The following is a 115343-nucleotide window of genomic DNA, read 5'->3' as shown; positions in this document are numbered from 1 at the left end:
GCTGCCTTCCCGCCTCGTTCGTCCGCTGGCCCGGTTGACGGAGCGGCCGCGGGCCATACTGCGCATGTCGAAGTGGCTCCAGAAGCGCGGCATCATAAATGGGTATTCGGCCGAGTACCTCAAATACAATTTGAACGATCGTCCCTTCCGCCGCCGGCTCGCCGGTACCCTGCGCAGCGTGCTTAAATTTCCGCCCTCTCCGGAAGCATTCGAGCGCGCGCTCAACGAGCGAAATATCCGCTGCACGGTTTTCGTGGGGGATAAGGATCCGCTGCTTCACCACGATCGCCTGACCCGTATGTACGAACCTTTACCCTCGGTCGATCTGCACCACTACCCCGGTAGTCACTGGTTGCCGGAGCGATTACTTGCCGAATACTATCGAAATAGTTTGGTCTCTGTCTTACCTTAGCCGATGTGAAACCTTTGGCTTACCCCAACGTCGGTACCATTTTGGACCGCACCACTCGCCTTCTGAAACAACATTACCTCCGCGCTTTCCGTGAGGAGGGGATCGACATCAGTACGGAGCAATGGGTGTTGCTCGATCGCCTGTACAATAGCGGCGATGCCAGCCAGACGGAACTGGCCAACGGTACCTATAAGGACGCCCCCACCGTCAGCCGCATCATCGACAAGCTCGCCAAGAAAAAGCTGGTCGAACGCCGCCGCTTCCCCAACGATCGCCGCCGCTACCTGGTCTGCATCACTAAGAACGGTAAGGACGTTCACGACCGCATCACCCCCTACGTCAAGGAGCTCCGCCAACAAACCTGGGAAGGGCTCACCGAAGACGACTTCAACCGCTTGCAAAATATCCTGCAACACATTCGGGATAACTTTGAGGAAGAGTAGGTCGAGGGTCGCTGTGCTCCTTTGTTAGTGTGTTAGAGGGTCGCCGCGCTTCCCGGAAGAGACTCGCTTCGCTCGCGGTAGATGGCTGTGCATTTAACCCAGGTTGCATAAAGACCATGCTGTATCACAAACCCCTAACACCAGATACCCGACCCCCGACAACTAACCCCCTATAACCGACACCCGACAATGCAATCCCTCCCCCAACACGTAGAAGCCCTCATCTTCGCCGCTCCCCAGCCCATCACCCTGGAGGAAATGCGGGCGGTGCTTCGGGAAAGTGTCGGTGTGGAGTTCAACGACGAGACCCTGCTACAGGCCATCGAGGAGCTACGGCGGCGGTATGATCACGCGGAGCACAGCTTCGAGGTGGTGGCCATTGCCGGAGGATACCAGTTTATGACCAAGGGAACGTACCATCAGACCATCGGGACGCACCTGCGGCAGCAGAGCACGAAGAAATTGAGCCGGTCGGCACTGGAAACGCTGAGCATTATCGCTTACAAACAGCCGGTGACACGGTCGGACCTGGAGAAAATCCGTGGGGTGAGTTGTGACTATGCGATCCAGAAACTATTGGAAAAGGAGCTTGTTACCATTACCGGCCGGGCCGATAGCGTAGGGAAGCCTCTGCTCTACGGCGTGACGGAAAAGTTTATGGACTATTTCGGTATCCGGTCGATGAACGATCTGCCCCAACCCAAGGAATTCAAGTTGCCCGAAAACACGATCGGGGAACCCGAGGAGATGATGGTGGATTCCGAAAACTAGCTCGCCCATGGTCAATAAAGTTGCCGCCTCCGGTCTCATTACGCTGAAATTAGAAGAATACTGGCCCGAACAGGCCCTCGTTTCGTTTGATCTCAAGGACTATCTGTTCATGGAACTTATCCTCAAGGAAAAGGACTTCCGCGAGGCGATAAAGGACCACGACTTTAGCCAGTACGAGGGTAAGACACTGTTGGTGTTCTGCTCCGCCGATGCGATTATTCCCGCCTGGGCGTATATGCTGGTTGCCGCCTCGGCCGCTCCGTACGCCGCGGATATTTACCAGGGTACCGAAGAAGAGTACCTGCGCGACCACTACCGCCGCGTGATCCGGCAGTTCGATCCCGCGGACTACGCCGGCCAGCGTATCGTGGTGAAGGGGTGTGGTGAACGGGACGTGCCGCCTGCCGCCTATCTGGAGGTAACTTCTATCCTGCGCCCCGTCGCCAAATCCATCATGTTCGGGGAGCCGTGCAGCACCGTACCTGTCTATAAGCAACCCTTAAAAAGAGGGTAAAGCGGGCATCCCGCGCCCCCCTGACGAATTGCCGGACGGGGTGTCACTCGCTACACCTTATCTTGGGCCGCAAACATGGCCCATGCGATCGAGTCCCTACCTGATTGTTTTGTTGTCCCTCTGTTTCTCGCTAACCGCCGGGGCACAGGACACGCATTTTACCCTTCACGACTATAATCCGCTCTGGATCAATCCGGCGCAGACCGGTGCCTTCAGCGGAACCGTACGCGTAGGCGGTATTTACCGGGGCCAGTGGTTTACGCTAAATGGGATGAGTACGCCCAGTGCCTACGTCGACGCGCCCGTCATTCGCGGCCTGCGCCCGTACGATTGGATCGGAGTAGGGGCCAATCTGATCAGCGATAAGGCCGGCGTCGGTGCCGATCTTGGCCTGCAGTCCACCTACTTCGGTTTTTCGGCCGCCTACCATTTGGCGCTTGACAATCAGCGGCGGAACGTCTTTACCCTGGGTGCCCAGTACGGCAGTACGTCCTACGGGCTCGATGTAGAGTCGGGTGGTCTGCAGCAGCAGCTAACCATCGGGCAGAACCTCGGCGGCGGCGGACTGACCCAGGGCGAGCTGACACCCTCGGGGATGAACGAGATGGTCGACAACATGAGCTACAGCAGCCTCAATGCCGGGGTCATGCTGCGCTCCGTCCTCGACGCCGATAAGGGCAATATGCTCGAAGTGGGCGTATCCATGTTTCATATCGGCGGCCCGGAGAAAGAAAGCCTGATTGCCGTTCCCTCCGACTCGATGGGCATCGATAGCACCACGCTCGGTGCCTTCGACCAGGATGATCTGAACCGCCGGTCGACCCTGCGCGGGAATGCCCGGTTGGATCTCGAACTGAGTGAAGACTGGCGATTCCAGCCCAGCATTTACGCGCAGTCCTCGGGTTCCGTCACCTCCGTATCGGTGCAGGCGTGGGGAAGCCGGCGCCTGAAGCAGGACGTCAATCTGCGGCTCGGCCTCGGCTACCGCACGGGCGACGCGGCCCAGGTTTTGATCGGGCTCGACTACCAGCAACTGCGGGCGGCCCTTAGCTACGACCTGACCCTGAGCAGCGGGCGCGAGATCAACAACTACCAGGGAGCTTTCGAACTGGCCGCCCAGTACATCATCAATATTTACAAGAAACCGACTGTCGTGCCCACGATGCTGTGCCCGAAAATCTAGCATTCGCCCCGACTTCCCGGCCCCCGGCCGCGTTTATTCGATCATCTATTCCCGCCACTTCATGAAACGGACCTTCCTGGAACTTCATCGGCACTTCCGCCTTTTCGTCCTGGCCCTGGCTGGGCTAACGGTCGGTCTTCCCCTGGCCGCCCAGCCGCTTAGCGGTTCCTCCAACGTGGAGCAACTGCTGGCCGCCGCCGACTCCGCCCGCGTCACGTACAACTGGACCGTGGCACTCGAAAACTACGACAAGGCCTTCGAGATCAACGAAGAGGAGTACCTGCTGCCCCTGATGGCCCAGATGAACTACGAATTGCGGGATATTGCCTCCGGTATCCGGCTGTATACCCGCGCTTTCCGCCGCACCGAAGCTTCCGATACGACCTATAATATTCACCGCTTCTACTTCGGCCGCATGCTGAAGATGGACGAGCAATACGACGAGGCCGTCACCTACCTGCAAAACTTCCTGCAGCACAATCAGGACTCCGTACTCGGCATTCTCGCCCAACGGGAGATCGAAGGGGCCCGCATGTACCGCGACGCCCCCCAGAATCTGGGCGAAGTGGAGGTGCAGTACCTCGATCGCAGCATCAATAGTGTATGGAGTGAATACTCCCCGGTGCTCTCCCCGGACGGAAACACCCTGTACTTCTCCACCGTAAAGGCCAGTAGCCCGGTCGAACTGGTGGACGCGAACGACGAGGACCGCTTTTTACAGGTATATATGGTAGCCCGCGACGACGAAGGCGAGTGGGAGCGTCCGGAAGCCCTGGGTAAGGAGGTGAACCGCCCCGGGGTCCATTCCGCCAACCCGAACGTGAGTGCGGACGGGCGGCGACTCTACTACAACCGTATCCTGATGAACAGCAACCGCGTCGATCAGGCCAAGATCTACTACAGTGACGTCGACGACAATGGCTGGCGCAGCGGTAACCCCGTCGCGGGCATCAACAGCGACGACTACCGTGCCCTCCAGCCGGCTACCGGCGAGCTTTTCGGTAACGAGGTGCTCTTCTTCGCCAGCGATATGGACGGAGGATTCGGCGGCTACGACCTGTACTACGCCACCTACGAAGGCGACGGTCGCTACTCCTCGCCCGTTAACCTGGGGGAACGGATCAATACGGTGGGTGACGACATGACGCCCTTCTACTTCGATGGGACCCTCTACTTCAGCACCGACGGCCTGCCCACCATGGGCGGGACGGACCTATTCTACAGCGTCTGGAACGGCAGCGTTTGGAGCGAACCGGAAAATATGGGCGTGGGCTTCAACAGCCCGACGGACGATCTGAGCCTGAGCGTTTACAACGAAGGCCGGACCGGCTTCATGACCAGTAATCGCCCCGGCGACGGCCGATCGGTCAAGAGCCGCACCTGCTGTGACGATATCTACGCCTTCGAGATTCCTACCATCTATGCCAACCTTGTCGTAGGCCTTTTCAATACCGACCGCCAACCCCTCAACAACGGAACCATCCAATTGCAGCCCATCCGCAACGGCCGGGATGTAGGGAGCGGCGAGCAGCAGAGTCGCGACAACGGTAACCGCTTCGACTTCGGCCTGAATCTCGAGCAGGAATACCGCGTAGTAGCCAGCCACCCCGGATACTTCCCCGATACCGTGGAGCTGAGCACGCTGGGGCTGGAGGAGAGCAAAAGCTTCGAGCAGGTATTCTTCCTGCGGGTCGATCCATCGACGATCCCCGTTTACGATACGATCGAGATCGAGGAATCAATCGCCCTGGAGAATATCCTCTACGACCTGGATAAGTCCAACATCCGGCCCGACGCTGAGGGCGACCTGCGGGCACTCACCGAGATCATGAACGAGTACCCGGATATGGTCATCGAGCTGAGCTCGCACACCGACTTCCGCGGAGCCGACCAGTATAACGAGGCACTCAGTAAACGCCGGGCCGACGCCGCCCGGCGCTGGTTGATCAGCCAGGGGGGGATCGAAGCCGCCCGCATCAAATTCGCCGGCTACGGGGAGACCCGGCCACAGGTGATTTCCGAGCGACTGGCCGAGCGTACCGGCGTATTCACCGTTGGCGATACCCTGACGGAGGAATACATCAACAACCTGGCAAGCAACGATCTAAAGGAACTGGCGCACCAGCTCAACCGCCGCACCGAATTCAAGGTACTGGAAGGGCCTACCGAGATCATCATTCGCCGCGACATTATCGAACGCGCCCTGGAGGGCCCCAACCGCAATACCGAACCCGATGGGGGAGAGGGGCCGCAGGGTTCCGTCTACCCACTGGACTCGATCAGCGATATGAGTACGCTCTACGGCAAGACGGCTGAGGAGGTCGGTGAATTACCCATTCTCGTATTCGATCGCCGTAAAGTTGATCTCGGCTCAGTCACGAAGGGCGACAAGCCCACCTTCACCTATAGCTTCACCAATCGCGGTACGGTACCCGCCCAGATCATGCTGATCCAGGCCTGTGAGTGTACCACCGTGGAGCACGACAACAGCCAGGTATACGCACCGGGTGACTCCGGCACCATCCAGGTTACTTTCGACAGCACGGAAAAGGAAGCCCCCGAAACCCTCGGCATTGACATTTTTCTCGAGCAGAGCGATCGCGACGAGCGGCCCGTCATCGAGTTGGTAGAATATAGTTTCGCCATCGCGGAATGATCGCTGACCTACAGCAAAACCGCTGGGTCGCCGGCTACCTCGACGCTTGGAAGCGGTACAGTGAGTTCGGCGGGCGGTCTACTTTCTTCGGATACCTGACCTTCTTTTTGCCCAATCTGGCTATCGGTTTACTGCTTCAGCTCCTCGAGCAGGTTGCGGGTGGCGGTCTCTTTACCGTTTTGGGGGTGTTCTATGCCTTGGCGGCGTTGCTGCCAGGGTTGGCGGTTACGGTTCGGTTGGTTCGGGGTCTGGTGGGAACTGAGTGAGGGGTTTGCTCGCCTTCGGCTCGTGGTTTTTTTAAACACAGATTTTCACGGATTTGGGCACGGATTGCCACAGATTGGCTGCGCCGCTACTAGGTGGTATCCGGCGGGGTATCGGATTACACGGATTATCGAATACGCTACGCACCCTCTCCGCGAAACTTCGCGTACCTCCGAGCCTCTGCGGTGAACCTCGCTCTTGCGCAGCAAGGCCATTGCCTACTTCATTCTGAAATTCCTCCGTGATAAACCCCACGAGCCGCAGGCGAGCACTCCCATGCAGAGGAATCCATGGGAATCCGTGCCCAAAATCTGTTTTAATCTGTGTTTCCTTTAAGCTGCCGAAGGCAGTCAAAGCAAAGCTCACAAACCAGCAGCAGCAGAAATCTCCAGCATCCGGTCAATGCTCTTCACCCCCTTCTCGATCACCCACTCCGGTAGCTTGATCTCCGGCTGCTCGTATTGCATGCAGAGGTAGAGCTTCTCCATCGTGTTGCGCTTCATGTGGGGGCACTCATTACAGGCGCAGGTGTTATTGGGCGGGGCGGGGTAGAAGGTCTTACCCGGGTTGGACTTTTCCATCTGGTGGATGATGCCCGGCTCGGTGGCGACGATAAACTCATCGTACTCGCTTTCGCGGGTGAAGCGCAGCAGACTGGAGGTAGATCCGACGTGGTCGGCGATATCCAGGATGTGCGCTTCGCATTCGGGGTGGGCGATGAAAGCCGCTTTGGGATGGGCGATCTTCAGTTTGGTGACCTTTTCGTGGCTGAAGATCTCGTGGACCATGCAGCTGCCGTTCCACAGGACCATATCCCGGCCCGTTTCCTTGACCAGCCAGCGACCCAGGTTCACGTCGGGCGCGAAGATGATGGGCTGATCCCGGGGGATGGAATCGATGATGTGGCGGGCATTCGTGCTGGTGCAGCAGATGTCGGTGAGCGTCTTCAGCTCCGCGGTGCAGTTGATGTAGCTGACGACTACGTGGTCGGGATACTTCTCCTTGAATTTTTTGAAGACCGGGGCGGGGCAGGAGTCAGCCAGGCTACAACCGGCCTTGAGGTCGGGGAGCAGCACCTTCTTCTGGGGGCTAAGCATTTTGGCGGTCTCGGCCATAAAGTGAACACCGGCGAAGACGATGATGTCGGCGTCGGTGCTGGCGGCCTGCTGGCTGAGTCCGAGGCTGTCGCCGATGTAGTCGGCAATGTCCTGGATCTCGGATTCCTGGTAGTAGTGGGCCAGGATCACGGCATTCCGCTCCTTCTTCAGGCGATTGATTTCCGCCGCCAGGTCAAGCGTCGGATCGACGTCGATGTCCAGGAAGCCCCGGCGCTTTAGATTCTGGGTAGCGAGGTCGATTTCGGCTGACATAAAAGCTAGATTTTTCGGTAATCGGGAATATAACAGGGCCGCGGACGATAAGTTGCTTAGCTTCGATTCTAAACTAAGTATTTTACCTGCGCTCCGCCGCCATAATGCCTACATTGGCCGGCCACTAAAATAGTACGTATGGCCACCTTCAACTGGGCAATTCTGGGTCTCGGAAACATCGCCCGAAAATTTGCGGAGGACCTGCAGCGGATCGACGATGCGCAGCTCGTCGCGGTGGGATCCCGTTCGGCGGAGCGGGCAGCTGCCTTCGCGAAAGAATTCGGCGCGGATCACGCGGCCGGCAGTTACGAAGACACCTTTTCCGGCCCGCGGGTAGATGCGGTCTACATCGCCACCCCGCACACCGGCCACAAGGAACTGACGCTGATGTGCCTGGAGCGTGGCATACCGGTACTCTGCGAAAAACCCATGGGCCTGAATCTGCAGGAAGTGCAGGATATGGTGGCGGCGGCGCGCAGGTGTAATGTCTACCTCATGGAAGCGTTGTGGTCCTGTTTCATCCCATCCATTGTAGAAATGAAGACGCTGGTGGACGGCGGAGACCTCGGCACCCTGGAAAGCCTGCGGGCCGACTTCGGCTTTCGGGGTGTACCGCGGGACGACTTCGAACGCGACCGGCTATACAATCCGGCACTCGGAGGGGGCGCGCTACTGGACATCGGCATTTACCCGATTTGGCTGGCGCAGTACCTGTTCGGTTCGCCGGAATCCATCCACGCTACCGCCCGTCTGACCGATTTAGGAGCGGATGTGGACACGCAAGTCACCCTGCGCTATCCGGATGGGAAATTGGCCCACTGCTATTCGACCCTGCTCGGCGATACGAAAACCGATGCGCTGCTACTGGGCACGAAAGGCGAACTGCACATTCACGGACGATTCCATAACGCCCAGGGATTCAGCGTGCTCCAGGGAACGGATCAACCACCCGAAAACCACTACCACAGCTTCGAAGGCAACGGCTACCAGTTCGAGGCCATGGCCGTCATGGAGGATGTCCGTGCCGGCCGGAAAGAATCAGCGCGATGGTCGCTCGATGACAGCCTCCTGCTGCACCGGACGCTTACGGAGGTGCGCGAGATGATCGGTGTGGCTTACCCGGGGGAGTAGGTCGTTTTTCGGCCTACACTAAGTCGTGCCGGGCTACCTTGGCCGCATGCAACGGACGCCTTCGGTTCGGGACTTCATCATCCTATTGGGACTTAGCCTGATCTGGGGGAGCAGCTACGTCCTTATCAAGTGGGGGCTCGAGGTGTTTTCCGCGCGGCAGATTGCCGTACTGCGATTGGGCATTTCCGCCCTGGCACTTGCTCCCTTCGCCATTACCCACCTTAGGCGCATTCGTGCCGTTCAGCTGCCCGCCTTATTCGCCGTCGGCCTGACGGGGACGGCAATCCCGTCGTTTCTGTTCCCGATCGCGCAAACGCGGCTCAGCAGTAGCCTGACGGGTATGCTGAGTAGCCTGACGCCGCTGTGCACCCTGCTGGTGGCCTGGTTGATATTCCGCAATCGGCCGGTGCGAAGTCAGCTCTTCGGTATCGGGGTGGGCCTACTCGGCGCGGTGCTCCTGGCGTATTTCGCCCCGGGCGGGGACGATGAAACGAGCCAGCTCGGCTACGCGGCCCTGGTCCTGGGTGCTTGTCTGTGCTACGGGACCTCCGGTAACCTGGTCAGCCAATACTTTCAGCGGCTTCCGTCACTGACCATCACCGTCGTCAGTTTCTTCCTGGTCGGTTTGCCGGCCTTGGTCTACGCGCTCGGTTTCGGGGGCGTGGTGGATACCGTTACGGATGCCGGTACCGCGGGGTGGCGGGCGCTGGGTTATGTGTCGATCCTGGCGATCGGGAGTACGGTGACGGCGAGTTTTGTCTTCTTTCGGTTGGTGCAGGATACGGGGCCGGTTTTCGCTAGCACGGTGTCCTATCTCATTCCCGTGGTGGCCCTGCTGTGGGGGGTGCTGGACGGCGAGGCGGTGGGACTGCTGCAAATTCCGGCCATTTTACTTGTACTGCTGGGGGTATTTCTGAGCAAGCGTAGTTAACGAGACACAAATCATTGGAGGGATTTCCGTTCTTGTGCCATAGAGTGCATTTTGGGAATAAATTTTGTTTATCCTTACATGCTCCGGCTATTGCCTAAGCTAATCATATGCAGCTAGTTGTACTTGTTATGTTGTTGTTGATCCCGTTCTGCTCGTGGGCGGGACCCGCGGATAGTGTGCTCATCGACGAAGTACTGCTGATCGGACACAAGAAAACGCGTCCCCGCGTGATATTCCGGGAGATGACTTTCGGCCGCGGCCAACTGATCGCCCGTGACGAACTCCCACTAGAGGTTAGCAGGAGCTACAATAATCTCATGAATACCGGGCTCTTCGCCAGTATAGAGATGAGCTACGACACGGCCGGTGCCGAAGCCGGCCGCACCGTCGTGATCGTCAATATGCGCGAAACCTGGTATCTCTATCCCGTACCCGAGTTTGAGCTTGCCGACCGGAACTTCAACGTTTGGTGGAACGAGCAGGACCGCTCCCTGGACCGGGTCAACATCGGCGGCAAGCTTACCCACTACAATTTTACCGGACAGCGCGACCGGCTCCGGCTTGGCTTCACCACGGGGTACACCCGGTCAATGGAAGCTTCCTATGGCTTTCCCTACGTGAATAAGGCGGGATCCATCGGCATCAACTTCGGCTTCGGGTACCAGCGCCGTCGGGAGCAGAACTACCTGACGCGCAACAACCGCCAGGAATTCTACTCCGATCCGGACAACTGGGTGTATCGTCGCTCGTCGGCCCAAATATCCGTGAGTTACCGCCGGCGCATCTACTTAAGCCACAATGTGAGCTTTGGCTGGCAACAGTCGACCATTTCCGATACGATATCTAATTACCTCAATCCGGAATTCTACGGGAACGGACGCGGCAGGCAGCGCTACTTCCGGATATCTTACGACCTGAGCAACGACCGTCGCGACGTGCGGAACTATCCGTGGAACGGCACGCTGCTACGGGTAGGTATGAGCAAGGACGGCTTAGGGATCTACGGGGAGCGGGATGGTTTGGAAGTGCACGCCGACTACCAGAAGTTTATTCCATTCTGGAAGCACTATTCGTTCAACTACGCCATCGCGGGAAAGTATAGCCTCATTCGCACCCGGCAGCCATTTCTCGAAAACCGGGCCATCGGCTTTGGCAGCAACGGGATCATCGGCTACCAGTTTTACGTGGTCGACGGACTGGACATGATGATCTGGAAAGTGGGCCTACGCCGGGAATTATTCAAGACCAAATTGGACCTGGGGAAGCTCGTCTTCATCGACGCATTCCGGTACGTGCCGATTCGCCTGGCTGCCTCCATCCAGTTTAACCAGGGTTTCGCGAATGCGCCCTTCGTCGATGATTCCAACCGCCTGAATAATTCCCTCCTGACGGGATTCGGGGCGGGCCTTGACTTCATCCTTTACTACGATATGGTGGGTGGGGTACAGTATAACCGGAATCACCTCGGTGAAGACGGGGTATACCTCAACTTCAATATGAGTTTCTAGCCCGATGCAGGAAGAGCAATTGTGGGAAAGTCTAGATGCGCTCCGCCGCCGGGCCGGTGGATCGCGCACCGATCGATTACGTTTCCGACCGCTGCCCTATGTTGGCTCGCAGGCGTACCTGCGGCTGGTTTACCCCTTGTTTCGCCGTGCCCTGCGTTGTCGGGCCCGCACCTTCTTCGGTACCCGCCTCGAACTACTGCTGCCCAGCGGAACGGATATATACATTACCGGGGGTAAGACGCACGATTCCGAGATACGGTTGGCGGCCTTCTTGCTGCGACACCTGCGGACGGGCGACTGCTTCGTTGACGTCGGGGCGCATTACGGCTACTTCACGCAACTGGCATCGGTGTTGGTGGGTTCCCGGGGGCGTGTAGCGGCATTTGAAGCTTCTCCTGAGACCTTCGGAGTCTTGCAGCGCAACGTCGCTACTTTCGATCAGACGTGCTGCCAGCACGCCGCGGTAAGTGACCGGCAAGGGACGATCACTTTCTATACGTTCCCGAATTTATTCGCCGAGTATAATTCGACTACGGTGGCGGAGCACGCCGGGGCGTCGTGGTTTTCCCGTAATCCGCCAACCGAAACCGAGGTTCCGTGTCACCCCCTGGACGACTTGCTTGAACTGGACGGCGAAAAGCGCGTGCTCGTGAAGATCGACGTCGAAGGCGGCGAAGCGGCAGTCATTCGGGGTAGTTCGCGTATACTTGCCCATCCGCAAGCGGTGTTCGTGATGGAATACGTCAACCGCCAACGGGGCAATACGGCACACCGGCAGGCGGAGGCGATGTTTCGACAGGAAGGGTATACGCCCTTTAGTATCGATGGGCAGGGTAACCTGACTCCCGTCACCGATATCGAAGACGCCCTGCGCGAGCAAGGCATCGATTCCGATAATATCGCTTTCGCCCGCGCGGGTAATTTTGGCCAGGGCGGGGGAACACGTTAGTTGCCGTGCCGGACGTGAGCTACCTTCGCGCACTGTATTTAACCTTCCGGAACGCATTCCATGAAAATTGCCGTCAATACGCGATTCTTGTACACGGATCAGTTAGAAGGCATCGGTTACTTCACGCAGGAGATCTGTCGGCGATTACCTGATTTACTGCCGGAGGCCCAATTCCTGTTCTGTTTCGATCGGTCTTACCCGGCGAAATACGTTTCCCATGACAGGGTGCGGGGAGTGCGGATATTTCCGCCGGCGCGCGATCCCATACTCTGGAAAATATGGTTTGACTACGCGCTGCCGCAGGTCGTAGAAAAATGGCAGGCCGATGTTTTGCTGCATTTGGACGGATACTGTTCCCTGCGGACCGATTGCCCTCAGGTAATGGTCGTCCACGATATTGCGCACTTACACTACCCCGAAGCGGTGCCTAAACGTGCCGAGCGGTATTACCGTAAAAACGTACCGCGATTTCTGGATACGGCGAAAAAAGTGATTACCGTCTCTAATTTCGTCAAGGAGGATATCGGTCAGGCTTACCATATACCCCCCGATAAGGTGGAAGTGTCCGGAAATGGCGTACGGGAGATATTTCAACCGCTTTCCGCTGAGCGGATCCAGGCCGTCCGGGATGAATTTACCGGTGGACGGCCGTATTTTTTCTATCTGGGAGCGGTTCACCCACGGAAAAATATCGAACGACTTATTTCCGCCTATACTTCTTTCCGGGAGCAGTCGGCAGATCCCTATCCCCTTTTGCTCGGCGGACGGCTTGCCTGGCAAACGGATAGCGTGCGCGTAGCCTATGAGCAGTGCCGCTTTCGGGAGGACATCGTCTTTTTAGGCTATCGCCCCGACCGGGAAATCGCAGATCTATTAGGTAGTTCCCTGGCTTTAGTGTACCCAAGCCTGAGTGAAGGCTTCGGCGTACCCTTGCTGGAGGCGATGCACGTCGAAGTACCGATTATCACCAGCAACCGAACCAGTCTACCCGAAGTGGCCGGCCGGGCTGCCTACTACGTCGATCCGGAGAGCATATCCGCCATCGCGAAAGGATTAGTGGAGGTCGCGGCCAGTGCAACCTTACGAGCGCGGCTAGTGGCCGCCGGTCGTGCGGAAAGATCGCGTTACGGTTGGGATGAAGCGGCCCGGATAATTGCCGGAGCGCTAAACGATTTGCCGGACCGGACCGGCAGCGGGTCGGGTAATATTTTGTAACCTTGCATAACTTACCTGGGTTTTCCGCGTCAGGGTAGCCATATAGCATTTGTTGATGCGAGCGGAGAATCCGGACAAGTACCGAGCGAAAGGTGCGCGTCGGTCGATATACGTGTACTTCACGATGCGGTTGCCCATTTTACGCGTTCCGGGCAGTCTTCCATACAAATGCAATACGGAAAATGCAAGTAGTTATCTACAGTCAGGTATTCAAGGAAACGGATCGCGAGCACGTACAGGAGTTTTTCGACCTGTTAGCGGACGAGAATTTTTCGACCTATGTCTATGGTCCCTACCTGGAACAGATTCGTCCGCATATCCGATTTAAAAAGGACGTTGGCGTATTCGAAAGTCATTTGGATTTCCGAATTAAGAAGTTCGATCTGCTGATTACGCTTGGCGGAGATGGCACCATCCTGAGCGCCATACTCATGATTAAGGATACCCAGATTCCGGTACTCGGTATAAATCTCGGTCGGTTGGGCTTTCTGGCCCGGGTGGAGAAATCAAAAATGGGGGACGCCCTGCGGATGCTAAGCAGAGGGCGCTTTGAAACGGAAAAACGGGATATGCTTTATCTCGAGAGTAATCTTCCGGTATTCGGAGATACGCCGTACGCGCTAAACGACTTTACCTTACTGAAGCGGGACACGAGTTCCATGATTACCATCCACACGTATATCAACGGAGCTTACCTCAACAGTTACTGGGCGGACGGAATCATCGTATCCACGCCAACCGGAAGCACTGGCTACAGCCTGAGCTGTGGTGGTCCGATCATATTTCCCGGCAGTGGAAATTTCGTAGTAACGCCGGTTGCCCCCCATAATCTCAACGTTCGCCCCATCGTAATCAGTGACGATGCCGTGGTCTCTTTCCAGATTGAGGGACGTGCCGATAATTTTCTTTCTACGCTGGATAGCCGCTTCGAGACGGTCACGGCCGTACACGAACTGGCCGTGCGGAAAAATGATTTCGGTATCAATCTAGTCAAGCTTCCGGATATAACCTTCATGGATACCTTGCGGGGTAAGCTAAACTGGGGTGAGGATCGCCGTAATCACTAGTATCGGGTGCCCATCGTTAATTAGCCGGCTTTTTACCTAATGGTCGCTTTACGGCCGGGTAAATGCTTTGAGCTTGTTTGGACTTTAACAATCGGCCTACAAATGGCCCTTGTCCCCTGCTCTGCGTTACCGAAAGTGGCTTCGTAGCACTGCTACGATCCACTTTCGGTGCCTCGATCAGTGGCAAAATGACTCATTTCCCCCCAGAAGGCCAAAGTCCAAACAAGCTCTTAGGGTTTTGGCAGTTTCGCTTGGGGGCATGATGTTGACTAAATGCAGCTGGAGCTTTGTATACGGGGCGTGCGAATAAAGTCCTTTTAGCTTGCCAGATGTTATATAAGTCCGTCCATGCCGCGGATTTGATGGATTAGGCTGGGACCGATGTGAGATCATCACAAGTATTTCAGAAAGCTTCCCATATACAGTGACGGTCTTTTATATGTTAAATTGACCTTTATTCGTGGCAAAAACGAGGGGATAAACCGAAATTTCGGGCATTTCGTCAAATTATAAGTATGGTTGGTATATCCGACTATGTGTTAAAATTCGAAAGGCACATAAATTCATTATATATTTGCCTCCCGAGAACAAACATTGGTCAACATTATTTGTATCTCATAGTCAGATGTAATCGAGCGGATTAATGTCGGCGCGCTTATATCCTTAAACCATCATCCTTAATTTCTGCCTGATAGGCAGCGGGTTGACTAGTTCATCGCATCGTATTGCCACAAAGTCAAACCAACCACTCAAATCGTTTTAATATGGCAAGTATAAAGAAGGAGCTGAAGGGCGTGATAGAGCGCTTTGATGCCGCCCAGGAAGCATTTTTGGCTGATGCCAGCAAGGCCAAAAAACATAAGAAGAAGCTGAAGAAGACTAAAGCCAAGGTCAAGAGCCTCAAGCAGCAAGTAGCCAGCCTGGAACAGGAACTAAAACTTGCCCGCGAAGAAGCGGAAACGGCAAACGCCCAGGCCTCCGCCGCCGGCAATACGCCGCGCGCCAAGCGCTCGGCAAAGGCTCCGAAGAGCACCGGTGCCCGCCGCGGCCGTCCCCGTAAATCCACGAAAACCGAGGCCAGCGCAACGGAAACCACCCAAGCAGAGATCGCCGAAGCCGTATCCGACGCACCGGATACCGTCAGCGAAGCCGCCGCCGAAAAAACCAGCAGCCCGAAGCCTCGTCGCGGTCGTCCGCGCAAAAGCACGACTACGGCCAAGAAGACTAGTCGCAGAAAGACCAGCACCAAACAGACGGGAACGGATAAGCCCAAGACGACCCGTCGTCGTGGCCGTCCCTCCACGAAGCCAGCGCCGAGTGTATTGACCCAAATCAACGGGGTAGGAGCCACGATGGCCAAGCGCTTCGAAGAAGCCGGTGTAACCACCATCAATCAGTTCGCTAAGCTCTCCGATAATAAGATGAAGGAGGTGCTTGAAAAATGCGGTCCCCGTTACCGCAATGCCGATAGCGAAAAGATGGAAAGCTACCGCGAGAACGCCCGTGCCGCCATGGCATAGTCAGGACTGACCACGAATAGAAAAACCGCCATTCCGAAAGGAATGGCGGTTTTCTTTTGTCGGTGATTTCTACCGGCTTATTACTTCGCGGCTTGGTAGCGACGATTGACCTCGTCCCAGTTGACCACGTTGAAGAAGGCGTCGACATAGTCGGCCCGGCGGTTCTGGTAATTGAGGTAGTAAGCGTGCTCCCACACGTCAATACCCAGGATCGGGGTGCCTTTCTCGTCCACCACGTCCATCAGCGGATTGTCCTGATTGGGTGTAGACGTAACGGCTAGTTCGCCGTTGCTCTTTACAATAAGCCAGGCCCATCCGGAGCCAAATTGTCCACCGGCGGCGCTGGAGAACTTCTCTTTAAAGGCGTCATAGCTTCCGAAGGCCTTATTGATCGCGTCGCTCAGTTCGCCCGTCGGCTTTCCTCCACCATTGGGGCTGAGGATGGTCCAGAACAGACTGTGATTGTAGTAACCACCTCCGTTATTGCGAACACCGGATCCGGCGGAACTCACATTAGCGAGAATGTCTTCGATGTCCTTACTGGCCATATCGCTGCCATCCAGCGCGGCGTTTAATTTGCTGGTATACCCGGCGTGGTGTTTGTCGTGGTGGATTTCCATCGTGCGGGCATCGATGTGTGGCTCCAGTGCGTCTTTGGCGTAGGGTAGATCGGGTAACGTAAACATAGTATGGTATTAAATTAATTAAATGGAATATCCGGTACCTCTTATGTCCGTACCGGATAGGTTGTGCTGGGAGAACGTAGCAGGGGCCTCAGAGTTGAGTGCCGGGAGGGCCATGGGTGTTCGCGTATCTGCACAGCAGAAAAACCCTCTATCGGGTAGCTTTAGAGATGCTTTCGCAGGCGGCGACAAAAGTTGCCGGTCGGCGAGGATATATCGGGGCGCAATTGCGTGCACCCTGGTAGTAATGTCTAAACCGTAAAGATGAAGTAGAGGAGCAGGTAGGTTAGCGTTAACCAAAATCCCATCCTTACGTAATCGCGTTTCATGATATTTGCCTGTTCGGTCCGGTGTATTTTTTAGATACTTTTTCAACCCGAAAGCGACTACCCAGGTTCGTCCCGAAATCCATTGCTTAAGCATCGGCCGCCCGGTAACGAAGTGCACGATATAGGAAGTCCGCGCCTTACCTTTGTCCCATGGCATCCCGAACATCCAAATACATCTGTATCCATGGTCACTTCTACCAACCTCCCCGGGAGAATGCGTGGCTGGAAACCATCGAGATCCAGGATAGCGCCGCCCCCTTCCACGACTGGAACGAGCGCATCAACGAAGAGTGTTACGCTCCGAATGCTACGGCACGTGTCTTGAATGATCAGCAGCAGATCCAGGAGATATCGAATAATTACGCGCGGATCAGCTGGAATATGGGGCCCACCTTGCTGTCCTGGCTGGAAGAACACGACCCGGCTACTTACCGCAGGGTGCTGGACGCCGATGCCGCCAGCCAGAAGATGTTTAGCGGCCACGGTTCCGCGGTAGCCCAGAGCTATAATCACATCATCATGCCGCTGGCTAACGCCCGAGATCAGCAAACGCAGATCAAATGGGGCATCGCGGACTTCCGGCACCGCTTCGGTCGTGACCCGGAGGGGATGTGGCTGGCCGAGACCGCGGCGAGCACCGATGTACTGGAAGCGCTGGTAGACAGTGGTATCAAATACACGATTCTCGCTCCCCGTCAGTGTAAATCGGTACGGGCCTCCGAGAATGACAATTGGACGGAGGTGCATGGCGGCGTCGATCCACGTCGCGGCTATACTTGTAATTTGCCCAGTGGCCGAAGCATTGCCCTGTTCTTCTACGACGGAAATGTAGCCAAGGCCGTCGCTTTCGAAGGATTACTTAACGACGGGAAATTCCTGGCGGACAAGCTCATGAACAGTCTCGACAGTAACGATGAGGTCCAACTGGCGCATATCGCTACCGACGGCGAAAGCTACGGGCATCACCATGCAAAGGGCGAAATGGCCATGGCAGCCTGCCTCGACGCGGTTGATGCCAACCCCGATTTCCGGCTGACGAATTACGGTGAGTTTCTGGAGATCCACCCGCCGGTCTGGGAAGCCCGGATTCACGAAAACAGTTCTTGGTCGTGCGTACACGGCGTCGAACGTTGGCGGAGTGATTGTGGCTGCGAAACCGGTGGCGGTCCCGGCTGGCACCAGCGATGGCGCGCCCCTCTCCGCGCCGCCCTGGACGATATACGCGATCGCCTGATCGGGGTTTTCGAGCGCGAAGCGGGTAAGCTCTTCACTGATTGCTGGGCAACGCGCAACGACTATATCCACTTGGTACTCGACCGGGCGCCTGGCCGGGCCGAGGCCTTCCTCAGTCAGTGGTCAATCGTGAGAACGATCACCCCGGAAGCCAAGATCCGGATGTTGCGGTTGCTGGAGATGCAGCGTCACGCTATGCTGATGTATACCAGCTGCGCCTGGTTCTTCAACGAGGTTAGCGGCATCGAAACCCTGCAGGTGCTCCAGTACGCCAACCGTGCCCTCCACCTTTGTGAGGTCCTGACCGGCCAGAACCACCACCCCGATTTCGTCAAACGACTCGAGGAGATCGAGAGCAACGTATTTCCCAATGCGGCGATCCCTTACCGCGAGTCGGTTGTACCCGCCCGGGTCGGCTTGCTCCGGGTCGGCATGCACTTCGCCGCGGCCAGTGTATTCGAAGAGCGCCCGGCGGAACTTCGGCTATTCAACTACCGCAGCCAGATTCACGACCTCAAACAGCTTCGGGCCGGTGTTTTCCGACTCAGTCTCGGACGGATGACGATCCAGTCAAGCATCACCAATAGTTACTCTAAGTTCAGTTTTGCCGTCCTCTACCTGGGGCAGCAAACCCTGATCGGTGAGATTTGCCAGGATATGAAGAAGGCGGACTACCACGCCCTGGTCTCCGACCTGGAACAGCAATTTCGCGTCGGCCACGTGTCGGAGGTCATTAACCTGATGAAAGCTAACTTTTCCGGGGAAAGCTTCTCCCTCTGGCACCTCTTCCGGGACGAGAAGCGGAAAATCCTCTTGGAAATGACCGATCGCACGTTGCAGATCGCGTCCAAGAGTTTTTCCGACGTGTACTACACCAACTACCAGTTGATGAGCACCATGCGGGTGAATGACCTGCCCCTGCCGGATAGCTACCTGGCGGCCATCAACTTCACCATGCACCGCCGGCTGCTGGATCTGCTTACCGGACCGCTTACGCCAGACTCCCCGCGGCTGCATCGCATCGTTACCGAATTTATTCATTGGAACCATGACTGGAAGGATACCGCCCGCCTGCACAATGCGGCCGAGCAGTACGTTCACGGTCTTGTCACCCGCGCCTTCACCGATCCGGATTCGTGGTCGTGGACGCTGGAGGTCGTTACTTCGCTGCACAGGCTGCAACTGACCCCTAACTACTACCGTGCACAGACCATCTTCCTGGATGAATGGTCCGACGCTTACGCTTCCTCCCTGACGGAGGACCAACTTCAGGCCGGCCTGGAGGTGGCCCGCGAGCTCGAACTGGTGCTGGGCTTTACCCGCCGGAAATCACCGGAGGCCGAGGTGGTGACCCTTTCCTAATATTGATGCCCGGACCGACCAGGCCGGGCGAACGTACCTACTATGCTACCCCTAACCAATAACCTCGTGTTCTTCGATTTGGAAGCCACGGGGCTCAACGTCATCACGGACCGGATCGTCCAGATCGCCATGATCAGGCTTCACGCCGACGGCACGGAGCCGGAAGAACTCGAGATGAAGATAAACCCCACCGTTCCGGTCAGCGCCGAAGCGGCGGCGATCCACGGACTCACCAACGAGATGCTACGGGGGGAACCCAAATTTACCGACGTGGCTGAGAAGCTTTTCGCTTTCATCGGGGATGCCGATCTCGCCGGCTACAACTCCAACCGCTACGATGTACCCTTGCTGCAGGAAGAGTTTTTCCGCGCGGGCCTCTACCTCGACACGGCCAGTCGGAGACTGATCGATGCCCAGCAGATCTTTTACCAAATGGAACCCCGGACCCTCAGCGCCGCGCTGAAGTTTTACGCGGGCAAGGAGATGACGAATGCCCATGACGCGCTGGCCGATGTGCGCGCAACGGTAGATGTGTTTAAGGGGCAACTAAAGTATTACGCCGACGCAAGTTTCACCAAAGAGGATGGTACGGTAACCAAGCCCTTCACGGATATGGATGCCGTCGCGGAGTTCTGCCGGGACGACCGCTTCCTAGATGCCACCCGTCGCCTGAAGAAGGGCCCGGACGGGCAGCCGGTCTTTAACTTCGGCAAACACGCCGGTCGCCCGGTGGCTGAAGTTTTCGATCGGGAGCCGAGTTATTTAAAGTGGATTCTGGATAAAGACTTCAGCACGGAGGTGAAAGCCCTCGTTCGCGCCATTGACGAGCAGCGCAGAAAAGGCTAGTTCTCTTTATCGTAGCCGGATCCGTGACCGTAACCGCCTTTGCTCTGATCCACGTGCTTCAGATCGTCGTCATCTTTCGAGACGTCCTTCTTAGGCGTGGCCTTGGGCTTCTTATCCTTATCGTCCGCGAGTACCGGGCTCTGCGTTTTGGAGTCAAAAAAACGATAACGGGTAGGCTTGTGGTTGAATCGCATGGTCGAGGGTTTTGCGTGTATCCTCTTAACCTGAATTCCAGAAAGCAAGTTCGACTTTATTACGATAGGTATTATGACGGTAGGGACGTAGTGCGGTAGTCGGCCGGTACTACTCCGCAGGCGAAGCCGGCGACTACCGTACTACAAAGCTGGCGAAACCAGCAACTACCGTACTAATCGTGGGCCCAGTAGGATTTGAACCTACGACCAACGGATTATGAGTCCGCTGCTCTAACCACTGAGCTATGGGCCCGAAGCGGCGCAAAGATAATCGGCTATCCGTAGAGCTCCAAAATTACCTGCTCTTCCGAGTAACCCATTTTGAGCAGGCGTTCCCGTGCCTCATCGACCATCTGGCTCCATCCGCATAGGTAGAAGCGAATGTCGTCGCGTACTTCACGGTAGCTGCGCTCGTATATCGGGTGAACGTAGCCTTTGCTGATGTCGAAGGTGGTGTCCTCATCGGGGAGCTGGCGACTGAGCGCCACGCTGTAGGTGAAATGCGGGAATTCCTCCGCGAGGCGCTCGAAGTCGTCCCGGTAGAGCAGGTCATCGGGTGTGCGGGATCCGTAGATCAGGTGAAAATGGCGCGTTTCGTGCGGGAGTCGCTGCAGCAACATCGAACGGAAGGGGGCTACGCCGGTGCCGGTACAGATCATGACCACGTCGTAGTCCAACGGCCGATCGGGGAGGGTAAAAACGCCGCCGGGTTCTTTGGTCAGTACGCGTGTACCCGGCTCGGCTTCTTCGAAGAGGTAAGTCGTCCCTTTTCCGCCTGGAAGGTTGACGATGCATAATTCGGCTTCGTTGGATTCACCGGGTGCGGAAGCAATCGAATAACTCCGCCAACGCTCCCGCCGCCGCTCGCTGATCGGTAGGTCGAGGGTCAAAAATTGGCCGGGGCGAAATTCCAGTTTTTCCCGATCGGGTAGGGCCACCCAGAAACTGCGAACCGTCGGGGTCCGTTGCTCGATGCGGTTGATGACGGCTTCCTTCCATTTACTCATAATAGCATATCGTTGTAGGCTATAACCGTTGGGTACCCCCGCTCGTTGAAATAATCGCGCACCCAGGTAGCCGGCCGTTCACTAAGCACCCATACGAAGTCACCGCCCCAGGCCCCGAGGCTTTTTACCGTCCCGTCAAAATCGGCAAACAACAAATCCTTTACCGGGCTCAGGCCCAGTGTTTCTCCGATCAACTGCTCGTGTTCTTCCAATAAGCTTGCGGCGGCGCGCAGGTCAGATGTCTTGTCCAGAAGAGCTTTGCTAATCCCGGAGATTCGATCTTTGGCTCCCGCGGCGGCGGCTGCTTCCCGGTACTTCGCGATTCCTTCCCGGCTGTTCTGTTTTTTATTGCGGTGGACGAAGCAACTGCTAGCGGCCCAGTCGGGGCGAAAATGGACGGGCTTGATGATGGGGTCGCTATCGCGACGCTGGTACATAATCGGCCCGTCGACACCGGCACAGGCTACGTCGTAGCCACTGCCGTTGAAGGAAAGCCTGAGTAGATCGTAGGCGTTAATTTCCAGGAATCGGGCCAGGAACCACACAAGCGTGGAACTACTTCCCAGGCCCCAATCCGTGGGGAATTCGAGCTCCGTATCCACCTCCTGCCCCAACAATTGTACGGTACAACGGGGGCGGAGCTGTTCGGCGGCGTAAAAGAGTTGTTGCAGCCGGGAGCGGATCGGATCGTCGGAGAGGTGGGTATGACTCCAGTCTTCGCTGGTGAAGGAAAAGGTGCTGGCTTGGGATTGCCCGGGTACGTGCATCCGCCATATCAGATCGTAGCGGCTATCCTGGAGCATGGGGCGTACCCGAAAGCGTTGTCCCTGCCGGGTCGGAGCCGCCAGGGCGGTTGCTCCGTCGAGAACGAAGTACTCGCCAGTTAGGAGCAATTTGCCGTGCCCGTAAAATTCTTTGGTTTCCTGCATGGCTACATGATAAAAGGCCACCCCGTTCTGGGAACGGAGTGGCCTTTAAAAGGTGAACGGGAAGGACTCGAATTACTAATCCTCGTCCTCGTCGTTGTTAAGCTGTTCGCGCAGTTGCTCGAAGGCGCTGAGGTCACCCAGGGTGGAACGCTCATTGCTGGCGTTCGTCTGTTTGACGGCCTTACGGGTGTACTGCTGCTCCTCGCGGCGCTCGCGGACAACGGTGTCCTTTGCTTCGCGACGGATGTCGTTGACGTAGCGGCTGTGGCTGACCATGAGCTTCTTCTGATCGCGGTCGAACTCGATGACTTTCACCGTCAGGGTCTCATCAACCTCGGCGATGCTGCCATCTTCCTTCCGCATGAGCTTGATTGGAGCGTAGGCTTCCAGGCCGTAGGGCATCTGTACGATCGCACCGCGGTCGTCCTTGCGGAGAACGGTCGCCTCGTGGTAGCTGCCTTCGGGGAATACCGACTCGAAGCTGTCCCAGGGGTTTTCTTCGAGCTGCTTGTGTCCGAGGGACATCTTGCGGTTGTGGTCGTCCACTTCCAGTACGGTGACGTCGATGTCGTCGCCTACTTTGGTGAATTCGCTTGGGTGGCCGAAGCGCTTGGTCCAGCTGAGGTCGCTGATGTGGATCATACCACCGATGCCGTCGTTAAGCTCGACGAATACACCGTAGGGGGTAAGGTTCTTGACCTTACCGGTGTGCTTCGAACCGACGCCGAAGTTCTGGTAGATGTTATCCCAGGGATCCTGCTGCAGTTGCTTGATCGAGAGCGACATCTTGCGATCGTCGCGGTCGATGGTAACCACCTTGGCGTTGCGGGTTTCACCCACGGTGAAGTATTCGCGGGCGTTGATGGGCTGGTTGCTCCAGCTTACTTCGCTAACGTGTACCAGACCTTCTACGCCTGGCATGATCTCGAGGAAAGCACCGTAGTCTTCGATGTTGACTACGCGGCCTTCGACGGTGCTGCCTTCGGTGACGTTGTCGTCCAGAACCTCCCAGGGGTGGGGCTGGAGTTGCTTGAGGCCGAGGCTGATCCGCTTCTTGTTCTCGTCAAAGTCGAGTACCGCCACGTTGACTTTCTGGTTAAGTTCCAGAACGTCGCTCGGGTGGTTGATGCGTCCCCAGCTGATGTCGGTGATGTAAAGAAGTCCGTCGACGCCACCCAGATCGAGGAAGGCCCCGAAGTCGGTGATGTTCTTGACGATACCTTCCAGTACCTGACCGCGCTCAAGGCTAGCGATGATGGCTTCGCGCTGCTCGGCCAGATCGCTCTCGATGAGGGCTTTGTGGGAAACGACGGCGTTCTTGATCGTCTCGTTGATCTTGACAACCTTGAACTCCATGGTCTTACCGACGTAGGCATCGTAGTCGACGATTGGCTTGATGTCGATCTGCGAACCGGGAAGGAAGGTTTCCAGGCCACCGCAGTCGGCGATGAGGCCACCCTTGGTTTTGCTGATCACCTTACCGTTGATGACGGTACCGTTGGTGTAGGAATCGCGGATGCGGTCCCAGGCACGCAACAGCTTGGCCTTGCGGCGGCTGAGTACGAGCTGACCCTTTTCGTCTTCCTGCTGCTCGACGTAGACTTCTACGGTGGAGCCGACTTCTACGTCCTGATCGCGGAATTCGCTCAGGGGCAGCAGACCGTCGCTCTTGTAGTTAAGGTCGAGGATAACGTCACCGTCGATAATGGCCGACACCTTGGCCGACATGATCTCGGCTTCCTGGATGTTGGTCATCGAGGCTTCGTACTCCTTCTCCATGGCTTCGCGCTCGGAATCGGAATAGCGGTTGTCGATCTTGGCGATAGCGTCCCAGGCGAAAGCATCGTGGGCGGCACCGGTGGCACCACTCTGATCGGCTTCGTCGATCTCAACGGCTTCCTCCTTCACCTCTTCGGTGAGGGCTACGGACACGCGGGTGCTCTCCTTGCGGATCACCTTGGCGCCCTTGCTGTCGGTTTCGTCGTCGTCATCGTCGTCCTCTTCCAGGCTTTCCTCCGCGTCGTCGTTAGCTTCGGCTACGTCGTCATCGGTAGCTTTACGACCGGGCTTAATCTTGGATTGCTCCGCCGTGATGTCGGGCGTTACTTCCTCCTCGGTGGGAGTCGCTTGATCTTCGATGGATTGTTGGGCCTCCGGCGTAATGGAATCGGTGGAGGTCTCTTCTGTGGTCCCGTCTTGCGGGTCCTTATCATCGTCTACTTGCATGACGTGATAGGTTTAAAAGGTTTAAAAACTAGGCCAGCTTTCGGAGTGACCGTTCTCCGCCCCCGGCCGGGTATGGCTAAGGGAGCGCAAAGATACGGAAAAGATGCGAAAGCATAGCGTGTAAATTCACCTATATTTCATGGTTGCGGGCTTGCTACAGCTTAATAAAGGTGCGAACCGACTGCCGGCTGCCCTCGACGAATTGGATGCGATATATTCCGGCAGGAAACAACGCGACATCCAGCTCCGATACGAGCGTAGCTGACTGTTTATCCAATCGGGAAGTCAGCATGTTTTTGCCGGTGGAATCGTAAATTCTGACGATGGTATTACCCCGGTAAGCACTTTGCAGGGTGTAGGAAAGCCGGCCGACTACCGGGTTAGGATAAATCTCGCTGTACACCATTGCCGCCGGTGCCGGTGTAAGCTCGATGGGTCGAAGATCACGGTTGAGAATAGGGGAACAGGGTTCCGCGAAAGGGCCGAATGCCGTTATCGATCCACTATTTACCGCAGCGATCTTGTCAATCTGGATGCCTGGCTCCCGGTTCACTATTTCCAGTCGGAAAGAACTGCCGCCGAATGCGGGTACGCTTTCCCCGTCCAGGATAAGTTCCCGCCACTCGAAACCGTCCGTGAGCAGCGGCGTACCATCGGCTTCTTGTTCGAAGACTTTCCATCCGCCGGCGATACTCGCCCGGATCCAGAGCGAATTTTTCTCTTCACTTGGTGCGTTGATGCGTAAGTACATGCGATACGTACCGGTATTCCTCCTTAAAGAGGGGGTAAAGTACAGGGTTTCCGGTTCCCCCTCCTTTAGGGGCCTGCCAAAGTGGGGACCACCTGAATAGGTGATGTAGCTCTCTCCGGAGGCAAGGTCACTTACTTGGGGAACCCAATTCGTACTGTTTATCCCACCTATGCATTCCGCTTCGGTGGCCACTGCCCCGGAAGAGGCCCGGTTACAATTTTGACCGAGGTACGGCGAATATTCGACTAACTCGTCCGTACCGTTGAGGAAAATTTGGTCCAGTTGCGTACCGCTTTCGCGTACGGCAAACGTTACGGTGTTTGTTCCCGTCTTCACGCTGGTATACACCATGGGGAATCGATTCCACCGCCAGTCCTGGCCGGTTGCTATTGATGTCCAGGCTACCCACTCTCCGTCGTTGAACCGCACCCAGAAGGAGTTGGCATCTACCGTTGGCGCTTTGGTCCGGGCGTATAGATATATGGGGGTATACCTATTGTATGATGGCACGTCGAATTCGAATTCGATCTGGTCTAGCCACTCTTCCGTCGGGGGAGAATCCATTCTGTCACCTTTTGGCGTCGTCAAATAGCCCCCAAAGGCGGCCGCCGTATCCGCCCTCAGCTGCCACGCTTCCCCATAATCGGCACACTCCGCTTCCAGAAATAGCGGATTGAGCGTACTGACGTAAGAACAGCGCTCCGGTACCAATCCGATTCCGGCAACGAGCTCATTGCTGCCGCTCACGAATATCTTGTCCAGTTCCGTATTCGATTCGCGTCCGGCGAAATCTATGGTATTCAGACCATCCTGTAGGTATACGCCACCGCCGGGAAGCAAATTCCACGCGAATCCCTCCCCGCGGTTGATGCCCCGGTCCCAGGAATACCACTCGCCGCCGTTGATGCGTACGTAAAAGCTGTCATCCTTTCCGTTGGTAGAGCGAATACGCGCCTGCAAGAAATACGTACCGGCCTGAACGTCCTCCAGCGTGAAACGAGCGAATCCTGGCGGTGGATTCTGGTAGAAGTATCCTTTCGGCATATAGGCGTAGGTCAAATTCGATGCACTTGAATTGGATTGGATGGCCCAGGTGTCGGGTAGCATAGCACATTCTCCCTCTATCCAGTAATCGGGGAGGGCATTCGGGTCCGGACAGTTTAAGTCCACCAGCATTTGCCCCGGGCTGTAGGGGTCGGAATCCGCGGCCAGGTCGATCCGGGTGTCCGGACTAAGCACCAGGCGGTCTACCCCCAGGTTTGGGCTGCAATAGGCAAATTCCACTTCATTTGCTCCCTCTTCTAGGGTAAAGGAATTTGGATAGTTCGATTTCTCAGGATTTATAATATCCCACTTGTTCCATTGGCTACCGTTGATCCGCACCCAGATACACTGGTCATCGGATCGGGGACCCGGAAACGATCCAAACAAGTAGTAATTTCCAGCATCGTCCGCGGAGACGTTGGGTATTTGAAAACTCAGCCGGTTTTCCGGTAAGTCCGCTGGTGAGTTTTCGCGAGAGCTAGCCGAACCGCCCTGGGCATACGCCTCTCTGAAAGCAGTATAGTCTGATACGGATTTCCAGTAATCGCCCCGTGCGGCGCATTCCCCTTCCAGGCGGAATACGGAGCGATTGGAAGATGGAACGGGTGGAATAATGCGGAAGATGGCACTGTCCGCTCCCTCTGCCCCGCAATCGTCCAAGACTCGCACCCGAACGAGAATTTCTCCCGGCTCGTTGAGCGGCAATTCGGCCGGCCCTCCCAGCTCCGCTTCCGCACCGAAGGCCGGAGGGTCGTAGAAATAGGCTTCAACCACTCCGTCCGGGTCACTGGCGTAAGCATCGACACGAAAGAAGCTGCTTGGAAAACCTTCATCGGGAATAAGTTCCACGGTCGGGGGCAAATTGTCGGCACAGTTCGCTTGCAGTGAAGCAGGCGTTACTCGGTCGATGCTGCCAGGCGGTGTTAAAGCGGCCTCGGCTATCGGGACAAGAGCCCGCGCTTCGCGAGGATGTTGTTTAAGCTGACCGTTTAGGGTGGACGACAATGCCGTGCACAGCAATAAGGCGGCCATAGCCGTACGGTGGAAAGTGTTCATAGTGGGAGGTTTAGCGAAGTCGCACCCAAATTAGGCCCCACATATTATAATGCAAAACGCTACTACCTAAAAATAGAATTATGCCTGGCTCCTTTTTTGCAGATTAACATAGGGAGTCCCCAAATGACAAAACCGCATCCGGCAAAGCCGAACGCGGTTTTTGAAGAGGTTGGGAGCGGATTCGAACCGCCGTACAAGGTTTTGCAGACCTTTGCCTAGCCACTCGGCCACCCAACCAGGGGGCTGCAAAAGTAGGTGCGCGCAGCGGGCCCACCAAACTTTGTCAGCTGTTTTTGTCGTACGTGGGGGACAACGCCGGGAAGGTCGCTTATGTTTCCCGACTAGGGGAAGTGTTTCAACGGTAGCACGCCGCGACACCTAGCGGATCAGGTGAACCGCACCCGTAAGCTGTTGCGCGTACCTGCCTAGCGGCGTATACTGCAAGTTGTAAACGTAAGTCCCCATCGGTACGCCCCGGCCATCGATCGTCCCGTCCCAGCCGAGGTTCGGATCCTCCGATTCGAAAACCAATGCCCCCCACCGGTCGAACACCCGGAGATGATAGGCTTCCAGCCCCAGAATGGAATTAAAGAACGGACGGAACTCGCGGTTGACGTCCTGCACGGCACCGGGAGAGAACACATTAGGGAAATAGATTTCGACCTCCTCCACCACGCACTGAATATCGGACAGAAAGGCGTAGGTCGTATCCGCCCCGGGTGGCGTGTAATTCGCCCTTACCCGGTAGCAAAGCTGGCCCGGGCCGGGATCAGTATCGGTGTAGCTCAGGTTTGGAATCCCATCCAGCAGCTCCGTATTAGTCGAATCGTCGTTAATCCGGATAATCGTGTAATAAAGGTCTCCCGGAAGATCCTGCGGTGCCGTCCAGTTTAAAGTCGCTTCGCCATCGGCACCACTTTGTACGTCCAGCCAAACGGGGCTAGCATAATTGGTAGTGGCTATCCGACCACAGCTATCGGTGAGCACGAAGCGCAGGGAGTCACCCCGGGTTGCCGACACCCCGCCATCCGTAAGAAGTTCCCCGCCCGGAAACAGCGCCGCGCCGGGGCTAAAGAAAGCTGTATCGGCTGGCCCAGCCACTTCAAGCGCGACCGAATAGGCGTCTGCCTGTACGACATCATCCTGGTAACCAAACCGCAACTCGCCGTTGTCCTGGATCTCTACGCCGTACAGATCAAAATTGCGCACGGCCTGCTCCAGGAAAAACTGAAAGCACGCCGTATCGCTACGCTGGCGGATACTGTCACCGGCAAAACTCAACTCAACGGCAAAACAGATTTCCTCCCCGTCGTTTGTTTCGGGGTAGGTAAACAATGGGTCCGCGCCAGCAGCCATAATGGTTGAGTAGAGCGTCAGGGGTTCCCCGGGAGCCCCGGTGTATAGCCTCACCGTGTCGTTTGCGGTAAGAATACTGCCGTCAGGATTGGACATAAACGGGGTGGCAGGGCCGTCCAGGACGGGAAATAACTGCACATCTTGTATACATCCAGTTCCTCCCTCGGCTTGCAGGGAAAACACGGAGCGCGTTTCACTCAGCGGACTATCGTTGCCACAGGCGTCCAGCGCGACGACGCGGTAAGCTGCCGATCGCCGTAAACTATCGGCCAGGGGAAACCGGTAGCTGGTCACGTCACCCAGGGTGTCCAGGGGGACGGAGGTGCCCGTAGAGGCATCGACGATGACATACCGATTGACCTCCGGGGATGTGGACCGTTCCCAGTAGAGGATGACCTCGTCTTCCTCCGCACTGATAAACCTGATCACGGGTGTCGCTGGAATGAAGTTGTCCAGGGTATCGCTGCCCTGCACGCTTGATCCACAATCGTAGGTATACGTCAGATAGTAGAAAAGCTGCTCCCCCCCGGGATTGCTATCACTGTATTCCGTGAGGGTGGAATCCGCCAGGGAGACGAGTAGATTGTAGGGGCCGTTTTGGTCGATTGACCTGTAGATGTCGGTCGATACATATCCCCCACAGGCTGGCACATTGACATTGGACCACGTCAGGATTTCCTGACCGGCTTCCGATCGGGTACACAAAAAGTCGGGGGAAGGCACCTGGGCGTACAGGGTACAGGCCATGCCGGATAGAAGGAATAGGAGAAAGAAGCGCAAGGGCGGAATGTGTCAGTTCATAGTAGCCCGTAAACGCGCTATGTGGCCGATGTGTTATATCCTATTTACTCCCCGGCATCATTCTCGCCTTCGTTGTCGTCCAGCAGCATTATTGGTCGGTCAAATGCCGCTGCCAGGCGGCTGCGGATGCGGTTGCGCCGGTATTCACTGCGCCGGAAGTCGGCCTTGACGGCCTGTTTATCGGTTTCCACCCGGTAGCTATCCAGCGGGCCTTCGATGGTGTAGTAGAGATTAAAAAAGCCGTTGCGGGCGGGTAGCGGGTCGAGGCTGCGATCGTGCCGGGCGATCTTGTTAGCTACCACCTGACCCGCATTCACGCGTATATAGTACTCCAGGTATTGGTCGAAGGTGTGACTGCCACTCAGTGTCAGGTTGATGGCGCTGCTCTGTATGAACATCGCCGGGATGTAGATCGTCCGGTCCTTGATCTCGAAGTAGTTGGACAGCCGGGTAAAACGCACTCGCTCGAGGTCGCCGGACTTCAGTGCGAAGGCAAAGTTCTCCAACAGTTCAAAGTCGCGAAGTTCTCCGTCCCCGATCTCCAGTGCAGCCAGGGCAGTGAAGCGCTCGTAATCAAAATTACCCAGTTCGTCGTAGTAGAGGTCGAGGAGTAGATTGGCGTTCATTCGTCCCTGGATATTGTCCGCCGTCAGTACCTCCTGCTCGAAGTCTTCCAACTGATAGAAGAAGGTCGGCGCATCGATATCGCTGGCCGAAAGCCGAACCTTGCTGTGGGTAGTTTCCCGGAAGAAGGTGGAGGCATCCACCCGGAATTGCCCATCCATCGCGTCGGTAATTCCTCGTATTTCAAGCTGGCCACGGTAGAACTCCAGTTGCCCCCGAAAGTCCTGCCCCTCCATCCGGTCCCACTGCCAACTCCTAATCGCCGCTTCGAAGCTGCCATCGAGGAGGTCGGTAATTCGGGCGCGTCGGGCGATGTCCCGGCGGGTCAGGCTATCCCGACTTTCTCCTTCGTCCGCCGCCGCCTGGTCGGCTTCACTACTCGTGAAAAGGGCCAGCATGTCATCGATGCTGAGCTTGTCGCCCTGCATGCTGCCCACGAATTTTAGGGATGCATCCTTTGAGTTGAGACTGTCAGCCAGCAGGACCGGCAGGTAGTTGGTGGTCTCGCCGTTGAGTACAAAATCGCTGCTCTCGGCCACTACCCGGAGGTTTTCCACCTTCAGCCGATTGTCGGAGAGCTTGAGCACCCCGGTTGGCAGGTTAAGCTGTCGGTCATTAACAACGAATTTGCCATCTTCCACTTGTACGATCCCTACCGACGATACCCGACCCATGCGCCGGGCTTCGATCATATCCGCGTAGCGCCCTTTCAAACGGAGGTTGGTGAAATAGATCATTCCGTCGGACTCCATAGCCCGATCGTCGGGAAGGAAGGCCGGAAGGGTAGCGAGGGGCAGGCTGCCATCCGCGGAAAAATCGATCACCGGATCTTTTAGGTCTTCCAGGCTAAAGCGCATACGGAAAGGCTCGCCGCGGAACGTGCCCGAGAATTCGTCAACCGCGAAGGTCTGCACGCCGCCACGCGGCCCGTCCAGATAAGCAAAGGTGGCCCGTAGCTCAATGTCCCGGGCGCCCAGATTGATACGGGGGCTGCCGATACGACCGTCGGAGAAGCCCAGTTCCCCGTCGATGCGCGGATAGTCGGTCTGTGTCCAGTTACCGGTAATGGTAGCGGCCAGACTGAGGTCACCCTCAGTATCCCATTCGGCTATTGTGCCCGTCACGGTGGCCGGCAAGAGCGCCACTACGTCTTCCAGGCTTCCCGTGGCACTGCTTAAGCGGAGGTCGCAGGACAGTCCCGCCTCCGTGGGAGTCAGGCTGCCCGTAGCCGAGACTTCGAGATCCCGCACGCTGAGCCGTAGCGGCGAGAAGGTATACGAGCCCCGCAGGTTATCGATCGTGGTCTGACCGGACAGCTCCAGCGACTCCCGCCCCACGTAGCGGGTACCGTCCAGATCTACCTGCTCCACGCGCAGGGAGGCATCCGTATTCAGGGTGTACTGCTCCGCGCTAAAGTCTCCGGTGAGCCGCCCGGTTTCGACGAACACCGATGCTTGGGTACGCAGCTGCCGGTCGTCATACTGAAAATGAACCTCGTTGAAATGGGCTTGCTCGACGGCGAAACTGACGGACATCTTACCTGCGCCGCCGCCGCCCGCATCACCTACCGGCGTATAGCCGGCTACCTGATAATTGGTGTTGCCATCGACATCCGTAAGCAGCCATAGATTGCCCCGGTCCACCCGGAATCCCTTTATCCTGGTCTTGCCGAAAAGGCTGCCGAGGTCCAGCAAGCAGCCCACGCGATCGGCCTGAAGCAGCGGATGGCCGTCGCTTCCCTGCACGTTTACGCCGTGGAGATCGACCGACAGGTGGGGGAAGGAACGCAGGAGGCTCAGATCGTATTCATCCACTTCGATCTTCGTGGGGAAGCGTTCGTTGAGGGAGGCCACTACCCGGGCGGCGATGGGATCACCGAAAAGTTGGACAGCTACGAAGAGGAGCAGCAGCAGGCCGAGGACGGTAAGGACGAAATTTCGGAGAATGCGCATAGCGTCGGGATGACCCCGGGCATCACACGTGGAGGCCGGGCACTGCGGCTAGAACGTCCCGCAGGCGTGCTTCATTGGCCGAACTCAGCGGAACCAGCGGTACCCGGAGGTAATTTTCGCAGAGCCCCAGGGCGGATACGGCGGCTTTAATGCCCACCGGATTGCCCTCGCAGTAGAGTAGGGGGTGTACGTCCAGCGTGTCGAAATGCAGTTGTCGGGCCGTAGCGACATCGTTGTCGAGGGCGGCCCGGACCATCCGGCTGAAGTGGTCGGGCAGGGCATTGGCAATGACGCTAATGCCCCCGTGGCCACCCAGGGCAATCATGGCCGTGGTCAGGGGGTCGTCGCCGGAAAGTACGCCGAAGTGGTCGGGGCGGTGGCGGAGGATTTCGGTGGCCTGGCTAAGGATACCACTGGCCTCCTTGACGGCGGCAAAACGATCGCTCGCCTCCGCCAGGCGCAGGATGGTTTCGGGGAGTACGTTGCTGCTGGTTCGTCCCGGAACATTATAGATAATGAGGGGGCGGGGAGCCACTTCCGCTACCTGCATGAAGTGCTGGTAGATGCCTTCCTGCGGCGGCTTGCTGTAGGCGGGGCTGCTGGACATGATGCCCGCCACGCCGTCGAAGTTATAGCCGGCGATGAAGTTGGCCAGTTTTTCGGTGTAGTTACCGCCGAAAAACCCGGCCACGACCGGGACGCGTTCGTCGACGTGCCGCAGGGTGAAGTCGAGTACCTCACGGCACTCCTGGGTGCTCAGGGTGATCGCTTCGCCCGTCGTGCCGAGGCAAACCAGGTATTCAACGCCTCCCGCAATGACGTAATCGATCACCCGACCGAGGGCGGGGTAGTCGATGGATTTGTCGGCTTTGAAGGGAGTGATGAGTGCAACGCCGGTACCGCTGAAAAGAGGGGAGGCATCATTCATTGGTGAACGTGAAAGTTTTTTCGATCATGGCCATCTGCGCGCGCAGATCGTCGGCTACGGGGAAGAAGCGGATGTGGTAGAAGTTATCGGGCTCGGTATCGGGTCCTACACGGAGGCCCGCCGGTGTTACGGCGGCGAGGTAGTCCAGGATGGCGTGCCGTGGGGGCCCCAGGCGGATAAGTAGGTCGGGTTTGCTTTGCCGCAGGTCGTCGACGGTCGGTCCTTCGGGAACCCCGTACCAGTTCAGATTTTCCACGGTGACGGCCTTGAAGGAGAAGCTGGTGGCGCCGACCTCGTGGTCGAAGTAGCCAATCAGCGTTACCCGCCGCCCTGCTTCCCCCGGAGGCTTCCAGCTTTCCAGGAACTTGCGGTCTTCTGCGTTATCGGCCGGAAACAGGATAACGATCCGCTGGGCCGTACGCAACTGGACGGGCTCGCCGGAAGGAGCCTGGGTGGCGGTTTTTTCCCGTTCCTGTCGCAGCCGGCGGGCAAAGAGCCGGGATTTTATTTCTTCCAGGGGAGCCATATCAACTGGCGTGGGTGACCTGTCCGATACGAACGTACTTATCGATGCGGTCTTCGACCATTTGGTCGACCGACTTTTCCTGTATGGCCGCGATGGCCTTTTTGAGCTGACGCTTGAGGGTCTTAGCCATCTCTTCGGGGGCATTGTGGGCGCCACCCTGGGGTTCCTTGACGATTTCGTCGACGATGCCGAATCCCTTCATATCCTCGGCGGTCAGCTTCAGGGCGTCGGCGGCCTTTTCTTTATAGTCCCAGCTGCGCCACAGGATACTGCTACAACTTTCGGGGGAGATGACCGAGTACCAGGTGTTTTCGAGCATCATGACGTGGTCGCCTAGCCCGATGCCTATGGCCCCTCCACTGGCTCCTTCTCCGATGACCGCGCACACGATGGGTACGCGCAGTTGCGCCATCTCGAAAAGATTCCGCGCGATGGCCTCGGCCTGTCCGCGTTCCTCGGCTTCGATGCCGGGGTAGGCGCCCGGGGTGTCGATCAGGGAAATGACCGGGAAGCCGAAGCGCTCGGCCATTTTCATTAGCCGAAGGGCCTTGCGGTAGCCTTCCGGATTGGCCATTCCGAAGTTGCGGTACTGGCGCATCTTGGTATTGACTCCCTTCTGGTGGCCAATGATGACGACGGTTTGTCCGTCCAGGCTTCCGATACCGCCAACGACGGCCTTGTCGTCTCCGTAATACCGATCGCCGTGAAGCTCGACAAACTTTCGGCACATCTGCTCGATGTAGAAAAGGGTATAGGGACGTTCCGGATGCCGGCTTAGCTGTACGCGCTGCCAACCCGTCAGGTTGCTGTAGATATCGCGTCGGGTTTGCTTGATCCGACCTTCCAGCTCGTCGATGGTAGCCTGCATGTCGACCACCCCGTCTTCGCCTACGTCCTTTACCTTTTCCAGCTGTTCGTAGAGCTTCTCGAGGGGCTTTTCAAATTCCAGAAATACCATTTAGGGTGTTTTGTTGGCTAGGACTTGATACGGGGTGCGGGGTGCTAGCGCAATTGAACCTTGGCCGAGCCCAGAAGTCCGATGTCCGTGTAAATTTCGGCGCGGTAGAAGCCTTCCTCCAGTTTGTCGTCTAGTTCGTGGGTGAAGGTCAGACGTTGGTTGCGTTCCACGTTAACGTCTCGGCCCTCGAGGGCGATGATGTCCTTCTCAGCGCCATTGACGATGACCTTCGTCTGAACCGGGTTTTCGCTGATGACCGGGGTGGCGGATTCGTCGGTCAATACCAGGAAGATGGGCCGTACACCCAGGAAGTCCTCGGGCACATTGGTCAGATCGAAGCTGACCGATATCCGGCGGGCCCGGTTGGCGTTGGCGGTTGCCGAACCGTTCTTACGCAGCAGGTCCACCTGCATGGCCGTAGCGCGGAAGGCACCGAGGGTCATGCGTTCCAGGTCCGCTTCCATACTGGCGTTCATGCGGTTCAGGTTTTCGTTTTCCTTGGTCGCTTCATACACCTCGGTCTTGGCGGTGGATAGGTCCCGGCGCAGGGTAACGTTGCTCTCGCGCAGGCTTTGATTCTCTTCTTCGAGTTCGGTGATACTGGTTTCCAGCATCGTACGTACGTTGATCAGATCCTCGATCTGCAGGCGCATCTGGTAGGCGACGTTATTGTCGTTTTCCCGGGAGCGCTGCGCCTGCCGCATATCGTAGAGCGCACGCTTGGCGGTTTCCTGGGCTTCGGTTAGTTCTCCCTGTAGTTCGGCATTTTCGTCGCTGACCTGGGAGAAAGCCGTCTCCAGGCTGTCTACCGACTGCATCAGATTATCGCGGAGGACCGCTAGTTGGTCTGCTTCGGCCGATTTTTCCGTGTAGTTAGCCTCCAGTTTGCTTTTCGTGGTGAACCCCCAAATGAGGGCACCGGCGAAAAGTAGGGCAAGCAGGATGGCAATTATGGTGAGCGTACGTTTATTCATGTGGGCAGCGCCTGTTGAAAGCGCAAATTTACAATCATATTTCCGGTTCTCCGGCAGGACGGGGTTAATGCGCCAACCCTTGCCTAAATCCAGTGTCGGCTCCGGAACCAGCCCAGCATCCCCAGGATGACGGTTATCATGACCCCCCAGAGGACGAAATAACCATAGCGGGTAGTGAGTTCCGGCATGTATTGCCAGTTCATCCCGTATACCCCGACCAGAAAGCTGAGGGGGATGAAAATCGTCGAAACGATCGTCAGCGTTTGCATCACGCTGTTCATGCGAAAGCTGATTTCGCTGACGTAGAGGTCGTACAGGCCGTTGGTTACGTCGCGGTAGGTTTCCACCAGATCCGTGATCTGGATAACGTGATCGCGCAGGTCGGCTACGTAGACCTGGGTATCTGCCGAGATCAACTTACTCTCCGTGTCGCTGAAGCGATTCATGAGTTCCCGCAGCGGGCTGATGCTCTTCCGCAGCGTCAGCAATGCCAGGCGCAGATCGTGGATCTTGGACTTGGTCGACATCTCCGGCGACCGCATGATGATGTCCTCCAGTTTATCCAGCTCCCCCTCGATCTGATCGATGACGGTGAAGTACTTGTCCACTATGTTGTCCACGAGTGCGTACGCCAGGTAGTCCGCCCCGCGACTCCGGATGCGCCCGCTAGCGGTTTCGAGCCGCTTCCGCACGCTTTTGAAAAGGTCGCCGGTATCTTCCTGAAAGGTCAGGACCGTTCCTTCCGTGAGGTAAATACTTACCTGTTCGATGCTCAGATCGCGGGTGGTGGGCTCGAAGGCAAAGGCTTTGATCACGATCAGCACCCCATCCTCGAATACTTCCATCTTGGGGCGCTGCTGCACGTCTACGACGTCCTCGAGCCCCAGGGGATGCATGCCGTGTTCCTTTCCGAGCCGTTCGACCAGTTCCACGTCGTGCAGGCCCCGCATGTCATACCAGAGCGTTGCCTGCTCCGTTTTCGGAACGGGAATGGCGTCTTCGGCGGTCTGTACATCGAAGAAGTTGCCGTGGTACTGGGTGAGGTGCATGTGCACGTCCTCCGTCTGCCGCTGGCCGGTGTACACCATCGTGCCGGGAGGCGCGCCGGCCTTCCGGCGAGGGAAAATGGCCTTTTCTTCCTTCGATCTGAGCAGGCTGGAGATGCGCATAAGAAGTTTTTTGGCGCCGGAGCGCAGGTGTAAGGTAGTTCGGGGGAGTCAATGTACGTCAGTCTCCGTGACACCTGGTTCGTAGGTAAGGAGTAGCTGGGGTGCGGGGGTATGAGGTGCGGGGTGCGGGGTGCGGAGTGCGGATGGGGTGTGGAGCCTATAAGGTTGCCCGATGCAAGGTATGGGGGGCGGGGGCAGGGGAGGGGCAAAAGTGGGTGGGAGTCCCACCCAGGCCGCCGCCGCACAGCTCCCTCCATGATACCCGACCACCGCCCACTACGGTTGCCGCCTTTCCATGGGGTGGAAAGGATCAGGGGGAGAAATAACGAATACGCACGGTCGGTCCGGTACCAGATGGCGGTGCGGTATTGTCTATGATGGTGTGAAGCAACGGCCTTTCGTGACATCGGGCAAGGCAAGGCAGCCACGGCAGGTTAATACTAAGTTACGCACTTACTATTAAACAACAAAATGTTGGTTAAACCTTATTCTGTACAACTACGGTAATGCACCATCCAACCATCAACAAGCGGTGATCGCATCACCTTCCGGCGTGGTAATATTGGTAAGCCAATCCAGGAGAGGAGGCTATTTCTCCGGTAGCTCCTGCTGGCCGAGCCAGCCGGTATCGAAGTTGCCGTCGCGGAAATCCTGTTGCCGAAGCAGCCATTGGTGGAAAGGAACCGTGGTCTTGATGCCCTCCACGATGAATTCGTCAAGCGCACGTTCCATCTTCGTGATCGCTTCGGCACGCGTTGGCGCCCGGACGATCAGCTTGGCGATCATGCTGTCGTAGTAGGGGCTAACCGTGTATCCGGCATAAACGTGGGTATCGACGCGTACGCCGTGTCCCTTCGAACTGTGGAAGCTGTTGATCTTGCCGGGGCTGGGGCGGAATCCGTTCCAGGGGTCCTCGGCGTTAATCCGGCACTCGATGACGTGGCCCTTCGGCAGGTAATTTTTGCCCGAAAGCCTTTCTCCGTAGGCCACCTTGATCTGTTCCTTGATCAGGTCGTGGTCGATGGATTCCTCGGTCACGGGGTGTTCGACCTGGATCCGGGTATTCATTTCCATGAAGTAGAAATTCCGGTCTTTGTCGACCAGGAATTCCACGGTGCCCACGCCCTCGTAATCGATCGCTTCTCCGGCCTTGATCGCCGCCTGCCCCATACGCTCGCGCAGGTCGTCGGTCATAAAGGGACTCGGACACTCTTCCAGTAGTTTCTGGTGGCGCCGCTGGACGGAACAGTCGCGTTCGCTCAGGTGAATCACGGTGCCGTACTGGTCGCCGATCACCTGTATTTCGATGTGGCGGGGCTCGACAATGTACTTCTCCATGTAAATGCCGTCGTTGCCGAAGCTGGCTTTCGCCTCCTTCTGCGCACTGGCGTAGAGTTCGGTGAATTCCTGCTCGTTGCGAACGATGCGCATGCCCTTACCACCACCGCCGGCCGTAGCCTTGATCATGACCGGGTAGCCCATCTTTTTAGCGCGCTGTATACCGTCTTCCGCACCCTTCAGCAGGCTACCGTCGCCTGGCACGGTGGGTACACCGGCCTTGATCATGGTATCCTTGGCGGTGATCTTGTCACCCATCGTGCGGATCTGCTCGGGCTTGGGGCCGATGAACTTTATGCCGTAATCCTGGCAAATTTCCGCGAAATCAGCGTTTTCACTCAGAAAACCATAGCCGGGATGCACGGCATCCGCATTGGTGATTTCCACCGCGGCCATGATCTTCGGTATGCTCAGGTAGCTATCGGCCGAGGAGGGTGGGCCGATACAAACGGCTTCATCGGCAAAACGAACGTGCAGACTTTCCCGGTCTGCCGTGGAATAGATGGCCACCGTTTTGATGCCCATTTCCCGACAGGTGCGGATAATGCGCAGGGCGATTTCGCCACGGTTGGCAATCAGTATCTTATTAAATTTTTTGGGCATAAAGCTAGGAAGGGTCTACCAAAAACAGGGGCTGGTCGTACTCAATGGGCTGAGCGTCCTCGATGAGAACCTTGACGATTTTGCCACTGATTTCTGATTCGATTTCATTAAACAACTTCATCGCTTCGACAATGCAAACCGTGTCTCCCTTGGAAACGCGATCGCCAACCTTGATGTAGGCGGGCTTGTCCGGGGAGGAAGACCGGTAGAAAGTGCCGATCATCGGCGACTTAATCGGCACCAATTTCGATTCATCCGTACTGTCACCGGATTTCTCTTCCGACGGCGACTGCTTTTCCCCACCGGAGGCGGGGGCGGGGGCTGGTGCCGCAGCAGGTTGGGTCGCCATGCCGGGTGCCATCGTCGGAGCGGGCACACTAATAATGGACGGAGCAGCGGGAGCGGGAGCGGCCTGCTCGGTGGCCGCCCGGTAGGATTTACCGCGAATGTGCAGACTTACCGTCTCGTTCTTGTATTTGAACTCGGATAACTCGGTCTTGGCGACGAGTTTGATCAGTTCCTGTATTTCTTTCAGCGTCATGGAAGGCATTCTAAAGTTTATACACGGCTCATGTAGGAACCACTACGAGTATCTATCTTGATTTTGTCACCCGTGTTCACGAAAAGGGGGACCCGCACTTCAGCGCCCGTCTCTACCGTGGCCGGTTTAAGGGTATTCGTAGCCGTATCTCCCTTCACACCGGGTTCGGTGTAGGTCACTTCCATCTCAACGTACTGAGGCAGATCGACCGTAAGGGCGGTATTGTCTTCGGTATTGTAGAGGACCTCAACCGTATCTCCCTCCCGCATGAAGCCGGGGTTTTCGATAAGCGCCTCCGGAATGGTGGCCTGTTCGAAGCTTTCCGAGTTCATGAAGTGGAAGCCCATGTCGTCCTTGTACAGATACTGCATTTTGTGGCGCTCCACCCGCACTTCCTCCACTTTGTGGCCGGAGGGGAAGGTTTCGCTCAGGACGCGACCCGTACTGAGGCTTTTGATTTTCGTGCGCACGAAAGCAGCACCCTTGCCGGGTTTAACGTGCTGAAATTCAACGACGCTGTAAATGTCGTTGCTATGGCGGAAGGTAAATCCGTTCTTAATATCCGAGGTTGAAGCCATGTAAATCGGTTTTTCGCCGGGCCAATGTAAGCAAAGGGACCGGATCGGTTAAGGCAGCGCGAAGATAGCTTTTAAGTCCCGTTTCCCTTTTCTTCGCTCAACAATTGATTATCCGCGAAACTGTAGTAGCGATGGTTGGCTACGATGATGTGGTCCAGAATGTGTAGATCCAGACTGCGGGCGGCCCGGCAAAGTTTGCTGGTCAGCCGTACGTCCGCCGTACTCGGATGGGCCTGGCCGCTGGGGTGATTGTGTGCCAGCACCAGCGAGGTCACGCTGCCATGCTGCAGGGCGGTGCGAAAAATTTTCTTTGCATCGGCTACCGTTCCCGTAGTACCTCCGTTGCTGACCAGGTGGGTACCTAACAACTGATTGGCGCGATTGAGGCACAGGATGTGAAATTCTTCATGTGACAGGTCACCGAGCAGAGGATGCAGGTGGTGAAAGCATGCCTCGCTGTTATCCAGTGTCGTTCGCTGGCGAGGCATTTTACCTGCGCGCCGTCGCCCTAATTCAAAAGCGGCCACCAGCTGCGTTGCCTTGGCAGCGCCGATGCCTTTCGTTCGCACCAGATCCTGCAGTTCCATGCGGGCCAGGTCGTGCAGATCGTGATTAGCGCGGCGAAGTAAACTACGTGCCAGGTCCAGCGCCGAAACGCCCGGCCGGCCGCTGCGCAGCAGAATGGCCAGTAACTCGGTGTCGGAAAGGGCGCGGGGGCCGCGAGCCAGCATCTTTTCGCGGGGCTGGTCATCGGGTGCGAGATCGCTGATCATTAAAACAGCGGAACTTGGAGAATACATCAACGGTGGGGTTAGAGGGGCCACCGGGAAAGCAAATCGTGCAACGTCAGCTAAAGTAAAGCAAAAACCGATAGCCAGCTATTTTTCCATTTCGGAATAGATCTTCCCCCGGCTGTATTCATTCAGGACGTGCCGTACGGTACCGGTCAGGTTGGGGGGTAAGTTGTTATAGGGATGCCATTCCACGTTCTCGAATTTTTTCAGCTCCTTGCTTTCCGGCTCCCCTTCGTAATGGTGTGCCCGGAAATACAGAACGATGCGGTGTTTCTTCCCCTTCTTCTTGTACCGCTTGTGCAGTACGTGGACCAGGCTCAGATCCGTAGGAGTGAGTTCGATGCCGGCCTCTTCGAAGCTCTCCCGGATCAGACTTTCCAGAGCGTATTCCTGGCGTTCGATGGTACCCCCGATAAGGCTGTAATTACCGCCGTTTGGCTTGGTCTGTTTGAGGAGAAGGATGCGGCCCCGATCTTCGAGAATGAGGCGAGCCTTCAACGAAACTTTAAACTTGGCCATGGCGAGGAATGTAAAACAGGCGAATACGGGGGAGCGCGAATATACCCAACCACGGGCAGTCTCGCCGCGTTAATGCCGTAGCTACTAACTTCGCCCCTGGTTATTAACCTGTATTCTATGCGCCACGATAGTGTTCTACAAGCCATCGGTAACACGCCGTTGATCCGGCTCGACCGGATATGTGGCGCCCGGATTCCCGCAACCGTCTACGGCAAGATGGAATCCATGAACCCGGGCCAGTCCGCGAAGGACCGCGCCGCGCTCTACATGATCGAACAGGCCGAACGAAAGGGTCGCATCCAGCCGGGAGCCACCATCATCGAGGCAACCAGTGGGAACACCGGCTTCAGTATCGCCATGATCGCCGCCATTAAGGGGTATAAGTGTATTCTGACGCTCACGGATAAGGCCGGCCCCGAAAAGCAGGCGCTGCTCAAAGCACTCGGTGCGAAGATCGTGCTGTGCCCGAAGGATGCCGCCCCCGAAGATCCAGAGTCCTACTACAGTCGTGCCGAGGAACTGGCGGGCACCATACCCAACAGTATCTACCTGCGTCAAAACTGGAATTTGGACAACAGCGGTGCGCACTACCACAGTACCGGTCCTGAAATATGGAAGGACACGGAAGGTAAGATCACCCATTATGTATGCTGCGCGGGTACCGGCGGAACGCTTTCGGGCACCGCGCGATACCTGAAAGAGCAAAATCCAGACGTCAAAATCGTGGGTGTCGATGCCTACGGTTCGGTGCTGAAGAAATACTGGCAAACCGGGGTTTTTGATCCCGATGAAATCTTTAGCTGGAAAGTCGAAGGTTTGGGGAAAACGATTATCCCGGATAACGTGGCCTTCGATCTTATCGATGAGTTCATCAAGGTCGGCGACCGCGCCGCCGCCCTGCGCGTACGCGAATTAGCGCAGCGGGAAGGCCTGCTGCTGGGCTACAGCAGCGGAGCGGCGCTGGAAGCCGTCTTTTCCATTCGGAAGCAACTAAGCCCAGAGGATACTGTTGTCGTACTCTTCCCCGATCACGGAAGCAAATACCTTGGTAAGGTTTTCAACGACGCCTGGATGCAGGAGCAAGGTTACCTCAAGCCAAACGGTGAGCCCGCTACTTATAGCGTGAAACACTTACAGCGGATGTATCGGGTTTACAAGCGCATGTACGGTCGCAAGATCAAGCAGCGCCTGAACTTAGTCTAGGCCGCGTGTGCGGCCCAAACCTGTGAACTGACGAATGTATTGCAATGAAAACCCGGACACAAAAATTTAAGTCTAACGCGGAGGTGTCTCCGCCGATGTTTGAAAACAAAATTCTCAACCGGCTTTCCCAGACGCACATTGCCACCCCAATTGCCATCTTCCTAGTCTATGCCATCGGATTGCTATGGTACACGGAAATAAGCACGGAAATTCCACCCCTGCAGGTTATCGGTCTCTTCTTCGCCGGGATACTGGGTTTTACCTTTACCGAATATGCCGTTCACCGGTGGATCTACCACCCTCCACACGGCGCTTCGGAAGCCTACCGGCAGGCCACCTACAAGATGCACGGCATGCACCACGACTACCCGAAGGACAAGCGTCGCCTGGCGATGCCGCCCATTGTCGCGATCGTGCTGGCCACCGCCTTGCTGTTCCTCTTCGAGCTCGTACTCGGAGAGTACAGCTTTAGCTACCTGGCCGGATTTGTAGTGGGTTACGCCCTGTACCTCATGGTGCACTATACCGTGCACATGTACGCACCGCCCCGCAACTTTCTGCGTACCCTCTGGGTCAATCATTCCATTCATCACTACAGTGAGGATGAAGTGCTTTTCGGCGTAAGCCAGCCCCTCTGGGATTACGTGTTCGGCACGCTTCCCCGCACCGAAAAGGACAGGCGGATGGCAAAGGAAATCCACCGGTAGTTTGGGGGCAGCCTATATCGAGCAGGTGCATGATGTCACCCGCCTGGTTCCACCGGGGCGGGTCACTACCTACGGAGCGATCGCCGACTTCCTTACGCTAGGCAGTGCACGGATGGTCGGATGGGCTCTCTTCAATTCCCTCACCGCCGATGATGTTCCCGCCCACCGGGTAGTCAATCGTAAAGGGGAACTCAGCGGCCGCAAATATTTCCGGACACCAGACGTGATGCAATCGCGCCTCGAAGCGGAAGGGGTTGTGGTTATTGACGACCGTGTTGTCGATTTCGAACGGGTTTTCTGGTCACCCACGGAGTTGCTTGACCAATGACGGAATTGTCCCTCGAAACCGCCACGGATATCTGCTCCGTAGCCATCGTCCGCAGCGGTACCCTGGTCGCCGAAGCGATGGCAACCGAAGTGCATCAACACGCCAGCCACCTGACGCTCCTTATAAAGCAAGCGATGGAGGAGGCAGGCCTTTCGTTTACCGAAGTCGATACGCTCGTGCTGAGCGACGGACCCGGAAGTTACACCAGCCTGCGGGTTGGTGCGGCTACGGCAAAGGGACTGTGCCTGGGGATACCGCGGCTTCAATTCTACACGGTTCCCACCCTCCACGCACTGGCCGGCGCGGCGGATGGAATGGGGGCTGACCGTATCCTGGCAACGATCAATTCCCGCAAGGGAGAAGTGTTCGGCCAGCTCTTTCGCGCGCGGGATCTCTTTCCGGAAACCGAGGTGCTCAACGTGCGCCTGACCGATCCGAAATGGCGGGGCAGGCTACTAAAGGGAGCGGGCTTAGGCCATATCGCGGTGTGCGGACCCGGGCAGGCTAGGGTACGGGAAGCCCTTGACGGAGATAATGCCTTCACGTTTACGGAACCCGAGACGGCCCTGGCCCGCTATCTCCTGGCGGACAACATTCGGGAGTCACGCCAGCAACCGGATGTCAGCGCCTACGAACCGTTCTACCTGAATGCCCCCTTCGTTACGCGCTCTAAAAAGAAACCGCTGCTGTGAGCGAACGCCGCTACTTACTCGAATTGGCCTACCGGGGAACGGCTTATGCCGGTTGGCAGCGGCAACCAAACGCGGTTTCGGTCGAGGAGACTATCGATACGGCACTATCCACGATACTGGGTGCCGAAATTAAGCTGGTAGGATGCGGGCGGACGGACGCGGGGGTACACGCCAGTGATTACGTCGCCCATTTCGATTATGCCGGTGCGTTTCCGACGCGATTTCTGGCGCGCATGAATCGCTTCCTCCCCGATGACATTGTTCTGTACCGCTTATGCGAAGTGGATAACGACCTGCACGCTCGTTTCAGCGCTACCGGGAGGAGCTACGAATACCGGATTTCCCTGCGCAAAGATCCTTTCCGTACGGATACCGTAGCCTGGCTTCCGGCCTATGGCACCCTCGACCACGAGAAAATGCAGCAGGCGGCGGCGCTGCTCCCGAGATATAATGAATTTTCGCCGTTTTGTAAATCGAACAGCGACGCATTTACCATGATCTGCTACCTTTCGGAAAGTCATTGGACGTTCACGGCGGACGAATTATGCTACCGGGTATCCGCCAATCGCTTCCTTCGGGGTATGGTAAGACTGATCGTTGGTACCTGCCTGCAGATAGGAGCGGGCAAGTTGAGCGTAGATGACCTCCGCACTTGTCTTGACCGCCAGGAACGCCTGCCGCGTCCGCTGAGTGCTCCGGCGGAAGGCTTATTCTTAACGTCGGTCGTTTATCCAAGTCGAACCGCCTGGCAGGAACTTTCGTACTAAAGTTGACTATCTTATCTTTGCGTACTTGGTCTATTGGCCTGGCAGATTTGGTAGAAGGCTAAACCCTGCACTCTATTAACCCGCGTGTATGTTTGTATTTATACTCAGCTTTCTGATCTCATTCGCGCTTGTTTTCGCCATCATGCCCAGCGTGATCCGCATAGCCGTTGAGAAGAAGCTGGTCGCGACGCCGGAGGCCCGCAGCAGTCACCATACCATCACGCCCTGCCTCGGTGGCATCCCGATTTTTCTGGGTATCCTGTTCTGCTCCCTTTTGCTCACCCCGATGCAGCAGTGGGAAAGCCTGCAGTTTATCCTCAGTGCGCTGGTCATCGTGTTTATGATCGGTACGAAGGACGACATAAGCCAACTTAGCGCGGGAAAGAAAACGGGGGGCCTGGTCATTGCCATCGCAATTCTGGTTACCCGGGGTGGAATTCGGCTGGAAAGCCTCTACGACCTCTTTGGGGTCAATGCACAACTGCCTTACTGGCTCTCGATTGCCGCCAGCGCCTTTACGCTACTCGTAATCAGCAATGCATTCAACTTGATTGACGGAATCGACGGGTTAGCCGGGACGGTAGGCATCATCGGCATGCTGACCTTCGGAACCTGGTTCTTCGTGGTCGGAAACGTATACCTGGGTATTCTCGCGCTGGCGGCCGCCGGGGGCATGCTCGCGTTTTTGTACTACAATATGTCGAAGACGCAAAAGACCTTCATGGGGGATACCGGTGCACTGGTCATTGGAATGCTGCTTGGCATTATGACGGTTGAGTTCATCGATGTCTGTTCCACCGCACCCATTCGGTCGTCCTACCGCTTCGTCAATCCGATCTCGGTAGCCGTTGGCATCCTGATCATTCCTCTCTTCGATACCATCCGGGTTTTCATCACCCGCACCCTCCGCGGGGTAAGCCCCATGAAGCCCGACCGGCGACACATCCATCACCTGCTCATCGATTCTAATTTCAGCCACGTACAGGCGACGTTCATTTTGGCGATGGTCAACCTGGGATTCATCAGTTTGGCCCTCTTTCTGGACCCCCTGCTCAATCTGCACGCTATCTTAAGCATCGAGATCGGCTTGGCCATTATGCTCACCTATCTGTTGCATCGCCATATGATTCGGATCCGCCGGGAAAAACAGAACGTGCAAGTGACCGAGCCAGCGCGCGTACCCCAAACCGTGTGACCTGGTTCCTGGTGTTCTTAGGCGGCGGCCTTGGTGCCTCGGCCCGCTATGCGCTCGCCCAGATGCTACCAGCCGGCACTACGGAGAGCTTCCCCTGGGCGACCTTCGGGGCCAATTTTTTAGCCTGTATCGTGCTGGGACTTGGCCTTTCGCTAGCCACGAAACAGCAAATATCTCCGGGCCAGCAGCTCTTACTGCTCACTGGCTTCTGTGGGGGCTTCTCCACCTTCTCCACCTTTTCCGCAGAACTGCTCGCGCTAATGCAGGAAGGTCATTTACTGATGGCCTCGCTGTATTTGGCAGCTAGCCTGATAGTGGGAATAGGAAGTATCTTTTTGGTGCTTTACTCCACCTCGGCCTCCGCGTCCTGATTTCCATCTCGGTAGCGACCCATATTGATCAGAATGGCGGTACTGATGAAGAACAGCGAGCCTACCTTATCCGTCTCCAGCAGGTCGTTCAGGATGCTGAAAGCACCGACTACGATTACCGCCAGTAACCCGGCTAGGGCGGCTGCTTTCGCCTCCGGGACCGTCTGTTTCCGGTAAAGCGACTGGCCGTAGTACAGGATGCTACCTAAGAACAGCAACAGAAAAAACAGGCCGGGAAGACCCTGCTCCACGGCGGTCATTAAGAAGTAGTTGTGGATACCGCTGCGCTCCGGGTTGTCACTGACGTACGTTCGAAAGTTGTTGTTTGTGTAGCCTCTGTAGGTTTCGACGAAGTTGCCGGGACCAAAGCCGACAATCGGGCGGTAGGGCACCATATTGCCGCCCGCTACCCAGCGGTAAAAGCGTTCCATAGTGCTGATGTCTTCCAGCTTGTAGGTGGCGGAGATCAGATTGTCGAATTCCTCGTGGGATATGGTGTTATTAAAATCGGGCGCATACTCCAGATACCGATCGCCCTGCACCAGGTAAACCGTTACACCGACGGCGCCCGCGAAAGCAAGCACCATGGCCGGCCGCAGCAGGATTTTCTTTATGATATAGTAAGCCAACACGATTAGAACCAGGGCCACGTAGGCCGCTCGCGTGTAGGAAAAAAAGATGCCCAGTAACCAGACGGGACCGATACCATAGACCAACCACCGCCACGAATGACCGCGCTGGTATCGCCGGTATACGAGGTAGCCAAACCAGGGGGTAAAGGTCGCGAGTGCTCCCGCGTATGCAACGTGATTACGCATGAACGGATGGAGCGTCCGGAACTGATCCGTAAAACTGAATCCGTAACCCGCGTGCCGGATAAGCGATTGTAGGGCAACAAAAAGCAGGGGCCAAAAAATGCAGTGTGCGAAAATCAACACCGACCGCGGCGTTCGCAGCAGCAGCAAGGGCAGCAAAAAAAACGCACCGATGTACCATAGTTTGGCTAGTGCGAACTTGATGCTAACCAAGCCTACCTCTCCAAAGAGACTCGTAAAAAGAATCCACCCGACGTGGACGTAAAGCAACAGGGAGATAGGGTGTAGAAAGGCGCCGCGATCGTATTCGGGCCAGTGCCGGGCGGCGTGCAGGATGAACAGGCCGGTAAGGCCGATGGCTATAGGTTCCGTAGGCAGATCGGTACTCAAACCACCGGGTAACGCGATTTCCGCACCCAGTGGAATCGAAACCAGCAGCAACCAAAAGAGCGGCCGAAAATCCAGTATAGCCTTACCGATTACCAGCACCAGCACCGGTACGCCGGCCAGCCAGTACTGCTGGCTGACCACGGCCAGAAGCAGACAGAGCAGCCCAGCCGTCGCGTATGCGAGGTAGATGCGGAGCGGCCAGCCCATTAGCGGGTGATCCTTCCCCAGTCGTAGCGCCGGCCCGAATCAATTAATAACGCTCCCACCACGGCCAGAATGAACGTTACCATGGTCACGCCGACCACGATCAGCCACCGGATGGGGAAACTCTTGACCAGCGGAACCGTCGCTTCCTCGATGACCTCCATCGTACTGCGCTCGCCCACAAGAATGGTCTCGTACTGTTTCAGGCGCGTCCGGCTCTGCGTTAGCTCGTCGTTGGTCCGTAGGCGTTCCTCCTGCATATTATCAATACGACCGATGCTGGCATTCAGCCGTTCCAGTTGCTGGTCAATCGCTTCCCGACTGCGGCGCAAGCCACTCAGGTCAACCGACAATTTTACAATGCTGTCCCGCGTTCCCCGGCTGCGGAACTCTTCCAATCTCGCCTCCGTCAGCGCGATGCGTTGATCCACCGAGGAGGAAGTAGTCGCCAGCACCTCACTCTGGGTTTCGGTATTGTACACCCCCGACTCCTGCCGAATTTGGGACAGCCGCTCGTTCAATTCATCGAGCCGTCGCTGCCCGTCTTCGACTTCGCGAAGCAGGCCTGCGGCGTTTCGCCGGTGGGTAGACCGGATTAGCGCCAGGTTGATCTCGTCGACCCTTCGCCGGGCGGCCCGCGCCATATCGGCCGCGCGCAGTGGGTCCTTATCCTCGATCGTCAGTTCAATGACATCGCGTGGGTTGCGCTCGATGTCGTAGTGGCTGAGCAATTCCTCGGCAACCCGCACCGGACCTTTAGCGGTGGTACTGTCGATCTCGTAGACGCTATACAGGTTGAAGCTATCGACCAGAAAATCGATGACCTCGTTGCTTTCCGCGACGGAGAGTAATCGGTCTATATCGTCGCCCGTTCCGTAAAACTGTACGCGCTGGCCCGTATTGCCAAAGGTGCTTTCTATAGATATCTGTTCCGGGCTGAGCGCCACGAATGACGTATATCCGGTATAGTAAACGGGCAGTAATAAGGATACGACGATCGACAGTATCGCCCCTGCCGCGGTAGTCAGCAGGATAGGCTTTCGCCAACGCCAAAGCGTGCGCAGCACCCCAAGGAGATTGTCGGGGGGTGGGGATGTCGGATTTCGGGATACGTGCATAGACAGTATTGGGGCTAGGCTGCGCGCAAAGGTAAGCACAGGCTTTGCGGCGGGGCGCAGGTAGAATGATATTTACCGACAGCAAGGAATTTCGAATACCCTGTGGATAAGTAAGCGTCTCAAAACGTGGCCTGCGGTATAGCTTGTCTCACCTCTTTTCAATCGTGAACTGACCAATCCGGGCAAAAGCAAATTATTGTATGCGAGATGGCGTTTCGACAGTATATTTGATCTGAAGGTGGCAGCGAATATTCGCCCTGCCACGTTGCTGATTTAACGCTAACTGTAACTACCATACTCGTAATGCAAGCAATTATTCGTTTCTGCTGGCTTCTCTTGCCGGCACTCTTACTTCCTGCGGTCGCGTTCGGGCAGTATCCGGTGACGGGTACGATCACCGACAACGATGGGGAACCCCTCATAGGGGTCACGGTCCTGGTGGTCGGAACGACCACGGGCACGGTCACCGACTTTGACGGCAATTTCTCCATCGATATAGAGGAGGATCCCGGCGAACTTCGGCTCAGCTATACGGGCTTCAGCACGCAGACCGTGGAAGTGAGTCGCGGCATCGCCCCCCTGGAAATCGTATTGGAGCCGGACGTGGCCAACCTGGAACAGGTCGTAGTCACCGGCCTGGCTTCCACCATCAAGCGCTCTAACCTGGCCAATGCCGTGTCGGTAGTCAGCGGGGAGGAACTTACGGGCGTCACCTCTCAGCAGACCGTGGACGGCGCACTTTACGGTAAACTAACGGGGGTGAACATCACCCAGACTTCCGGGGCGCCGGGCGGCGGTTACGCCCTTCGCTTACGGGGTGTGTCGTCCCTATCCGGTAACAACCAGCCCCTATTCATCGTGGATGGGGTATACATTTCTAACGCTGAAATCCCCAGCGGATCACGTAACGCCTCGGGCGCCAACGCCGCCAATGAGGAAGGCGCTTCCAACCGCATCGCGGACATTAACCCTGACGACATCGAAAGTATCGAGGTATTGAAGGGAGCGTCGGCTGCCGCTATTTATGGTACCCGTGCCAACGCCGGTGTGGTCATCATCACCACCAAGAAGGGTGTTTCCGGGGAAACTCGTGTCTCTTTCAACCAGGATCTCGGTTTCAATACCATCATCCGGAAGGTGGGCCGCCGCTCTTACACGGCCGCCCAGATAGAGGAAACCTTCGGAGCGGATGCCCGCACCGATTTTGAAGCCGCCCAGGCAAACGGCGAGATTTTTGATTACGAAGACATCATCTACGGCGAGAAGGGTTTCATCACCGATAGCCGGCTACGCGTAAGTGGTGGAAACGAAAAGACCAGCTTTTTCGTCAGCAGCAGCTGGCGCGATGAAGACGGGATCATTAAAAACACCGGCTACGAGCGGTTCACGGCCCGTCTTAACCTGACTCACGACGTCAACGACTGGCTGAAGATTCAATCTAACACCAACTACATTCGCTCTGAATCCTCCCGCTCCTTCAGCGGAAACGAGAACGAGGGCGGGCTTTCTTACGGCTATACCCTGGCCTTCACCCGGGACTACGTCAATCTCTTCCCGGATGCTGACGGCAATTACCCGGATAACCCCAACTTCAGCGGTAATCCTCTCCAGACCCGCGATCAAACGCGAAATGAAGAAAACATCGACCGGGTGCTGGAAGGCATTAATGTTAACCTGAGGTTGTTGCAAACCGGCAGCCAGTCGCTCAACTTCGTATTCAACGGTGGGCTTGACTTCATCCTAAGTAAAACCTTCGTCTACGTTCCGGAAACTTTTCAGTCCCAGCGTGGGCTTCAGAATGGCTTCCTTGCCGAGGGTAAGAACGATCTGTTCAACTATAACTACAGCGCTATCGCGGTCCACGACTTCTACACGGAAGACGGGATTAATTTTACAACGCAGGCCGGTATTACCTACCTCAATCAGTCGGCGGACCAACTGCTTAGCCAGACCACCCAGCTCATCCCTCTCCAGACTAACCTGAGCCAGGGCGCGGCCCAGTCAACCAACCAGACCCTACTGAACGTCGAGGAATTCGGGTATCTCCTACAGGAAGAAATTAACCTGTATGATCGGGTCATCCTCACGGGGGGCATTCGCTTCGATAAGTCATCCCTAAACGGTGACCCCAACAAGCTATATGCTTTCCCACGGGCATCGGTGGCCTTGAACCTGAACGAATTTGATTCCTGGAATCCCGGCGGTCCTATCGACCAGCTGAAACTTCGCGCGGCTTACGGACAGACCGGCAACAGTGCCAGTTTCGGGCGCCTGTTCACCGGATTGAACAACGTTGGCATCGGCGGCCGGTCCGGCTTCGTCGTTAACGGACGTCAGGGCGACGATAGCCTGGAGCCGGAAACCAGTTCGGAGTTTGAATTCGGCACTGACCTGGGCTTGTTTGACAATAAGGTCAACATTGCCGCCACGTACTACATACGCGACGTGACCAATCTTTTGTACGATCGTTCTCTGCCGACTTCTTCTGGTTTTACGAATGAAATCCGCAACGATCTTGATCTCCGTAACCGAGGGTTCGAATTTCAGCTGGGCCTGAATCCGGTACGGTCCCTCAACTTCGAATACCGGACCACGCTCAACCTGTGGCTAAACCGCAGTGAAGTAACCCGACTGGGGGTCGAGAATGGTAGCGAAGGAGAGGATATCGCCAGTTTCGTTCCTCCCGGGGCGGGCTTCGGTCTTGGCTTGGGTACTTTCTACATCAATGAGGGCTCACCCATCACTGGCCTTTGGCAAAACTCCGAAGACGGACCTACCCAGGTGGGTAATACCGAACCGGATTTTCAGTTCGGATGGAATAATAACATGACCCTCTTCCGGAATCTGGATGTAAACTTCCTATTCCACTGGCGTCAGGGCAGTGACCTGCTTAATTTGTCTCGCCTGCTAACCGACCTGGGAGGTACCACCCCCCGGGAATATGACAATCTGGATAGCTTTATTGAGGATGGATCTTACTTCCGGCTTCGGGAGGCGGGTATTTCTTACCGGTTCCCCCTGGAAAGCGAATACATCCGCGGCCTGCGGATCGGTGTTTCGGGACGCAACATTTTCACGATCACCGACTACAGCAGCTACGACCCGGAAACCTCCGTCAATGGAGGTAGCGGCCTGTCCACTAACCTTGAGGTTACACCCTTCCCCAGCAGCAAGCAGTTTTACCTGCAGATCGGTCTGGACTTTTAACCCAATCCAAACTTCCCAATTTCGGAGGGGTGTACCGACTCCGGACTTGCAAAAATAGACTTATGAAGACTTTTTCTTTTTTATCGCTCCTGGCGTGCCTGGCGTTTTTGCCGGCCTGCTCTATAGATGAGCAATTCGATCCCAATGGTCCTATTATCGGAAGTGTACTTACCGATGCTTCAGAAACGGAGCTCTCACTCCTGGCTACCGGAATCGAGGCAAGTATCCGAAACGGATATGCCGGTTACGTGACGGCCAGCGGTTCGATAGCCCGCGAGCTCTACATCTTCGACGCAGACCCCCGGAATACCGAGGACCTGCTGGGCAAAGATGACAACGTACTGGACAATAATACCTTCTACATCACGGGCCCCTTCAACAGTAGCTATGCCACTGTAAAGAATGCTAATATCCTGCTTCAGGCGCTCGATAACACCAATTCGGTATCCGAAGCCGAAAAGGACGGCTATCGCGGCTTTGCCAACACGATGAAGGCACTCGCACTGAGTCGCGTTCTCGATATGCTGGGGGAAAATGGCGTGCGCGTAGACGTAGCGGATCCCGAAAACCTAGGGCCTTTCCTTTCGCAGGAAGAGGGATATGCCGCCATTCTTAGTCTGTTGGATGAGGCTTACGGTCAACTTCAGGGTAGTGAGTTTGCCTTTACGCTCTCCAGCGGTTTTGCCGGATTTAACACACCGACCACCTTTAGCGAATTTAACCGGGCCATAGCTGCTCGGGTGGCCATTCACGGTGAGGGCTACCAGGACGCGCTGACCTACCTAGACGACAGTTTCTTAAATCTCGAGATCGACTCCAATAGTACCGACCTGCTATACGCAGGTCCTGAAATGGTATTCGGTACGGGGCCGGGTGATTTTATCAATCCACTATTTAAGACGCCGGGGCAGAGTGGCGACCAAATCATCGTCAATCCCCAGATCATCGCCGATACGACAATGGGTGACCTGCGCGTAGACGCAAAATTCCGCCGCCGCGTACAATCGACCAGCCAGGATGGTCTGAATGGGAATTATGAAATCGCTCTGTACGAGACGGCTACCTCGCCAATCGATATTATCCGCAACGAAGAACTCGTACTCATCTACGCGGAGGCAAATCTCAACCTGGGTAATCTTGAGGAAGCCGTGGACGCGCTCAATATTATTCGTAACGCAGCTGGTTTAGATGATTACGACGGCCCGGTGGAGCAATCCGCGCTGATCGACGAAATGCTCTATCAGCGCCAGTACAGCCTATGGGGGGAAGGGCACCGTATGTTCGACCTGCGCCGTTACGATCGGCTCAACGATCAGTATTTACCGATCGACCGAGCAGGCGATGATATCTTCACCCAATTTCCGATTCCCCTCTCGGAGAATGCCTAAGCATTCGATTGATCTAGAAAAAAGCGGATCGCAGCCCGGGCTGCGATCCGCTTTTTTAATGGCGCAAAACAAAAGCCCCACCGCCGATAGGCGATGGGGCTTTGCTGTCTAAACTGGCTTGTTAGTAGCGCTACTGGAGAGCGATTTGCTTCTCTTCGATCATCTTGCGCATGTTGATCAGGGCGTAGCGCATACGACCGAGTGCCGTATTGATGCTCACCTGAGTAAGCTTGGCGATTTCTTTGAAGCTCATGTCGGCGTAGTGACGCAGGATGACAACTTCCCGCTGCTCGGGGGGAAGGGCATCGACGAGCTTACGAACTTTGTCGTGGGTCTGGGTGCGGATCATTCCCTGCTCCGCGTTGTGCTCCTCGGATTGAAGGACGTCGAAGATGTTGAACGTCTCCGTCTGGCCGACCTGAGGCCGACGCTTGTTCCGGCGAAAGGAATCAACACACATGTTGTAGGAGATACGCATGGCCCACTGGAGGAACTTGCCTTCGTGGTTGTACTTGCCGCGACGCAGCGTATCGATGATTTTGATGAACACCTCCTGGAAGATATCTTCCGCTTTGCTGTGATCCTTCGTGAAAAGGTAAATAGAGGTGTAGATTTTCTGTTGGTGCCGCCCGAGGAGTTCCTCGAATGCGCGGTCTTCGCCAGAAAGGTAAAGGTTGATCAATTCCTGATCGTTGAGCGTCTTAACGTCCATGACTAACAAGTTTCAAATTGGGATTTTTCCCGAAGTGGGATCCGGCGCTATTGCCAGTTGACAGTTAGTGTAGACGTAGACTTATATAGTAGACTTTAGAATTGAAGAGGGAGGTGCAATCCCTTTGTCGAGTCAAAGATAGGTAAACATGCCAAACATCCAAATCCAAAACTACTGAGGAGGCTATGTTTAACTGACTTTTAACAGACAATTTCAAGCTAAAGTCGAAAACAAAAACAGACAAGTCGAAAGTAAAACTAAATCGCTAGGCAATAAATAAGGATAAGTGAAGAATAGAAATCTTAAGTGTGATGCTAAGATAACGGGCCGAGGCTTCGGATAATTATGTGAACGTTAAAATTTTTCTGAAAAATATTTCTACCTGCGCTCCGCCGCCAACTCCGTATTGCCCTTGAGCTTGTTTTTCCAGAGAACGAAAGGTAGACCTTTCGCTACCCACTTCCGTAATTGATCCCCGTCCACGTCGGGCTCCATAGCGAGACTACTCGCTGCCAGGTCCAGGTCGCCGTCACCATCTACGTCGCCCGCCGCCAGTCGGATCCATCTGCCGCTGCCCGACGCCGGAAGTAAGGCAGGCACCCACTCGCGGCCCCGCCGGTGAAAGATGACGGCCGACGCCGGCGTACGTTGCCGAAAATCGGGGAAGAAAGCAATGGCGGCTATGTCCCGCTGGCCGTCTTCGTCGAAATCTGCCACCACCGCGTCGTAGGCCCCCGGCAGCGGAATAAATTCAGCTTGCCGGTAACTCCCATCAGCCGACCCGGTAAAAATCCGGATGCCATGGTACGGTTTGGGCGCGGCCCGGTAGTCGGCATGATCGCCACCGGTATACACCAGGTCGGGCCAGGCGTCCCCGTTCCAGTCGATCAACCGTAGCGAACTCGATCCGTAGCTGGGGGGAAACCGCAGCAGCGTCCGCTCTTCCCATCCATCCGGCGAGCGGGTGAACCGAACGATGCGCTCATCCCCCTGTCCGTATAGTACCAAAAAGGCTTGCTCACTTTCGCGAACGATGGCCATGGGGCCGGGCCGGTGACTGAGTACCGTGCGTCCGTAGCGATCGTCGTCGTCGGGAACGTACCAGCTTAGCCGTCCGGCCCACTTCCCGTATTCCGAGACGATGAAGCTGGGAGCCGACTTGCCTGGCGTAGGGAGAGCGAGTAGGTCCGTGGGCCGTCGTAATCCATCGATCAACATCACCGCGGAATCCGCCGCCAGCCGCACCAACCGGCCCGTTGGCTCGTCAGTAGGGGAAAAGGAACCGATCACGGTAGCGTAGGATGATGGTCCGAAGGTCGCCATCGACGTAACCCCTTTGCCGGTATAGGTAAACTGGGTATTCCGCAGCGAGGTATCGAATACGAACAAGCCTTCCTTATTAATGTCTCCCAGAATGATGCCCCGCCCGGGTAGGATGGACAAGAAGGTACCGCTCGGCGGACTGCTGTACATAGCCGGGAAGCGCGCTTCGAAGAGAGGGGAGTCCGTTGCACGAATGTCCTTTGTTATCAGGTGTTCCGGTGCTCGGGTCAGTATGTACTGGCGTAGTCGTTCCCAGTCCCCTGCCGGCAACCCGCCCCCGCCGGCCGTCATGAAGTTCTGCATGCGCGGCAGCACTACCGTATCCCAGGCGCCGAGGGGAAGGTCCGTCGGGGCCGGTAGCTGGTGGCAACTTCCGCAGTGTTGCCGGAAAAGCGGCGCCCCCGAATCAGCGGTATCCGTCACTGCGGCAATCGGGTGACACAGCCAACCTATTCCGCATAGCACGATCAGCATCAGCATGAAAAGGAGAATTCTCACTAATCGCCGGTTGTCTCGTTCGCGGCCTTGATCACCGGGGCGGGGGTACGATATCGATCGTTCCACTCGGGGCGTTTTTCGAAGGTGGGCAAGTGGTCGGGGCGGCTATCGAGTCGTTCGTAATCCGTTAGTGCTTCCATGAAGTGGACGATAGCATCCATCTCGTCTGCATCCAGCCCCAGCGAATCAAAGGGCAGCGTCTGATGTTCCAGGTGGATGCCTATTCCCTTCCCGCCACCGCGATTGTAGAAGTCAACCACCTGGTAAAGATCCTGGTACACGCCGTTATGCATATACGGAGCGGTAGCCTGGACATTCCGCACCGTCGGTGTTTTGAAGGCGAAGGCCTGAAAGTAGACTTCGTCTTCGGGCCGGCCGCTGCGAATGCGCCCCGGGTCCGGGTCCAGCCTGGCCTGGCTTACAGTGAAGGAATCCGGAATCCCCAGTACTTCGGTTTCATTCTCCGTGTAGAAGGGGGGCACCAGCCCGCTGAAAGTCGGGGCAAAGTGACAGGTGCCGCAGACCGCTTTTCCCATGAACAGATTGAAGCCCTCGCGCACCCGTGGAGCCAGTTCATCGGTTTCCCCCCGCGCATAGCGGTCGAAGGGGCTATCCAGGGCGGTCAGGTTCTGTACGTAACGGGCCAGCGCATCGCTGATGGACCAGGCGGATAGCTGGTACCGGGGTTGGTCGCCGTAGGCTTCGGCGAAGAGCTTTCGGTAGGTACCACTTTGATTGAGTCGCTCGGCGATGTCCGTAAAATCGGTGGCGAATTCGAGGCTGTCTACCACGACGTGTCGAATTTGCCGGTCCAGAAACTCTTCCCGCAGATCGTAGAAGTATCGGTCCGCGTAGACACTGTTAATTAGCGTGGGGGCATTGCGTACGAAGCTCTTCCGTTTCCCGTCGGTAAAGGCAAGTTTGGGATCGTGGCAGGAGGCACAGCTCAAACGGAGGTCTTTGCTCAGTACGGGGTCGAAGAAAAGGAGCTCCCCCAAAGCCAGGCGGCGATCGTCAAGGGGGCCGGCCTCCGTCCGTGCGTAATAATCGGGGTTAAGAAAATCGGCACTGAAGAGTGAGTGCGCGTTCGCATTAACCGGATGACTTAAGCGGGGATTGTCCTGGGCCGATTCAATATCCAGCAGCCGTTGGGCCGCCGGTAGGTATCTGGTCAGGGGGTTGATCGATTTCCGAAGCAGTTCCAAGCGGTCGAATGTCTCAAACTCCCCGCGCTCCAAGAGAGAAGTACCGTGGTGAAAGGCATCACGAAGTTCGCGCGCTACAGCAGTATCCCGTTCGGCAATGTAGGGCAGGTAGCCGGCCATCGCGGCGTCCAACGTTCGAAGGGCGGTCAACGCTTCCCCGATTGCCGCGCCGGATCCCGGGGTATCGAATCCCGTTACGCCGAGGGTGAAGATGCGGACCGCTTCCTCGCGGGCAGCTTCGAATATAAAGCGGTGCTGAAGCTGAATATTTCCGTAGTACGTCAGGACCTGCTCGCTGGCTACGCTCAGTTTGCCTAGTTGGCCCTGGATTTCGGCCGGGTCCGCTTCCGGGGCGAACACCAATTCGTCGAGTACCTGAAGTCCGACCGGCTCGATGACCCTGATTTCCGGCACCTTGGGTTCGGTCTTCGGCAGGGGGGCTCCGTTCAGGTGCCGGCGTACCGTTACCGGTTCCAGGTACTCCAATAGGTACTCGCACCTTTTGAACGCGGCCCGCGTGCGGAGATGCTGTTCCTGCAGTTTATGCCGTGGAGCGTCCCTTTCAGCCAGGTCCCGATAAGCGGCTACTTCGGCGGCAAATGTGGCCAGGTCCTGGTGAAATTGCTCGTTGACGGTTTCGAGCGCGGTGGTCAGCCCCTGATCGGAGAAGGGGTCTCCGATCGCGACCACGCGCCAGAGGAACAGGGCAGTGGCAAAGGAGAATAGCAGGTACCTGGACGGTATAAAGGAAGCAAGCATGGCTAAAACGTAAAAGACCGGCGGGGTAAACACCCCGCCGGTCGGTAATCAACTGGAATGGAATTAATGCTTGATTAGCTTGACGAGCTGGCCTTCGTCCGAGCGCAGGTAGTAGGCACCGCTTGGCAGATCGCTAACGTCAATTTGGGTGACGTTGCGAAATACCCGTAGCCGCTGACCGGTCTGATTGTACAGGGCAACGTCCTGCCGGCGATTCAGGAAAACCGTCTGGAGCGTAGGGTTCGGGTAAATTTCCAAACCTACGGCCTCATCGACACCGGAGGGGGGGAGCAGGGAGGTGGTGGTGAGTTCGTCGAAACCGTGGATGGCAAAGGTCAGCGAGTGATTGTAGGGGAAGGGATTTTCCGACGAGGGGTGCTGACTGTTCACGAGCAGGCTCTTTCCGTCCGGCGTGGGTATGGCCCCGGTGATCTCCGCGCCCACCGGTGTTACGGTGATGCGGATCAGGTCGTCAACGGTAGCGGTCCCGTCGGTGATGGGCAGTAGGTACAGTTCGCACATGCGGTTGCGTACGCCACTGCCGCCCGAACCGTTTTCCGCGGGCATCCGTCCGAAGGTCTCTCCGTTCAGGTCCTCGCAGATCACCAGAAATTGCTGCTCGTCAATGGTCATCACGTTCAGGCCGTCGGGGTTGCTCAGGTGCTTGTCGGGGTAATTGGTCTGACTGGGGCTCTCATTGAAGTAAGGACCGCCCTCGATTTTGACGGAAATTTCCTCGGTTTCCGGGTCGTATTGCATAACCCGGCCGTAGTAGTCCCAGTATTCATCGCTGAGCGCCGTGATGTTTTCTCCCTGCGCGGCGGCGCGGGCGGCGTGGTGCGGGGCCACAACGGCACCTGCTTCGGCTTCGTCACGCCAGGCTCCGGCGGGATAGTCCCGTCCGGTTTCGGTCCAGTATACAATACCGGTAGTCGGGTCGATAGCTACCCACTCGTTGCGGTTAAACATGGTTGCTCCGGCCTCGATTGAAAGCGAATCCAGGTTCAGGACGTTGCGGGCGCTGTTGTTATTCAGCTCGACCCACTTCTCCTCCGCGTCGTGCTTATAAACCGACAGGGTCCCCTGCGTAAAGTCGCCGGGTGTATCGGCTTCGAAGCGCAGAAAAAAGGCGGGAGTAGCATCCACGCCAAGGTAGATGTATTTGTTATCCGCGCTGACCACGCCACCTTCGAAGCCCTGGCGGCCCCAATTGTACTGCTTACGCACGGCCTTGGCCTGGCGGGGGTCGATCTCGACCATCCAGTTGAAGTTTTCATACTTCGCGATGGTATCACCATCGATGAAGGGGAACTCCGGGGCGTCGACGGGGAAGGGGCGCAGGTCGCGCACGCCCTGATTGATGCCGCTGCCGACGCTGTTTTCGTCGAAGCCTACGGCGGAAGGGTAGGAGACGGGGGCGGGGTCGTACTGATTGTAATTAGAGAAGTTACCGTAGTTGATGGAGGCATTATCATCGCGGAACCATTCTTCCGCCGTCCAGATCCGACCGTCGACGATGGAGCTGATACCGCCGCAGTTCATGCCGGTTTCGCCGACCGTGTTGACGAAGTCGACGTTGAAGAACTTACCCGCGCGTCCGTCTTCCAGATTTTGGTCCAGAATGTTGAGGTCGCCCGACTCCTCGTCTCGTTCAACGCGGAACACGGTCATCCCTCCGCCGTCACCAATGCGATCATCGCGGTAGATCGACTCGTGGTTAACGCTGATCCAACCGAGGCTCTCCGTGGTGGTGTCCGGCGTGAAGCCGATGAAGTCGTGCCATTCTTTGGCGTTCGTCTGGTTGGCATCGTTACCGTAGGTGGCGGTAGTCTGCACGAGATCGATCCCCCCGATGAAGAGGGTCTGAAGGCGCAGCGGGCTGGGGGGCATGACTTCCTCAACGGGAGCGTAATCTTCGGGAGCGTCGATTTCAGCCGGGAAAACCAGCTGGGCCGGAAGACCGGAAACGGCCATCGATAAAAGCAAAAGGTACAGTGTTCGCATAGGTGCTTTGGTTTGATAGGCCAAAGGTCTCTACGGAATCAACGGGAGCGAAAAATGTGGCGCTAAGTCTACATTACCAATTTTCATTCGGGTGTTAAGGCTGGTTGAAGTAGATGTTAATTGCTTAATCTATATTTAACCGGGAAGTGTGGGAACTACACTAAAATTAATATTATAGTAAAAAATATATGTTAATATTTAAACGTATATTATTTATTTAATTTGTATTTAGCTCATTTTAAATAAGTTATACCCTTGAATTATTCTTTCATATGATCGAATGATCCTGCTTCGACTCGAACGGGGGCACCGTTTACCTGTAACTTGGAGTATGAATTCGACCGTGACTACTGCCCCCTCCAAACTTGAAGCCGCCAACCAGGCGGATATTGCTGAGCTGACCGCGCGTATCTACGCCTACCAGCGCGGTAAGGAAGACGAGGACCGCTTCAAGCACTATCGCCTTACGCGCGGCGTCTACGGACAACGGCAGTCCGGCGTCCATATGTTCCGTACCAAGATCCCCTTCGGCCATATCACGCCCAGCCAGTTGATCGCTTTGGCCAATATGTCCGAGAAGTATACCAACGGCCGGCTGCACATCACCACCCGTCAGAACATCCAGATGCATTACGTCAAACTGAACGATAGCCCCGCTATCTGGCAGGAACTGGTCGATGCCGGTATGACGGCCCGGGAGGCCTGCGGAAACACGGTCCGCAACCTGACCGCCAGCCCGCTCGCCGGGGTGGACCCCGAGGAGTTGTTCGACGTAAGTCCTTATGTATACGCCTCCTTCGATTACTTCCTGCGCAATCCGATCTGCCAGGAGATGGGCCGCAAAATCAAACCCGCCTTTTCCAGCAGCGACCGCGACAGTGCCTTTACCTACTTCCACGACTTTGGCTTTATCCCCCGCCTGAAGGAAGGACAGAAAGGATTTAAAGTCGTCATCGGTGGTGGTCTCGGTGCGGTCTCCATGGTGGCGCACACCGCCTTCGAATTCCTGCCCGCCGATCAGATCATTCCCTTCATGGAAGCCTCGATCCGCGTTTTCGATCGCTACGGCGAGCGGGAGAAGCGGATGAAAGCCCGGATGAAGTTCCTGATCAAGGACCTCGGCTTCGACCGCTTCATGGAACTGGTCCACGAGGAATGGCCCGCCATTGCCAACAAGAGCTACGAGGTGGACGAATCCTTTCTGCCTACGCTAGGCGACATTCCCGAAGACAGCTTCCCCCCGGTGGAGCCGGTTAACCGCGTAGCCTACGCCGAATGGCGCAAGACGAACGTCATCGACCAAAAGCAGGAAGGCTACCACGCCGTGGCCATCCGCGTACCCCTCGGTAACCTCGAGGCCGAACAGGCCCGCCTGCTGGCAGAGGTGATCCGAAAGTACGCCAGCGACGACATTCGACTGAGTGTCCAGCAGGGTATGATCCTGCGCTTCGTGCCACCCAGTGCGCTTCCCCACCTGTATAACGGACTCTACGCCCTCGATCTCGGCCTTCCCGGCTATGATACGACGGCCGACATCACCGCCTGCCCCGGCACCGATACCTGCGCGCTCGGCGTGACCAACTCGACCGGCCTGGCGCAGGTCCTGGAAGATCTCGTCCGGAAGGAGTACCCCGAAATGGTCACGGAAGACGATATCCGCATCAAGATCAGCGGTTGCATGAATGCCTGCGGTCAGCACATGGCCGCGAACATCGGTTTTCACGGATCCAGCCTGCGCGTCGGTGACCGCATCGCCCCGGCCATGCAGGTCGTCGTAGGTGGCGGCATCGCCCCCGACGGGCGCGGGTTCATTGCCCAAAAGGTGATCAAGGTGCCGACCCGGCGCGTGCCCGACGTGATCCGTATCCTCTTCCAGGATTACCGCGACCAGGCCAATGAGGGCGAGTACTACAACGACTACGCCGAGCGGCAGGGCAAACGGTATTTCTACGGACTGCTCAAACCACTGGGCGATACCTCCGAGATCACCGACGATGAGTTCTACGATTGGGGCCAGGACGATGAATACAAGCAGGAGATCGGGGTAGGGGAGTGCGCCGGCGTGAGTCTGGACGTTATCGGGGCCATCCTCAACGACAGCACCACCAAACTGGATGCCGCCGCGATCAGCCTACAGGCCGATGCGCCCGCCGACGCCGGTTACCATGCCTACTCGGCCATGGTCACCGCCGCCAAGGCGCTCCTCCTGTCCGAAGACCAGAAGTGTAACACCCATATCGGGATACTTCGGGACTTTCCAACCCACTTCGGTGATCGTTTTCCGGAGATCGAGGACTTCGAGTCCTTCGTTCTCCGCATCAAACGGACCGAACCCTCCAATGAATTCTCTTCCGCTTACCTTGCCGACGCCCGCAACTTCGTGACCAAAGCGATCGCCACCCGCGAACGTCAGCTGGATAAGACCGTGGTCAGCGAGTACTACAAAGCATAGAAAAGTACCTAAAACAAGTTTTATGACACGGCCCCCAATACATCCTCGTAGCCCCCGGGTCACGCTTGTCGGTGCCGGCCCCGGCGATCCGGACCTGATCACCCGCAAGGGGCTCAAGGCCCTCGCCACGGCTGACGTGGTGCTCTACGACGCGCTGAGCAGCGAGGATCTGCTGGACGAAACGCCGGAACACTGTCAGCGCATCTTCGTGGGGAAGCGGGCGGGGTGCCATTATAAACGGCAGGAGCAGATCAACGAGCTGATCGTGACGACCGCCCGCGAGTTTGGCCACGTGGTGCGTCTCAAAGGCGGTGATCCTTTCGTCTTTGGCCGCGGTCAGGAAGAAAAGGCACACGCCGAGGCGGCGGGTATTCCCGTGACGGTGGTTCCGGGCATCAGCAGCTGCATCAGTCTTCCGGAACTGCAGGGGGTTGCGCCCACCAGCCGTGGATACGCCGACAGTTTCTGGGTCATCACGGCACACACCCGCAACGGAGGCCTGAGTGACGATCTTTTCCGCGCCGCTCGTTCGAATGCCACGGTCATCATCCTCATGGGGCTGGGACGCCTGGATCAGATCTGTGCCCTCTGGGATGCCGAAGGCCGGGGAAATCTTCCCGCCATGGTCATTCAGAACGGCAGCCGCCCTGACGAACGCTGCTGGGTAGGAACCGTTAACGAGATCGCCCCCCGCGTCCTCGCCGAACGCGACAAAGGACCTGGCATCATCGTCCTGGGAGAAACCGTACGCCAGCACCAGGAATTCATCCACGGCGACCTACGATCCGCCATTCAGGAACTGGCCTCCCCCGATAAATCGTAAATCGAAAAATCGTAAATCGTAAATCCCCATGACCAATCCCCTCTATCCCGCTTTTTTCCGTCTTGACCGCCTCGAGATGCTCGTGGTAGGTGCCGGTCAGGTGGGAGAGGAGAAGTTGAGCTTCATTCTAAAGAGTAGTCCCAACGCCCGCGTGACCATCGTGGCCCCGTGGATGGGGGAAGACCTGCGCCTTTTGCTCGATGCATACGAGCGCGATACCGTCGCATTGGATGGCGGCGGAGCGCAGGTAGAAAGAAGCGCAGCGAAGCCGGATGGTATATGGCATACTCCGGCCGGTGGAATCGTAAGCTGGTACCGCCGCGAGTTTCAGCCCGCGGATGTCAAAGAGGTCGATCTGGTCGTTGCCGCCACCAACTTCAAGGACGTCAATTATGCCGTCTGGGAAGCCGCCAAGGCCGAGCGCCGGCTTACGAACGTGGCCGATACGCCTTCACTCTGTGATTTCTACCTGGGTAGTATCGTTACCCGCGGACCGCTGAAGGTAGCCATCAGCACGAACGGCCAGAGTCCCACCTTTGCCAAGCGCTTCCGGCAGTGGCTGGAGGCCGAACTGCCGGAGCTGGAGACGACCGACTTAATTGAGCATTTACACGACTTCCGGGACCGGCTCACCGGCGACTTCCAAACTAAGGTGCGTGAACTGAATACATTGACGAGTGGTTTACTGTCCTCTGCGAGTCCCGGTCGTTCATGTCCCCCCGGCGGCTGCTTATTAGCGGCTGCTGCCAAACCAAATGACGCTTCACCTGCGCCCGACGCCACCCCGACGGACGGCCAGCAGGAAAATTTGAATTGACGATGAGCCTACCCCACTCAGAAACCGCCCTCACCCTGGACCTGGCGGCCCTTAACGAAGAGTTTGCGCCCCTGGATTTTCAGGAGCGCATCGCCCGCCTGTACGATTACTGTCCGGTGGATGAGGTGCTATTTACATCGAGTTTCGGTACGAAATCCGTGGTGATGCTCACGCTGGTCAGCCGGGCCAACCCCACCCAGAAGGTGCACATGCTCAATACCGGCTATCACTTTCCGGAAACGTTGGCATATAAGGATACGCTGGCGGAACTCACCGGACTGCAAGTCATCGAAATCCATCCGGATCCGGAGCGGAACCGCCTGACACGGGAAACCAAGATGTGGGAATCCCAGCCGGGACGTTGCTGCCACTATAACAAGGTCATGCCGCTACGGGCGGTGAAGGCGCGTCACAAAGTGTGGATGTCCGGCGTCCACAGCTACCAGACAATGAACCGGGCGGCCATGGAAATCTTTGAAGAAGTAGACGGCCTGATCCACTTTCACCCGCTGATTGATATCGAAGAGGGAGAGTTTTTGTACCTCCTGGAGAAAGACAAGCTTCCCCGGCACCCCCTCGAAGAGCTCGGTTACGGCTCAATCGGATGTACGCACTGTACGCGACCCGGACAGGGTAGAGCCGGACGTTGGGCCGGGTCCGACAAGGACGAATGCGGCCTCCACCTATCCTGATTAATAGACTATCGGACTTCCCGATCTAAGTAATAGACAATGATTAAAACTGATATCCTCATCATCGGCGCCGGTCCCGTCGGCTTGTTTACCGTATTCGAAGCAGGTCTGCTGAAGATGCGCTGTCACCTGGTCGATTCCCTCGGGCAACCCGGAGGACAACTTACCGAGATATACCCCAAAAAGCCGATCTATGATATTCCCGGTTACCCCAGTGTACTAGCCGGTGAGCTGATCGATAACCTGATGGAACAGATCAAACCTTTCAACCCCGGCTTCACCCTGGGGGAGCGGGCGGAGTCTCTGGAAAAAGTAGGGGAGAAGATGTACCGCCTCACCACCAGCCGCGGCACCGTAATCGAAGCTCCCGTTATCTGCATCGCCGGAGGGCTGGGCTGCTTCGAGCCGCGCAAGCCACCCATCCCCAACATTGAAAAGTACGAAGACGACGGCGTAGCCTACGTCATCCGTGATCCGGAAGTATACCGCGATCGCAAAGTGCTACTTGCGGGTGGCGGCGACTCCGCGCTGGACTGGACGATCTTCCTGGCTGACGTTGCCAAGGAAGTCACGCTCGTACACCGGCGGGATAGCTTCCGCGGCGCGCTGGACAGTGTCGAGAAAGTGCACGACCTGGCCCAGAGCGGACGAATCAATCTCCTCACCAATGCGCAGGCCGTCGGCATCGTCGGCGACGACCAGGTGCAGGGTGTGACCGTAAAGCACAAGTCGGGCGAACAAGAAGTGATCGAGGTCGATGATTTTGTCCCCCTGTTCGGCCTGTCTCCGAAGTTGGGTCCCATCGCCGATTGGAACCTGACCATCGACAAAAATGCGATCGAGGTAGATACTCGTGATTATAGTACGGGGGTACCCGGTATTTACGCCATTGGTGACATCAATACCTACCCCGGAAAGCTGAAGCTGATCCTGTGCGGGTTCCACGAGGGAACGATGGCCGTACAGTCTGCCTTCAGTTACATCTACCCCGATAAGAAGCTAAGCTTCAAATACACCACGGTTAACGGGGTCCAGGGGCTCCCCAAGGAGGAAGAAGCCTCCGTTACCGCATAAAAAAAGCGGCCGTTCCCAATCGGGAACGGCCGCTTTTCTTTGGCGAAACGCCGGTACGTTTAGTGTACCGCGATTTCACGCTCGGGCTTCGTGGCCTTCGTGTTGATGAAGGACAGAATGTCGCGGTTCAACCGCTCCCGGTGGGTGTAGAACAAGCCGTGGGGTGCGTTGTCGTACTTGTGGTAGATGGCGTTGGGCAGCAGTTTGTGCGTTGCATCACCACCTACGTTGATGGGTACGATCTTATCATCCTCACCGTGTACGATCAGCGTCGGTACGGTGAATTTTTTCAGGTCCTCCCGGAAGTCGGTCTTGGCGAAGGCTTCGACGTAGTCAATCGCTGCGCGGCTGGAGCCGGTCAGGGCCATACCCAGCGTCCAGGCCTGGAAGTCATCACTGACGGGGTGGTTCAACAGACCGATGCCGTAGAATTGCTTGGCCCAGTTGGCGTAGAAGTCAGCACGGTCCTTACGGATGCCGTCTATCATTCCCTGGAAGACTTCCCACTTCACGCCGTCGTGATTGTCGGTCTTCAACATATAGGGGGTTACGGAACTCACTAAAATAGCACCGGACAGACGGTCATTACCGTATTTTCCGATGTAGCGGGCGATCTCGCCACCTCCCATCGAGAAGCCGACAAGCGTTACGTCACGCAGATCGAGTTCCGTGATTACGGCGTTCAGATCATCGGCCAGCGTATCGTAATTGTAGCTTTCGCCCACTTTAGAGGAGTGGCCAAAACCACGGCGGTCATAGGCAATACAGCGCAGACCTTCCCGACTTAGCGGTTCCATCTGATATTCGAACATATCACCGGTCAGGGGCCAGCCGTGAATAAATATTACGGGCTTACCGCTACCGTATTCCTGGTAACGTAGACGTACTTCTTTGCCCGACTGTTTGTCAGTTGTATTAATGAAAAGCATAATATGAATGTTTTGGTTATCAACTCAGTGCGATCATAATCATCGCATCTGTACATATATATGTCGGTACACCGGTTACTTGTTCATTATCGCCTTCTCGCTACCGACAGCCCGTCCCGCAGCGGCAGCACAACGACCTCCACGCGCGGATCAGCGCGGAGGAGCTCATTGTACGCACCAAGACGCTCCGCTACCCGTCCGGTAGCTTTCTTTGGAGTTTTTCCGTCCCATAGTACATTATCGGCGATGAGCAGACCGCCGGGCCGAATTCGTTCGATCAGCAGTTGGTAGTAATCGGGATATCCGATCTTATCGCCGTCCAGAAACACCAAGTCGAAGTCATAGGGCAGTTGGGGCAGGATTTCGCGGGCATCACCGACGTGCAGTTCTATTTGCCGGTGGTACGGGGATTTGCTAATGTGCCTCTTTGCTATTGCGGCCCGCTCCGCATCTCCCTCTATCGTGTGCAGAACGCCATCCGTCGCGAGACCCTCGGCCAGGCAAAGGGTAGCGTAGGCTGTAAAGGTTCCGATCTCCAGGGCGCGATCCGGTTGCACGAGCTTAGCCAGCAGCGACAATAGTCTTCCCTGGAGTTGGCCGCTCATCATTTGCGGGGCAATGGTCTTCAGGAAGGTTTGCCGTTCAATTTCCCGCAGGTAATCAGGCACCGGGCCCGAAACGGACTCCGCATACTCAAACAGTTCATCAATCAGGTCTCGCATCGGCTACCAGGCATTCGGATCGTCCAGCTCACGGACCGTAACGTTATTTTTTGTCCGGGCTCGTGCGCATTGTCGTTCGTAAAGCAACCGGGCCAGGGTTCGGAAGGGCGGCTCGGGCCTGCTTGCGGTGGGGTCGAGCGCATCGGCAACGAGCGCTTCCGAAAGATCCAGCGTATAGCAAAGACTCATGAGTTGCTCCGGCCGGTACCGCATCATTTCTCCCACTTTTGCCGTGAGCCAGTCGATGAGTTCCTCCTCGGTCAGCGAGGTTGCCGGCAGACCAAAATCCCGGCGAAACAATAGGGCGGTTACCTGATCAATCGGCATGGGGCAAAGATAAGAAAAGGGCTGCCCCGCTCCGGAGACAGCCCTTTTCAATGAACGGATGAAGCGGTTTACTTCAGTTCCATTTCCGTGGTTCCAACGAGGGAACCTTTGTTGTAAAGCTCGACGGTGTATACGCCCTCCAGGAATTCCTGGCCGGGAACGTTCCATTCGGCGCAGTGATTAGCGGCATCGCCCTGGAAGTTGAAAGGCACGTTTTTGGTGTAGGGTACCTGTTCGCCTTCGCTGGTCGTCAGTACGCCACTGCCTTCGGCTTCGATGCTCAGGGTTTCGCCGTTGGGATTGACGATACGCATCTGGAAGGTTTCCTCGCCGGGCGTGGCGACGGCATTATCCAGACTGTTGAAACAGACGTACAGCCGCTCGACGTTCTTGGCGTTGTTACGACCCACCCAGCGGCCACTGTTGCGCTGCTTCTGACCTTCGGCGGTGATGTTATTGGTCTTCAGGACACTAGCGACGTTCACCTTTTGGTTCAGCATGCTGTTCCGGTTGGCTAGTTCTTCCCGCTCGCTCACCAGTACGGCACGCTCGCTGTTGAGCTGCTCGTTGGTCTGCTGGCTTACCTGCAGATCATTGCTCAGCATATCGCGTTCGGTAGAAAGCTGCTCGTTTTGCTCGGACAACTCGGCGTTGGCGACCCGGAGTTCTTCCAGTTCGGCCAGGTAGCCGGTCGTATTTTCCTTCAGTTCGGCCAGTTCCCGGCGGGCGGCGGCCAGGTTACGGGAATCACGCGTCAGGCTGGTGATCTTTTCGTTCTGGAGGCGCAGTTCTTCCTTCTGCTGGTCGATAAGGGCATTCAATTCCTCGTTGCTGCCACGCATCTCTTCCAGCTCCGCCAGCGACTCGTAGTACTGCTTCTCGGCTTGGGCCTTGAACTGCTCCATTTCCACGAGCTCGGTGGATAATTGGGCGTTTTCCGTGCCGCGGTTCATGAAGCTGATGCCCAGTACGACCAGGGCGATGGTCAGGACGGCAATAATGACGCCCAACATGGTGGTCCGGCTTTTCTGCGGTTTAGGGGCCGGGGTGAATTTATTGGGTTCCGAAGAAGGATTATTCTGAATGGTTGCCATATGGCGTTGGTTTGGTGATGGGTAAATCCAGTATGCTGGTGCAACAGCCGGGCCTTACCCGATTGGTGTCCATACCGTGGTTGGACGAGCTACTAAACGCTTGGACACGCTTTAGTATTACGATCAAATGTTAAAGTTGCGTTGGATATACTTTGACCTTCGCTACTCCTGGCCGGCTAATCGCGCAGGCAGACAACCAGGCTTCGCGGGCCGTGTGCGCCGATCACCAGACTCTGTTCAATATCGGCGGTTTTACTCGGTCCCGCAATAAAAACGCCGAACCCGGTATCATTGACCCTGATTTTGCGGTAAGCTTCGTGCATGGTGCCTACCAGGTCTTGCCGATCCAAAAGGAGAATCAGGTGCTGGGTAATAAAGGGTAGAATACGGTGAACGGCTTCGGTTTCGCTGACCCACATCGCTCCGTTTTCCGCTACTCCTACGCGCGCAGGCAGGATAGCCAGATCCACTCCGGCGAGCTGCAGCGGATCCGCTATCGTGCCGAGGTCAAGATTGCCGTCGAATTCGGGGACGTTGGAGGCGATCGTATCATACCCCGCCCCCCGGATGTAATCAGCGAGTTCACTGGGCGCTACGAAGGTGGTCTTACTCGCGGCCAGCACTTCCCGAAAAGCAACTTCCCAGTCATCCGTAGCGGATTCACTAGGGTCGGGAGGCAGGCTTGGAAGCGGCCGATCTTCCGGTTTGTTCTTGCGGATATCCGCCAGTATGGCTGCTTTGCTGCTCATGCGTTATGCTTTTCCTGCCGGTCGTACCACTCCTTGAAGCTTTCCTTAGGTGATTCCGGTAGTTCCCGGCTTTTTCCCCAGGCGTTGAACCGGTTATAGATGGCCGCCCGCGGCGCCAGGTTCAAGGCGACCCTGGCGGCTTTTCCCATAAAGTTATACAGGCCGTTGCTACGGAGCGCGGTTCCCGCTCCCAGCAGGGGAAGCCGTTTCGACGTATCGAGGTGCCCCTCCTGGCTGACGACCTGGCGCCACTTGTACAACTGGTCGTGGATGTCAATCTTGACCGGGCAGACGTCCGAACAACTACCGCACAGGGTAGAGGCGAAGGCGAGGTCACCGTGTTTTTTCAGGTCGATCCCCGGTGAAAGGATGCTCCCGATGGGGCCGGGAATCGTGTGGTCATAACTGTGGCCACCGCTCCGCCGGTAAATCGGACAGGTATTCATGCAGGCACCGCAGCGGATGCACTTCAGGCTATTGCGAAAATCCTCCCGCCCGAGTTGTCGGGTCCGGCCGTTGTCGACGATGACGACGTGCATTTCCCCACCCGGCTTCGGCTTGTGGTGGTGGCTGGTATAGATCGTGATCGGCTGACCCGTGGCACTGCGGCCGAGCAGGCGCGTGAATACGCCGAGGTGCTCTGCTTTCGGAATCACTTTTTCGATGCCCATGCAATGGATCTGCACCGGGGCGAGGTGCACGCCCATGTCTGCATTACCCTCATTGGTGCATACGACGATACCCCCGGTATCGGCTAGCGCGAAATTGACGCCGGTGACGGCCGCCTTGGCGGCGAGGAACTTCTCTCGCAGGTGCTGCCGGGCCGCTTCGGTGAGGTACTGGGGGTCGCTGGCTCCCTCGTCGGTGCCGAGTTGCTCGTGAAAGAGCTGGCCGATCTCCTCCTTCTTCAGGTGAATCGCCGGCATCACGATGTGGCTCGGCGGCTCTTTCTTCAACTGGATGATTCGCTCGCCGAGGTCCGTATCCACCACCTCCACGCTCTGCTCGGTCAGGTACTCGTTAAGATGACACTCCTCGGTGAGCATGGATTTGGACTTCACGATCCGGTCCACGCCGTGCTTTTCCAGGATGCCGTGCACGATAGCGTTATGCTCGGCGGCATCCTTAGCCCAGTGGACGACTATGCCATTGGCCCGGGCATTCTCCTCGAATTGCTCGAGGTAGGTATCCAGATTGCTGAGAACGTTATCCTTGATGTCCGACCCCAACTGGCGTAGAGCCTCCCATTCGGGTATACCGGCGATGCTGCCGTCCCTTTTGGAACGGACCTGCCACAGAGATTGGTCGTGCCAGTCCGTTCGGGATTCATCCAATAAGAAGGTGGCGGCGCGTTTGGCGTGGGACATAACCGTAAGGTACGGTCATCGATGTATTCGGCTATCCCGTACTGTAGGGTAAGGGGACACAAAACAAAGCCCGGCCTTCCAGAAGAAAGCCGGGCTACGAAGTAATTCTCGGGGGCGCTTACGCTTACATGCGACGCTCCTTGATACGGGCCTTCTTACCAACGCGATCGCGGAGGTAGAAGAGGCGGCTGCGACGAACCTTACCCTTCTTCACGATGGAAATGCCATCGATGCTGGGAGAAGACATTGGGAAAATCCGCTCTACGCCCACGCCGTTGGATACTTTGCGAACGGTAAAGGTCTTGGTCAGGCCTTCACCCTTGATCTGGATCACGTCACCGCGGAACTGCTGGATACGCGACTTTTCCCCCTCCGTAATGAGGTAGTCGACGATAATGGTATCACCGGCGCGGAACTGAGGGAATTCTTTCTGCTTGCTAACTTGTTCGTGTACGAAGGAGATGGCGTCCATGGCTGCTGTATATTTTGACCGCTCGTAGCGGCCCGCAAAGGTAGTTGTTATTCTGGCAATCACCAAACCCAGGCAGCAGATCTTGCCGTACTTTTTCCCGAAAACCGGCTGAATGGCTGATCTACGGTTAGAAACGTTAAGGTGTGACGCCTTATCCGATGAGTGTTTACCTGCAAATCCCCTTACTTTAACGGTACCTTACCTAACCTATACCCAGGCCGAACGTTTTTACGTTTACTTAGCAACATGCTTATGAAATCTATCTGCTTCATCCTCGCCATCTCGTTCGCCCCTTTCGTGGCGACCGGCGTGGCCCATGGCCAGACGCTCTCGGGAATCACCCAGGCCCTCGGGTCCGGCGATACCCAGGCACTGGCCGCTGCTATGGATGCCGAAGTGGAACTTAGCCTGCTCGAAGACGAGAATCTGTACTCCCGCGACCAGGCTATCCAGAAACTATCGGCTTTCTTTGCCGCTCATCCTCCCTCCGGCTTCAGTCAGGTACACCAGGGCTCTTCCAAGTCCGACGATGCCGAATACTGCATTGGTAACCTGGCCACTAAGGACGGCTCCTTCCGGATTTACATCTACATCGCCAAAAAGGCGGATCGTATGGTCCTGCAGGAACTACGTTTCGACCGCGAGTAAGACCGATTGGGCAATCGCCTGCAAATTCTGCTCCCGCATGCACTCAAAATGTCCCTGCGGACAGGTCGCGTAGCCAATTTTCGAGCACGGCCGGCAGGCTAACCCCTTCACCTCCGCCAGCACCGGCTGCGGCCCCGCCGGCAGATACGGATACATACCCAGTTCCGGGACCGTATTCCCCCAAACACTTACGATGGGTCGCCGGTAAGCCGCAGCAATGTGCATCAAGCCGGTGTCGTGGGTCAGGACCACCGCCGCCCGCCGTACCAGGTCCGCCGAACCGTTCAGCGAATACTTTCCACAGGCATTCGTCACGTGTGCGTGCTGCTCCGCAATCCGTTGCCCCAGGGCCGCCTCTCCGGGGCCACCCAGCAGCAAGATCGGTTGATCGATACGTTGGCATAGACGCCCGATCTGTGTTTCCTCCAGACACTTCGTGGCGTGCGCGGCCCCGATAACGAAGGCCACGTAATCTTCTTCTGGACCAACTACCTGTTCTTCTGCGGCGATAAAGTAGTCTAATCCTAACCGGTCGTTCGAGACCCCCAAATCTTTGGCTGCCCCGAGATAGCGGTCCACGATGTGTATCTCCGGCATGCGGTCCAGCCGAAAGCGCGTCAGCAGGAACTTCCGGAAGTTCAGTTTGTCAAACGTATGCATGCGTGGCGGTCGCCGACCGGCCAGGAGGTGCCCCCACCATAGCCGCTGCTTGGTTTCCAAACTTCGCAGATTGCCGTGCAGGTCGACCACGTGCGTAAAGCCTTCCCTCACCAGACCGGCGGCCACTTCGCTCACCTCCCGCTCGATGGTCCACAGCCGGTCCACGTACGGATTGTGGCGCAGGGTAGCCGCAAAGGATTTTTTGGTCAGAAAATGGACCTCCCCCCCCGTCTGCTGCTTCACGCACCGAATGACCGGCGTCGTCAGGATAATGTCTCCAATGGAGGAAAAGCGAATGATTAGGACCTTTGGAAATGCCACGATCGCAAAGGTAGCACTAGTCGAGGGCCTCGTAGAACGCTTCGTCCGCCTCCTCGGTCACCATCGTATGGATAGCCTCCAAGTGCACCGCTGGCAGCTCGGGAAGCCTCGCCAAGATTCGCACCCCGGTCAGGCTTTGGATGATTCGGGTTGACTCCTCATTGGGCTGTCCGCTCAGTACCATACCGGCACAGGTGAGGCCACGGCTACGCAGCGCTTCCAGGCTCAGCAGGGTGTGATTTATACTGCCCAAATAGTGACGGACCACCAGGATGACGGGCATGCCCAGCCGCGCCGCCAGGTCGATCATACAATCGTTCTCGTTGAGGGGAACCAGGAGGCCACCGGCCCCTTCCACCAGTAGGGTGCGTTCAGTAGGGGGCAGCGTAAAGTCAGCAAGAGAAATGTCCAGCCCGTCGACCCGCGCGGCATAGTGGGGGCTGGCGGGCGTGTTGAGCCGGTATCGTTCGGGGTGGTAGCGCTCGGCCGGTAACCCGGTCCAGGACTGTACGCGATCCCGATCGCCAAAGTCCAGGTCGCCCGCCTGTACCGGCTTCCAGTAATCGGCATCCAGGGCCAATTGTAGAAAGGCGCTGGCTACCGTTTTACCCACATCCGTTCCGATGCCACTTACAAAGTACCCTTTCTTCATGCTACGACTTCCCGGGTTTCCGAACGGATCATACTCACCAGTGCGGCAATCCACCGGGGATCGGCGTTCAGGCTCGGGACCAGGTCGATGCGCTCTCCGCCCCACTTCTCGAATTCTTCCTGGTATTCCACGCCGATTTCGATCGTGGTCTCCAGACAGTCGGCTACGAAGGCCGGACTAAAACATAACAGGCGTTTTGCCCTGCGCTCCGTCGCCCATTCTTCTATGGTGTCGATGGTATACGGCTTTGCCCAGTCGTCAAAACCAAGCCGGCTTTGGAAACAAGTGGTGTACCGCTCGGGCGGTAAATCGAGCTCGGCCGCGATGGCGCGGGTCGTTGCGTGGCACTGCGCGCTATAGCAGAACTGATTCACCCGCGATATGGACGAGCAGCATCCCTCCACCTGGTAACAATGGTTGCAGTCGTCGGCCTTCTTCAACTGGCGTTGCGGCAGGCCGTGGTAACTGAATAGGATATGATCGTACTGATCCAGGTCTCCCATCTCCCGGGCATTGTCGGCAAATACCTGAATCAGCTCCGGTTGCTTGTAGTAGCTATTGACCAATTGGACGGGCGGAATGGTCTGTCGCTTAGATAGGATACGCATCACCTCCTGGTGGACCGATCCGGTAGTCGCGCTTGCATACTGGGGAAAGAGCGGAAAGACGAGAATGCCGGACACCTGCTCGGCCAGTAATTCATCCAGCGCGGACTCGATACTCGGGTTCTGGTAGCGCATGGCGAGCCGGACGGCATAGTCGTCACCGAGGGCCGCGGCTACCTTTTCGGTGACCACCTCGCCGTAATACTTGAGGGGGCTCCCGTTTTCCGTCCACAACTCCTGGTACAGCTTGGTCGAACCGCCGGCCTTGAATGGATTGACGATGCCCGACCGGACCGGAGCGATGATTCCCCGCACGAGTAACTGTTGAGCCACGCCGGGCAGGTTATCGATGACCCTTGGATCGGTCAGGAACTCCCCGAGGTAACGGTTTACGGCGGCCGGGGTGGGCTCGTCCGGTGTGCCCAGGTTGACGAGCAGGACGCCCTGTTTTCCGTAATGTGACTGCAAAGCCATAAATAAGGCGGTTGATAAGGTGTGTCAAACTAACCCCGGAGCGGTCGTTCGGTTGTATGAATAAAAGCAATGGACAATTCCACGAGTCTGCGCACCTGGCGAATTATACTACTGGTTACATTTATTCTGGTTCCGGTGGCCAACTACCTGCCGATCCTTCTCGATATCTCCCAGGATCGCTTCACCGATGGGGCCGATACGCGGGTCGACGCCGCGGGCTACGCTTTTAGCATATGGGGGGTGATCTTCACGGGCATGATCCTGTTTGCCGCCCTGCAATTTCGCGCCCGGGAAGCGACACCCCACCTGTTGCGCGCTTACCGCTTTCTTGTAGTGGCGGGATTGGCCAGCATCGCCTTCGTGCCGATTAGCTTCGGCAGTAATTTCCTGTGGGGAGCCGTCGATTTACTCTGGCATCTCGTAGCCCTGCTCGGCGCCTACGTTGCCCTCCGACGGCACGCTGTGGAAGTGGGGAGGCCTGCATTCGCCTGGACGTATTTTGCTCCCTCCATGTATCTGGGCTGGATCTCCGGTGCCACGGTCATCTCCTTGGCTCTCGCCCTACAACAGTTGGGCCTGGCGGTTCCGGATGCTACGCAGATTACGCTAGCGGCAGGCTTTGTCCTCATCCTCACCGTACTGGGTTGTTACCTGACCCTGCGGGAAGATTGCGTGTATGGTTTAACCGTTGCGTGGGCGCTTGTCGCGATTGCGGTAGAGCAGCAGGATGCCCGCTTCATTTTTTGGGCGGCGAGCGCAGGTATAATCCTGATCGCAGCTAGCGTGCTGCGGAATGCCATCAATCAACGGCAATTATTCTACGCGGGCTAGTCCCGATGGGGGGGCCTGGACTGAATGATCGGCGGGGAAGGGTAGGCAAGGGTATGGACGGTTATCTTGTGAGGAAGCGCCACCAGCTTATTGCCGATGTAGTCCCGTATCTTCAGCATAAATGCGTTGGATTCCGGCGACTCCGATTCATTGCGGACGATGAGGTGCAGGTTCTCCTGGTCGAGTAGCGCGACGTTTACACTGATTCCTCGGTCTGCCAGATCTTCCTGCAGACTATGCACGTATTGCCAGGCATCCTTCCGCAATACTTGTGCCCGGTTCGGAAAGGTCACGGCCTCTTGCGGACGCTTAAGAATGGCGCACTGTACGAAGGTTGGCTTCCCCCGCCAGGGCATTTGCCGTATACCGACGGACACGGATAGAAGCATCCGGTGACTTGGTAACCCCCGGTCCAAAATAAAATTCGTGGTGCCGGCTATCATATCACCTACCTCGCTGATTCGTCGCCAGGTGGATATGTTGTCGGGTAAGTTCTGTTCCCCAATGATCAATTTAAGTTCGGCTACCCATATGGCTTTGATACGAAAGCTCAGATCGGTGAATCCGGCATGCGTTACCCGTTGGTCCGCCGCGCTATCCTTGGTGAATGCGTTGCGGATCGGCGCGAGCGGTATGATTCGTTCCCGGCCCTTCATGATACCTGTTGCGCGGTACACGCGATTCGCTGAAGGAGGTCGGCGTCGAGCCGTGCAGAGATCATAAGCGCTGAAGTTTCGGCAATACAGTCGATTCACAGAGAGCGGCTGTGCTAAGAGTATCCCCGGCGAACACCGTTGGTTGAAGCGGATATTTCGGTGGAATATCGCTGAAATATCCTAAATGATCGATCATGTTGCCGGAATTTCAGGGAAAAAATGGATTTGCCTCCCTTTCTGATTCTTCCCGAGTAAGCGTGGGGTAGGGCAGGGGTTAGGCAAGATCGGCTGCCTATTTGCCACCGCGCCAAGGCAAATTGAGGTCGGGAAAAGCAGGAAGGACACTATTGACCTATATAGGCCACTTGCCAGACTCCCAGTAGTACTACAGGGGATAAATGCCCGTATACACCCGCAAGCAGCAAGTGCCCCAGCATCACCTCCGGGAGGTGGTACTCCAATGTCTTCCGCAGTAGAGGCATGCCCCGAACTTCGGGGCGGGGCCGGTCGGATATCCCCGGTCACCGTACTATTGTACCACATGGTACAGTCCAATCTGGCAAAACTCTTACTCGCGCCCGTGTCGCTGCTCTACGGGGCCGGCGTGGGCTTCCGTAACTGGGCCTACCGGCGGGGCATCCTGCGCGGCATATCCTTTTCGGTACCGGTGATCTGCGTCGGTAACCTGTCCGTGGGCGGAGCCGGCAAAACTCCCCACATTGAATACCTCATCCGTTTATTGGATCCCTACTTACAGATTGCTACCCTCAGCCGCGGATACCGCCGCAAAACGCGGGGGTTCCTGGTTGTCGACCCGGGGATGACGGTCGAAGAAGTCGGCGATGAGCCGCTGCAGTACGCCCGAAAATTCCCCGATGTCATGGTCACGGTGGCCGAGGAACGGGCCTTCGCCATACCGGAGATCGTGGGGCGCCGACCGGACACGCAGCTGGTCCTGCTGGACGATGCTTTTCAACACCGGGCCGTAAAGCCGGGACTGAACCTCCTGCTCACGCAGTACGAGTTGCCCTTCACCCGCGATTATTTGCTACCGAGTGGCCGCCTGCGGGAATGGCGCAGCGGCTACGAGCGAGCCGACGTGATCGTGGTATCCAAATGCCCGCCCGACCTCGACCGGGCGGCGGCGGATGCCCTGATCGAGGAAATCGAGCCCTACGATCACCAACGGATCTTCTTCAGCTATTACGACTACGCCGCGCCCTATTATTTCCTGGATGGCCGCTACCGGCTGCGAATGGAGGAGGGCATCGATGTGCTACTGATATCGGCTATTGCCAATACGGATTACCTGCTTCAACACCTGCGCTCCGTCGCCCGTACCGTTCGCAGTCTGGAGTACGCCGACCACCACTACTTTACGGGCAGCGATATGGGGAACCTGAAGAGGAGGTACGACGAATTAGAAGGTCGCCACCGGGCGATCATCACGACCGAAAAGGACGCCACGCGGCTCGAAATACACCGCGATTTCATCGCCAGGGAGAATTTGCCAGTTTTCGTTCTGCCGACGGAGGTGAAATTCCACTTCGGTGAGGGGGACACCTTCAATGGTCTCATCCGAGATTACCTCATAGCATTCGAGGCTTGACGCCCCGTTTATTGAACGCGCCGCCTGAGCGGTGAAACGGCTTCGCGGGGCAGACTTCCTGCCCGCCGGGGATTATGCCTACTTTGCATCCTTATTGACCTACGCGCTATGTCGAAACCCTTTTTCTGGGTCCTGCACTTTATGAGCCGCTGGATGCTGCGAATTTTCTACCCCTCCATGGAAACGGAAGGGGTGGCAAATGCCAACCACCCCGGCCCGATGCTGCTGTGCGGCAATCACCCCAATACGCTGGCCGATCCGCTGATGGCCGGCATTCACCTCGATTACCAGACCTACTTCCTGGCCAATGCCGGTCTGTGGCTCAATCCGGTGATGGCCTTCATTATCGATCCCTTCTGCATACCCGTCGCGCGCCCGAAAGACAAGGAAGCCGGCGCAGACAAGGGAGGGAAGGACGAGGTGTTCAATCGCACCTTTCAGGCGTTGGAGACGGGCAAGATCATGTATATCGCTCCTGAGGCCTATTCCGAACTGGAGCGCAGGCTGCGGAAGATCAAAGCCGGTGCGGCCAGCCTGGCACTAGAGGGCGAAGCCCGGAACGATTGGAAACTGGGCGTGACGCTGCAGCCCGTCGGCATCAACTACGAGAGTCCCACCACCTGCTTTAGCCGGGCTTTCGTCCGCTACGGGGAGCCGATCCGGGCGGCGGAGTGGCGTGAACAGTACGAAAAGAGCCCGATGCGGGCGGTGCGTGCGCTGACCAACGAGTTGAGCGACCGGATGCAGAACCTGCTCGTCCACACCACCGACAAAGCCGAGGAACGCTGTCTTCGCCGCCTGGATCGCAGCGTGCAGAACGACCGGCCCCTCACGGTCAGTCGGCACCACTACCGGACGAAGAATATGCTCGACTGGCTGCGCCGCCTGGACCAGGAAGACCGGGAATCTTTGTGCACCCTGGCCGGCGAGTACGACGCGCTCCTTCGACAAACCGGTCAACTGGACGTGGAATTCAGTAACCACCCACAGCGTAAGTTATCGGTCGGACTCTTACTGTCCCTGCCGCTCTTTCTATACGGGCTCATCAATCACCTGCCCTGGCTCTTGTTGATTCGCGGAATCTGGAAGGCATTGGGTATAGATAGAGGATACAAGGCCACCTTCCAGACCCTGGCATCGTGGTTTTTACTTCCCATCCTGTACCTCGTTCAGACGCTACTGTTCAACCTGCTTTTCCCGGAGGCAATGGGTTGGCTATACCTCCTCAGCTTGCCCGTTTCTGGTCTGTTCGCGCTTCGCTACTGGGTTACTTACCGCCCCTACTGGGCCGGACGATTTAGCGGCAACGGGCAGTCCGACGAAACACTGCGTGATTTGCGGAAGCAAATGATGAATCGGCTACCCGAATTCGAGTCGGCCGCTCCGGCTTCCCGGGCCGCAACCCCAATATCCTGATTTATGGAGTTGGCGATACAAGCAGGCATTTTCTTCGTAGCCATAGCCGCGCTCTTGTGGTCGAGTGACCGATTCGTGGAATCAGCGGAACGGATCGGATTATCCCTCGGTATCAGCCCCTTCATCATCGGAGTCACCATTGTCGCCTTCGGCACCTCTTTACCTGAGTTGGCGACCAGCATCGTATCGGTTATGGAGGGTGCCAGCCAGATTGTCGTTGGCAATGTGGTCGGTTCTAACATTACGAATATCGCCCTGGTCCTGGGCTTAACCGCGGTGGTCGTCAAAAACATCGACCTGGAGTACAATCTCTGGCACATCGATATCCCCTTCCTGTGGGGAAGCGCTTTCCTGCTCTATTTCTCCGTCATGGACGGCGATCTGAGTCTCTTTGAAAGCGCCCTGTTTATGGGTGGCATCGTGATCTTTCTGGCCTACAGTCTCAAGGACCAGGAAAAACCCGATAAGGAGGACCGGCCCCACGCCGGAACGAAAGACTACCTACTGCTTCTACTCGGGGGTGCCGTCGTTAGTATCTCGGCCACCTATGTCATTGACGCGATCACCAATATCAGCCTCCTGCTCAATATTGCCCCGAGCGTGATCGCCCTGTCGGCTGTCGCGGTAGGAACCAGTCTCCCGGAGGTGGCGGTCAGTCTTGCGGCGGCGCGAAAGGGAAAAGCATCGATTGCGGTGGGCAATGCCCTGGGGTCCAACATCTTCAACACCTTTATCGTCATGGCCATCCCCCGGCTCATCGGGCCGTTAACCATTCCGCAATCGATCATCGATGTATATCTACCTCTCATGATAGTCATGACGGTGCTGCTGGGTGTTATGAGCAACAATCGGAAGATTACCCGCTGGGAAGGCTACGTTTTACTATTGTTTTACGCTTGGTACTTCTCCGCCATCATCCAGGAAGCTGGTTGATCTGTTATCGCAGTACGTCCGTCGTTGGACAGAGGACTACTAAGGGCATCTTGAGCGTTTAATCTTCCGTGTCATTCATCCACAAAGTTTGCGCGCGAAGGCCAAGTGTTTAAACCAATACCTGCTCCAAGGCATTGCGGACTAAAGACTAAAAGACTAGCGTACTAATTCTACCCCTACGTGACAGAAGCCCTAAAGCGATAAATTATCTTTGTGGCCGTTTCGACCCCATTTATGCTGCAGCATTTCCACATTCTTACCCTTACTCACCGCGATGCCAAACTCAAGGAAATTGGCGAGCTGGTAGCCGCATTCGAGGGAGGTGACGGATTGCAAAGCAATCTGCTCCGCCTGCGGGAATCGGGCATCATGAAGGAGGTCTTTTACGCTGCTACTTGCAACCGTATTCTGCTGCTTTTTACGACGGAGTTGGCTATCGACGACGATTTTCGCCGTCAGCTTCTTCCCCAAGCCGAAGCAGCCACCACCAAGCTACGGCACTTCAACGGGCTAAAGGCTATCCGCCACCTATATGAAGTAGCCGGCTCCATCGACTCCCTGGTCGTAGGTGAGCGCCAAATTCTTGGCCAGTTGCGGGAAAGCCAGGAAACCTGCCGCAAATGGGGCTTGATCGGCGACGATCTCCGCATCATCACGAATCAGGCGGTGTTAGCTGCGAAAGACATCTACGCCAACACCCGCATCGGTGAGAAATCCGTTTCCATCGTTTCCCTTTCGATGCAGGAATTGCAGCGCCACGCTCCGAGTCGGCGGTCCCGCATCCTGCTGGTTGGTGCCGGCCAGACCAACGTACTGGTGGCCAAATTCCTGCGGAAGCAAGGGTATAACGACGTCACCGTAGCTAACCGGACGCTGGCCCGGGCGCAGCAACTGGCTGCCGGATTCGCCAAGGGTAAGGGCATACAACTAGACGAGTTAGACCAATACACCGGTGGATTCGACGTCCTATTCGTTTGTACCGCTTCATCAGAAGCCATCATCACACCGGCCCGCTTCGAGCAATTGTTAGCGGGTGAGCAGGCCACCGAAAAGATTGTCGTCGACCTCGGCGTTCCCGCTGACGTGGCCGAAGCTACCGTGAAGGCTTTCCCTTTCACCTACATCGCCATCGAGCATCTGCGTTCCCTGGCGGGAAAGAATATGGATTTCCGCCGCCGGGAGGTCGATCTCGCGCACGATATTCTCGATCGTCACCTCAAGGAAACGGAAACGCTATACCAGACCCGGCTGATCGAGCGGGCGATGGTACACGTACCCGGACAGATCAAGGAAATTCGGCATAACGCGGTCAACAAAGTATTTCGCAAAGAGCTGGAGGACCTGGACCCGGATGTCCGCGAGCTCATGGACCGCATGATGCTCTACATGGAAAAGCGATGCATTGGCATTCCCATGAAAGCGGCTCGCGAAGCCGTCCTGAGCAAAGACTAAGCCAGCTCCCGCTGCTCTTCAAATTGCCGACGGATTACCTCCTGTACGGATACCCCTTCAATCTTGGATTCCAGCCAACTGGGAATATCCAGGTAGGTGAAGGGTCGTGATTCGAAGGGCTTTTTCGCCACCCGATCCAGTCGCTGCTTTAGCTCGACGAATTCATCGTGCAAATCCGCCTCCCGAATGCGCGGGATACGACGCAGAAAGCGGAAGATGATCTGTTGGGTTTCCTGTAAGTGCTCGACCTTGGATAGGAAGCGGTAAACGCTTTTTACCTGGTATTCGACGAGCTGAACGTTGCCCATCTCGAAGTGACAGATCAGGCTCAGAATGCGGGCGTAGGCCTGGATATCGGAGCGGTAGTTCGGGCTTCTTTGATTGATGATCAGGTTGAGGTAGTCGATGGCCGAGTCGTTGTCGCCACTGCCGAAGTAGAGACAGGCGATCCGGTAATAGAAGATCATATTGCGGTGATCGTCCCAATTGTAGCGGTTGTCCCCGATCACTTCCATGATTTGCGGTACCAGCCCCAGGCCTTCGGTGAAGGTCCCTTCCATATAGTGCCGGCGGATCTGGTGGTCGAACTGGTAGAGGTGGTACAGTCCGGCTACGTTGACGTTGTTGGTCAGGTCGAATTGGTGGGGAAAGAGGTCCAGGCTATGTAGCTCCTCCATGAATTTGTCGTACTGCCACATATTGAACAGCGTAGCCAGGTGATTATGCACACCCTTGAGGTAGAGCGGGGCGTTGGCCTCGATCATCTTCGGCGACTCCCGGAAGAGGTCGACCCACCGTTGCGTATACCGGTAACAGAGTGGATACTCCTGACGGATCAGGTGCATCCAGGTGTAGCTCTGGCAGTAATAAACCTTGCCCCAGAAATCCAGGGATTCGTAATCGTCGTCCGGTAGGTTTTCCTGGAAGAAGGCGCCGACCTTGTTGAATTCCTCCTCGGTGCTTACCAGACCGTTGGTCAGGTAAAGACCGTATAGGCGGAGGGACAGGTTGGAGTATGCATTGCTGCTCACGATCTTGTCGGTGAGGGATTCACATTCCTGGCTGAGTTCTTCGGCGCGCCCTTCAATGCTACGCGTGATGTACTGCCCCTCGATGAGCTTCTCGAACTGGGCGGTCTCGAGCGCAATGGTGTGGGATTCAATATCGACGGCGCGCTTCTTGACCTTTTCCAATATATCTAGCGCCTGCCGGTACAGCCCTTTATTGTAGAGGATGCGGGCGTAGTCCAGGTTTTCCCGGAGGGTGATCTCGTCGTCTTTATTGCGGTTGAGTAACCGGAGGCTCGTCAGCAGTTGCTTGTAGAGATGCGCCTTGAGGTTGCTTAGCTGTGACTTTTTTATACCTTCGATCCGCTTTAGAAGGTAGCCTTCATCGTATTCCCCCGTGCGCTCGAGAATGTCGAAGAGTTGCAGAAAAAGGAGCTCGCTATTGGTCTGTTGGTTGCGTTTGACGAATAGGCGAAAGTGGCGCTTCTCGGCGCGATTGAGGGAGCCTACCAACTTTAGCAAGTCATCGGTCTTCTGCTTAGGCATTGTATAAACTGTTTCAGTAAATTGCTGGAGGACAAAGCCTTAGTAAACATTTTCTTCGCCACCCACGTAGCAATCAGGAAGATTATTTGGGGAATCGCTCCCCCTAAATCAGTGGGGATGCGTTAATTTTATGTGATCGACAACGCGTTGTTCCAATAAGCCCTAAAGATATAATAAGCCCGTAAACCAGGCCGCATCCGACATGAATACGAATCAAGTACACATCTTCGATACCACGCTTCGCGACGGCGAGCAAGTTCCGGGCTGCAAGCTCGATACCCGCCAGAAGGTCGCGATCGCCAAACAGCTCGAACTGCTGGGCGTGGATGTTATCGAAGCGGGCTTCCCGATTTCCAGCCCCGGAGACTTTAAATCCGTCGCGGAAATTGGCAAAACCGTCAAGGACGTCATCGTATGCGGCCTTACCCGGGCGGTCATGAAGGATATCGACGTTGCCGCCGAAGCCCTGAAGCCGGCGCGCCATCCCCGTATTCATACCGGTATCGGCGTGAGCGAAAGCCACATTCAGTACAAGTTACGCACGACGCCGGATAAGATCATCGAGCGAGCCGTAGCAGCCGTCAAGCACGCCAAACGTTACGTGGAGGATGTTGAATTCTACGCCGAAGATGCCGGACGCGCGGACAACGAGTTTCTTGCCCGTGTTATCCAGGCCGTCGTAGATGCCGGAGCCACGGTGCTCAATATTCCGGATACGACCGGCTACTGCCTGCCGCAGGAATACGGCGCTAAAATTGCCTACCTGCGCGACAATGTGAACGGGATTGAAAAGTGCATCCTCAGCACCCACTGCCACAATGACCTCGGACTAGCCACGGCCAATTCAATTGCCGGTGCGCAGAACGGTGCCCGGCAAATCGAGTGTACCATCAACGGCATCGGCGAACGTGCCGGAAATACATCCCTCGAGGAAGTGGTGATGATCATGCGCCAGCACCCCGCGCTGGACCTCGTGACCAACGTAAACTCCAAATTATTGCTGGAGACCAGCCATATGGTAAGTGATGCCATGGGCATGATGGTGCAACCGAATAAGGCGATCGTCGGCGACAACGCCTTCGCCCACAGCTCCGGCATCCACCAGGATGGCGTGATCAAGCGGCGGGATACCTATGAGATCATCGATCCCGCGGAAGTGGGTGTAGACCGGTCCAAAATCGTCCTGACCGCTCGTTCCGGCCGGGCCGCCTTGGCTTACCGCTTCAAGAACCTCGGCTACAACCTGACCAAGGTTCAGCTGGATTCGCTCTACGAGGAATTCCTCACCATAGCCGACGAGAAAAAGGAAGTGGAAGACAGCGATTTGGAACGGATGATGGAAGGGGTTGCCGCTGCATAATAAGCCGTCTACCTGCGCTCCGCCGCAATTCTTTGCTAACCCGTCCGACGGATAATCGTCCGACCGCGCTGAAGCACGCCGGTAGTAACCGGAATTCCGCACTTTTCCGGACCGCCATCTTTTCGGGTCCCGTGCCCGTCCTTATTATCTTTGCCGACCCGATGCAAGGGACCCTGGTGTTTGTGCCCGGTGACTCGCTTGCATCGGCAGTTATTAACCGAGAATCATCAAGCTCCATGTCCACCCTCTTCGATAAAGTCTGGGACGCACACGTCGTCACCGAAGTGCCCGGCGGAAACCAGGTGCTGTATATCGACAAGCACCTCATCCATGAGGTCACCAGCCCGCAAGCCTTCAACGGACTCCGGGATCGGGGTATCCCGATTCTGCGTACCGACCGCATCGTGGCCACCGCCGACCATAACGTGCCCACCAAAGACCAGGATAAGCCCATCGCGGAACCGCTGAGCCGGAAGCAGGTAAATATGCTCACCAGCAATTGCGAGGAATTCGGCGTGGAGCTCTACGGCCTCGGCCATCCCTACCAGGGGATCGTGCACGTGATCGGACCGGAGCTGGGCATCACCCGCCCCGGTATCACCATGGTTTGCGGCGATAGCCATACCAGTACGCACGGTGCCTTCGGGGCCATTGCGTTCGGCATCGGTACCAGCCAGGTCGAGCAGGTGATGGCTACCCAGTGCGTGCTCATGAGCAAGCCCAAAAGCATGCGCATCACGATCGATGGCGATCTGCAGCCGGGCGTTACCGCCAAAGACCTCATTCTCTACATCATCTCCCAATTGGGGACGGGCGGCGGCACCGGTCACTTCGTAGAGTATGCGGGCAGTGCTATCCGCAGCCTAAGCATGGAAGGCCGCATGACCATCTGTAATATGAGCATCGAGATGGGCGCCCGCGGTGGCCTGATCGCGCCCGACGAAACCACCTTCGAGTACATCATGGGCCGGGAGTTCGCTCCCACCGGGACGGAGTGGGAGGAAGCCGTCAGCTACTGGCGCACGCTGCCTTCAGACGCGGATGCGACCTTCGATACGGAGTACACGTTCCGGGGAGAGGATATTCCTCCCATGATCACGTACGGAACCAATCCTGGTATGGGTATGGGAATTACGGAGTCCATACCCACCAAGAGCGACATCCACGGCGACGCGACCCTGAAAAAGGCCATGGAGTACATGGGCCTGGAGCTGGGAAACCAGATGGAAGGCATGCCGATCGACTACGTATTCATCGGTTCCTGCACCAACAGCCGGGTGGAAGACCTGCGCCTGGCCGCCGGCTTGGTGAAGGGTAAACAGATACACGAGAACATCACGGGCATCGTGGTGCCGGGCTCCCAGCAGGTAGCCAAGCAAGCCATCGCCGAAGGGTTGGACCGCGTCTTTACCGATGCCGGTTTCGAATTCCGGGGGGCGGGCTGTAGTGCCTGCCTGGGAATGAACGAAGACAAGATCCCCGCCGGTCGGTACTGTGTCTCCACTTCCAACCGCAACTTCGAGGGACGGCAAGGCCCCGGTGCGCGGACCATACTCGCCAGCCCCCTGACCGCGGCGGCTGCCGCCGTGGCCGGTAAGCTGGTAGACGTTCGCAAACTGATTTAATTTCCCAAGCATGCAAGCCTTTAAAAAACTTACCTCCACGGCCGTCCCGCTGCCGATCGAGGACATCGATACCGACCAGATTATTCCCGCTCGCTTTTTGAAAGCGACTACACGGGATGGCTTCGGCGATAACCTCTTCCGGGACTGGCGCTACGACAAACTGGAGCACCCCCGGCCCGACTTCGTTCTCAATAATCCTACCTACTCCGGCGAAATTTTGGTTGCCGGTTCCAACTTCGGTTGCGGTTCCAGCCGGGAGCACGCCGCCTGGGCCCTGGCTGATTACGGGTTCCGGGTAGTAGTGTCCAGCTACTTCGCCGATATCTTTCGCGGGAACGCCCTCAACAACGGCCTGCTTCCCCTGATCGTTACGCCGCAGGTACTCGACGAGACCTTCCGCACCATCGAAGCGAACCCTGCCGCTCGCTTCACCGTCGATCTGGAGGCGCAGACCTTCAAGAACGAGGAAACCGGGACGGTCACCGGCTTCGAAATCGACGAGTATAAAAAGACCTGCCTGATCAATGGTTACGACGACATCGACTTTTTGCTCAGCCAACGAGAAAAGATCGAGTCATACGAAGCGAACCGCGTGGACTTCAGCCTTTAATTATCAATACCCACCAGCTCACCCATGAGTGAATTTAATATTGCCGTTCTGGACGGAGACGGTATCGGACCGGAAGTGACCGCGGAAGCCATCAAGGTGCTCGACGTAGTTGCGGATAAATTCGGTCACACCTTCAATCATACGTACGCGCCGGTCGGGGCCGTCGCGATCGATGAAACCGGCGATCCGCTGCCCGACGATACCCTGGCCCTGTGTAAGCGCTCGGATGCGCTCCTGTTCGGGGCGATCGGGCACCCCCGCTTCGACAACGACCCGACGGCCAAAGTGCGTCCGGAACAAGGATTGCTAAAACTGCGCAAGGAATTAGGCCTGTTCGCAAATCTGCGCCCCGTAGCCGGATACGCCGAGTTAGCCGATCTGAGCCCCTTGCGGCCGGAGCGGATGAAGGGCGTGGACATGCTGATCGTGCGGGAACTGACCGGGGGCATCTACTTCGGCGAAAAGGGGCGCAAGGACAATGGTAATACCGCCTTCGATACCTGCACCTACACCCGCATGGAGATCGAGCGGATCGTCAAGATGGGCTTCCAGGAAGCGCGGGCCCGGCGGGGTAAGCTTACTCTGGTGGATAAAGCCAACGTCATGGAAAGCAGCCGGCTCTGGCGGGAGATTACCCGGGAGTTGGCCGCCGAGAACGACGACGTCGAGCTCAACTTCATGTTCGTGGACAACGCCGCCATGCAGCTCATTCTCAATCCCGCCCAGTTTGACGTGATCGTCACCAGCAATATGTTTGGCGATATTTTGTCGGATGCCTCGAGCGTACTAGCCGGTTCTTTAGGCCTGCTGCCGTCCAGCAGCATCGGTTCCACGGTGGGCATGTTCGAGCCCATCCACGGTTCCTGGCCGGAGGGGGCGGGGCAGGACCGCGCCAATCCGGTGGCGGCCATCCTCTCGGCGGCTATGCTCCTCGATCATCTGGGCTTACGGGAGGAGGCAGGCGCCGTACGCCGTAGTGTTAACCGCATATTGGGAGAAGGCGTCGGAACCGAAGATCTCAATCCCCGGGAACGGGTGGGTACGCGCGCCTTCGGTGACCGTATTGCGAATGCCATTTAACCCGGTGCGTAGTAGAAGGGGACGTGGACCTCGGATCTCGGTTCCTTTACCGCAATGGAATCCTTATCGGACACCCGCATCTGCCGCAGGGTAAGCTGGTGGAGTCCGGGAGCCAGACTATCCAGCGGTACGAACTTCACCAGTTCGTGGTAGGCCGATCCTACGGATTGGGTAAGGAGTATATCGTCTAGTGGGAGGGGTGCTTCATCCAGTCGCAACTCAATGCCGCTGCTCAGGCATTCCAAAACCTCTCGCGTCAGCGTGACCCGATTGGAGCGCAGGCTATCGGGCGCTTTATACACGCCAACCTCGCCGGTGTCGAACAGGCCAGAATGCACGGAACTCTCGTAGTGTTCGGGTAAGTCCGGACACAGGAGACTGATGGGTTTCTCGTACATCTGAAACAGCGGCACGGTAACCCGTAGCGGTGATTGGCGGATGACTTGGGAGGGAATTACGATCTCCCCGGAAGCAAGCTCGTCGGGATCACTGTCTTCGTAATGCTCGGGGTCGAGGGTAAAGGCGGAATTTTGGTCTTCGGAAATGTATTCCTGGGGCAGGTATTTATTCGGTGAAATTTCGAGGGTGAGCAAGTACAGGGCAATGGCCAGGTAGGGAACGAGCATCAGCACCAGCCGGCGGCCGCCGCGCCGGTTCAGAAGGTTGTAGTACAGCGGGCGGTAGACGCGGGCAAAGGTGACCCATCCGAACAGCCGGTAGATCGGAAAGTAGACGTACGAGAATCGCCGAAACCGCTTCAGGTAACCGGCGGTCAGGAAGTCTACCAGGTAAACGATACCGAAAAGGGCAATGATCGAGATGACTACACCGAGTAGGGCCACTGCCCAGGGGGTATCATTCAGGCCGACGAGGACAAGTGCGAGCAACACGAAAAACAGCGTCACCGCAATGACGCTGAGGGTAACGATAATCAGAAGAAAGGTAAAGGCAAACACCAGGCTGGCGGCATCGTCCAGGCGATGGATGTATGCGTCAAAGTTGCCGCTCCGCTGGCGCAAGAAGCGTTCGAACTTGGAAGCCAGCTTTCTTCGGGAAATGATGGTGCGTCCCATGACGGACCGGGATCCGATAGCGCCGATCCAGAGACAGCGCAGTACAACGTGAAAAAAGAAGTTGACCAGCGTAATGATGTAGGCAAAAGAAGCGCCCACCAGCATGCTACCGGCAAGCTGGGTTTGGATCTCGTTGCCGGAAAGTACCCTAAGCTTTTCGGACACCCAGTCAAAAAATTCCTCCGCCCCGCCGATCATGCCGGCCAACGCGAAGCCGGTGACCAGCAGTTCCAGTTGCCAGCTTTCGCGTTGTAAGTTTTCCAGCCGGTCACCCTCTCCCAGATTGCTGAACATGGCATCGAATATACACCGGATCGGAGGCTAACAAAAAACGCCCACCCTTCCGTAGAAGAGTGGGCGTTGATTTACCCTCTTGAGAAAAGGTAAGGCGCGCTATTAGTCGCGGTAAAAGAACAGCGAGCTGATGCCGGGGAAGGGCAGCATCTCAGCGGGTGCTACATCACCGGACATATCCATGTCGAAGATCAGCAGCTGGCCGCCACCGTTTGCCTTTTCGGCAACGTAGATGCGGTCGTCTTCTGCATCGTAATCAACATCGACGGGGTTGCCTAGCATGGTGCTGGCTCCGGCGATGCGGGTATAGTCGGCCTCGGTAATGACGTTACCACTCAGCGTAGCGAAGTCTTCGATGATGATGAGGGCACCGTCCGAATCCGAACCGGCGTCGCCGATATCGGTCAGGACCATGACGTCATCTTCGTTGTTGTACTCCAGGCCATGGGTACGCGTGATACCTTCAACTTGGATGTAGCGCGTAGGCGTAACCGTGTCGCCGGCCGCATTATCCAGGAAGTTGTCGAAAATAGCGATCGAGTCACTGTTATCAACAACGGCGTAAAGGGAGGTGCCGAAGAACTGGATGCCCCACAGGTTGATGTTAGTGGGGTGCATGCCGACGTAGCTGATTTCCTCGTCGCCGGTGATCTCGTAACGGTAGAAAGCATTCATCGTGCTATCGCTATCGTTGTCGTTGGCTACGACGAGCATGTCGTTGCGGTAAGCAAGTCCACGTCCGTTGTCAAAGTCCATGGAGCTTTCCGATTCGATGTCCACGCCATTGGGATCGTCGAGGTCATCAATCACGTCGTTATATTCGACGATGGTGCTACTGCTCCGGTTAATTTGGAAAATGTTGCCCTGGTCATCATCGTAGTAGATGCCATCGGCGTCCGTACCCCGGGCCATGAAGGTCTCGATTTCCAGAGGCGTATCCTTGGTATCGAGGATGCCGACCATGCCGGAGGTATTGGAAGAAAGAAAAACGGTACCGTCGTCGTCATACTGTCCGCCCAGGATGGGATCGTCGTCGTCGTCACAAGAAGTGAACGCGAGGGCAACGGCGGTGAGTAATAGCAAGCTGAGCTTGCTCATTGGGAATTTGATAATCATAAAATGGTTGTTTGGGGAAAAAAGTGGGTTAAATCTTCTCAAGTGGTGTTCCCCTCCAACCTCGGATATGGAATGATGTTCGGGCTCGCTTGTCAGGCTCCTTGCAGAATCAATTTAAGGTGAGCCAGGTGGTGATCGCCGTGCCAGGCGTATGTAGCCGCGAGCGTTTCCAGGCGGTAATTCGTGTCGCTGCCGGGGTGGTAGGCAGTGCGCATCCACTGCTCCGGCGTGCATTGGGTGAGCAGCACCTCCCAGCGTAAATGGAGCCCGCGCAGGATCTCCACGCTGGCCTGCACCGGTACCGCAAATACATCCGGCAGCTCCGCCCACCGGACCTCGTCGTAGGGCACCAGGTTAGGGTGGTCCTCTACCAGGGTAATTTTGTGGCGCCGGTAGGCATGCAAATGGCTGTCCGCCAGGTGATGAATGACCTGTTGCGCCGTCCAGCCCCCCGGTCGGTAGGGCCGGTCTAGCAGCTCCCGTTCGCGTAGTTCATGCGCGTAGCTTTCCAGCGTCTTCGGCAGGGCACCTATTCGCTTTACGTAATCTAGACGGTCTCCCTCATTAATGGTGTCCGGTATTTCCAACCGGCCAATAGGGTACCGCAGGGCTTCATCATTCGCCATGGCTCACTTTTACGACCTCCCATGCGGAAGGTCGGACCTAAAAGTAAGCTGCCACGAAATTTTTGCTTCTAATTAAGATTGGCCGTACGGATCACCTGTACGACTTCTTCCATCAGGTCGCGCTTTTTACGGCCCGGTGCGTAGACGAAGCCATCAACCAGTACGAGTTCGTTATCGACGGTATCGTTCAGCAAGTAAGACACGAAGGGGCCGGCGAGAAAATCATTCTCAATTTCCCAGATGCCACGGCCCTCGATGGCGTAATTACCATTGAGCTCGGTCGCTTCCGTAAATAGTGGGAGGTCGGTGTCGTTGATCTTCATGAAGGTATTGTCCGTGGTGGAGCTCACGAATTCCTTGCCGATACGGTCCCGAATCTCTTTGAGTCCCTCCTTGGATAACTGACCCTGATTTTGGTACGGAGCACTGGTCACCATGATGTTGAGGCTTGCTCCCTGGACTTCCTTGCGCAGCCAGACGACCTCGTCGGTATCCAGCGGAACGCGTACGTAGCCTCCGGGAACATCCAGGTTCGCGCCGGTAAGCTGGCGGATGGTGTCGCCCAAACGGCGGTTGGTGCCCTCGAAGTAGGTGGTTACCCGCATCCGCTCATCTTCGCCCTGCTGAAGCCGCTTGACGATTCCGGGGTGTACACTGCTAAGGCCGGTGAGTAGCTCGTTGTAGTTCTTGCCGATCACGTAGATCAGTTGCTGGCCGGTGGCCCATTTGTTTTTGGCAACCGCCGTGCCGAAGCCTTCCTCGCGAACTTGCTGAATTTTCTCGTCGGTCAGGTCGTTGAGTACCATTTCGGTGGTCGGGCTGTCACCGTCGCTCAGGTCAGCCAGTACCAGATAGTTGCGCAATTGCCCCCAGGCCGGTTCGGCGGCCACTTGCTGCGGCTCGATAAAGCGTAAGTCAAAGATCGGTTCCGGCTGGGGCAGAATGATGTAGGGAGCCTCAAAGAAATAAGCGACCGAGTCCCGCACCGCGCCTTCCCAGGTCGTACTGTCGGCGACGACCACCAAACTATTGATACGACCGAAAGCGGAAGGGGTAGGCTGCAACTTGCGCTGGACATCGTCCGTACAGGATGCGACGCCCAGGCCGAGGAGCAAAAACAGGAAGACCTTTAAGGTAATATCAGACATTGATCTAGAAATTGTAATCAATGGAACAGATGATGATACAGCGGGTTTTGACGTGCGCGGGCGGGTGAATTGTCGGCTATAGTTCTAAATCATCGAGGGCCTGCCAAACGAGGAAGGATTCATATCCGCGTTTGACCGCGTAGTCAGCCAGCCGCCGGCGCTTCAGGTAGGGGTGTTGACCGGGCTTTTCCAGTGCATGCCGACGCTCCAGCTCAGCGCATAAGGTAGCATAATACTCCCCGTCGTCGATCTCGGTCATCGCCTTTTTTATACAATAATCGCTGAGGTGCCGCTTTTTCAGTTCCCGCCGGATGCGGTAACGACCCCATTTTTTCATCTTGAATTTACCGCGGGCGTAAGATCGCGCGAAACGTTCCTCGTCGAGGTACTTATCCTTGATCAGATCGACGATTACCTCTTCGGCGGCATCTCCGCCGTATCCGAGCTCCCATAATTTGTCCCGTGCTTCCTGGTGGCAACGGTCCTGGTAAGCGCAGTAGTGTTGTAAAGCTTCGAGCGCCTGCTCGGCGGTATAGACCACCTTCTTCTGTGGATAAGGCAATTAAAACGATTTGTAGTAAAATTACAACGCTTTTGCGGAAAGGGGGTTGGCGCCGCTACGGGTATATTCGCGGCTAAATGCGCAACTGATATGGATCTAGCACAACTCTGGCAAGACTACGAACCCGTTCTGCTGGCTATCGGAATCAAGATTCTGGCGGCCATCTTCATTCTCTTCGTCGGCTTCTGGCTGATTAACTGGCTGGTTCGGCAGGTCGCTAAGCTGTTGGAGAAACGCAACGTCGACATCAGTGTATCCGGCTTCCTGACCAGTTTCCTCGGTATCGGCCTGAAGGTGCTGCTGATATTGTCCATCGTCGGTATGTTCGGCGTCGAGACAACTTCCTTCATCGCCATCCTTTCCGCGCTGTCGCTAGCGGTGGGTTTAGCGCTACAGGGTAACCTCGGCCACTTCGCCAGCGGCATTCTGCTCCTCACTTTTCGCCCCTTCAAGGTGGGTGACCTTATCGGCACGAATGGTTTCGTCGCCACCGTCAAGGAGATCACCGTCTTTCACACCGTCCTGAACGCCGTGGACAACCGCCTGATCATCATCCCCAATGGAAAGGTCATGGGAGACGCCATTGAAAATTATACCGCGCAGGGCGTTAGAAAGCTGGACATGACCTTCGGCATCGGTTACGGAGACGACATCGATAAAGCCCGGGATATCATCCGGTCGGTAGTGGAGTCTATCCCCGAGGTGCTCCAGGACCGCGGTATCGACATCTTCGTCCGCAGCCTCGGCGACAGCAGCGTCAACATGGCCTGCCGCGCGTGGACCGAGAACGCCACTTACTGGCCCACGCTGATCTACCTGAACGAGCACGTCAAGAAGGCCTTTGATGCTAATGGGATCTCGATTCCTTTCCCGCAGCGGGATGTGCATGTTTACGAGAGGGGGTAGTGTTGCTTCGCGTTGTCGGGTGCCGGGTTTCGCTTTGCTGTTGTCGCGGTTGGGTGCGGGAACTAACACGCCGAAGGCGTACTAATGCCGCAGGTTTACTAACTAGCCGTAGGCGAACTAACTAACCAACCAACTACCTAAAATGCTTAAGCCGGCGAACTTCCTCCTCCGTCAGGTAGCGGTAGAAGCCGCGGGGTAGGTTCTTCTTCGTGAGGCCGGCGATGTAGGTGCGGTCGAGTTTGTCGACGGTGTAGCCGAGGTGTTCGAAGGCGCGGCGGACGATGCGGTTACGGCCGCTGTGGATTTCGAGGGTTACGTTCAGGTCGTCGCCTTCCTTGGAGTAGCGCGCCCAGTCGGGTTTGAAGGGGCCGTCGTCGAGGTTGTAGCCGGCCTGTAGTTTTTCGAGGGCTTCGGTGGTGAAGGGCTTGTCGAGGGTGGCCTGGTAGATCTTGGCGGTTTCGAAGCGGGGGTGGGTGAGGCGGGTGGTGACGTCGCCGTCGTTGGTGATGAGGAGGAGGCCGGTGGTGTCGCGGTCGAGCCGGCCGACGGGGAACAGGCGCGTGTGTTTGATGGCCGGGTCGTCGAGCAGGTCCATTACCGTGGCGCGGTCGTGCTCGTCGTTGGTGGTGGTGATGACGTTGCGGGGCTTGTTGAGCAGAATGTAGACGAATTGCTCGGAAGGAGCCACGACCTTTCCTTCCACCTCGACCTGGTCGCCTTCCTGGATCTGATAGGCGGGATTGTCGAGCACGGCCCCGTTGACCTTTACCTTACCGGCCTTGACCATATCCCCCGCGGTGCGGCGGCTGGCGACGCCCGAGTGTGCGATGTACTTATTCAGCCGCATGCCGATGATGTCCGCGGCGGGGCGGTCCATTCCCGGCGGTTTACCGGAATTGCGGGCCTGCGAACGTTGGAATCGACGGGGAGCTTTCATGGGGCGGGTAAGGTAGGGCCAATTACTGGCGGCATTGCGACGAATGCCGAAAATGGCGGTCTACCCCGACGAACGTGCGTCTCGTTACCTGGGTTTCACCCCCGGGTGGGGAAGAGCATTTTACCTGCGCTCCGCCGCCCAATAAACTACTCGATCATGCACACAAGACTCCAACTTCTCCTATGCGCCTGCCTGCTCTCGCTGGGCGTAACCGCCCAGATCGGTATAAAGGCCGGTCTGACTTTGGGGGGGACCTACGGCAGCGCGGAAGAATTTGACGGCGACAAAATTGAGTCGATCGACCCCGCCTTGGGGTACCAGTTCGGGATAACGACCCAGCTCCTGGACCTTACCGGGTTCAGGCTGAACGCCGAGCTGCTCTACGAGAACCGCCGCGGACAAAAGAATGCCAACTTCACCATTCCGGCCTCAGAGCAGGTGAGCGTAAACACCGACGTCAAGTTCCGAAACAGCTTCGAGTACATCAGCCTGCCGGTGGTGGCGACCTTCGGAAGCGATAACTTGAATTTTTACGTAGGCCCCAGCTTTAGCTACCTGCTTTCGGCATCGTCCGATGTTACGACGCAAACCACCGTGACGCCCGAGCAAGCGGCGGGCAACGGCGGACTTCCTCCCAACTCAACAGTAGACAGCGAGATCGACTTCATCGAAGACTACGACGAACCCTACATCAACCGCTTCAACGTAGCAGCCAACGCCGGTGTCATGTTTCCGATCCTGCCGCGGACCAGCCTGGATATCCGGGTCTACCATACGCTGACCGATGTGACCAACGACGACGAAGATTTCAGCATCATCGATCGTGCGGTAGGCAATCCCAGTCCCGCCCAGCGCGATGATAAAGACCACAGCGTAGGATTGCAGGCCAACCTGGTCTTCCGCTTCTAGCACCGAACCGCCCTAGTTTCCGGGTGTTGCTACAGCATGTTTCATACCCTAGATACCACCGCCGATCTCGACGACGCCATCAAGGCCAGCCAGGATCATCCCATCGTCATCTTCAAGCACAGCAACAGCTGTCCCTTTAGTGCCCGCGCCCAGGAGCAAGTTTCCAACGCGAAGCATGACCTGGACATATACGGGCTGGTGGTGCAGTATAAGAAGGACGTATCCGATGCCGTCGCCGAGAAGCTCGACGTGGAGCACGCCACACCGCAGGCCATCATCGTGCACAAGGGAGAAGCTATTGCGCACTACTGGCGTTCCGAGATCAAGGAAGACCGCCTGAAAGAGGAGGTGAGCCGGTTAGCCGGGGAAGCGTGATTGCGGAGTCGGAACTCATCCTCAACCCGGACGGCTCGGTCTACCATCTCCACCTGTTGCCGGAGCAGATTGCCCGGGACATCATTACCGTGGGCGACCCGCAGCGGGTGGCGGAGATCAGCCGCCGCTTCGACCGGGTAGAGCTGAAGGTGGAGGCGCGGGAGTTCGTCACGCATACCGGTGAACTGGATGGTCATCGCCTCACGGTCATTTCCACCGGCATCGGTACCGACAACATCGACATCGTCCTCAACGAGCTCGACGCCCTGGTCAATATCGATCTTGACCGGCGCGAAGTGCGTCCGTCCCTGACCAGCCTGAACTTTTTGCGACTGGGCACGAGCGGTGCCTTCCAACCGGATCTGCCAGTGGGAAGCTACCTGCTTTCGGCCGGTGCCCTGTCCATGGACGGCCTCATGCCATACTATGCCACGCACCAAAGCGGAACGGACTTTGCCCAGGACCTGTCTACGTATCTCCGTCAACAGCAACTGCGCTTGCCGGTCGAGCCCCTTTACTTTCAGCCGCAGCTGCCCGACTTTACGCAGCACGACGCTTGCCGGGCAATCCCCCGCGGGGTAACCCTCACCGCCGCCGGTTTCTACGCTCCGCAGGGTAGGAGTCTGCGCCTCCCGACCGGGATGAATGGTCACGTCCTGGAGGCACTACGCGGCTTCCGCTCCGGCGACCTCCGGATCACGAACATCGAAATGGAAACGGCCGGCATCTACGGACTGGCGAACGCCCTGGGGCACCGGGCGGTATCGCTTTCCGCTCTGCTGGCGAACCGGGCGTTGGGCACCTTCGCGTCGGATCCCGCCCGAGCGGTCGACGGCTTAATCGATCTGGGCCTGCGGCTCCTCACCGACCGGCGTGGTGGAGCTGATGTGGCTTAGGTAAAGCTCGGTGGTCGCTTCTCTTTCCTGGTACATTGGCCGAAAGCGGACGTTCCACTCCATCTCCTGATAAGTGTAGCTATTGTGCATCGTCAGTTGCTGGGCGAAGATGCGATCGTAGCCTTCGATCGTGATCAGTAGCTCCGAGTACCGACGACAGTAGTCCTCCCGCGACCAGCCGTGCATCGGGCTTTCCTCGTCGATGGGATGTACGATCGTCCAGTTGAGGGGGAACAGGGAAACGAAATCCCGTTCCAAGGTCAGCGGGTGAAAGTGGCGTTTGAGTTCACCGGCCTCTTCTTCCAGCCAGGTCAATACTACGCGGGCCGTCAGATTGATCAGGTTACCGTCGCGCTTATTCGCAATCCGGAACTGCAGACTCTGCCGGCCGTCGCGGAAGGGTGCCACGATCGCCCGTTCGGAAAACACCAGGAGCCGGGTAGGACGGGAAAAGCGGGCGAAGAAAAGACCGGTGACGAGGGCCAGGGAAACCCAGCCAAACAACGCCAGCAGCGTAGCCAGCGCATTGGAAGCGGCGGAAATGGGCGCGATAGAGCCGTAGCCCACCGTCGTGAAGGTCTGAATGCTGAAGTAAAAGCACTCCAGGAATGGCCCCCAGCCCGTGAGGCCGCCTCGAACCCCATTCAGGTGGTCGGTGCCAATGAGGTAGAAGCCCACCGCGAAGAGCAGGTTGCAGACCGTATACGAAGCCAGCGTGAGGGCGATGAACCGTGGCCAGGACATCTCCACCAGGTTCTGGTAGGGAGCGAACAGAGACAAACCACGGCGGATCACGTTGAACGAACCATCCGTGTTGATGAGGCGGGTACCCGGCACCCGCGCTACTTTATCCCCTAGTCCGAGGTCTTCTTCCGAATTTTTTTCGCCGCCCGGCGATCCCGGAGTGAATCGCTGACGGAGATCCGAGAATTTCATCGGCTCAAAGATACCGTTGGTAGAAGAGATGGCGGCGGAGCGCAGGTAAAAACCGAATTATGTTCCGGGAAAAAATGCCATAACGAGAACCTCGAAAAACTTTGGAAACTATAAACTCTACCAAAGTTTCCGGCGTTTTTGTCGTGATGGAATTGACCGAAGATCAACGGAAGCTTATCGCTTCCGCCGAAGACATGTTTAAGCGTATCGGTATCCGCAGTGTCAGCATGGACGACATCGCCCGGGAGATCGGCGTGTCCAAGAAAACGCTATACCAGACTGTAGAGACTAAAGAGCATCTGGTGAGCATGGTCATGGCCGAGCAGACCTGCGAAGACATAGATGTCTTACAGCAGCATCACGTCGAGGCTCACGATGCCATTGATGAACAGCTACGGAATACCCGTCATTTTATCCGCCGGATGCGGTCCATTTCGCCGACGGCCATACATGATCTGCAAAAGTACTATCCACAAATTTTTCATACCCGGGTGCGCAGCCACCACCAGTTCTTCCTGGACCGGGTGAAGGACAATCTTAATCGCGGAATAGCGGAAGGACTGTACCGCGAAGCCATCGACCCCGATGTTATCGCCCACCTCTACGTCGGTATGACCTCGATCATACTGGACCGCAACACCTTTCCCGCGCACGATCGCCCGCTCTCGGAGATCCTGCGCCAGTACAGCACTTATCACTTCAACGGCATCGTCAATGAAGCCGGCCTGGAACGTTTGAAGACCTACCTACAGCAGGAGGACCTTAACTAATCACTCCCCATGAAATTCTTAATCATACCCCTTCTGTTGGCGTCGGCTGGAATGCTGGCGCAGCAGGCCAATCCTCCGGTATTTTCCCTGCAGGATGCGGTGAATTATGCTTATGAGAATAGCAACAGCATACGCAACGCGCGGGTAAACATATTGGACGCGGAGCAGAACGTCCGCGAGCAGCTCAGCACCGGTCTGCCGCAGATTTCGGCGGCCCTGGACTACACCCGCTACATCAAGGTCCCCGTACTCCCGTTGCCGGAAGCGTTCGCGGCGCTGAATCCGGACCCCAACGCCCCCGCGCCGGACGGCATCGCTTTTCAGCGGAAGAACAACTTCACCGGCGGCCTCAACGTGAGCGGTATGCTCTTCGACGGCTCCTTCTTCGTGGGTTTGCGGGCGGCCCGGGCTAGCAGTGACTATTTCAATCTCCAGCTTGAGGATGCCGAGCGGCAGGTGCGCAACCAGGTAACCCAGAGCTACTTCCCCGTCTTGCTTACGTCAACTAACATCGAGATCGTCAGCCGCAACATCCGTAACCTGGAGCAGCTCCTGAGCGAAACGGAGGCGCAGTACGAGGCCGGCTTCGTGGAGCAGCTAGACGTCGACCGCTTGGTGCTCAGCCTGAATAACTTGCGGAGCACCCGCAACGACCTCGAGCAACAGCGTGAAAATGCGCTGAGAGCATTAAAATTCGCGCTCAACTACCCGGAAAGCCAGGAATTGGAGGTCTCCGAAGATCTCGATGAACTGGAGATCGAGGTGGAGTCCGCTGCCCTGACCAGTGATGTTCCCTACCAACAGCGCAGCGAAGTGCGGCTCCTTGATCAAACCCTGCGGTTACAGGATCTCAACATCGACCTGCAAAAGGCGGCCTACCTCCCACGGCTGAGTGCCGTCGCTTCCGGCCAGTACCAGTATCAGGGGGATAGTTTTGACGACGGCTTCTGGGCACCAACCGTGCTGCTGGGCGTATCGGCGAATATCCCGATCTACGATTTCGGTGGCCGGGCTTCCCGACTGGAACGTGCCCGCCTCGACAAGGAAAAAGTGGTCAACCAGCGGGACGATCTGGTTCGCAGTATCGACCTCGAGGTCCGCAACGCCCGCGGCTCGTTCAACGCCGCCCGCGATCGCCTGGAGAATACCCGTCAGAATCAGGAGCTGGCCCAACGCATTTACGAAACGACGCAGATTAAGTACCGCGAAGGCGTGGGCAGCAGCATCGAAGTCGTCCAGGCCGAACAGCAGCTTTACGAAGCACAGGCCAATTACCTCAACGCACTCTATGACACCCTGGTCGCCAAAGAAGACCTCTATATAGCCCTCGGCCGATGAAAACTTTAAATACGTATATCCCCATGCAGCGCTTTCTTCCGCTTCTGTGCTTTTCCTTCCTGCTGGTCGCCTGTGGCTCCTCCGAGGAAGATGCGAATCCGCAAACCTCCGAAGAGATCCAGGAAGCGCTTAAAACCCGGCGTGCCGAACTTCGCGAGCTCACCCGGGAAGTCGAGGACCTGGAAGGCCGGCTGGCCGAGATCGATCCGAGCTTCGCACCGAATGCTACGCTGGTTTCCTACGAAACCATAGATACCTCCAGCTTCACCAACTACGCCGAAGTACAGGCCACCGTGCGTGCCGCGGAGAGTGCCATGGCTACCCCCGAAATTCCCGGCCGCATCCTGCGGATGAATTTCGAGGAAGGTGATCCCATCCGGAAGGGACAGCTGGTCGCCGTACTCGACGTAGAGGGGACCGAAACGCAACGCGCCGAGCTGGAAACCGCCGCCGAACTCGCTAAAACCGTTTACGAGCGGCAGCAAAATTTGTGGGATCAGAATATCGGTTCCGAGATCCAGTACCTGCAGGCGAAGAATAACTACGAGCGCATTCAGCAGCAGATCAAATCGATCGACGTGCAGGCCAACAAGCGGAACGTATACGCCCCCCTGACCGGGACGGTAGACCAGGTGATGCTACGCACCGGCGAGAATGCCGCCCCGGGGGCTCCGGTACTGTCGATCATCAGCACCAATGATTTGCAGGTGGTGGCGGATGCCCCTGAGGGCTTGCTTTCCCGCGTTAAGCTGCGGGACCGGGTCAAGATCCGCGTTCCGGCGGCGGGCGTGGAGTTTGATGCGCCCATTACCCGCATCGGCCGTACCGTAGACGCCGCCAACCGCACCTTCGAGGTGGAGGTGGACGTTCCGCGGCAATACGTCGATGACCTGAAGGCCAACCTACTGGCTGAGGTGGAAATCCTGGACTATCAGGCACAGGAACAGATCGTGCTTAGCCAGGACTACATCCAGCAGGATGTCGACGGTCAGCGGTTCGTATTCACGGCCGAAGACGAGGACGGCGACCTGGTAGCCCGCAAAACCTACGTCAAGACGGGACGCACTTACAATAACCAAGCGGTGATTACGGACGGGCTCACGGTCGGAACCCGCATCATCACGACGGGCGGCCGCGGACTCACCGACGGGCAGCCCATCGATCTTGGCCAATCCACCACCCGGGTTGCCGGACAAAACTCCACGACGAATGGCTAAGCAGCAGAAACGAACCTTCGGGCTCACCAATCTGGCGGTAGAGAACGGAACCAGTGTATTCCTGCTGGCGATCATGATCATGATCTTCGGCCTCTACGCCTACGTTCAGGTACCCAAGGAACAATTTCCCGAGGTTGACCTACCTACCGTCTTCGTCAATACGCCGTACTTCGGTAACTCGGCGGCGGATATCGAAAGTCTCATCACGCGCCCGCTCGAGAAGGAACTCCAGAGCGTCGACGGGGTGAAGACTATCCAGTCGACCAGCATTCAGGATTTTTCGGTCATCACCGTTGAATTCAATTCGGACGAAGTAGTGGAGGAGGCCACCCGGCGCGTCAAGGACGCACTGGACCTGGCTCGCCCCGAGCTTCCCTCTGATCTCGATACGGACCCCGTGGTGCAGGAGGTCAATACGGCTAAGATCCCCATTATCACCATTAATGTAAGCGGTGACTATCCGCCCGATGAACTGCGGCGCTACGCCGAGCATATGGAGGACGAGCTCGAAGACGTCGACGGCGTCAGCGCGGTGAACCTCAAAGGAGTCCAGGACCGCGAGATCGAAATCGCGGTGGATGTCCGCACGATGGAAAGCCTACAGATCAGCTTTAGCGATATCGAGAATGCCATCGCGGGAGAAAACCTGACGCTCTCCGGCGGCGAGATCATCAACAACGGCGTGCGCCGGGCCATCCGGGTAATGGGCGAGTTCGCAGATGCGGAAGAACTTTCCAACACCGTCATCAAGCGCGAGAACCAGCGACTGGTTTACCTGCGCGATGTCGCGGAGGTGGAATTCGGATACGAGGATCCCACCAGTATCGCCCGCGCCGACGGCCTCCCGGTCATCAGCCTGGAGGTGATCAAGAAAACGGGAGAGAATCTGCTGAGTACCTCCGACATGATCAAACAGACGGTGGAGGACGTCCAGGCGGAGCTTCCCCAGGACCTCAGTATCACCTTCTTCAACGACCAATCCACCAACACCCGCGACCAGGTAGAAAACCTGGAGAATAGCATCATCAGCGGGGTAATTCTCGTGGTTGTCGTCCTGCTTTTCTTCTTAGGACTGCGCAACGCTTTGTTCGTAGGTATGGCGATACCCCTGTCCATGCTGATGGGTATCTTGTGGATCTGGCTAACCGGCGTGACCCTGAATATCGTCGTGCTTTTCGCCCTTATCCTGGCACTCGGATTACTGGTGGACAACGGGATCGTAATCGTCGAGAATATTTACCGCTATATGCAGTTGGGCGAGGTGTCCGACCGGGCCGCGAAGTTCGGTGCCGGTGAGGTGGCCTGGCCCATTATCGCTTCTACGGCTACTACGCTCGCCGCCTTTCTCCCGTTGGCCATCTGGCCGGGGATCGTAGGGGAATTCATGAAATACTTTCCGATAACCCTGATCCTGGTCCTCACCAGTTCCCTTATCGTAGCATTGGTCATCAACCCCGTTTTCGCTACCTACTTCATGAAGGTGGATAAGCGGGCACTCACTCCGGCCGGTCGCAAGCGCAAGGTCCGCACCACGCTCTTTACGGCGGCCGGATTGATGGTGGTAGGTCTGTTGGGCTTGCTGTTCGGCGTCACTTGGTTGTTCAACCTGATGGTGATTGCCACCGTGACCACGCTGGTGTACTTCTTTTTCGTTCGGCCGGCCGCATTCACCTTTCAGGACCGTTTCCTCCCGTGGTTGGAGATGAAGTACAATCGCTTTGTCGGTTTTGCCCTGCGGTACAGCAAGACCATGTTTACCGGTACCATTCTGTTGTTGGTGCTGGCCCTCCTGCTGACCGCCTGGAAACCACCGCAGATCACCTTTTTCCCGAAGGCGGACCCGTTGTACGTCAATGCCTTCGTGGAATTACCCCTCGGGTCGGACATTCAGGCTACCAATGAGGTGGCCCGGACACTGGAGGAGCGACTTCTCGAAATGCTGAAGCCTTACGATGACATCGTCGAGGCCGTACTGACCCAGGTCGGGGAGAACACCTCCGACCCTAACCGTCCACCGGAGCCCGGCGTAACCCCGAATAAAGCACGGCTTACGGTCACCTTCGTCCCCTTCCGGGAGCGGAACGGCATCAGCACGACCGACGTCATGGAAGAAATCCGCCAGACCGTGCGGGGCATTCCCGGCGTGAAAGTCAGTGTCGACCAGAATGCCAGCGGCCCGGCCACCGGTAAACCGATCAACCTGGAAATCACGGGCGACAACGTCGAACGCCTGGTTCCTCTCGGTGATGACGTCATCAACTACATCAACCGGCAGGGTATACCCGGCATCGAGGAACTGACGGCAGACATCAAGCTGGGTAAACCCGAGCTGCTGGTGTCCGTCAATCGCGAAGCCGCCCGGCGGTACGGTCTGTCTACGGCCCAGATCGCCACGGCCCTACGGACATCTGTATACGGCAAGGAGATCAGTACCTACAAGATCGGAGAGGATGAATACCCCATTGTCATTCGCCTTAATGAGGCGGAGCGGAACCAGGTATCCAATCTGCTCGATCAGCGCATCACCTTCCGTGACCCGTCCAACGGGCGAATTACCCAGGTGCCCATCAGTACCGTCGCTGACGTAAACTACAGTTCCACGTACAGCGCCATCAAACGAAAGGACCTGGACCGTGTCATCACGATCAGTTCCAACGTCCTGGATGGATATACGGCCAACGATATTATTCCGCAGATTGACGAAGCCCTACAGAGTTATGACCTACCCCAGGGATTCAACTACGAATTTACCGGAGAGCAGCAACAGCAACAGGAGGACGTAGGCTTCCTGCTCGGAGCCTTCGTCTTCGCGCTTTTCCTGATCTTTATCATCATCGTAGCGCAGTTCAACAGCATCAGTTCGCCCTTTATCATTCTCACTTCGGTGATCCTGTCGACCATCGGCGTACTATTGGGCTACTTCTTCTTCGGCGGTACCTTCTCCGTGGTTTTCACGGGCGTGGGTATCATCTCCCTGGCCGGGGTAGTGGTAAACAACGCTATCGTACTGATCGACTATACGACGCTGTTGATGCGGGAAAAGGTCGATGAGCAGGGGCTGGAGAAAATCTCCGAACTCGAACTCAGCGACATCCGCGATGCTATCATTGAAGGTGGTGCCACCCGTTTACGGCCCGTATTGCTGACCGCGATCACGACGGTCTTAGGCCTGATCCCGCTGGCCATTGGCTTCAACTTCGATTTCTTCAGCTTCGTAGCTAACTGGGACGGACGCCTCTTCATCGGCGGTGATAACACCGCCCTGTGGGGGCCGATGGCCTGGACGGTTATCTATGGTCTCGTATTCGCGACCTTCCTTACGCTGGTCGTCGTTCCCGTGATGCTGTGGTTGCTGTACAAGTCCCGCCGGGGGCTCCGGCGTACGGTTGCCAGGTACAGCCACCGGGAGGAGGAAACCGAAGAATTACAACTGGAAACAACTTAGGCGTGCGTATTCTCTGCATTGACTACGGTCGTAAGAAGTGCGGGATCGCCGTGACCGATCCGCTCCAGATCATCGCGACGGGCTTGGAAACAGTACCTACCCACCGCTTACTATCGTGGCTGGAGGAGTATCTGCAACGGGAAGAGGTGAGCGACCTGGTCGTTGGTGAATCGCTCGACGATGACCAGGCCGCTAATCCCATCCAGCAGGAGATTCTGGGTTTCGAGCGAAAGGTGCAAAAGCAGTTTCCCGCATTGGCCTTGCACCGGCAGGACGAGTACATGAGCAGCCGGCGCGCCCGGGAGAGCATGCTGGCCATGGGAATGAAAAAGAAGCGCCGGCGCGATAAACAGGAGGTTGACCGTATAGCGGCGACCCTCATTCTGCAAGACTTTCTAACAGAAAGAAAGTAGCTTTGGCGCACACCGCCCTAACACAAATTCTGAAGTAATGATTCTACCGATCTACGCCTACGGGCAACCGGTACTGAAAAAGGTGGCCGAGCCCATCGATAAGGATTATCCCGAACTGGACAAGCTAATCGCCGATATGTGGGAGACCATGGAGGAGGCGAACGGTGTGGGGCTTGCCGCTCCGCAGATCGGGAAGAGTATTCGCCTCTTCATCGTGGACAGCGCACCCATGCAGGCCGAGGGAGAGGAAGACAAAGGCATCCGTCAGGTGTTTATCAATGCCGAAATCATAGAGGAGGCGGGTGACGACTGTAGTTATTCCGAAGGCTGTCTGAGCATTCCGGACGTCTCCGGCGATGTAGATCGGCCGGAAGAGATTACGCTGACCTTCCAGGACGAGACCTTCGAAAAGCATACCCGCACCTTTACCGGCATGAACGCCCGGGTCATTCAGCATGAGTACGACCACATCGATGGCATACTTTTTACGGAATTACTGTCGCCGCTCAAAAAGCGAATGGTCAAGCGGAAGCTGGAAAAGATCCGGAAGGGGGACGTGGAGCTGAAGTACCGGATGAAGTTTGTTCGGGGGTAGGGTAGGGGGTAGGTAGAGCTCCCTACGGTCGCGGTAGAGGCAAGCTCGCTGTGCTCGCTTGCGGGTAAAGGCACCTTTCGGGCCTGGTAGAGAGAAACTTGCTTTGTCCGTTTAGCGGATCATTTCCGGCCGAAGTCGGCGGGTATCTCGCCCCATACCTTTGTTTTCCACTTGTAGATGGGGTTGGTGATGGGGTTCTGCTTGAGCCAGCCTTCGGCGCGATCGATCAGGTCGTACAGCTCGGCGGTTTTGGCGTTGCGGGGCAGGGTAGTCTTGCATTTGCCTTTGTAGACCCAGCCGATGGCGATCTTGGAGTCGCTGTATATGGGCAGTTCGGGCTGGTTCTGTTTTTGCAGGAAGGCCAGGGCGTGGACCAGGGCCAGAAACTCACCGATGTTGTTCGTTCCCAGCGGGAAGGCGCGGTGGAAGAGGCGTTTGGCGCCCGCAGTGGTGACGCCCTGGTATTCCAATTTGCCGGGGTTGCCGGAGCAGGCGGCGTCTACGCTAATGCTTTTGCTTAGGATCTTATCGGTACCGGCGATAGTGGCGGAAGCTTTGCGGGTGGACTTCTTGCCTGACGCGTTGAGGCTGTTTTGGAGATAGGAACCGAAGCCCTTGCGAAAAGCGGCCTCGGCCTGTGCCCGATCGGGAAAGCCTTTATACTTTGCGCCTTTGTAACCCTCAATCTGCTGTTTGGCGGATTCCCAGTCGGTATAAATGCCCGGCCGGTGCCCCATCCAGACGACGTAGTACTTCTTTTTCGCCATGGGCGTGAAGGTATACACCAAAATTAAGCCTACCAGGCATCTACCCGCAAATGTTCATCGATACCCACACCCACCTGTATAGCACCAAATTTGACGGGGACCGGGAAGCCGCCATTACCCGGGCGAAAGACCGGGGTGTTGAGTTGGCCCTTTTACCGGCAATAGATAGGAGTACTCACGACGCCATGCTGGCCCTGGAGAAGGAGGAGGCGGGGTTTTGTCTGGCCATGATCGGATTGCATCCCGTCAGCGTCAAGGAGGACTATGAGGAGGAGTTGGAGGCCGTGCGACGGTATCTCGACCAAAGGCAGTGGGTAGCCATCGGCGAGATCGGTATGGATTTATACTGGGATAAGAGCTATCGCCGGCAACAGGAGGATGCTTTTAAACGGCAGTGTGCGTGGGCGGTGGAATACGATCTACCCATCAGTATTCACGCGCGAGATGCCATCGATAACCTCCTGGAATTGATAGCGGAAATGGACGACCCCAGGCTGCGCGGTGTCTTTCATTGCTTCACGGGTACGGAAGCGCAGGCCGAAAGGGCGATTGCTTTAGGCTTTTACCTGGGTATCGGCGGAGTGGCCACCTTTAAGAACGGTGGATTAGAGGGGGTAATCCGGGCAGCGCCGCGCGATCGGTTGCTTTTAGAGACGGATGCGCCGTATCTTGCTCCCACGCCGTACCGGGGTAAACGCAATGAAAGTGCATATTTACCCGAAATAGCGAAAAAAATAGCCGACCTTTGGAAGGTCCCGATTGCGGAGGTGGCGGATACAACAACCCATAATGCCCGGCAACTATTTGACCTAGACCGGTTTGTGGGGGAGCAATCAAGTTGACCAGAGAGTATTGACGCTTTTATAGGGCGGCTTATTTTACGGGATGCCGATAAAAATTTTGTTTTGTTGATCGTTTTTACAATTTTTGCGTCTACGCTCGGCATTGTCGGATAGACAACTGAGGAGCGAGTTTCTCAACGGAGAGATTTTACACGCACAGCAAAATTCCCTGCAAAGGACACCAAGATGTACGTATCAACCCTACGGTCTTGTGCTCCGATTGCTAGCTGCTGGCTTCCTTAATCGGAGAGGCAGGCCGGGCTTTTGCGCCAGGGTAATTGGGGAGTGGTCGGGAATTACATTCCGACAAGAAAAAAGCGGTTTTCGGTAGCTAAACGTAAAGTACCGGTAAATTGCCCGCTCGTTTTTTACCTTGCGGTCGTCCATCAACGGATGGTGACCATCATTGACATAATTTAGGAGAAGTGCTCGAGTGGTTGAAGAGGTACGCCTGGAACTCAGAGGAGGAACGACGATCAGCCGCAGGCTAACGCGTCTATACGGTAACCCGCCCTCACACTGCCCACCTTCTCCTGAACACCCATCAACGGATGGGTAACTATGATTGAAATTATTACGGAGAAGTGCTCGAGTGGTTGAAGAGGTACGCCTGGAACTCAGAGGAGGAACGACGATCAGCCGCAGGCTAACGCGTCTATACGGTAACCCCCCTCACACTGCCCACCTTCTCCTGAACACTCATCAACGGATGGGTAATTATGATTGAAATTATTACGGAGAAGTGCTCGAGTGGTTGAAGAGGTACGCCTGGAAAGCGTATATACGGTAACCCCGTATCGAGGGTTCGAATCCCTTCTTCTCCGCAGCACTCCGCACCGGTTTGGTGCGGTGCCTTCAGCATATCATCACGCAAATTTTTCGTTAAACCTTAAATACGGCTATGCGACATTTATTTAAAACACTGGCGGTTCTTTCGCTGGTAGCCTTTTCCGCCGCTGATCTGGCAGCCCAGGACTCCGAAGGATTCCAGGTTCTGAAAAAGCAGTTCATCGACGGTGACTGGCGCTTCATGGCGATCGTACTGATCTGCCTCATTCTCGGCCTTGCCTTCTGCATTGAGCGGATCATCACGCTGAACCTCGCTTCTACCAACACGGACAAACTGCTCTCCCGCATCGGCGAGCGGCTGGAAGCCGGCGATGTCGAAGGTGCTAAGGAAGTCGCTAAGTCCACCCCTGGCCCTACCGCTAGCGTTCTCTACGAAGGCCTGCGCCACAGTGCCGAAGGTCCGGACGCCGTTGAAAAGGCCATCGTCAGCTACGGTTCCGTTCAGATGGGACTCCTGGAGCGCGGCCTCGTTTGGATCTCGCTCTTTATTGCCATTGCGCCCATGCTCGGATTTATGGGTACGGTAATCGGTATGATTCAGGCCTTTAACCGGATTGAAACGGTAGGTGACCTTAGCCCGGCGGTTGTTGCCGGTGGTATTAAGGTGGCCCTGTTGACCACGGTATTCGGACTGGTGGTAGCCATTATCCTGCAGATCCTATACAACTACATCGTCAACAAGATCGACGGTATCGTAAACCGGATGGAAGATGCTTCTATCGCGCTGGTTGACATCATGGCTACGAACAACACGTTCACGACTACGACTCGCCCCCGCGTATAATCTGCCACTCGCAAAATCCAATCAAACATGTATTCATTTTTGAACAAATACGGCCAAGCCCTGGCCTTCGGGATTGGAGTGCTGATTACGATTGTCTTCCTTGCTTCGATCTTTTCCGCTGACGACACCACCCGAGAATTGCTCTTGGCGAACGATAAATCACCGGAAGCGTACGAAACCAGTATCTTCGATTTCGGAATCTACATCTCCGTTGTCCTTACCGCACTGGCTTTCATCGTTGCCGTAATATTTGGAATCGTCCAAATGGCCAGCAACCCGAAGGGATCGCTCAAAGGGATCGCCGGACTGGTAGGTCTGCTTGCTATCCTCTTTATCTCCTACAGTATGGCTAGTGGCGAGGCAAGCGACCCCGAGATCGTCAACGCGATCGAAAAGTTTGAAACCTCGCAGGACTCGGAAATAACCGCCGGTAACCTCAAGTTTATCAGTGGATCGATCGTCACCGCGGTGATCATGATCGGCCTGGCCATCCTGACACTTATCGTGTTCGGTATCCGGGGACTGTTTAAGTAACCTCTACAAACACTACGACATGGCTAAGACCAAAACGAGAGACCGGATGAATAACGAGATCAATGCGGGCTCGATGGCGGATATCGCCTTCCTGCTGCTGATCTTCTTCCTGGTCACAACTACCATCGCTGAAGACAAAGGTATCCTCGTCAAGTTGCCGCCTTGGTCGGATGAGGAGCCCGATATCACCAAGCTGAAGGAACGTAACGTCTTCTCCGTTCTCGTCAACGCCCAGAACCAATTGCTGGTCCGCGACGAGCCCGCCCGCATCGGCGAACTACGGGAGCGCGCCAAGGAGTTCATCATGAACCCCGCCAACCGCCCCGACCTCGCCGAAGGACCGAAGAACGCGATCATCTCGCTTAAAAACGACCGCGGTACCGACTACGATACCTACCTGGCCGTCTACAACGAGCTGAAAGGGGCCTACGACGAACTCTGGGACGAACTATCGGAGCGCCGGTACGGAGAACCCTATTCGGACGAAATGCCCTTCGCCCAACGGAAGGCGATCCGTGATGAGATCCCCATGGTGCTTTCGGAAGCGGAACCCACCAACTTTGGTGAAGAAAATTAGGTTTAACCCGCGGGCCGGTCAGTTGCTGGCCGGCCCGTTTTCTTCCACCCACCATTTCTTTTTCCGCTTGCATCTACTCCTCAGCATCGTAACTATTTAAACTCCAACCATGGCTAAGTTCAGCAAAAAGCGCGGTAAGTCTTCTCCCGCTATCTCTACGGCCTCCCTGCCCGATATTATCTTCATGTTGCTCTTTTTCTTCATGATGGTAACCGTACTGCGGGATTCGGACCTCAAGCTGTCGGTCAACACGCCCGAAGCTACCCAGCTTACCAAGCTGGATGAGAAGTCCCTCGTAAACTACATTTACATCGGCCGGCCCACGCAACAGTACCAAAGTGTCTACGGTACCTCGCCCCGCATCCAACTCGGCGACAAGATCTCCAGCGTCGACGATATCCCCCTCTTCCTCGAGCAGCATAAAGTAAAACTGCCCGAAGCCAAGCGTTCCCGTATCACCTCTTCCCTACGGGTTGACGGTGAGGTAACGATGGGTATCGTACAGGACGTCAAAACGAAACTCCGCAAGAGTAACCAGCTTAAGATCAACTACTCCGCCGGTACCCGTACCGACGAACTAGACTAGATCCGGGCTCGGTCAGGCATAGCCCTGATCTCTGTTTCAAAGCGCGCCGCTTTCCTTCCCTGGGAAGCGGCGCGCTTTGTTTTAGGGCCTCTTTAATTTCAATGAATAAGCAGCAGGTCTCACGGCTCTCGGATTGCCAGGTACTCGATGCCTCACATCCGTTGCTAAGCACTCGAGAGTGGCATGTTGAAACAGCGTGCGGCCTGCTAAGCGGCTGATTTGGTTTGTGAGGCCAGTAGCGAGATCCCGGGTTATGCCAGGGTCAGCGTTGTACCGTTCGCAGCGTGTGGCACGCACGAAGCCTGATCGATCAACTAGGATAGGAGGGCAACCTTCCGAATCTATACCGTGAAGGGCGGTAAGTACGCACATCGTGCTCCTGGGGCAACTAGTAGGCTGTCATTGCTTTTGGTAAGTCAGGTTACCTGTTATACACGTAATTGTGCCAATAAGAAAGCCCGCTCAGGAATCTCCTGAGCGGGCTTTTTACGGTCTAGCGCCCGTTGTTTGTCCGGTAATTGCTTAGCGAGCGGATCCGGGAGTAGACATAGCCTTTGGATCGTGAATCGCTTCATCGGCGGACACGCCGGTATCCCGGTTTTTCATGTAGAAGTACAGACCGGTGAAGAGCACGATGAGAATGGCAGGAAACCAGATCATGGTGGACAGGGTAGCCTGACCGGCAATGATGTCAGCCTCCGGGCCTACGGCACCGGCCCGTTCGGCCGTAGTGCGTGCTTCCTCCAGCCATCCTCCGATGATGGGGTTCCAGATACTTTGGGCAAACATCCCCGCTCCTCCGACCAGCGACATACCCAACGCTCCGGTCTGGGGAATGTACTCCCCGACGAAACCGATCATCGTTGGCCAGAAGTAGCAAATACCCAGGGCGAATACCACCGCGGCAAAGTAGACGGGCGCCCCGGTCAAGGTGCTCAACAGATATATACCGAGGGTGGATAGTACCGCCGAGATCAGCAGTACCCCCGTAGGGTTGAAATTATGTACGATCGGCCCGGCGTAGAAGCGGCCGACGGCCATAATACCGGTCACGAGGGCCAATACGATCATCGGACTGGCTCCACTCGCCCCGAGAATACGTTCCACCCACTGCGTGGTGCTGAATTCGGTGGTGGCGGTCAGCGTCATACAGACCACGATAAAGAGAAAGAGCGGTCCGACTAGGCTGCGAATGTTTTCCATCGTGTCACCGCTGATGGCCTTCGACTTCGGAAATTCCTGCCCGAAGATGAGGAAGGCATAAATGAAGGTGGGGACAAACATCGTGGCGATAAGCCACTGCCAGCCCAGGGCGTCGCCGAAGAAGTTCGCGATGAGCGAGCCGATGACGATACCCCCGGGGAACCAGACGTGGAATCTGTTCAGCATCTGTGTTTTCTTGTCGGGATACATATCCGCTACCATGGGATTACAGGCGGCTTCTACGGAGCCATTCGCGAATCCGATAAAGAAGGTAGAGATCATGAGGCCCCAAAACCCACTCAGCGGGCCGAGGTCACCGGCGAAGATGGTCAGAAAGAGTCCGAGCAGGTGACAGATAAAGGCCACCCAGAGCATCAGGCGAGGCCCGATGTTATTGTACAGCAAACCACCGATGATCATGGCAATCGGGAAGCCCAGGAATGCCATACTGTTTACCCAGCCAAGCTGTGTATCCGTGAGTGCGAAGGTCTGCCCGAGTTCGGTGAGGATACCCGCCCGAATGGCGAAGGTCATGGAAGTAACGACCAACGAAACACAGGCGGCCAGGAATAGTCGATCTCTATTCGCGGGCACACCAGCTGCCTCGGCCGGGTTGGATTCAACATACATATTGTGATCTATTTAAGTCGGTTAATTTATTTAGCATCCAGTTGGCGGATGCGGATATTGCGGAACCAGACGGGATCGCCGTGGTCCTGGAGGCTGATCTTGCCGGAGGTATACTGGCCGAAGTCACCCCAGTCCTTGAACTTGGATTGGGCGATCATGGAATCCCACTGCGCTCCGGTATTGTCGTACGATACGATCATCTCTCCGTTCTGCCACTGTTCCACGCTGCCGTCCTTGACGACCAGGCGAACGGTATTCCATTCTCCGGCGGGGTTCACGTTTTCCGGCTCACCGGTGACCATATCGTAGAGATCGCCGGCGCGGTGCTTCTCAATTTCGGCATCGGGGTGGCAACTGTTGTCTATGATTTGCATCTCCGGTCCGCTCTGGTAGGAGTCACCGAGCTCGTCGGTCTCTTTCACGTTGTAGATGATGCCGCTGTTGCCGCACTCACCGATTTTCCATTCCAGTTCCAGTTCATAGTTGGCGTAGCTATCGTTGGTGGTCAGATCGCCACCGCCTACCACGCCGTGTTCTCCCTTATTAGAGGTATCCAGATAGAGGACACCGTCCTCATCTACTTTCCAGGCGCTGCCCGGTCCATCTTCGTTGTAAGAGTGCCAGTTTTCCAGGTTGCCGTCGGTCACCAGGTCCGTCCATTCGCCTTCCGGATCCGCGGCGGGTTGATCCGTACGGGCAACCTCCCGGTCGGTTTCGGCCCGTTCACCGCTATTGGCATTATCCCCGCAGGCGAGCATAAGCACGGCCATCAGGGCAGTAAAAGTTAACTTATACATGATCGTTATTTAGTGTTGTAAGGTAAGCAGCCAGTCGGAATTGCAAAAACCGGCATCCGTACCGCTTACTTAGCCAGTACGTATTCGTAGGCCTGGTGCATTTCCCTCGCGGATTTATCGCTGGGAAAATGTTCCGCCATGTAGCGGGCGGCGGCGGGGCCCAGCTTTTGACGCAACGACTCATCTTCCACCAGTCGGACAATAGCGTCCACCAGCGCATATTCATCCCGTGGCGGCACGATAAGCGCCGTTTCTCCGTCAATACCCAGGCCGCGGTTACCGCCGATGTCGGTCATCACGGTGGGGCGGGCAAGGAACATGGATTCCAGCAATACTTTGCTCAGCCCTTCTCCTTTGACGCTCGGCAAGACGCTGATGTCCGCCCCGGCAATGAGGCGCAGCACGTCCGGTCGCCAACCGGCGAAGGTGAAATCTTCTTCATCGTGGTAAGGGCTGTCGGCCAGGTCCGCGCGCAAGTCGTTCGTGTCCAGGCCCCGCCCCACGAAGAGCAAATGGAGGGGGAGTTCGGCGGGCAGCCGGCGAATGGCCGTCCCGAAGTAGTCCATACCCTTCATAGTGCGGGCGTTAGCTACGACGATCAGGATGAGGTGATCTTCGGGAATATCGAACTCTTGATGTAAGTCCAGCGGATCCACCGCGGCGTACCAGGCGGGGTCATGGCCTTTCGTTACGACCACGGTTTTGCTCGCGTCGAAGAAGAGTTGTTTGTCCAGGTCGTCCTTCACCGCCTGACTCACGCAGGTGATCAGATCCACGCGGGGATTGAGGTGCTGGAGATAAGCCGTCGGGTCGTACCACTTTACGTTTCCGGTATACCCCCGGTAGGTGACCACCTTGCCCTTCCAGCCCGCCGCCGCGCGGACACCGGTCGCTACCGCTTTGTTATTGAATAGGTGAAGTAAGTCGTAATTCCCGCTATCGAGCTCCTGCCGCATCCGGTCGCTTTCCGCACGGCTGAACTTCTGGCTGGGGTGCCAGTCAATGATGCGAATCCCCGCGCTTTCCAGTTCCGGTAGGTAATTGCTTCCCTCCCGGTGCGTCATAAGGGTTATCTCATAGTCGAATTGCCGCATCAACTCCACGAACCAACGCCCTTCCGGGCGGACGGCATTGAGGCTATCACGGTAATCGGATACGACGAGTACTTTAGTCATGGTAGTCAGTAAAGCGGTTGGCCGTTCGCATCGGTGGTCAGAATGTCGCTAAAGTAATCGAAGAACGGACGTAGCGCCAAGAGGACGTCCTCGGCCCGGTCAATGAAGCCGGGGTCCAGTACTTCCGTTTCGGTAAACTCCCGGGTAGCATAAAACTGTCTGTACCGCAGCAGGTCGATATTCGGGTGGTCGCGGGGATAGCCCTGCGGGGCCGTTTTCAGTTGCTCGCCCAGTAAACCGGAAAACTGCTCCGTGAATTTATCCCCGGCTAAAATGGATCGCATTTCACCTGCGCTCGCCGCCAACTCCTCCCGTATGCGCTTGAGGTCGTCGCGCTCGATCCCGTAGAATCCGCCGCCCACCGCATTGCGTTCCGGAGAGAGGGTGAAGTAGTAGCCGCCCCGCCGCAGGAAACCGTCCCGCGTAAAGCTGCCGGCGATATTGGTCTTGTAGGGCAGCTTGTTCTTACTGAACCGCACGTCGCGGTAGATCCGGAAGAGCGATTTGCGGCCGTTCTCCGTGCTGATCACGTCCGTTTTCCGCAGTCGTTCCAGCAATTCGTCGGCAAAGGCGGCCACGTTACCGCGCGCAGCCTTGTACCGATCCTTGTGCTCCGCAAACCATTCTCGGTTATTATTGGCCGCAAGTTCCCGCAAAAAATCGTAGGTCGATCGATTGATAGCTGGCATGGCGTGAAGGTAGGGATTAGTGTGTAGGGGATAGCGAGTAGGGGATAGTAGGTAGCGGGTAGGTAGTAGGTAGGGGATAGCGGGGTGAGCCTAACTGAATAGCGTTGACAGGTTTAGTACTTAGTTAGCTAGAAGGTGAGACGAAGTTGTCGGTTTTCGGTTGGATGATCGAGAACGACATGAGCGGGCAAAATTTGGCTTACCCCCTTA

104 protein-coding genes and 3 tRNA genes (1 of these 107 running past the window's edge) are annotated in these 115343 nt (G+C 56.6%); 56 read left to right on the top strand and 51 right to left on the bottom strand.

Annotation, left to right across the window (positions count from 1 at the left end; all coding sequences use genetic code 11):
• The 7 genes from DRW39_RS09680 to DRW39_RS09650 all read left to right on the top strand — a co-directional run.
• On the top strand, window positions 1–412 hold the end of the coding sequence (locus DRW39_RS09680) for an alpha/beta fold hydrolase (protein ID WP_116106840.1). 434 nt of this gene lie to the left of the window's left edge; only the last 412 of its 846 coding nucleotides appear in the window; its start codon lies off the left edge, out of view; its stop codon occupies window positions 410–412.
• Window positions 413–417: 5 nt separating this feature from the next.
• Window positions 418–855, top strand: coding sequence for a MarR family winged helix-turn-helix transcriptional regulator (locus tag DRW39_RS09675; protein WP_116106839.1), 438 nt, complete (start codon window positions 418–420; stop codon window positions 853–855).
• 189 nt (window positions 856–1044) lie between these two features.
• A complete protein-coding gene (gene scpB, locus DRW39_RS09670) occupies window positions 1045–1626 on the top strand; it encodes an SMC-Scp complex subunit ScpB (RefSeq protein WP_116106838.1) in 582 nt (193 codons plus the stop codon).
• A 7-nt stretch (window positions 1627–1633) separates the two neighbouring features.
• A complete protein-coding gene (locus tag DRW39_RS09665) occupies window positions 1634–2140 on the top strand; it encodes a DUF2480 family protein (protein ID WP_116106837.1) in 507 nt (168 codons plus the stop codon).
• A gap of 82 nt (window positions 2141–2222) precedes the next feature.
• The gene (locus tag DRW39_RS09660; protein WP_116106836.1) at window positions 2223–3323 is read left to right on the top strand and encodes a PorP/SprF family type IX secretion system membrane protein; all 1101 of its coding nucleotides are present in this window, start codon (window positions 2223–2225) and stop codon (window positions 3321–3323) included.
• Window positions 3324–3384: 61 nt separating this feature from the next.
• The gene (locus DRW39_RS09655) at window positions 3385–5979 is read left to right on the top strand and encodes an OmpA family protein (protein WP_116106835.1); all 2595 of its coding nucleotides are present in this window, start codon (window positions 3385–3387) and stop codon (window positions 5977–5979) included.
• Complete coding sequence (locus tag DRW39_RS09650) at window positions 5976–6245, top strand: hypothetical protein (RefSeq protein ID WP_116106834.1); 270 nt, start codon at window positions 5976–5978, stop codon at window positions 6243–6245. Before DRW39_RS09655 ends, DRW39_RS09650 begins: the two co-directional genes overlap by 4 nt.
• Window positions 6246–6605: 360 nt before the next feature.
• On the opposite strand, the gene nadA is transcribed toward DRW39_RS09650, so the two are convergent.
• Window positions 6606–7613 (bottom strand): quinolinate synthase NadA, encoded by a 1008-nt coding sequence (gene nadA, locus DRW39_RS09645; protein ID WP_116106833.1) that lies wholly within the window; start codon window positions 7611–7613, stop codon window positions 6606–6608.
• Between the two features lie 138 nt (window positions 7614–7751).
• Here nadA and DRW39_RS09640 point away from each other — a divergent pair, with 138 nt between their 5' ends.
• From DRW39_RS09640 to DRW39_RS09610, 7 genes are all read left to right on the top strand, one after another.
• A complete protein-coding gene (locus DRW39_RS09640) occupies window positions 7752–8744 on the top strand; it encodes a Gfo/Idh/MocA family protein (RefSeq protein ID WP_116106832.1) in 993 nt (330 codons plus the stop codon).
• Between the two features lie 46 nt (window positions 8745–8790).
• Window positions 8791–9675: a DMT family transporter gene (locus DRW39_RS09635; RefSeq protein WP_116106831.1), complete on the top strand. Its 885-nt coding sequence runs from the start codon at window positions 8791–8793 to the stop codon at window positions 9673–9675.
• Window positions 9676–9782: 107 nt separating this feature from the next.
• Window positions 9783–11183 (top strand): BamA/TamA family outer membrane protein, encoded by a 1401-nt coding sequence (locus tag DRW39_RS09630; RefSeq protein ID WP_116106830.1) that lies wholly within the window; start codon window positions 9783–9785, stop codon window positions 11181–11183.
• 4 nt (window positions 11184–11187) lie between these two features.
• A complete protein-coding gene (locus DRW39_RS09625; RefSeq protein WP_116106829.1) occupies window positions 11188–12132 on the top strand; it encodes an FkbM family methyltransferase in 945 nt (314 codons plus the stop codon).
• Between the two features lie 60 nt (window positions 12133–12192).
• A complete protein-coding gene (locus tag DRW39_RS09620; protein WP_116106828.1) occupies window positions 12193–13347 on the top strand; it encodes a glycosyltransferase family 4 protein in 1155 nt (384 codons plus the stop codon).
• Between the two features lie 182 nt (window positions 13348–13529).
• Window positions 13530–14414, top strand: coding sequence for an NAD kinase (locus DRW39_RS09615; RefSeq protein ID WP_116106827.1), 885 nt, complete (start codon window positions 13530–13532; stop codon window positions 14412–14414).
• Between the two features lie 764 nt (window positions 14415–15178).
• On the top strand, window positions 15179–15934 hold the full coding sequence (locus tag DRW39_RS09610; RefSeq protein WP_116106826.1) for a hypothetical protein: 756 nt from the start codon (window positions 15179–15181) through the stop codon (window positions 15932–15934).
• A gap of 80 nt (window positions 15935–16014) precedes the next feature.
• Here the strand turns inward: DRW39_RS09610 and DRW39_RS09605 are convergent, their stop codons facing one another.
• A complete protein-coding gene (locus tag DRW39_RS09605) occupies window positions 16015–16620 on the bottom strand; it encodes a superoxide dismutase (RefSeq protein WP_116106825.1) in 606 nt (201 codons plus the stop codon).
• 476 nt (window positions 16621–17096) lie between these two features.
• Between DRW39_RS09605 and DRW39_RS09600 the strand changes: the two genes are divergently transcribed.
• On the top strand, window positions 17097–19541 hold the full coding sequence (locus tag DRW39_RS09600; protein WP_116106824.1) for a DUF3536 domain-containing protein: 2445 nt from the start codon (window positions 17097–17099) through the stop codon (window positions 19539–19541).
• Window positions 19542–19583: 42 nt separating this feature from the next.
• On the top strand, window positions 19584–20387 hold the full coding sequence (locus DRW39_RS09595; protein WP_116106823.1) for a 3'-5' exonuclease: 804 nt from the start codon (window positions 19584–19586) through the stop codon (window positions 20385–20387).
• Here DRW39_RS09595 and DRW39_RS09590 read toward each other — a convergent pair.
• The 19 genes from DRW39_RS09590 to DRW39_RS09500 all read right to left on the bottom strand — a co-directional run bounded on the left by DRW39_RS09590 (window position 20384) and on the right by DRW39_RS09500 (window position 41255).
• Window positions 20384–20581 carry a hypothetical protein gene (locus DRW39_RS09590; RefSeq protein WP_116106822.1) on the bottom strand — a complete coding sequence of 66 codons (198 nt, stop codon included), beginning with the start codon at window positions 20579–20581 and terminating at the stop codon, window positions 20384–20386. The two genes, DRW39_RS09595 and DRW39_RS09590, sit on opposite strands and share 4 nt — an antisense overlap.
• A 180-nt stretch (window positions 20582–20761) precedes the next feature.
• Window positions 20762–20834, bottom strand: a tRNA-Ile gene (locus tag DRW39_RS09585).
• Between the two features lie 22 nt (window positions 20835–20856).
• Window positions 20857–21588, bottom strand: a complete 732-nt coding sequence (locus tag DRW39_RS09580; RefSeq protein ID WP_116106821.1) for a ferredoxin--NADP reductase — start codon at window positions 21586–21588, stop codon at window positions 20857–20859.
• The gene (locus tag DRW39_RS09575) at window positions 21585–22517 is read right to left on the bottom strand and encodes a GYDIA family GHMP kinase (RefSeq protein WP_116106820.1); all 933 of its coding nucleotides are present in this window, start codon (window positions 22515–22517) and stop codon (window positions 21585–21587) included. The genes DRW39_RS09580 and DRW39_RS09575 overlap by 4 nt, the downstream gene beginning before the upstream one ends.
• Window positions 22518–22592: 75 nt before the next feature.
• Window positions 22593–24743, bottom strand: a complete 2151-nt coding sequence (rpsA, locus tag DRW39_RS09570; RefSeq protein ID WP_116106819.1) for a 30S ribosomal protein S1 — start codon at window positions 24741–24743, stop codon at window positions 22593–22595.
• A gap of 154 nt (window positions 24744–24897) precedes the next feature.
• Window positions 24898–27387: a T9SS type A sorting domain-containing protein gene (locus tag DRW39_RS09565; protein WP_157976029.1), complete on the bottom strand. Its 2490-nt coding sequence runs from the start codon at window positions 27385–27387 to the stop codon at window positions 24898–24900.
• 373 nt (window positions 27388–27760) lie between these two features.
• Window positions 27761–27831 (bottom strand) — tRNA-Cys (locus tag DRW39_RS09560).
• Window positions 27832–27972: 141 nt separating this feature from the next.
• Complete coding sequence (locus tag DRW39_RS09555) at window positions 27973–29730, bottom strand: gliding motility-associated C-terminal domain-containing protein (protein ID WP_116106817.1); 1758 nt, start codon at window positions 29728–29730, stop codon at window positions 27973–27975.
• A 65-nt stretch (window positions 29731–29795) separates the two neighbouring features.
• Window positions 29796–32327 carry an AsmA-like C-terminal region-containing protein gene (locus DRW39_RS09550; RefSeq protein WP_116106816.1) on the bottom strand — a complete coding sequence of 844 codons (2532 nt, stop codon included), beginning with the start codon at window positions 32325–32327 and terminating at the stop codon, window positions 29796–29798.
• Window positions 32328–32349: 22 nt separating this feature from the next.
• Window positions 32350–33255, bottom strand: a complete 906-nt coding sequence (gene dapA / locus DRW39_RS09545) for a 4-hydroxy-tetrahydrodipicolinate synthase (protein WP_116106815.1) — start codon at window positions 33253–33255, stop codon at window positions 32350–32352.
• On the bottom strand, window positions 33248–33781 hold the full coding sequence (locus tag DRW39_RS09540) for a DUF6913 domain-containing protein (RefSeq protein ID WP_116106814.1): 534 nt from the start codon (window positions 33779–33781) through the stop codon (window positions 33248–33250). Before DRW39_RS09540 ends, dapA begins: the two co-directional genes overlap by 8 nt.
• Window position 33782: 1 nt before the next feature.
• Window positions 33783–34739 (bottom strand): acetyl-CoA carboxylase carboxyltransferase subunit alpha, encoded by a 957-nt coding sequence (locus DRW39_RS09535; protein ID WP_116106813.1) that lies wholly within the window; start codon window positions 34737–34739, stop codon window positions 33783–33785.
• 44 nt (window positions 34740–34783) lie between these two features.
• On the bottom strand, window positions 34784–35713 hold the full coding sequence (locus tag DRW39_RS09530) for a hypothetical protein (protein ID WP_116106812.1): 930 nt from the start codon (window positions 35711–35713) through the stop codon (window positions 34784–34786).
• A gap of 83 nt (window positions 35714–35796) precedes the next feature.
• A complete protein-coding gene (gene corA / locus DRW39_RS09525) occupies window positions 35797–36882 on the bottom strand; it encodes a magnesium/cobalt transporter CorA (RefSeq protein WP_116106811.1) in 1086 nt (361 codons plus the stop codon).
• A 588-nt stretch (window positions 36883–37470) separates the two neighbouring features.
• Window positions 37471–38823 (bottom strand): acetyl-CoA carboxylase biotin carboxylase subunit, encoded by a 1353-nt coding sequence (accC, locus tag DRW39_RS09520; RefSeq protein WP_116106810.1) that lies wholly within the window; start codon window positions 38821–38823, stop codon window positions 37471–37473.
• Between the two features lie 4 nt (window positions 38824–38827).
• Window positions 38828–39364 carry an acetyl-CoA carboxylase biotin carboxyl carrier protein gene (accB, locus tag DRW39_RS09515; RefSeq protein ID WP_116106809.1) on the bottom strand — a complete coding sequence of 179 codons (537 nt, stop codon included), beginning with the start codon at window positions 39362–39364 and terminating at the stop codon, window positions 38828–38830.
• Between the two features lie 17 nt (window positions 39365–39381).
• On the bottom strand, window positions 39382–39942 hold the full coding sequence (gene efp, locus DRW39_RS09510) for an elongation factor P (protein ID WP_116106808.1): 561 nt from the start codon (window positions 39940–39942) through the stop codon (window positions 39382–39384).
• A 71-nt stretch (window positions 39943–40013) separates the two neighbouring features.
• Window positions 40014–40742 (bottom strand): RadC family protein, encoded by a 729-nt coding sequence (gene radC / locus DRW39_RS09505; protein WP_116106807.1) that lies wholly within the window; start codon window positions 40740–40742, stop codon window positions 40014–40016.
• A gap of 78 nt (window positions 40743–40820) precedes the next feature.
• Entirely contained in the window at window positions 40821–41255 is a 435-nt protein-coding gene (locus tag DRW39_RS09500) for an NUDIX domain-containing protein (protein ID WP_116106806.1), read from the bottom strand.
• A gap of 117 nt (window positions 41256–41372) precedes the next feature.
• On the opposite strand from DRW39_RS09500, the gene DRW39_RS09495 reads away from it, so the two are divergent.
• The 7 genes from DRW39_RS09495 (at window position 41373) to crcB (ending at window position 46518) form a co-directional block, all read left to right on the top strand.
• Window positions 41373–42458, top strand: a complete 1086-nt coding sequence (locus DRW39_RS09495) for a PLP-dependent cysteine synthase family protein (protein ID WP_116106805.1) — start codon at window positions 41373–41375, stop codon at window positions 42456–42458.
• A gap of 44 nt (window positions 42459–42502) precedes the next feature.
• A complete protein-coding gene (locus tag DRW39_RS09490) occupies window positions 42503–43165 on the top strand; it encodes a sterol desaturase family protein (protein WP_116106804.1) in 663 nt (220 codons plus the stop codon).
• Window position 43166: 1 nt separating this feature from the next.
• Window positions 43167–43493, top strand: a complete 327-nt coding sequence (locus DRW39_RS09485; RefSeq protein WP_116106803.1) for an MGMT family protein — start codon at window positions 43167–43169, stop codon at window positions 43491–43493.
• A complete protein-coding gene (tsaB, locus tag DRW39_RS09480) occupies window positions 43490–44185 on the top strand; it encodes a tRNA (adenosine(37)-N6)-threonylcarbamoyltransferase complex dimerization subunit type 1 TsaB (protein ID WP_116106802.1) in 696 nt (231 codons plus the stop codon). Before DRW39_RS09485 ends, tsaB begins: the two co-directional genes overlap by 4 nt.
• Window positions 44182–44952: a tRNA pseudouridine(38-40) synthase TruA gene (gene truA / locus DRW39_RS09475; RefSeq protein WP_116106801.1), complete on the top strand. Its 771-nt coding sequence runs from the start codon at window positions 44182–44184 to the stop codon at window positions 44950–44952. Before tsaB ends, truA begins: the two co-directional genes overlap by 4 nt.
• Before the next feature lie 88 nt (window positions 44953–45040).
• Complete coding sequence (locus DRW39_RS09470) at window positions 45041–46147, top strand: glycosyltransferase family 4 protein (RefSeq protein ID WP_116106800.1); 1107 nt, start codon at window positions 45041–45043, stop codon at window positions 46145–46147.
• Entirely contained in the window at window positions 46144–46518 is a 375-nt protein-coding gene (crcB, locus tag DRW39_RS09465) for a fluoride efflux transporter CrcB (RefSeq protein ID WP_157976028.1), read from the top strand. The genes DRW39_RS09470 and crcB overlap by 4 nt, the downstream gene beginning before the upstream one ends.
• Here crcB and DRW39_RS09460 read toward each other — a convergent pair.
• Entirely contained in the window at window positions 46491–47930 is a 1440-nt protein-coding gene (locus DRW39_RS09460) for an O-antigen ligase family protein (RefSeq protein ID WP_116106798.1), read from the bottom strand. The two genes, crcB and DRW39_RS09460, sit on opposite strands and share 28 nt — an antisense overlap.
• Complete coding sequence (locus DRW39_RS09455) at window positions 47930–49045, bottom strand: hypothetical protein (RefSeq protein ID WP_116106797.1); 1116 nt, start codon at window positions 49043–49045, stop codon at window positions 47930–47932. Before DRW39_RS09455 ends, DRW39_RS09460 begins: the two co-directional genes overlap by 1 nt.
• Window positions 49046–49348: 303 nt before the next feature.
• Here DRW39_RS09455 and DRW39_RS09450 point away from each other — a divergent pair, with 303 nt between their 5' ends.
• Together DRW39_RS09450 and DRW39_RS09445 are read left to right on the top strand one after the other, a co-directional pair.
• Window positions 49349–52252, top strand: coding sequence for a SusC/RagA family TonB-linked outer membrane protein (locus DRW39_RS09450; protein ID WP_116106796.1), 2904 nt, complete (start codon window positions 49349–49351; stop codon window positions 52250–52252).
• Between the two features lie 62 nt (window positions 52253–52314).
• The gene (locus DRW39_RS09445) at window positions 52315–53640 is read left to right on the top strand and encodes a RagB/SusD family nutrient uptake outer membrane protein (RefSeq protein WP_116106795.1); all 1326 of its coding nucleotides are present in this window, start codon (window positions 52315–52317) and stop codon (window positions 53638–53640) included.
• A gap of 130 nt (window positions 53641–53770) precedes the next feature.
• Here the strand turns inward: DRW39_RS09445 and DRW39_RS09440 are convergent, their stop codons facing one another.
• From DRW39_RS09440 to DRW39_RS09425, 4 genes are all read right to left on the bottom strand, one after another.
• Window positions 53771–54352 (bottom strand): RNA polymerase sigma factor, encoded by a 582-nt coding sequence (locus DRW39_RS09440; RefSeq protein ID WP_116106794.1) that lies wholly within the window; start codon window positions 54350–54352, stop codon window positions 53771–53773.
• A gap of 378 nt (window positions 54353–54730) precedes the next feature.
• Entirely contained in the window at window positions 54731–56173 is a 1443-nt protein-coding gene (locus DRW39_RS09435; RefSeq protein WP_157976027.1) for an FG-GAP-like repeat-containing protein, read from the bottom strand.
• Window positions 56173–58137, bottom strand: a complete 1965-nt coding sequence (locus DRW39_RS09430) for a cytochrome-c peroxidase (protein WP_116106792.1) — start codon at window positions 58135–58137, stop codon at window positions 56173–56175. Before DRW39_RS09430 ends, DRW39_RS09435 begins: the two co-directional genes overlap by 1 nt.
• Window positions 58138–58200: 63 nt before the next feature.
• Window positions 58201–60141 (bottom strand): alkaline phosphatase PhoX, encoded by a 1941-nt coding sequence (locus DRW39_RS09425; RefSeq protein ID WP_157976026.1) that lies wholly within the window; start codon window positions 60139–60141, stop codon window positions 58201–58203.
• Window positions 60142–60472: 331 nt separating this feature from the next.
• Here DRW39_RS09425 and DRW39_RS09420 point away from each other — a divergent pair, with 331 nt between their 5' ends.
• The 5 genes from DRW39_RS09420 to DRW39_RS09400 are packed head-to-tail and all read left to right on the top strand — an operon-like array spanning window position 60473 to window position 65999.
• Window positions 60473–62593, top strand: a complete 2121-nt coding sequence (locus DRW39_RS09420) for a nitrite/sulfite reductase (RefSeq protein WP_116106790.1) — start codon at window positions 60473–60475, stop codon at window positions 62591–62593.
• Window positions 62594–62615: 22 nt separating this feature from the next.
• Window positions 62616–63416 carry a uroporphyrinogen-III C-methyltransferase gene (gene cobA / locus DRW39_RS09415; RefSeq protein ID WP_116106789.1) on the top strand — a complete coding sequence of 267 codons (801 nt, stop codon included), beginning with the start codon at window positions 62616–62618 and terminating at the stop codon, window positions 63414–63416.
• 28 nt (window positions 63417–63444) lie between these two features.
• Window positions 63445–64233, top strand: coding sequence for a bifunctional precorrin-2 dehydrogenase/sirohydrochlorin ferrochelatase (locus DRW39_RS09410; protein ID WP_116106788.1), 789 nt, complete (start codon window positions 63445–63447; stop codon window positions 64231–64233).
• 2 nt (window positions 64234–64235) lie between these two features.
• On the top strand, window positions 64236–64925 hold the full coding sequence (locus DRW39_RS09405) for a phosphoadenylyl-sulfate reductase (RefSeq protein WP_116106787.1): 690 nt from the start codon (window positions 64236–64238) through the stop codon (window positions 64923–64925).
• Between the two features lie 39 nt (window positions 64926–64964).
• Window positions 64965–65999: an NAD(P)/FAD-dependent oxidoreductase gene (locus DRW39_RS09400; RefSeq protein ID WP_116106786.1), complete on the top strand. Its 1035-nt coding sequence runs from the start codon at window positions 64965–64967 to the stop codon at window positions 65997–65999.
• A 59-nt stretch (window positions 66000–66058) separates the two neighbouring features.
• Here DRW39_RS09400 and DRW39_RS09395 read toward each other — a convergent pair whose 3' ends face one another.
• The 7 genes from DRW39_RS09395 to rplS all read right to left on the bottom strand — a co-directional run bounded on the left by DRW39_RS09395 (window position 66059) and on the right by rplS (window position 71659).
• Window positions 66059–66928, bottom strand: coding sequence for an alpha/beta fold hydrolase (locus DRW39_RS09395; RefSeq protein WP_116106785.1), 870 nt, complete (start codon window positions 66926–66928; stop codon window positions 66059–66061).
• Window positions 66929–67014: 86 nt separating this feature from the next.
• Window positions 67015–67650, bottom strand: coding sequence for an O-methyltransferase (locus tag DRW39_RS09390; protein WP_116106784.1), 636 nt, complete (start codon window positions 67648–67650; stop codon window positions 67015–67017).
• Window positions 67651–67653: 3 nt separating this feature from the next.
• Entirely contained in the window at window positions 67654–67977 is a 324-nt protein-coding gene (locus DRW39_RS09385) for a hypothetical protein (protein ID WP_116106783.1), read from the bottom strand.
• A gap of 68 nt (window positions 67978–68045) precedes the next feature.
• A complete protein-coding gene (locus tag DRW39_RS09380) occupies window positions 68046–69071 on the bottom strand; it encodes a hypothetical protein (protein WP_116106782.1) in 1026 nt (341 codons plus the stop codon).
• A gap of 176 nt (window positions 69072–69247) precedes the next feature.
• A complete protein-coding gene (locus DRW39_RS09375) occupies window positions 69248–69820 on the bottom strand; it encodes a lactate utilization protein C (protein WP_116106781.1) in 573 nt (190 codons plus the stop codon).
• The gene (locus DRW39_RS09370) at window positions 69817–71187 is read right to left on the bottom strand and encodes a lactate utilization protein B (RefSeq protein ID WP_116106780.1); all 1371 of its coding nucleotides are present in this window, start codon (window positions 71185–71187) and stop codon (window positions 69817–69819) included. Before DRW39_RS09370 ends, DRW39_RS09375 begins: the two co-directional genes overlap by 4 nt.
• Before the next feature lie 124 nt (window positions 71188–71311).
• Window positions 71312–71659, bottom strand: coding sequence for a 50S ribosomal protein L19 (gene rplS / locus DRW39_RS09365; RefSeq protein ID WP_116106779.1), 348 nt, complete (start codon window positions 71657–71659; stop codon window positions 71312–71314).
• A 252-nt stretch (window positions 71660–71911) separates the two neighbouring features.
• Between rplS and DRW39_RS09360 the strand changes: the two genes are divergently transcribed.
• Window positions 71912–72307: a DUF4783 domain-containing protein gene (locus DRW39_RS09360; protein WP_157976025.1), complete on the top strand. Its 396-nt coding sequence runs from the start codon at window positions 71912–71914 to the stop codon at window positions 72305–72307.
• Here DRW39_RS09360 and DRW39_RS09355 read toward each other — a convergent pair.
• From DRW39_RS09355 to hemH, 3 genes are read right to left on the bottom strand one after another with little or no spacing between them, the layout of a single operon-like run.
• Complete coding sequence (locus tag DRW39_RS09355) at window positions 72287–73288, bottom strand: glycosyltransferase family 9 protein (RefSeq protein WP_116106777.1); 1002 nt, start codon at window positions 73286–73288, stop codon at window positions 72287–72289. The two genes, DRW39_RS09360 and DRW39_RS09355, sit on opposite strands and share 21 nt — an antisense overlap.
• A 16-nt stretch (window positions 73289–73304) precedes the next feature.
• A complete protein-coding gene (gene bioD / locus DRW39_RS09350; RefSeq protein WP_116106776.1) occupies window positions 73305–73940 on the bottom strand; it encodes a dethiobiotin synthase in 636 nt (211 codons plus the stop codon).
• The gene (gene hemH, locus DRW39_RS09345) at window positions 73937–75019 is read right to left on the bottom strand and encodes a ferrochelatase (protein WP_116106775.1); all 1083 of its coding nucleotides are present in this window, start codon (window positions 75017–75019) and stop codon (window positions 73937–73939) included. The genes bioD and hemH overlap by 4 nt, the downstream gene beginning before the upstream one ends.
• Before the next feature lie 69 nt (window positions 75020–75088).
• Between hemH and DRW39_RS09340 the strand changes: the two genes are divergently transcribed.
• Window positions 75089–75850 carry a hypothetical protein gene (locus tag DRW39_RS09340; RefSeq protein ID WP_116106774.1) on the top strand — a complete coding sequence of 254 codons (762 nt, stop codon included), beginning with the start codon at window positions 75089–75091 and terminating at the stop codon, window positions 75848–75850.
• On the opposite strand, the gene DRW39_RS09335 is transcribed toward DRW39_RS09340, so the two are convergent.
• Window positions 75847–76527 (bottom strand): hypothetical protein, encoded by a 681-nt coding sequence (locus DRW39_RS09335; RefSeq protein WP_157976024.1) that lies wholly within the window; start codon window positions 76525–76527, stop codon window positions 75847–75849. The genes DRW39_RS09340 and DRW39_RS09335 overlap by 4 nt on opposite strands.
• Window positions 76528–77047: 520 nt before the next feature.
• Here DRW39_RS09335 and lpxK point away from each other — a divergent pair.
• From lpxK to hemA, 4 genes are all read left to right on the top strand, one after another.
• Window positions 77048–78115, top strand: coding sequence for a tetraacyldisaccharide 4'-kinase (gene lpxK / locus DRW39_RS09330; RefSeq protein ID WP_198664836.1), 1068 nt, complete (start codon window positions 77048–77050; stop codon window positions 78113–78115).
• 108 nt (window positions 78116–78223) lie between these two features.
• Entirely contained in the window at window positions 78224–79531 is a 1308-nt protein-coding gene (locus DRW39_RS09325) for a 1-acyl-sn-glycerol-3-phosphate acyltransferase (protein ID WP_116106771.1), read from the top strand.
• Window positions 79532–79534: 3 nt separating this feature from the next.
• Window positions 79535–80464, top strand: coding sequence for a calcium/sodium antiporter (locus tag DRW39_RS09320; RefSeq protein ID WP_116106770.1), 930 nt, complete (start codon window positions 79535–79537; stop codon window positions 80462–80464).
• A 213-nt stretch (window positions 80465–80677) separates the two neighbouring features.
• On the top strand, window positions 80678–81916 hold the full coding sequence (hemA, locus tag DRW39_RS09315; RefSeq protein ID WP_157976023.1) for a glutamyl-tRNA reductase: 1239 nt from the start codon (window positions 80678–80680) through the stop codon (window positions 81914–81916).
• Here the strand turns inward: hemA and DRW39_RS09310 are convergent.
• Window positions 81913–83469, bottom strand: a complete 1557-nt coding sequence (locus tag DRW39_RS09310; protein WP_116106768.1) for a hypothetical protein — start codon at window positions 83467–83469, stop codon at window positions 81913–81915. The genes hemA and DRW39_RS09310 overlap by 4 nt on opposite strands.
• A gap of 202 nt (window positions 83470–83671) precedes the next feature.
• Here DRW39_RS09310 and DRW39_RS09305 point away from each other — a divergent pair, with 202 nt between their 5' ends.
• The 4 genes from DRW39_RS09305 to leuB all read left to right on the top strand — a co-directional run bounded on the left by DRW39_RS09305 (window position 83672) and on the right by leuB (window position 88144).
• A complete protein-coding gene (locus tag DRW39_RS09305; protein WP_116106767.1) occupies window positions 83672–84829 on the top strand; it encodes a 2-isopropylmalate synthase in 1158 nt (385 codons plus the stop codon).
• Window positions 84830–85065: 236 nt separating this feature from the next.
• Window positions 85066–86454, top strand: coding sequence for a 3-isopropylmalate dehydratase large subunit (gene leuC, locus DRW39_RS09300; protein ID WP_116107063.1), 1389 nt, complete (start codon window positions 85066–85068; stop codon window positions 86452–86454).
• A 10-nt stretch (window positions 86455–86464) separates the two neighbouring features.
• On the top strand, window positions 86465–87064 hold the full coding sequence (leuD, locus tag DRW39_RS09295) for a 3-isopropylmalate dehydratase small subunit (RefSeq protein ID WP_116106766.1): 600 nt from the start codon (window positions 86465–86467) through the stop codon (window positions 87062–87064).
• Window positions 87065–87088: 24 nt separating this feature from the next.
• Window positions 87089–88144, top strand: coding sequence for a 3-isopropylmalate dehydrogenase (leuB, locus tag DRW39_RS09290; protein ID WP_116106765.1), 1056 nt, complete (start codon window positions 87089–87091; stop codon window positions 88142–88144).
• Here the strand turns inward: leuB and DRW39_RS09285 are convergent.
• From DRW39_RS09285 to DRW39_RS09265, 5 genes are all read right to left on the bottom strand, one after another.
• The gene (locus DRW39_RS09285) at window positions 88141–89511 is read right to left on the bottom strand and encodes a hypothetical protein (protein WP_116106764.1); all 1371 of its coding nucleotides are present in this window, start codon (window positions 89509–89511) and stop codon (window positions 88141–88143) included. The two genes, leuB and DRW39_RS09285, sit on opposite strands and share 4 nt — an antisense overlap.
• A 102-nt stretch (window positions 89512–89613) precedes the next feature.
• The gene (locus tag DRW39_RS09280; protein WP_157976022.1) at window positions 89614–90627 is read right to left on the bottom strand and encodes a hypothetical protein; all 1014 of its coding nucleotides are present in this window, start codon (window positions 90625–90627) and stop codon (window positions 89614–89616) included.
• Between the two features lie 92 nt (window positions 90628–90719).
• Entirely contained in the window at window positions 90720–91253 is a 534-nt protein-coding gene (locus tag DRW39_RS09275) for a YfiT family bacillithiol transferase (protein ID WP_116106762.1), read from the bottom strand.
• Between the two features lie 68 nt (window positions 91254–91321).
• Entirely contained in the window at window positions 91322–92401 is a 1080-nt protein-coding gene (locus DRW39_RS09270; RefSeq protein WP_116106761.1) for a DUF4837 family protein, read from the bottom strand.
• Between the two features lie 76 nt (window positions 92402–92477).
• Window positions 92478–92963 carry a regulatory protein RecX gene (locus DRW39_RS09265; RefSeq protein WP_116106760.1) on the bottom strand — a complete coding sequence of 162 codons (486 nt, stop codon included), beginning with the start codon at window positions 92961–92963 and terminating at the stop codon, window positions 92478–92480.
• A 90-nt stretch (window positions 92964–93053) separates the two neighbouring features.
• On the opposite strand from DRW39_RS09265, the gene DRW39_RS09260 reads away from it, so the two are divergent.
• On the top strand, window positions 93054–93869 hold the full coding sequence (locus DRW39_RS09260; RefSeq protein WP_116106759.1) for a mechanosensitive ion channel family protein: 816 nt from the start codon (window positions 93054–93056) through the stop codon (window positions 93867–93869).
• A 133-nt stretch (window positions 93870–94002) separates the two neighbouring features.
• On the opposite strand, the gene DRW39_RS09255 is transcribed toward DRW39_RS09260, so the two are convergent.
• Entirely contained in the window at window positions 94003–94806 is an 804-nt protein-coding gene (locus DRW39_RS09255) for a pseudouridine synthase (protein WP_116106758.1), read from the bottom strand.
• Between the two features lie 156 nt (window positions 94807–94962).
• Here DRW39_RS09255 and DRW39_RS09250 point away from each other — a divergent pair, with 156 nt between their 5' ends.
• Genes DRW39_RS09250 through DRW39_RS09240 form a run of 3 tightly spaced genes read left to right on the top strand, consistent with a single transcriptional unit; the run spans window position 94963 to window position 96986 of the window.
• Window positions 94963–95715: a porin family protein gene (locus tag DRW39_RS09250; protein WP_116106757.1), complete on the top strand. Its 753-nt coding sequence runs from the start codon at window positions 94963–94965 to the stop codon at window positions 95713–95715.
• A 36-nt stretch (window positions 95716–95751) separates the two neighbouring features.
• Window positions 95752–96090 carry a bacillithiol system redox-active protein YtxJ gene (ytxJ, locus tag DRW39_RS09245; protein ID WP_116106756.1) on the top strand — a complete coding sequence of 113 codons (339 nt, stop codon included), beginning with the start codon at window positions 95752–95754 and terminating at the stop codon, window positions 96088–96090.
• The gene (locus DRW39_RS09240) at window positions 96087–96986 is read left to right on the top strand and encodes a nucleoside phosphorylase (RefSeq protein WP_116106755.1); all 900 of its coding nucleotides are present in this window, start codon (window positions 96087–96089) and stop codon (window positions 96984–96986) included. Before ytxJ ends, DRW39_RS09240 begins: the two co-directional genes overlap by 4 nt.
• Here the strand turns inward: DRW39_RS09240 and DRW39_RS09235 are convergent.
• Window positions 96927–97922 carry an ion channel gene (locus DRW39_RS09235; RefSeq protein ID WP_116106754.1) on the bottom strand — a complete coding sequence of 332 codons (996 nt, stop codon included), beginning with the start codon at window positions 97920–97922 and terminating at the stop codon, window positions 96927–96929. The genes DRW39_RS09240 and DRW39_RS09235 overlap by 60 nt on opposite strands.
• A gap of 101 nt (window positions 97923–98023) precedes the next feature.
• Between DRW39_RS09235 and DRW39_RS09230 the strand changes: the two genes are divergently transcribed.
• Genes DRW39_RS09230 through def form a run of 6 tightly spaced genes read left to right on the top strand, consistent with a single transcriptional unit; the run spans window position 98024 to window position 105700 of the window.
• Entirely contained in the window at window positions 98024–98692 is a 669-nt protein-coding gene (locus tag DRW39_RS09230; protein ID WP_157976021.1) for a TetR/AcrR family transcriptional regulator, read from the top strand.
• Window positions 98693–98701: 9 nt separating this feature from the next.
• Window positions 98702–100030: a TolC family protein gene (locus DRW39_RS09225; RefSeq protein WP_116106752.1), complete on the top strand. Its 1329-nt coding sequence runs from the start codon at window positions 98702–98704 to the stop codon at window positions 100028–100030.
• The gene (locus tag DRW39_RS09220; RefSeq protein ID WP_116106751.1) at window positions 100027–101247 is read left to right on the top strand and encodes an efflux RND transporter periplasmic adaptor subunit; all 1221 of its coding nucleotides are present in this window, start codon (window positions 100027–100029) and stop codon (window positions 101245–101247) included. Before DRW39_RS09225 ends, DRW39_RS09220 begins: the two co-directional genes overlap by 4 nt.
• Window positions 101240–104692: an efflux RND transporter permease subunit gene (locus DRW39_RS09215; protein WP_116106750.1), complete on the top strand. Its 3453-nt coding sequence runs from the start codon at window positions 101240–101242 to the stop codon at window positions 104690–104692. The genes DRW39_RS09220 and DRW39_RS09215 overlap by 8 nt, the downstream gene beginning before the upstream one ends.
• Before the next feature lie 2 nt (window positions 104693–104694).
• Window positions 104695–105105, top strand: coding sequence for a Holliday junction resolvase RuvX (ruvX, locus tag DRW39_RS09210; RefSeq protein WP_198664835.1), 411 nt, complete (start codon window positions 104695–104697; stop codon window positions 105103–105105).
• A 37-nt stretch (window positions 105106–105142) separates the two neighbouring features.
• On the top strand, window positions 105143–105700 hold the full coding sequence (gene def, locus DRW39_RS09205) for a peptide deformylase (RefSeq protein ID WP_116106749.1): 558 nt from the start codon (window positions 105143–105145) through the stop codon (window positions 105698–105700).
• Between the two features lie 119 nt (window positions 105701–105819).
• On the opposite strand, the gene DRW39_RS09200 is transcribed toward def, so the two are convergent.
• Complete coding sequence (locus DRW39_RS09200) at window positions 105820–106467, bottom strand: viroplasmin family protein (protein ID WP_116106748.1); 648 nt, start codon at window positions 106465–106467, stop codon at window positions 105820–105822.
• Window positions 106468–106517: 50 nt separating this feature from the next.
• Here DRW39_RS09200 and DRW39_RS09195 point away from each other — a divergent pair, with 50 nt between their 5' ends.
• From DRW39_RS09195 to DRW39_RS09170, 6 genes are all read left to right on the top strand, one after another.
• Entirely contained in the window at window positions 106518–107309 is a 792-nt protein-coding gene (locus DRW39_RS09195) for a TatD family hydrolase (protein ID WP_116106747.1), read from the top strand.
• A gap of 736 nt (window positions 107310–108045) precedes the next feature.
• Window positions 108046–108133, top strand: a tRNA-Ser gene (locus tag DRW39_RS09190).
• A 77-nt stretch (window positions 108134–108210) separates the two neighbouring features.
• Window positions 108211–108942 carry a MotA/TolQ/ExbB proton channel family protein gene (locus DRW39_RS09185; RefSeq protein WP_116106746.1) on the top strand — a complete coding sequence of 244 codons (732 nt, stop codon included), beginning with the start codon at window positions 108211–108213 and terminating at the stop codon, window positions 108940–108942.
• Window positions 108943–108969: 27 nt separating this feature from the next.
• Entirely contained in the window at window positions 108970–109476 is a 507-nt protein-coding gene (locus tag DRW39_RS09180; RefSeq protein ID WP_116106745.1) for a hypothetical protein, read from the top strand.
• Window positions 109477–109495: 19 nt separating this feature from the next.
• Window positions 109496–110053, top strand: a complete 558-nt coding sequence (locus DRW39_RS09175; protein ID WP_116106744.1) for an ExbD/TolR family protein — start codon at window positions 109496–109498, stop codon at window positions 110051–110053.
• 109 nt (window positions 110054–110162) lie between these two features.
• On the top strand, window positions 110163–110639 hold the full coding sequence (locus tag DRW39_RS09170) for an ExbD/TolR family protein (protein ID WP_116106743.1): 477 nt from the start codon (window positions 110163–110165) through the stop codon (window positions 110637–110639).
• Between the two features lie 522 nt (window positions 110640–111161).
• On the opposite strand, the gene DRW39_RS09165 is transcribed toward DRW39_RS09170, so the two are convergent.
• The 4 genes from DRW39_RS09165 to DRW39_RS09150 form a co-directional block, all read right to left on the bottom strand.
• The gene (locus DRW39_RS09165; RefSeq protein WP_116106742.1) at window positions 111162–112472 is read right to left on the bottom strand and encodes an MFS transporter; all 1311 of its coding nucleotides are present in this window, start codon (window positions 112470–112472) and stop codon (window positions 111162–111164) included.
• 26 nt (window positions 112473–112498) lie between these two features.
• Window positions 112499–113269 (bottom strand): DUF1080 domain-containing protein, encoded by a 771-nt coding sequence (locus DRW39_RS09160; protein WP_116106741.1) that lies wholly within the window; start codon window positions 113267–113269, stop codon window positions 112499–112501.
• Between the two features lie 65 nt (window positions 113270–113334).
• Window positions 113335–114444 (bottom strand): glycosyltransferase family 4 protein, encoded by a 1110-nt coding sequence (locus DRW39_RS09155; protein WP_116106740.1) that lies wholly within the window; start codon window positions 114442–114444, stop codon window positions 113335–113337.
• A gap of 5 nt (window positions 114445–114449) precedes the next feature.
• Window positions 114450–115133 (bottom strand): DUF2461 domain-containing protein, encoded by a 684-nt coding sequence (locus DRW39_RS09150; RefSeq protein ID WP_116106739.1) that lies wholly within the window; start codon window positions 115131–115133, stop codon window positions 114450–114452.
• Between the last annotated feature and the right edge of the window lie 210 nt (window positions 115134–115343).

This window comes from Lewinella sp. IMCC34191, from assembly GCF_003390935.1.
GTDB lineage: Bacteria > Bacteroidota > Bacteroidia > Chitinophagales > Saprospiraceae > Neolewinella.
The sequence above is the reverse complement of the archived record's forward strand: the minus strand, read 5'-3'. Positions and strand labels throughout refer to the sequence as shown.

Excerpts from the sequence above, each read along its gene's own strand:
- scpB (WP_116106838.1), top strand. The coding sequence starts at position 1,045 with ATGCAATCCCTCCCCCAACACGTAGAAGCCCTCATCTTCGCCGCTCCC.
- DRW39_RS09665 (WP_116106837.1), top strand. The coding sequence starts at position 1,634 with ATGGTCAATAAAGTTGCCGCCTCCGGTCTCATTACGCTGAAATTAGAA.
- DRW39_RS09660 (WP_116106836.1), top strand. The coding sequence starts at position 2,223 with ATGCGATCGAGTCCCTACCTGATTGTTTTGTTGTCCCTCTGTTTCTCG.
- DRW39_RS09655 (WP_116106835.1), top strand. The coding sequence starts at position 3,385 with ATGAAACGGACCTTCCTGGAACTTCATCGGCACTTCCGCCTTTTCGTC.
- DRW39_RS09650 (WP_116106834.1), top strand. The coding sequence starts at position 5,976 with ATGATCGCTGACCTACAGCAAAACCGCTGGGTCGCCGGCTACCTCGAC.
- nadA (WP_116106833.1), bottom strand. The coding sequence starts at position 7,613 with ATGTCAGCCGAAATCGACCTCGCTACCCAGAATCTAAAGCGCCGGGGC.
- DRW39_RS09640 (WP_116106832.1), top strand. The coding sequence starts at position 7,752 with ATGGCCACCTTCAACTGGGCAATTCTGGGTCTCGGAAACATCGCCCGA.
- DRW39_RS09635 (WP_116106831.1), top strand. The coding sequence starts at position 8,791 with ATGCAACGGACGCCTTCGGTTCGGGACTTCATCATCCTATTGGGACTT.
- DRW39_RS09630 (WP_116106830.1), top strand. The coding sequence starts at position 9,783 with ATGCAGCTAGTTGTACTTGTTATGTTGTTGTTGATCCCGTTCTGCTCG.
- DRW39_RS09625 (WP_116106829.1), top strand. The coding sequence starts at position 11,188 with ATGCAGGAAGAGCAATTGTGGGAAAGTCTAGATGCGCTCCGCCGCCGG.
- DRW39_RS09620 (WP_116106828.1), top strand. The coding sequence starts at position 12,193 with ATGAAAATTGCCGTCAATACGCGATTCTTGTACACGGATCAGTTAGAA.
- DRW39_RS09615 (WP_116106827.1), top strand. The coding sequence starts at position 13,530 with ATGCAAGTAGTTATCTACAGTCAGGTATTCAAGGAAACGGATCGCGAG.
- DRW39_RS09610 (WP_116106826.1), top strand. The coding sequence starts at position 15,179 with ATGGCAAGTATAAAGAAGGAGCTGAAGGGCGTGATAGAGCGCTTTGAT.
- DRW39_RS09605 (WP_116106825.1), bottom strand. The coding sequence starts at position 16,620 with ATGTTTACGTTACCCGATCTACCCTACGCCAAAGACGCACTGGAGCCA.
- DRW39_RS09600 (WP_116106824.1), top strand. The coding sequence starts at position 17,097 with ATGGCATCCCGAACATCCAAATACATCTGTATCCATGGTCACTTCTAC.
- DRW39_RS09595 (WP_116106823.1), top strand. The coding sequence starts at position 19,584 with ATGCTACCCCTAACCAATAACCTCGTGTTCTTCGATTTGGAAGCCACG.
- DRW39_RS09590 (WP_116106822.1), bottom strand. The coding sequence starts at position 20,581 with ATGCGATTCAACCACAAGCCTACCCGTTATCGTTTTTTTGACTCCAAA.
- DRW39_RS09580 (WP_116106821.1), bottom strand. The coding sequence starts at position 21,588 with ATGAGTAAATGGAAGGAAGCCGTCATCAACCGCATCGAGCAACGGACC.
- DRW39_RS09575 (WP_116106820.1), bottom strand. The coding sequence starts at position 22,517 with ATGCAGGAAACCAAAGAATTTTACGGGCACGGCAAATTGCTCCTAACT.
- rpsA (WP_116106819.1), bottom strand. The coding sequence starts at position 24,743 with ATGCAAGTAGACGATGATAAGGACCCGCAAGACGGGACCACAGAAGAG.
- DRW39_RS09550 (WP_116106816.1), bottom strand. The coding sequence starts at position 32,327 with ATGCGCATTCTCCGAAATTTCGTCCTTACCGTCCTCGGCCTGCTGCTG.
- dapA (WP_116106815.1), bottom strand. The coding sequence starts at position 33,255 with ATGAATGATGCCTCCCCTCTTTTCAGCGGTACCGGCGTTGCACTCATC.
- DRW39_RS09540 (WP_116106814.1), bottom strand. The coding sequence starts at position 33,781 with ATGGCTCCCCTGGAAGAAATAAAATCCCGGCTCTTTGCCCGCCGGCTG.
- DRW39_RS09535 (WP_116106813.1), bottom strand. The coding sequence starts at position 34,739 with ATGGTATTTCTGGAATTTGAAAAGCCCCTCGAGAAGCTCTACGAACAG.
- DRW39_RS09530 (WP_116106812.1), bottom strand. The coding sequence starts at position 35,713 with ATGAATAAACGTACGCTCACCATAATTGCCATCCTGCTTGCCCTACTT.
- corA (WP_116106811.1), bottom strand. The coding sequence starts at position 36,882 with ATGCGCATCTCCAGCCTGCTCAGATCGAAGGAAGAAAAGGCCATTTTC.
- accC (WP_116106810.1), bottom strand. The coding sequence starts at position 38,823 with ATGCCCAAAAAATTTAATAAGATACTGATTGCCAACCGTGGCGAAATC.
- accB (WP_116106809.1), bottom strand. The coding sequence starts at position 39,364 with ATGACGCTGAAAGAAATACAGGAACTGATCAAACTCGTCGCCAAGACC.
- efp (WP_116106808.1), bottom strand. The coding sequence starts at position 39,942 with ATGGCTTCAACCTCGGATATTAAGAACGGATTTACCTTCCGCCATAGC.
- radC (WP_116106807.1), bottom strand. The coding sequence starts at position 40,742 with ATGTATTCTCCAAGTTCCGCTGTTTTAATGATCAGCGATCTCGCACCC.
- DRW39_RS09500 (WP_116106806.1), bottom strand. The coding sequence starts at position 41,255 with ATGGCCAAGTTTAAAGTTTCGTTGAAGGCTCGCCTCATTCTCGAAGAT.
- DRW39_RS09495 (WP_116106805.1), top strand. The coding sequence starts at position 41,373 with ATGCGCCACGATAGTGTTCTACAAGCCATCGGTAACACGCCGTTGATC.
- DRW39_RS09490 (WP_116106804.1), top strand. The coding sequence starts at position 42,503 with ATGAAAACCCGGACACAAAAATTTAAGTCTAACGCGGAGGTGTCTCCG.
- tsaB (WP_116106802.1), top strand. The coding sequence starts at position 43,490 with ATGACGGAATTGTCCCTCGAAACCGCCACGGATATCTGCTCCGTAGCC.
- DRW39_RS09470 (WP_116106800.1), top strand. The coding sequence starts at position 45,041 with ATGTTTGTATTTATACTCAGCTTTCTGATCTCATTCGCGCTTGTTTTC.
- DRW39_RS09460 (WP_116106798.1), bottom strand. The coding sequence starts at position 47,930 with ATGGGCTGGCCGCTCCGCATCTACCTCGCATACGCGACGGCTGGGCTG.
- DRW39_RS09455 (WP_116106797.1), bottom strand. The coding sequence starts at position 49,045 with ATGCACGTATCCCGAAATCCGACATCCCCACCCCCCGACAATCTCCTT.
- DRW39_RS09450 (WP_116106796.1), top strand. The coding sequence starts at position 49,349 with ATGCAAGCAATTATTCGTTTCTGCTGGCTTCTCTTGCCGGCACTCTTA.
- DRW39_RS09445 (WP_116106795.1), top strand. The coding sequence starts at position 52,315 with ATGAAGACTTTTTCTTTTTTATCGCTCCTGGCGTGCCTGGCGTTTTTG.
- DRW39_RS09440 (WP_116106794.1), bottom strand. The coding sequence starts at position 54,352 with ATGGACGTTAAGACGCTCAACGATCAGGAATTGATCAACCTTTACCTT.
- DRW39_RS09430 (WP_116106792.1), bottom strand. The coding sequence starts at position 58,137 with ATGCTTGCTTCCTTTATACCGTCCAGGTACCTGCTATTCTCCTTTGCC.
- DRW39_RS09425 (WP_157976026.1), bottom strand. The coding sequence starts at position 60,141 with ATGCGAACACTGTACCTTTTGCTTTTATCGATGGCCGTTTCCGGTCTT.
- DRW39_RS09420 (WP_116106790.1), top strand. The coding sequence starts at position 60,473 with ATGAATTCGACCGTGACTACTGCCCCCTCCAAACTTGAAGCCGCCAAC.
- cobA (WP_116106789.1), top strand. The coding sequence starts at position 62,616 with ATGACACGGCCCCCAATACATCCTCGTAGCCCCCGGGTCACGCTTGTC.
- DRW39_RS09410 (WP_116106788.1), top strand. The coding sequence starts at position 63,445 with ATGACCAATCCCCTCTATCCCGCTTTTTTCCGTCTTGACCGCCTCGAG.
- DRW39_RS09405 (WP_116106787.1), top strand. The coding sequence starts at position 64,236 with ATGAGCCTACCCCACTCAGAAACCGCCCTCACCCTGGACCTGGCGGCC.
- DRW39_RS09400 (WP_116106786.1), top strand. The coding sequence starts at position 64,965 with ATGATTAAAACTGATATCCTCATCATCGGCGCCGGTCCCGTCGGCTTG.
- DRW39_RS09395 (WP_116106785.1), bottom strand. The coding sequence starts at position 66,928 with ATGCTTTTCATTAATACAACTGACAAACAGTCGGGCAAAGAAGTACGT.
- DRW39_RS09390 (WP_116106784.1), bottom strand. The coding sequence starts at position 67,650 with ATGCGAGACCTGATTGATGAACTGTTTGAGTATGCGGAGTCCGTTTCG.
- DRW39_RS09385 (WP_116106783.1), bottom strand. The coding sequence starts at position 67,977 with ATGCCGATTGATCAGGTAACCGCCCTATTGTTTCGCCGGGATTTTGGT.
- DRW39_RS09380 (WP_116106782.1), bottom strand. The coding sequence starts at position 69,071 with ATGGCAACCATTCAGAATAATCCTTCTTCGGAACCCAATAAATTCACC.
- DRW39_RS09375 (WP_116106781.1), bottom strand. The coding sequence starts at position 69,820 with ATGAGCAGCAAAGCAGCCATACTGGCGGATATCCGCAAGAACAAACCG.
- DRW39_RS09370 (WP_116106780.1), bottom strand. The coding sequence starts at position 71,187 with ATGTCCCACGCCAAACGCGCCGCCACCTTCTTATTGGATGAATCCCGA.
- rplS (WP_116106779.1), bottom strand. The coding sequence starts at position 71,659 with ATGGACGCCATCTCCTTCGTACACGAACAAGTTAGCAAGCAGAAAGAA.
- DRW39_RS09360 (WP_157976025.1), top strand. The coding sequence starts at position 71,912 with ATGAAATCTATCTGCTTCATCCTCGCCATCTCGTTCGCCCCTTTCGTG.
- bioD (WP_116106776.1), bottom strand. The coding sequence starts at position 73,940 with ATGAAGAAAGGGTACTTTGTAAGTGGCATCGGAACGGATGTGGGTAAA.
- hemH (WP_116106775.1), bottom strand. The coding sequence starts at position 75,019 with ATGGCTTTGCAGTCACATTACGGAAAACAGGGCGTCCTGCTCGTCAAC.
- DRW39_RS09340 (WP_116106774.1), top strand. The coding sequence starts at position 75,089 with ATGGACAATTCCACGAGTCTGCGCACCTGGCGAATTATACTACTGGTT.
- lpxK (WP_198664836.1), top strand. The coding sequence starts at position 77,048 with ATGGTACAGTCCAATCTGGCAAAACTCTTACTCGCGCCCGTGTCGCTG.
- DRW39_RS09325 (WP_116106771.1), top strand. The coding sequence starts at position 78,224 with ATGTCGAAACCCTTTTTCTGGGTCCTGCACTTTATGAGCCGCTGGATG.
- DRW39_RS09320 (WP_116106770.1), top strand. The coding sequence starts at position 79,535 with ATGGAGTTGGCGATACAAGCAGGCATTTTCTTCGTAGCCATAGCCGCG.
- DRW39_RS09310 (WP_116106768.1), bottom strand. The coding sequence starts at position 83,469 with ATGCCTAAGCAGAAGACCGATGACTTGCTAAAGTTGGTAGGCTCCCTC.
- DRW39_RS09305 (WP_116106767.1), top strand. The coding sequence starts at position 83,672 with ATGAATACGAATCAAGTACACATCTTCGATACCACGCTTCGCGACGGC.
- leuC (WP_116107063.1), top strand. The coding sequence starts at position 85,066 with ATGTCCACCCTCTTCGATAAAGTCTGGGACGCACACGTCGTCACCGAA.
- leuD (WP_116106766.1), top strand. The coding sequence starts at position 86,465 with ATGCAAGCCTTTAAAAAACTTACCTCCACGGCCGTCCCGCTGCCGATC.
- leuB (WP_116106765.1), top strand. The coding sequence starts at position 87,089 with ATGAGTGAATTTAATATTGCCGTTCTGGACGGAGACGGTATCGGACCG.
- DRW39_RS09285 (WP_116106764.1), bottom strand. The coding sequence starts at position 89,511 with ATGTTCAGCAATCTGGGAGAGGGTGACCGGCTGGAAAACTTACAACGC.
- DRW39_RS09280 (WP_157976022.1), bottom strand. The coding sequence starts at position 90,627 with ATGATTATCAAATTCCCAATGAGCAAGCTCAGCTTGCTATTACTCACC.
- DRW39_RS09275 (WP_116106762.1), bottom strand. The coding sequence starts at position 91,253 with ATGGCGAATGATGAAGCCCTGCGGTACCCTATTGGCCGGTTGGAAATA.
- DRW39_RS09270 (WP_116106761.1), bottom strand. The coding sequence starts at position 92,401 with ATGTCTGATATTACCTTAAAGGTCTTCCTGTTTTTGCTCCTCGGCCTG.
- DRW39_RS09260 (WP_116106759.1), top strand. The coding sequence starts at position 93,054 with ATGGATCTAGCACAACTCTGGCAAGACTACGAACCCGTTCTGCTGGCT.
- DRW39_RS09255 (WP_116106758.1), bottom strand. The coding sequence starts at position 94,806 with ATGAAAGCTCCCCGTCGATTCCAACGTTCGCAGGCCCGCAATTCCGGT.
- DRW39_RS09250 (WP_116106757.1), top strand. The coding sequence starts at position 94,963 with ATGCACACAAGACTCCAACTTCTCCTATGCGCCTGCCTGCTCTCGCTG.
- ytxJ (WP_116106756.1), top strand. The coding sequence starts at position 95,752 with ATGTTTCATACCCTAGATACCACCGCCGATCTCGACGACGCCATCAAG.
- DRW39_RS09235 (WP_116106754.1), bottom strand. The coding sequence starts at position 97,922 with ATGAAATTCTCGGATCTCCGTCAGCGATTCACTCCGGGATCGCCGGGC.
- DRW39_RS09225 (WP_116106752.1), top strand. The coding sequence starts at position 98,702 with ATGAAATTCTTAATCATACCCCTTCTGTTGGCGTCGGCTGGAATGCTG.
- DRW39_RS09220 (WP_116106751.1), top strand. The coding sequence starts at position 100,027 with ATGAAAACTTTAAATACGTATATCCCCATGCAGCGCTTTCTTCCGCTT.
- DRW39_RS09215 (WP_116106750.1), top strand. The coding sequence starts at position 101,240 with ATGGCTAAGCAGCAGAAACGAACCTTCGGGCTCACCAATCTGGCGGTA.
- def (WP_116106749.1), top strand. The coding sequence starts at position 105,143 with ATGATTCTACCGATCTACGCCTACGGGCAACCGGTACTGAAAAAGGTG.
- DRW39_RS09200 (WP_116106748.1), bottom strand. The coding sequence starts at position 106,467 with ATGGCGAAAAAGAAGTACTACGTCGTCTGGATGGGGCACCGGCCGGGC.
- DRW39_RS09195 (WP_116106747.1), top strand. The coding sequence starts at position 106,518 with ATGTTCATCGATACCCACACCCACCTGTATAGCACCAAATTTGACGGG.
- DRW39_RS09185 (WP_116106746.1), top strand. The coding sequence starts at position 108,211 with ATGCGACATTTATTTAAAACACTGGCGGTTCTTTCGCTGGTAGCCTTT.
- DRW39_RS09180 (WP_116106745.1), top strand. The coding sequence starts at position 108,970 with ATGTATTCATTTTTGAACAAATACGGCCAAGCCCTGGCCTTCGGGATT.
- DRW39_RS09175 (WP_116106744.1), top strand. The coding sequence starts at position 109,496 with ATGGCTAAGACCAAAACGAGAGACCGGATGAATAACGAGATCAATGCG.
- DRW39_RS09170 (WP_116106743.1), top strand. The coding sequence starts at position 110,163 with ATGGCTAAGTTCAGCAAAAAGCGCGGTAAGTCTTCTCCCGCTATCTCT.
- DRW39_RS09165 (WP_116106742.1), bottom strand. The coding sequence starts at position 112,472 with ATGTATGTTGAATCCAACCCGGCCGAGGCAGCTGGTGTGCCCGCGAAT.
- DRW39_RS09160 (WP_116106741.1), bottom strand. The coding sequence starts at position 113,269 with ATGTATAAGTTAACTTTTACTGCCCTGATGGCCGTGCTTATGCTCGCC.
- DRW39_RS09155 (WP_116106740.1), bottom strand. The coding sequence starts at position 114,444 with ATGACTAAAGTACTCGTCGTATCCGATTACCGTGATAGCCTCAATGCC.
- DRW39_RS09150 (WP_116106739.1), bottom strand. The coding sequence starts at position 115,133 with ATGCCAGCTATCAATCGATCGACCTACGATTTTTTGCGGGAACTTGCG.